The sequence below is a fragment of the Micromonospora sp. NPDC048999 genome, from assembly GCF_040649295.1.
GTDB lineage: Bacteria > Actinomycetota > Actinomycetes > Mycobacteriales > Micromonosporaceae > Micromonospora.
The window spans coordinates 1-115,343 of the sequence record NZ_JBEZFI010000012.1; the positions used below are offsets into that span (position 1 = coordinate 1).

Below are 115,343 nucleotides of genomic sequence, written 5' to 3' on the forward strand. Positions count from 1 at the left end.
GCGCCGGGGTTGGTGCCGCCGGGGTAGTAGACGAGGACGTCTTGTAGGCCGGTGCCGGTGAAGTGGCCGGTGATGGCTTGGGCGCCGTCGAAGTCGCTGGGGGAGTTCTGGCCGGTGACCCCGTTGCCGCGGGCCCCGACGTTCGAGCCAACCCGGTCGATTCCAACGCTGCCCTTGCCTGCAGCCAGCCACAACCCCGACGGGATTCCGTTGGTTTTGCCGACGGTGAGCAAATCGGGGACGCCGTCGCCGGTGAGATCCCCGTCGGCGGCGAGGGCGGCGGGGTCGGCGTTGAAGGTGATGCTGGCGCTGTCGCCGAAGTTGCCGCCGGCGGAGAGGCTGGTGACAGTGAGGGTGTTCGTGACGCGGGTCGGGGACACGGCGATCGTCGCGGACCCGGCGGAGTCGGCGGTGACCTCGACGGGCGGGCCGGCGTTCAGCTGGTAGACGTAGCCGCTGGGGATGGTGCTGCTGGTTCCCTTGGTGATGGTGAAGCTCGCCGGTCGACCGATCGTGGTGGTGCCGTCGGCGGGGGTGCGGACTGATGGTGCGCCGGGTCGGGTGGGGTCGAAGTCGAATTTGCAGGTGTCGGACCAGTCGCTGGGGGTGCGGAAGTCGGTGGCTTGGGCTTTCCAGGAGAAGTTGGTGCGTGCTCCATTGGCGGCAGCACGGAGTTTGTCGACGCCGACGACGAGGACCGCGGTGCTGCCGGAGGTGTAGGTGAGCAGGTTCGGGTCGGATGAGGCGATGGCGGTCTGGGTGTTGTCGCTGGTTTTCCAGAGTTTGAAGGTGACGCCGAGGGTGCCGCCGTTGGGGTCGGAGACGGGGGCGTAGAGGGAGACGGTGCCGTCACCGACGGTGCTGCCACCGGCGCAGGCCGTCTTGGGGGAGGTGGTCAGGCCGGTGGGTTTGTTGGGTTTGTGGTTGTAGCGGATGGTGAGGGTGGGGCTGGTTTCGAGGAATTTCTTCCAGTTCTGGGTGTCGGTGGCTTCGTTGGCGGCGACCATCCACAGGGTGCGGGTGGGGCGGCTGTTGTTTACGTCGGCGATGATCTGGTCGCGGATGTCGAAGGATTCGGCGGCGGCGTCGCAGCTGCTGTTGTAGCCGTGGGCGAAGCTCTTCGAGGCGATCACGGGTCCCGTGTTGACGCCTACCCAGTAGTTCCAGGTGGCGTTGGACGAGGACAGGGTCGTGTTGGGGCCGTAGATGTTGAGGGTTTTTGCGGTGCAGGACCAGGAGTAGGTGTTGGTGATTTTGAAGATGGCGTCGTAGATTTCGGCGTCGGCGAGGGTGCTGTAGGGGATGGGGAAGTTGATGAGGGTGTTGGAGCGTTGGCTGCCGGAGTTGCCGACCTGCATCCGCCCGGCCGGGTCCGGGGTGTTCTTCCAGTAGTTCGTTGACGGGTGCTGGTAGGAGATGCTGGCCCAGCCGGACATCTTCGGGCCGACCGGTGTCCAGTTGAACGTGGGGTCGATGTAGACCGGGAACGTGGTCGCGGTGTCGGTGAGCAGTTTCCGGTCGGGGGTGAGGCGCAGCTTCCCGCCGTCGATCTGTACCCCGATGCGGGCGGTCCGCGCCGCTCGATCCGGTTCCACCGTGTTCGACAGTGTCCCCCGGCCGGCTGGCGTAGAGGCGTCCTCCATTGCCGCGCCGGAGTCCCACATGGTGGGGGCTGGGGCGTTGATCACCGTCTGGCCGGTGCGGTCAACGCCGGTGATGTTCCCGGCCGAGTCGCTCCTGAGCGTGACGTCCTTACCGGTGGTGGCCAGGTCCAGTTCCGCCAGCTTCGGGTTGGCTGCGGCGGCGCGATTCTTGACCACGAAGACGTGGGAGAAGCCGCCTTCGCTGGTGATCCGGACGGTGAGGTCGACGCCGGGTAGGACGTCGGGGTAGGTGGCGGTCGACCCGGACAGGGTCGGTGCCGGAAGGGCCATGGGAGCGGTCACGGACAACGCACGGTCGCCGCTGGTCAGCTCGGCGAGGGGGCCGGTGCCGCCGGGGGAGAGTCGGACCTGATTCGTGGTCACCGTGCCCGTGATGCCGCCGTCGGCCTGACGTATCAGGGTGGGGTCGAGGTTCTTCCACTCGCCGTTGACGCGGGTGCGTGTCGGCACGGCGGACTGGGTCAACTCGACGGTGCCGTCTGGGCGGGCCGTGACGGTCGACGTGGACGTGCCCGCCGCGGTGGCCTCGACCGGTTTGCGGGTTCGTCGGGCCTGGTCGAGGGCCTGGTCGACGGTGAGCGGGCCGCTGGCCGCCTTCGGGGCCGTGGGTGTGGTGGGTCCGGCGGCGGCCGGTGCGGTGGGCAGGGTGCTGGCCGTGGTGGCCAGGAGGACACTGGCCGCGATGCTGGCGGCGGTTGTTCTCCTCCGAGTGGTCTGCTGCGGAGGGCTGTTTTTGGACATGGTGAGGTACCTCCCCCGTGTGTGTCCGCCGGACGCCGGGTCGGCGTCCGCTGAGCGGCCACAGTGAAGCAGCCAAACCGTCCACACGGAACGCCGGACGTCACGCCTGGTTGTCCTTTCCGCACTATCTGCCACCCATATGATCCGCCGCGGCTCCACCGATCGTTATCTCTCCGTGACCTTCGATGGCGATCAACGTGAAAGATTGTTCGCGCCACGGGGGTGCGCAACCAATCACTCTGCGTGGTTTTCCTTGAATCTCGCAGAGGTGAGGTCGGATGGTCGAGCACGGGGGCATACGCCTGTGGACCCGTCCCAAGCGGATCGTCGCAGTGGCCGCGGCGACGTCGTTGGTGGCGGGCTTGTTGTCGGGTACGCCGGCGTCGGCGAAACCAGCGGGTGACGAGGCGGCGAAGGCGCCTCCGGTGTCGCCGGGACGATCGGTCAAGGGCGTCAAGCCGTTGCCGACGAGGTTCGTCACCCCGCAGAGTGACGCGAAGACGTCGTACAAGCCGACACGGACGGCATGGCCGAAGGCGACGAAGTCGACTGTGGAATTGGCCGCAGCGGCGGAGGGTGCGCGGTCGGTGGGGGAGACGGGCAGGGCTCGGGCGGCAGGTACGCCGGTCTGGGCGCAGCCGGTCGCGGGCAAGGACGGCCGGTCCGCGGGCCCGGGCCGGCTGACGGTCACTGTCGCCGATCGGCAGGCGGCGCAGGCGGCCGGGGTGGACGGTGTGTTGCTGTCGGTGATCCCGGATGCGGCGTCGGGCGCGGTGCGCGTCGGGGTCGACTACGACGCGTTCGCGGAGGCGTACGGCGGTAACTACGGCTCCCGGCTGCGGCTCGTGGAGTTGCCGGCGTGTGCGTTGACCACGCCCGGGCTGGCGAGTTGTCGGACCGTGACGCCGTTGGCGTCGACGAACGACCCGGCCGCGCGGACCGTGTCCGCCGAGGTGCCGATGTCGACCTCGCAGGCCGCCAACGAGCTCACCTCCAGCAGCCTGACCGTGCTGGCGGTCACCGCCACGGCGGGGGATGAAGGCGGTGAGGGTGGCACCTACGCCGCGACGGATCTGAAGCCGTCGGGTTCCTGGAGCGGGGGCGGCAGCACCGGATCGTTCACCTACTCGTACCCGATCACCGTGCCGCCGGCGGCGTCGGACCTGGTGCCGACGGTCGCGTTGTCGTATGACTCGGGCAGTGTGGACGGGCAGACGGCCTCGACGAACGCGCAGTCGTCGTGGGTGGGTGACGGCTGGTCGACCGCCCGTTCCTACGTCGAGCAGACGTTCGTGTCGTGCCAGGATGACCCGGGTGGCAGCCCGTCGCCGGTGAAGACGTCCGACCACTGTTACGACGGGCCGATTCTGACGTTGTCGTTGAATGGTTCGTCGACGTCGCTGGTGTGGGATGCGACGAAGGAGGTGTGGAAGCCGGAGTCGGACAACGGCGAGGTGATCACTCACGTCGAGAACGCGAACAACGGGTCGGACGCCTACAACACCGACTACTGGCGGGTCACGCTGCGCGACGGCACCAGGTACGAGTTCGGTCGTAACCGGCTGCCGGGATGGACGTCGGGCAAGACCGAGACGAACTCGGTGGACACGGTGCCGGTGTATTCACCGCATGCGACGGACCCGTGTTACAAGTCGGCGGGGTTCTCCTCGTCGGTGTGCACGATGGCGTACCGGTGGAACCTGGATTACGTGTACGACACGCACGGTAACGCGATGGCGTACTACTACAAGCAGGACACCAACTACTACGGCCGGAACAAGGGCGCCTCGAACGTTTCCTACGTGCGGGACAGCTACCTGTCCCGGATCGATTACGGCTTCACTGACGGTAACGCCTACGGGACGGTGCCGAACCGGGTGGTGTTCAACACCGGTGACCGGTGTGTGTCGGGGACGTGTCAGCCGTTGAACTCGGCGAACAAGGCCAACTGGCCGGATGTGCCGTTCGACCTGATCTGCAACTCCGGCGCCACCTGCACCTCGTGGAGCCCGTCGTTCTTCTCCACGGTCCGGCTCACCGGCATCGAGGCGCAGCAGTACAACACGGCCGCCTCCCAGTACGAGAAGGTCGACTCGTACGCCCTTGCGCATACGATGCCCGCCACCGGGGACGGCACGTCACCGACGTTGTGGCTGAACTCGATCACCCGTACCGGGCATGACACGAGCGCGGGTGGGTCCAGCTCGGCGATCTCCCTGCCGTCCGTCTCCTTCTCCGGGATCAAGCTGGCCAACCGGGTGGACACCGCCGGCGGTCTGCCGAACTTCTACCGGCAGCGGATCTCGGCGATCACCACCGAGACCGGCTCGGTCATCTCCCCCAGCTACGAGCTGCCCAACCCGTGCACCGCACCGGTCACGACGGACCCGGCGACGAACACCAAGTCGTGCTACCCGGTGTTCTGGACCCCGGACGGCTACACCAACCAGCACAAGGACTGGTTCAACAAGTGGGCGGTCACCCGGGTCACCTCGACCGACCCGACCGGCGGAGCGCCGGCGTTGTCGACCAGCTACAAGTACCTCAACGGAGCGGCCTGGCACTACGACGTCAACGAGGTCGTAAAGGCCAAGTACCGCACCTACGGCCAGTTCCGTGGCTACGCCAAGACCCAGACCCTCAACGGTGACGGGGTCAACGATCGGCGGACCCTGTCCGAGACCGTCTACTACCGCGGCATGAGCAAGAACAACAACAGCACCGTGGTGAACCTGACCGACTCGGCCGGCGGCAACCACGAGGACGTCAACGAACTAGCCGGCAAGCCATTGGAAACCACCGGATATCTCGGTGAGGGAGGCCGGATCGACTCCTCCACGATCACCTCGTACTGGGTCTCCGCCGCGACCGCCACGCGTAGCCGTAGTGGGTTGCCGGCGTTGACCGGCCGGTGGGTCGCGCCGATCAAGACCCACGCCCGGCAGGCCGTCACCAGCGGCAGCGGCACCACCTGGCGATACACGGCGAGTGAGAACAGCTACGACGCGAGCACCGCCAGCGCCACGTTCGGGGTGCTGAAGAACACCTATACCTACACCTACACGGACACCGAGCCGACCAAGACCGCGTTCGATCAGTGCACCACCTATACCTTCGCCCCGGTCAACACGGGCAGGAACCTGGTGGGTCTGGTCAGCCAGACCGAGACCGTGTCGGTGGCCTGCGGTGGGTTCACCCAGGGTAACCCGGCGTCCGTGCCGGGCAGCGTGAACACGTTGACCGCACCGGCCACGGTCAACCGGCCGGCGCAGGTGGTCAAGGTCGAGCGAAACTTCTACGACGACACCACCTTCTCCACCACGTTCCCGCAGACCACCGCCCCCTCCAAGGGCGACGTCACCATGACCCAGGTCGCCAAGGATCACACCTCCGGCGCCTACACCTGGCAGACCGACGGGAAGTCGAGCTACGACTCGTTCGGGCGGGAGACCAACTCGTACGACGCCAAGGGCGGTCTGACGAAGACCACGTACACGATGAACAGCGCCAACCTGGTCACCGGAACGTCGACGACCAACGCTTTGAACCAGACCGTGGCCTTCACGATCAACCCGAGGCGCGGCAGCACGTTGACCGCCACGGACGCGAACCTGATCGTCACCCGTCAGCAGTACGACGCGCTGGGCCGCAGCACCGCGGTGTGGTTCGACAACCGTGCCACCAGCAGCCCCGCCAACCAGAAGTACAGCTACACCGTGTCGAAGACCGGGGTCAGCGCGGTCACCACCCAGAAGATGAACGACTCCACCGGCTACCAGACGTCGGTGGCGATCCTCGACGCGCTGCTACGCACCCGGCAGACGCAGACGGTCACCCCGCAGGGCGGGCGGATGATCACCGACACGTTTTACGACACCCGGGGTTGGGTGCGGGCGTCGTACAACGGCTGGTGGGACGCCGCCACCACCCCGGTGGTCAGCGCACCGGTGTCGGCGGCGGACCTGAGGAAGCAGGTACCGAACCAGACCTTCACCACCTACGACGGCCTCGGCCGCGCCGTGATCGTTGAGGCGGCCAAGGACGGCCTGACCGTGTCGAAGACAACCACCGTCTACGGCGGCGACCGGCTGACGACGGTTCCGCCGACCGGCGGCGTCGTCAGCACCGTTTTGACCGACCCGCTCGGCAGGAGCGTCGAGGTGTGGGAGTACTCGGCCCGCCCGACGGTGACCACGCCGGCGGACACGTTCACCGGCACCTTCACCGTCACCGGCGGCACGACCACCGTGAGCAAGTATGGCTACGACGGGCACGGCAACCAGTCCACGCTCACCGACGCCAAGAACAACGTGTGGACCTCGACCTACAACCTGCTCGGCCAGGGGGTGGCTAAGTCCGACCCGGATGCCGGTAACAGCACGATGGCCTACGACGCCAACGGCAACCTCGTCGAGACCACCGACGGGCAGGGCAAGACCTTGTCCTACACCTACGACGCACTCGACCGGAAAACCGGCGAGTACGCCTCGACGGTGGCCAACCAGTCGACGGCGAACAAACGGGCCGCCTGGATCTACGACAACAGCAACGCCGTCGGCGGGGTCACCAACGCCATCGGCGAGTTGACGACCACGATCGCCTACCGGGGTGGCCAGGCCTACACCAGCCAGCAGAAGGCGTTCGACGTCTTCGGCAACAGCCTCGGCGTCACCATCACCATCCCCAGCACCGAAGGCGCCCTGGCCGACTCGTACGTCTTCGGCCACACCTACACGACGGTGCTGGGCCTGCCGCTGACCGACAAGTACCCGGCCAAGGGCAGCCTCCCGGCCGAGACGGTACTGCACACCTACTCCGGCCTGCTCGACCTGCCCACCGGCCTCGGCGGCCTGGCCAGCTACACCGACGATGTCACCTACGACGCGTGGGGGCGGGTCAACCAGCAGACCCTGGGCACCGCCACCAGCGCCGCCTACGTCACCAACACCTACGACCCGCACACCAGCCGGCTGACCAACCAACTCATCACCCGATCCAAGACCACCCCGAAAACGGTCGACGAGCAGGAATACCAGTACGACCTGGCCGGCAACATCACCCGCAAGATCAGCAAACGGAACGGGACCACCACCCCCGCCGAAACCCAGTGCTACGGCTACGACGGCCTCGCCCGACTCACCAACGCCTGGACCGCCACCGACAACTGCACCACCACCCCAACCGACACCAACAAGACCATGGTCAGCAACACCATCGGCGGCGGCAGCGCCTACTGGACCAGCTGGACCATCGACACCATCGGCAACCGCACCCAACAGGTCGAACACGGCCTCGGCGCCGCCACCAACATCACCACCGACTACACCTACAACGGCAACGGCCAGAACAAACCCCACACCCTTACCTCGACCACCAAGACCGGAGGCGCCACCGGCACCACCAGCTACACCTACGACAACGCCGGCAACACCATCGGCCGTAATGCCGCCCAAGGCAACCAGACGCTGACCTGGGACGACGCCGGCAATCTCGCCACCGTCACCGGCGGCACCAGCGGCAACAACACCTTCACCTACGACGCCGACGGCAACCTCCTGCTCCAGAAGGAGCCAGGGAAGGCGACTCTGTACCTACCTGGGCAGCAGCTCGTACTCGACACGGCTACGAACGCGGTCGGCGGGAGCCGCTACTACGCGCTCCCGGGTGGGAACACCTGTATCCGCACAGGTAGCGGGACCAACTACACGTTCGCCATCGGTGACCACCAGGGCACCCCAGCCCTGTACCTAGACAACACCGCGCAGAATCCGAGCTGGCGGCAGTACACGCCGTACGGCGCTCCGCGGGGTGCCAGTGTCACGGCACCCGACAACCACGGCTTCCTCAACAAGCCGATGAGCCCGACCGGGCTCACCATCGTCGGCGCCCGCGCCTACGACCCGACTGTCGGGCGCTTCCTCTCGGTCGACCCGCTGCAGGACGCCAGCGATCCCCAGCAGTGGAACGGCTTCTCGTACGCCAACAACACCCCGGTGAGCACCAGCGATCCCACCGGGTTGATCCCGGAAGACTGCCGGCACTTCGACTGCTACGGCTACAGCCCCACCAAGGGATGCTCGGGCGGCTGCGGGAGCACGAAAAACGTGGCTTGGGGCAAGAAGAACCACAAGGTGAGCACGAAGCCCAAGCCAGGCAAGTACGTTCCGCCGCCTCGCCCCAAGCCGAAGCCGAAGCCGCAGCCGAAGCGGTGCGGGGGTGGATTTTTTTCGAAGATCTGCGACTGGGCTGTCGACCATGCCGATGTCACCGGAGCGATCGTCGGCGTGGCGGTGGGCGCCACCTGCACCGTCATCACCGGCGGCAGCGGTGCAATATTGTGTGGCGCGCTCGGCGGAATGGTGACGAATCTGACCGCCGGAGCCCTCAAGTGTGAAGGTGGAGACGAATCGGAGTGTGGCGGGAACTTGGTCCGGTCCGCGGCTGAGGGGGCCCTCCTCGGTGCCGCAGGCGGTGTGCTCGGCGCAGGCGCCGGAGGCGCCCTCAAGGCCGGTGGCGCTGGCGTTAGGACGGCCTGGGGAGAGATCAACACTCTGGGGGCGTTGCGCCAAGGAACGCCCCGGATGATCAGCAAGGTCCTCGGCGGTACGCCGAACAATAATCTCGGCACCTTCGCCAAGAGCTCGTACCAGGCGATTAGGCAGGAGATCAAAAGTGATGGTGTGAGGACGTTCACGCGCAACGTCGGGCGGGACCTGCTGCTAGCCAGCGATTCGCCTGGAGCTGTCGGCGCGGGAGCGGCGGGGGCGCTCACGCCGACTACCTTCAATGACGTCGTCCACTACAATCCGTTCCAGCCCTCGTATGGTGTGACCGGGTTCGGTGGTCATTTCGGAGGTATGTTCTAGTGATCCGGGCGATACTCGGCTCCGGCCTCATGGACCCTGACATCCGGGGCCGCGAGATGCGGCTCTGGCAGGCCCTGGGGCCGGCCGGGTATCGCCTGCGATCCGTCGGGCTCGCCGCTCTTCTGGCCGTGATCGGAGTAGTTGTCTTCCTGGGATCCATGACCGTGGCCAGCCTCCTCCCGGGTAGCAGGGCTGGTGCCCTGGGTCCGGGAGAGCAGCAGGTGCGGGCGGTCGTCGGCGACTGTCAGCGGGTTGGCCCGATTAGCCGGCGGGGCTTCGGTTACTGGTGGGAATGTGAGGCGTCGGTGATCACAGCCGATGGCGATGTCCGAAACGCCTGGATCGGTCCATCGGTCGTGACACACGAGGACCGGGGCCGGGCGGTGGAACTGCGAGAGAGTTGCCGTGACAAGATTCACTTCACCGACTGCACTTACGGAAGGCCGACCAGCCGCTGGCTCGGGCTCGGCATGCTGCTGATCGTCAGGCTCGGCTGGTTGGTGTCGCTTTTCAGCGGATTCGGGGTCGCGATGTTCCTGACCCGGGCGCTCCTCGGCGCGCCCCGGTATTTCCGTTTTCGCGGCAACCCGCCGTCAAACAAGTGGACCTGAGCAGGCTGCCCGACCTTTCCATAGGATCGGGCAGGCCAGCTTATTCATCAGGAGGAAATCATGGGGCAGGCGTCCCGCCAGAGCACGCTGAAGGTGACGTTGCGCCACCCGGCCGCCGCCTTCCTCTATCAGGCCACGAAGCCTCGCCTCCGGCTCGACGGTGTGGACGTACCGTCGACCGGTTGGGGCGTGCACCGGCTTCCGGTCACACCGGGTAGCCACCGGGTCGAGGTCTGGGTGCCCTACGTCCTGCCGAGGCGGGCGGGCCGGGCGCGGCGTGACATCACCGTCGTGGGTGAGCAGGAACTGGCGCTGGAGTACATGGCCCCCTCGGTGACCTTCGCCCGTGGCTCCCTCGGCGCGCCGGGGGAACAGACCTCGACCGGCTACTCGACGGTGATGATTCTCAACCTGATCGCGGTGATCGCGGTGGTGGCGGGCCTCGTTGCGTTCGCGGTCAACTGACCGCCCGGCTCAGCCAGAGGACGCCGAGCGGCGGCACGCGCAGCGCCGCTGAGGCCGGCATGCCGTGCCACGGCACGCTCTCGGCGTGCACCTCGCCCAGGTTCCCCACCCCCGATCCGCCGTAATGATGGGCGTCGGTGTTGAGCACCTCGGTCCAGGTGCCGCCGGCCGGTAGGCCGATCCGGTAGCCCTCCAACGGCAGGGCGGAGAAGTTGGCCACGCAGACCAGGGTCTGGCCGTCGGGGGCGATGCGGACGAACGCGACGGTGTTGTGGGCGACGTCGTCGCCGACGATCCAGCGGAAGCCGGCCGGTTCGGTGTCCTGCGCCCAGAGCGCCGGGGTGGCCCGGTAGATCCGGTTCAGGTCGCCGACCAGTCGTTGCACGCCGGCCCGCGCCGGGTCGTGCAGGAGATACCAGTCGAGGCCGCGTTCCTCGCTCCACTCCCGGTCGTCGGCCAGCTCGCAGCCCATGAAGAGCAGTTGCTTGCCGGGGTGCGCCCACATGTACGCCAGCAGCGACCGTACGTTGGCCAGCCGCTGCCAGGTGTCGCCCGGCATCTTGGCCGCTAGGGAGCCCTTGCCGTGCACCACCTCGTCGTGGCTGATCGGCAGCACGTAGTTCTCACTCCAGGCGTACGCCAGGGAGAAGGTGAGCTGATGGTGGTGGTACTGCCGGTAGATCGGGTCCTTCGAGGTGTAGAGCAGGGTGTCGTGCATCCAGCCCATGTTCCACTTGAAGCCGAAGCCCAGCCCGCCCTCGCCGGTGGGGCGGGTGACGCCGGGCCAGGCGGTGGACTCCTCGGCGACCATCACCACCCCCGGGTGGTGCTTGTAGACGGTGGCGTTGACCTCCTGGAGGAACGCGATGGCCTCCAGGTTCTCCCGGCCGCCGTGCACGTTGGGCACCCACTGCCCCTCCTGGCGGGAATAGTCCAGGTAGAGCATCGAGGCGACCGCGTCCACCCGCAGCCCGTCGATGTGGAACTCGGCCAGCCAGTAGAGCGCGTTGGCGACCAGGAAGTTGCGCACCTCGCGGCGGCCGAAGTCGAAGACGTACGTGCCCCAGTCGGGGTGCTCGCCGCGGCGCGGGTCGGGGTGCTCGTACAGCGGGGTGCCGTCGAAGCGGCCGAGCGCCCAGTCGTCCTTGGGGAAGTGCGCGGGCACCCAGTCGAGGATCACCCCGATGCCGGCGGCGTGCAGCCGGTCCACCAGGTGCCGGAACTCGTCCGGGTCCCCGAACCGGGCGGTGGGGGCGTAGTAGCCGGTGACCTGGTAGCCCCAGGAGCCGCCGAACGGGTGCTCCATCACCGGCAGGAACTCGACGTGGGTGAAGCCCAGCTCGGTCACGTACGCGGTGAGCTGTTCGGCCAGTTCCCGGTAGCCGAGGCCGGGCCGCCACGAGCCGAGGTGTACCTCGTACACGCTCATCGGGTCCTGGTGGGGCCGGCTCCGCGCCCGTCGCGCCAACCAGGCCGCGTCGGCCCACTCGTACGTCGAGTGGTGCACCACCGAGGCGGTGGCCGGCGGCGCCTCGGTGCGCGCAGCCAGGGGGTCGGCCTTGTCCCGCCAGTGCCCGTCGGCGCCGAGGATCCGGTACTTGTAGTGGGCGCCGACCGGCACACCCGGCACGAAGATCTCCCACACCCCGCTGGCGCCGAGCGAGCGCATCGGCCAGCCGTCGTCCGGCGCCCAGCCTGTGAAGTCGCCGACCACCCGCACGCCGCGGGCGTTGGGCGCCCAGACGGCGAACGCTACCCCCTCGTCGAGCACCCGGGCGCCGAGCGCCTCCCAGAGCCGCTCGTGCCGCCCCTCGCCGATGAGGTGCAGGTCCAGCTCGCCGAGGGTGGGCGGGTGGCGGTACGGGTCGTCGTGCACCGTGCCGTCGACCTCGACCCGGTAGTCGAGCACCTCGCCGGGCAGCACGGCCTCGAAGACGCCGACCTCGTTCACCCGCTGCGTCGGGTGCCGTTCGTCGCCGACGAGCACGGCCACCTCGGCCGCGCCCCGGCGCAGGGCCCGGATGGTGGTGCGCCCGTCGGCGGGGTGCGCGCCGAGCACGGCGTGCGGGTCGTACGCCTCGCCGGTGATCAGCTGCTCCATGGTGCCTCGTCCTCCACGGTCGCTGGCTCGGGTACGGCCGGCGGGGCGGGCCGCCGCACGTTGAACACATGCGCGGGTTGCAGGTACGGGTCGAGCCGGACCGCGTTGCGCTGCCCCCAGTCGTAGCTGACCCCGGTCAGCTCGTCGTACACGTTGAACCGGTCGTGCCAGTCGAAGCCGAGCGCCGGCATGTCGAGGGTGGTGTTGCCCCACTGCACCGTCCGAGAGTCGAACGAGCAGATCACGATCACCGTGTTGCCGGTGTCCGGGTCGTGCTTGGACCAGCAGAGCAGCGCCGGGTTGTCGATGTCGTGGAAACGCAGGTTGCGCAGCCGGTGCAGGGCCGGGTTGCCGCGGCGTACCCGGTTGAGGGTGGCGATGAACGGGGCGAGCGAGCGGCCCTGCGCCTGGGCCTCGGCCCAGTCCCGGGGGCGCAGCTCGTACTTCTCGCTGTCCAGGTGTTCGTCGACGCCGGGGCGGGCGACGTGCTCGAACAGCTCGTAGCCGGCGTACATGCCCCACGAGGGGGAGAGCAGCGCGGCCAGCACCGCCCGGATCTTGAACATCGCCGGGCCGCCGTGCTGCAGCGACTCGGGCAGGATGTCCGGGGTGGTGGGCCAGAAGTTGGGCCGCATGTAGTCGGCCGCCGCGAGAAGCTCCTCGCAGTACGCCCGCATCTCGGCCGCCGTCATGCGCCAGGTGAAATAGGTGTACGACTGGGTAAAGCCGATCTTGCCGAGGCCGTGCATCATCGCGGGGCGGCTGAACGCCTCGGCGAGGAAAAGCACGTCCGGCTCGACCTTCTTGACCTCCCAGATCAGCCAGTGCCAGAAATCGACCGGCTTGGTGTGCGGGTTGTCCACCCGGAAGATCCGGATGCCCTCGCCGACCCAGTGCAGCACCACCCGCAGAATCTCCGCCCGGATGCCGTCGGGGTCGTTGTCGAAGTTGAGCGGGTAGATGTCCTGGTACTTTTTCGGCGGGTTCTCCGCGTACGCGATGCTGCCGTCGGCCCGGGTGGTGAACCACTCCGGGTGCTCGGTCACCCACGGGTGGTCCGGCGCGCACTGCAACGCCAGGTCCATCGCCACCTCGATCCCGACGTCGGCGGCGGCGGCGATGAACGCGCGGAAGTCCTCCGGCGTACCCAGGTCGGGGTGGATGGCGTCGTGGCCGCCCTCGGCGGCGCCGATCGCCCACGGCGAGCCGACGTCATCCGGCCCGGCGGTGAGCGAGTTGTTGCGGCCCTTGCGGTTGAGCCGACCGATCGGGTGGATCGGCGGCAGGTAGAGCACGTCGAAGCCCATCGCCGCGACGCCGGGCAGGCGTTCCATCGCGGTGGCGAAGGTGCCGGAGCGGGCCGGCGCGTCAACGGTGGCCGGGATCGCGCCCTCGGAGCGGGGGAAGAACTCGTACCAGGCGGAGAAGAGCGCCCGTGGGCGGTCCACCCAGAGCCGGTGCTCGTCGCCGGTGGTGACCAGCTCCCGGACCGGATGCTTCCAGAGCAGGCCGGCCAGGTCGAGCGCCGGAGCGACCCGCCGGGGCAGCTCCCGCTCACTGTCGCGCAGCGCGACCACCGCCTCCCGGACCCGCGCCCGGGCGGTCGTCGGGACCAGCTCCAGGGCGGCCTCCAGCACCCGGGCCCCCTCGGCCAGGTCGTTTGCCAGCTCGGCCGGGCCCTGACCGGCGGCGAGCTTCTTGGTGACCGCGTTCTGCCAGGTCAGGTACGGGTCCTGGAACGCCTCGACGGCGAATCGCCACTCGCCGACCGCGTCCGGCCGGATGGTGGCGTGCCAGCGGTCCTGGCCGGGCTCGCCGGGGCGCATCCGGGTGAACGGGCGGGCCACGCCGTCCGGGCCCAGCCTGACCACGTTGCAGCCGAGCGCGTCGTGGCCCTCCCGGTACGCGCGGGCCGACACCGGCACCAGTTCGCCCACCACCGCCTTGGCCGGATAGCGACCGCAGGCGACGACGGGGGAGACGTCTTCGATCGGGAACCGTCCGGTCACCGCTTCAACCTACTGTGCGAGATCGCTTCGCGCTCGGGTCAACTGGTGGTCGGCATGCCTTGGGGCCAGCAGACCGCCCCGAAAACAGCCGCCGACCCGTGTTGTCCACTGCCGCCCGACGGCATGATCGCGCTCGATCCCGGATGTAGTGGTCTCCGAGTGGCGCCGAGGCCACTACATCCGGGATCGAGCGTGACCTTGGGGTAATGGGCCCGGGAGAGAGCGCGGTTGGTCCTGCTGGGCCTACCGCGGTTCCCGACGCCGGCGTTGATCGTGCCGAGGCGTGGGGTGCCACGAATGAGTCCTTGAGAGCGATATGCCTCAGAGTCATGAATATGCCTCAGAGGCATATCGCTCACCAGTCTTGTGTCCGCCCGTTGGCCGAACCGGCGTACGCGCTAGGCGGGCGGCTCCGGCGCCACGAACGAGCCCTTGCCCTGCCGAGTGACGATCCAGCCCCGTTCCTCCAGGATTCGGAGGGCGTAGCGAAATGGCCACGCGCTCGACCGCTGCTGGTTCAGGCCGCTCTCGCCGCCGCCAGCCGGGGCGACGACGGCGGCATCCAGGAGCTACTGGCTCGGGCCACCGCGACCGTCGGGGCCGGTGGCGGCTCCTTACCGCAGGGAGCGGTAGAGGTCGAGGGTGCGCGCGGCGATGGCGTCCCAGGAGAAGTGCTCGACAGCCCGCCGCCGCCCGGCGCGGCCGAATTCGGCCACCCGCGCCGGGTCGGCCAGCAGCTCGTTGATCCGCCCCGCCAGGTCGGCCACGAAGCGCTCCGGGTGCAGCGGTCGGCCGCTGCCGTCGCCGGCCTGCTCGATCGGCACCAGCAGCCCGCTCTCGCCGTCGGCGACCACCTCGGGGATGCCGCCGGTGGCGGTCGCCACCACGGCCGTCTCGCAGGCCATCGCCTCCAGGTTCACGATGCCCATCGGCTCGTACACGGACGGGCAGACGAAGATCGTGGCGTGGGTGAGCACCTGGATCACCTCGTGCTTGGGCAGCATCTCGGCCACCCAGACCACGCCCGAGCGGTTGGCCCGCAGCTCGACCACCAGCCGCTCCACCTCGGTGGCGATCTCCAGCGTGTCCGGCGCGCCGGCGAGCAGCACCAGTTGGGTGTCGGCGGGCAGCTCCCGGGCCGCCCGCAGCAGGTAGGGCAGCCCCTTCTGCCGGGTGATCCGCCCGACGTACACCACGCTGGGGCGGGACGGGTCGATGCCGAGCCGGTCCAGCACGTCGGTGCCGTGGTCCGGGGCGTACTGGGCGGTGTCGATGCCGTTGTGGACCACGTGCACCCGGTCCGGGTTCACCGCCGGGTACGCCATCAGCACGTCCCGCCGCATCCCCGCGCTGACCGCGATCACCGCGTCGGCGGCCTCCATGGCGGTGCGCTCGCACCAGGAGGAGAGCGCGTAGCCGCCGCCGAGCTGCTCGGCCTTCCACGGCCGCAGCGGCTCCAGGCTGTGTGCGGTGATCACGTGCGGCACCCCGTGCAGCAGCTTCGCGGTGTGCCCGGCAAGGTTGGCGTACCAGGTGTGGCTGTGCACCACGTCGGCGCCGGCGCTGCCGGCGGCCATCGCCAGGTCGACGCCCATGGTCCGCAGCGCCGGGTTCGCGCCGGCCAGCTCGGCCGGCTCGGCGTACGCGGTGACCCCGGGCTCGTCGCGCGGCGCGCCGAAGCAGTGCACCCGTACGTCGGCGAGGCGGCGCAGCTCGCGGGCCAGGTACTCGACGTGTACCCCGGCCCCGCCGTACACCTCCGGCGGGTACTCCCTGGTGAGCAGGTCGACGCGCAGGCGTGCGGTATCGGTCATAAGCCGCACCCTAGCGCGTGGTTCGGAAGTGTCGTAGGTGGCGGGCATGCTGTGGGGCTGTGGGGAGGTTTACCGCGTTCCGGTTCACGGTCGATGCGTCGCCGTCGCAGGTGGTGGTGTTGGCTCGTCATGCGGGGGCGGCTCGGTTCGCGTTCAACCAGTGCCTGGCTCTGGTGAAGGAAGCTCTGGACGCGAAGCATCGGGGCGGGTCGGTGGTGGTGCCGTGGTCGGGTTTCGACCTGATCAACGCGTTCAACTCGTGGAAATACTCGGCCCGGGCGGGTCGCCGTTTCGTGGTCGACTCGGCTGGTTCGGTCGAGGTCGTGGCGACGGGGTTGTCGTGGCGGGCGCAGGTGTGTCAGCAGGTGTGTGAGGAAGCGGCTGTCGACCTGGGCCGGGCCCTGTCCGCGTGGGCCGACTCCCGACGGGGGAACCGGTCGGGTCGTCGGGTGGGGTTCCCGGCATTCAAACGCAAGGGCCGGACCCGGCCGTCGTTCCGGATCCGCTGCAGGACCAGGGCGGGTCGGGCGAGTATCCGGGTGGGGGATGCGACGGCGGGGCCTCGGAGTGTCTGTCTGCCGAGGATCGGAACCCTGAGGGTGCGGGAGGACACTCGCCGGCTCCGGCGGATGATCCGCGCCGGCCGAGCCCACATCCGGTATGCCACCGTCTCCTGCCGGGCCGGCCGATGGACCGTCACCGTGACGGTGGAGGCGGCGGACCTGCATCCCGCCCGCCGGCACCCGGCCCGCCCCGACGCCGACGGCGGTGGTTGGGTGGGCGTCGACCGCGGCCTTGCCGCTCTCGTCGTGGCCGCCGACACCACCGGCCGACAGGTACTGCGCGTCGATGATGCACCGCGTCCGCTGCGGGCTGCCCTGCCGAGGCTTCGGCGTCTGTCCCGCCAGGTCAGCCGTAAACAGCGAGGCTCGCGTAACCGGGCTGAGGCGGTCGCCCGGCTGGCTCGTGCCCACCTGCGTGTTGCGAATGTGCGTCGCCATTTTTTGCACAAGGTCGCCAACCGGCTGGTCAAGACTCACGACCGGCTGGCTCTGGAAGGCCTGCACACCGCCGGTCTGCTGCGCAACCGGCGTCTGGCCGCCGCGATCTCGGACGCGGGTTGGGCTGACCTGGCCCGCATCATCGGCTACAAACAACGCTGGCGGGGCGGGCAGGCCACCCAGGCGCCCCGCTGGTACCCGTCCACCAGAATGTGCAGTGCCTGCCGCACCGTCGGCCCGGCACTACCGTTGTCCGTGCGCATCTTCTGCTGCGACGAGTGCGGGCATACGGCGGACCGGGACGTCAACGCGGCGGTCAACCTCGCCGTCTGGGCCGAGCAACACCATGCCCAGACCCGGGACCCCGAAGTACGAGGCCCGGTCACCAACGCCTCCCGAGGGGACGGCTCTGGCCGACGCCCACGCGCCGGTGAAACCAGCCCCGATGACGGAGGAACCCCACCCCCACGAACACCCGTGACGGCAGGGACGCCCGAGAAGGGCGGTGTCTCATGACCCAACGGACTATCGAGACACGCTGTAGTGCAGGAGTCCATCCGTACGAGTGGTGAAGTCGGGGCGGGATGGATAGCGTCTGAGCATGGCTGCCAAGGTGCTCGCGATCGTCCTGGCCGGTGGAGAGGGCAAGCGCCTGATGCCCCTGACCGCCGACCGGGCGAAGCCGGCCGTCCCCTTCGGGGGGATGTACCGCATGGTCGACTTCGTCCTCTCCAACCTGGCGAACGCCGGCTATCTCAAGATGGTCGTGCTGACCCAGTACAAGTCCCACTCACTGGACCGCCACATCACCACGACCTGGCGGATGTCGACCATGCTCGGCAACTATGTCACCCCGGTGCCGGCGCAGCAGCGCCGTGGCCCGTGGTGGTTCGCCGGCTCGGCCGACGCGATCTACCAGAGCTTCAACCTGATCAACGACGAGCAACCCGACCACGTGATCGTCTTCGGCGCCGACCACATCTACCGGATGGACCCGCGGCAGATGGTGGAGGAACACATCGCCTCCGGCGCCGCGGTCACCGTGGCGGGCATCCGCCAGCCGTTGTCGACGGCCGACCAGTTCGGCGTGATCGAGGTCGGCCCGGACGGCCGGCGGATCCGCGCGTTCCGCGAGAAGCCCACCGACGCGGTGGGGCTGCCCGACGCGCCCGATCAGATCTACGCCTCGATGGGCAACTACGTCTTCACCACGAAGGCGCTCTGCGAGGTCGTGGAGCGCGACGCCGAGGACAAGACCAGCAAGCACGACATGGGCGGCAGCATCATCCCGATGCTGGTCGAGCGGGGCGAGGCCAACGTCTACGACTTCAAGGACAACGCGGTCCCGGGCAGCACCGACCGGGACCGCGGCTACTGGCGGGACGTGGGGACGCTCGACTCGTTCTACGACGCGCACATGGATCTGATCAACGTCGACCCGGTGTTCAACCTCTACAACTTCGACTGGCCGATCTACAGCAACCAGCCGTCGTACCCGCCGGCCAAGTTCGTGCACGACTGGGGTGAGCGGGTCGGCCGCGCGGTCGGTTCCATGGTCTCGCCCGGGTCGGTGATCTCCGGCTCGCTGGTGGAGAACTCGATCGTCTCGCCGAAGGTGAAGGTCCACTCCTGGGCACACGTGGACGGCGCGGTGCTCATGGAAGGTGTCCAGATCGGCCGGCACGCGGTGGTCCGCCGGGCCATCCTGGACAAGAACGTCTACGTTCCGGAAGGCGCTGAGATCGGCGTCGATCTGGAGAAGGACCGCCAGCGCTACACCGTCTCCGACAACGGCGTCGTTGTCATCGGCAAGGGTCAGCGCGTCGAGCCCTGACCCGCCAGCACTTCGAGGAGGATCCGTGGCCCACCCCCGTGCCGGCCAGCCCGCCGAGCCCGCCGACCTGGTCGACGTGCCCCGGCTGGTCACCGCCTACTACGCCGAGCACCCGGATCCGAGCGACCCGGCGCAGCAGGTCTCCTTCGGCACCTCCGGGCATCGCGGGTCCAGCCTGCGCAACGCCTTCAACTCCGACCACATCCTCGCCGTCACCCAGGCGCTCTGCGACTACCGCCGGGAGCAGGGCCTGGACGGGCCGCTCTTCGTCGCCCGGGACACCCACGCGCTCTCCGCCCCGGCGGCGGTCGACGCGCTGGAGGTGCTTGCTGCCAACGACGTGACCGTGCTGCTGGACAGCCGCGACGGCTACACCCCCACCCCGGCGCTGTCGCACGCGATCCTCACCCACAACCGTGGCCGGGCCACCGGGCTAGCCGACGGCATCGTGATCACGCCGTCGCACAACCCGCCCGAGGACGGCGGTTTCAAGTACAACCCCACCCACGGCGGCCCGGCCGACACCGACGTCACGAAGTGGATCCAGGACCGCGCGAACGCCATCCTCGCCGCCGGGCTCAAGGAGGTGAAGCGCATCCCGTACGCGCGGGCCCGCGCCGTCGACACCACCGGGGAGTACGACTTCCTCGCCCGGTACGTCGACGACCTGCCGGCCGTGCTGGACATCGCCGCGATCCGGGACGCCGGCGTACGCGTGGGCGCCGACCCGATGGGCGGGGCGAGCGTGGCCTACTGGGGCGAGATCGCCGAGCGGCAGCGGCTCGACCTCACGGTGATCAACCCGACCGTCGACCCGACCTGGCGGTTCATGACGCTGGACTCCGACGGCAAGATCCGGATGGACTGCTCCTCGCCGAACGCGATGGCCTCGCTGATCGCCGCCCGCGACAAGTACCAGGTCTCCACCGGCAACGACGCCGACGCCGACCGGCACGGCATCGTCACCCCCGACGGCGGCCTGATGAACCCCAACCACTACCTCGCCGTGGCGATCGGCCATCTGTTCCGTACCCGGGAGCAGTGGGGCCCGTTGGCAGCGGTCGGCAAGACCCTGGTCTCCTCGTCCATGATCGACCGGGTCGCCGCCGACCTGGGCCAGCCGCTGCTGGAGGTGCCGGTCGGCTTCAAGTGGTTCGTGCCCGGGCTGCTCGACGGCGTGGTCGGCTTCGGCGGCGAGGAGAGCGCCGGCGCCTCCTTCCTGCGCCGGGACGGGAGCACCTGGACCACCGACAAGGACGGCATCCTGCTCTGCCTGCTCGCCGCCGAGATCATCGCTGTGACGGGGCGGACCCCGAGCCAGCACTGGGCCGAGCTGGCCGAACGCTTCGGCGCGCCCGCGTACGCCCGGCTCGACGCTCCCGCGACCCGAGAGGAGAAGGCGGTCCTGGCGAAGCTGTCGCCCGAACAGGTGACGGCGACCGAGTTGGCCGGCGAGCCGATCACCGCCACGCTCACCACCGCCCCCGGCAACGGCGCGCCGATCGGCGGCCTGAAGGTGACCACCGAGTCCGGCTGGTTCGCCGCCCGGCCCTCCGGCACGGAGGACGTCTACAAGATCTACGCCGAGTCGTTCCAGGGCCCGGAGCATCTCGCCCGGATCCAGGAGGAGGCGAAGGCCCTGGTGAGCGAGGTGCTCAAGCAGGTGTGAGGCGGTCACCACGGCCTGAGCACGCCCGCCCAGCGGTGCCGGTGCTCAGCGCGGCGGGGACAGCTCGCGGCGGCTGAGCTGTTCGCGCAGCTCATCGGGGAGCAGCTCGCGCAGCTGCTCGGGCAACAGCGGGAGGTCGAGCAGGCTGAGCTTGATCTGGTTGCGCTCCTGGTGGCGCCGTGGATCGAGCCGGACCACCTGCCCGGCGTTCGGGACGTATCGGATGAGCACCTCGCCCTCAACCGCCGCGTCCCGGATCACCAGCCCGTCCATCTCCACCGCCACCGGCGCGGTGCCGGGGCGCAGCTCCAGGTGCAAGGTCTCCTCCGGCGCGAGCACCACCGAGCGGGAGATCCCGGCCATCGGAGCCGACGGAGTCACCACCACGGCCTGCGCGGCCGGCGAGATCAAGGGCCCGCCGGCCGCGTAGCTGTACGCCGTCGAGCCGGTGGGCGTGCTCACCACCAGCGCGTCGCAGCGGTAGTAGCCGTACCGCTGCCCGTCCACGGCGAGCGTCACCGTGACGAAACCAGACCCGGGATGGCGCACCAGCGCCACGTCGTTGAACGCCACCACGTCGTCCCCGCAGACGTCGCAGGCGAGGCAGGCGTGCGACTCGACGGTGTAGTCGTGCGCGGCCAGCCGATCCAGCGCCGGAGGCAGGTCCGGCGGCTCCACCTCGACCAGGAAGCCGAGCCGGCCCAGGTGCACCCCGAGCACCGGCTTCGGGGCTCGCACTGCGCAGCGCAACGCTCCCAGCATGGTGCCGTCCCCGCCGATGCTGATCAGGGCGTCCGACCGCGTGGCCAGCTCCGCCGCGGGGACCGGCTCGACCGACGCGGGTACGCGGTGCCGGTCCTCGGCTCGGACGATGAGTGCCTTGCCGTGCCGGGCCGCCCAGCGGTCGATGATCTCGACCACCGCGGAGACATCCCGGCTGGGATGCAGCACCAGACCCATCACGTACCCCGCCACCGGTACAGCTCACCACACGAGCGGCCGACCCGCCGGGCGTACGGAAAGGGCCCGGCGACCGGCCGCGGGCAAGGACGACTGTCAGGTTTGCCTGGTCAGGGCCTTCTCGCGACCAAAGTCGGGCTACGTCGTTGGCCCGTTGGATGAGGCAGATGAGGAAACAGACAAGGAAACCGGCGGGCCCACCCGCGGCCGTCCCCTACTCGAGGTCCCGTTCGCGTCCTCGGGTCGCGCTGGTTACCCACAATCTCGACGGCTGCGGGGGGGTTGTGACGGCGGCCCGTTGGTTCCACGACACATTGACCCGGGCCGGCTACGAGGTGGACCTGCACGACCTCGCCACGGCCAGCATCGACCCGGCCAGTCGGCGACTGGCCGTGCCCTGGACGTGGTTGCGCAGGAGCATCCGGATGTCCCTGGGCACCGCGGTCGGCTGGCACTGGGGAGCGAACGCGGTCGAGGTCGAATGGATGCGGTACCGGCCGCGTCGGGAACTCTCCCGGGCGTTGCGCGGTTACGACTGCATCCAGGTCGTCTGCGGGACACCGGCCTGGGCCGGGGTCGTCACCGGGCTCCGGGTGCCGGTGGTGCTCCAGGCGGCGACGGTGGTGGCCTGGGAACGAGCCGCCTTCTTCGCCCAGCACCTGACCCTCGCCGACCGATGGCGACAGTTGATGGCCGCCGGCGTCTCCCGGCTGGAACGCACGGCGCTCCGCGACGTCGACGCCGTGCTGGTGGAGAACCCCGTCATGGCCGACTTCGTCCGCTCGGTAGGACAGGAACAGGTGGTGCTTGCCCCGCCCGGTGTGGACACCTCGTTCTTCACCCCACCGATCGGCGGTTGGCGTCGGGACGGCTACCTGCTGTCGCTGTGCCGGCTGGCTGATCCGCGCAAGGGGTTGGACCGCCTGGTCGACGCGTACGCCCTGCTCGTCAAGGCGGATCTCGGCGTACCCGATCTGGTGTTGGCCGGCAGCGGGACGTTGCCGGAAGAACTCGCCTCGCGGATCACGGCGCTCGGTTTGGGGGACCGGATCGAGGTCCGGCCCGACGTATCCCCTGCCGACCTCGTCGGGCTGTACCAGGGCGCGTCGGTTTTCCTGCAGACCTCATACGAGGAGGGGCTTGGCCTCTCGACGATCGAGGCGATGGCCTGTGGGCTCCCGGTCGTCTCTACCGCCAGCGCCGGCGCGCTTGAGGTTGTGGTCGACGGGGTGACCGGCTGCCTGGTGCCGCTGGAACCGGCTGACGCGGTGCCCGCCGCAGTGGCGACGCGGACCAGGGAACTGCTGCGCGGAGCGGGTGGCCGAGCCGGCCGACGTGGTCGGGAACGGGCCGTCGAAGAGTTCTCCACCGAGGTCGCCGCCCGTGCCATCCTCGAAACGTACGACGAACTCCTCGCCACGCGGCCGCCACGTGTCCCGGCCGCAGCGCAGGCCCCCGCGGGTGCCGAGCTGAGGGGTTGACGTGAGCCGACGGCGGATGAGCGGTGTCGCCACGTCGGGATCGGGAAGTTTGCCGGGCGGCCTGCGGTGACGGTAACGGCGGTGGACCCCGCCGGCAGGCGGACCGGCGCGCGGGAGGGGCGCCCGCGCGCCTCCCGGCTGATTTGGCTGCTCGAGTTCTATCCGGTCAGCGCCGTCGTCCTGGCACCCTACGCCATCCTGGTCGTCCCGATGGCGGTGCTGTACCACAACCCCCGCATCGGCTTCATCTTCATGCTGCTAGGGCTGGCTTTGAGCGGCACAGTCGTCGTGGAGACGGTGTTCCGGGGCAGGATGAACCGGCGTGGCCAGTGGCAGCGCGGCCTGGCGGAGGCCAATGCCAGGCATCCCCGGCTCTTTCTGATCGCCCGGCTGGTCACGGTCGGCAGCATCGTGGCTGATCTTGTCGGCGCGTCCGAGGGCCGGGGCACCATCTTCACCCAGATCACGGGAGAGGTGGCGCAATCCCGTCTGGCCCTGGCCACGTCCCTGTTCACGGGCTGGCGGTATCTCGCGCTCGCCCTGCTGGTGGCGAGTTTCGTCGGAGGCTTCGTCGGCCGCTACGCCTTCCTGCTCTGGGCAGCCGCCCTCGTCGCCGCCCAGGTGATCCTCGTCCTGCTGACCGCGAAATCCGAGCCGCTGATCTCGTACCTGTCGTTCATCGTCGCCGTCACAGCCATCTGCGGCGTGATCCGACCCCGCTTCGCCGTCATCATGATGGCGGCCCTCTTCCTCGCCTGGCCGACCCTCTACACCGTACGGAACGAGGTCCGGGTCGACGGCGGCGTACAGGTCGCGCAGGACGTGACGGCCGGCGATCGGCTTCGCTTCGACCGGCAGGTGACCCTGGCCGACGAGTTCGACGTCCCGGTCGACCTGGACCAGCCGGGTCTCGCCGACGTGGTTCGCTACGGGCTGGTGCCCCGCCTGTTCGACGCCGATCGCGCCCCGATATCGATCGGCAACACCATCAACATGTACCTCGGCGGTTCGTCGACGTCCGCATACAGCTTCCTCACGCTGGGCACGGTCTACTTCCTTGAGGGTTGGTGGGGGGTGATGCTCTTCTACACCAGCTGGGCGATCCTGGCCAGCGTCCTGCTGCGTGTCGGGCGCGCACCCGGCCCGGTCCGACTGAGCCTATTCGCGCTCGTGATCGGCGGACCGCTCCTCTGGACCAGCGCCTATCCGGACGCCATGATCGGGTTCCTCCAGTACTCGGTCGCCGCGTCGCCGGTCCTGCTGCTGATCTACCTGATCAGGCGCCGGGTCAAGGCCGCGGTGCCGGACAAGGTGCCGGTCCACCGGTCCTGGACATGACGGCGCAGACATCGGCGAGGCCCCGTGCTCGCTTCCCACGCGGCCCGGCCGGCCGGCACCGCACCGGTCGGCAGTCACGGAGCTACCGTCGGCGTACCGTCGCGGCCCTGGCCGCGAACGGCCTGTCCAGCCTGGGTAACGTCCTCATGTCGGTGGTCGTTGCGCGTGGCGAGTCGCTCACCGGGCTGGGCCAGTTTGCCCTCGCCTTCTCGGTCTACGTCTTCGCCATCGGGCTGGTCCGGGCGGCGGTCACGGAGGGTGTGCTCGCTGCGGGACCGGAGCGGGCGACTGCGGCGATCGGCGGCGGGGTCCGCAGGGCGTGCGCGGTGGGCGCCGGTGCCGGGGCCGCGGTGGCCGGTGCCGGCCTGGTGGTCGGGTCCCGCTATCTCGTGATCGTCGGGGTCGCGTTGTGCGGTCTCGTGGTTTACGACTACACCCGGGGGGTCAGCCTGGGCGTGGGCTCCGCGCGGGCCGCCTGTGCCCAGGACGTCGCGTGGACGGGTGTGACTGCGATGGCTGTTCTGGCAGCCCTGTTCGAATCCGTCGCGCCAGTCCTGCTCTTCGCGGTGTGGGCTACCTCGGGAGCGGTCCTCGGGTTCCTCGTCGCTGTCTGGCGCGGGTACCGGCCGCTGCCCGGATGGGGGCTGGACCGCGAAGGCACCCGCAACGCGCTCAGCTTCGGCCTCCAGTTCCTGATCACGTCCGGGTCCGCCCAGTTGGCCCTCACCGGCCTGGCAGTGACGGCAGGCGTCGGCGTCGTCGGCGCGCTGGGCGCCGCCCAGACCGTGTTCGGCCCGGTAGCACTCCTCACCGCCACCCTCTCGGCCATCATCATCCCGTACCTCAGCCGGGCCCGACCGGTCACCGCCCGCGCGCGGGCGCGTACCGCCGGACCGGTCGTCCTGGTGGCGGTCGGTTTCATCGTGCCGGTGGTGCTCGCGATCAGTCTCCTGCCCGGCGAGGTCGGTCGAGCCGTCTTCGGGGCAAACTGGACCGCCGCCCGACCGCTGCTGCCGTTGCTCGGGGTGGAGGCGGTCCTGGTGCCGGCGGCGCTCGTCGCGTTCGCCGGCCATCGTGTTGAGCGCGCCGGAGCGAGGGCACTGCTGCTGGGTGCCGGGCTGGGACCCGTCCGGGTGGTGGTGGTGGTCTCCGGCGGTCTGCTCTTCGGAGCCAACGGTGCCGCCGGCGCACTGGCCGTCATGGCGGTGGCCAGCGCGAGCTGCTGGTGGATCAGCTACCTGTCATTGAGGGAGAAGGAGACACCGTGGCCCAGTCCAGCACCGGCCTGATCTGTCTCGGCGAGGCGGCCAACTTCGGGGACGACCTGATCATGATTGCCGGGGTGGCCGCGATCGCCGCCGGGCACGACGACGTCGAGGTGCGGTACCTGAGTTTCGGCCATCCCGTGAACTGGGGCGAGATCTCCACCCGGCTCGGCCTGCGCCTGGATCCGCGTCCGGTGCGCTACCAGCGGGAGCTGCCTGGTTCCCGACGGAGCGAGCTGGCCTTCGGCGATTGCGACGCGCTGCTGGTCGGTGGTGGGGGCCTGTTCCAGACCAGCCACCATCCGCACACGCCCTACCTGTGGTTGAGTTACCTGCCGCGCCACCTGCCGGCGGTGCCTGTGCTCGGCGTCGGGCTGGGCCTGGGGCCGCTCAGCGACGACTGGAGCCGCCGGTTGCGTCGGCTCGGCTCCCCTTTCGACGAGTGTTACCTGCGGGACGGGGACTCGGTCGCCCTGGCCGAGGAACGGTTGGGGTGGCGGGTGCGACGGTGCCGGGACTTCGTGGACCACACCTTCCTCCGGCAACTCGGGATCGAAGCGCCCCGAGGGACGGGCGGGTCGGGCCAGCTCGGGGTGGCGCTCCGCCGCTGGCCGGGGCTGGAGGTCGGTCCCACCGTCCGGCACATCGCCCGGATCGCCGAGTCTTCGGGAACCGACACGATCCGGGTCTTCGTGTTGGAGGCCGGCGCCCACGGCCCCGACGTCAGCTTCAGTGAGCAGGTAGGTCGGGGACTCGGGCGCGACGCCGAGGTTGTCCCCTATCGGGGGAGCGACCTGGTGGCTTTCGCCGATGCGATGGCCCGGTGCACGGTGGCGGTGTCGATGAAGCTGCACTCCAGTGCCCTCTGGGGGGCGCTGGGTGTGCCGATCTTCCCCATCTCGTACGCACCGAAGACGGCGGCGTTCTTCGGGCAGCCATTCCGCGGGTTGACGGTCTACGACCGGATCCTCCCTCCCGCCGTCGAACCGGAGGCGGTTCCCCGGGCGGCCGACGTGGTGGGCCCGTGGATCGGGCGGGCGTTGGCCGGAGCGGTCCGCCCCGCCCGGGCCGTACTGCCACGGGCGGAGAGGTTGCGGCTGCAGACGTCGAGCACCGCCATCAACGTCTATCGCCAGCTGGGACGCGGGCTGAAAGAGCGTGGTCACGCCCGGGGCGCGGTGAGTGCGATGCTTCCACCCCACTAAGCCCGAAATTGTGTGATTAAACCGTTACGGTGCGCGTCTTCGCTCGATGTACAGGTGATCGGTCCGTACGCCGAAGGGTTGTCGATGCGCATTTTGATCACCGGCGGGGCCGGCTTCATCGGCTCCAACCTGGCCCGCGCCGCAATGGTCGAGCCTGCGGTGAAGGAGGTGAGCGTCCTCGACGACCTGTCGGTCGGGCTGCGCGGCAACCTCGACGGGCTGGACGTCAACGTCGTCGAGGGCTCGATCCTGGACCCCGCCGCCCTGGACGCGGCGATGGCCGGCCGGGAAGCGGTCGTCCACCTGGCCGCGCTGGCCAGCGTGCCCAGCTCGCTGCTCGACCCGGTGGCCACCCACCACGCGAACGCCACGGGCACGCTCATGGTCCTCGAGGCGGCACGACGGCACGACGTGCGCCACATCGTGGTCGCCTCATCCTCGGCGGTGTACGGCATGAACCCCGTGCTGCCGGAGGCGGAGCTCACCTGGACCCAGCCGATGAGTCCGTACGCCGCCAGCAAGCTCGCCACGGAGGCGTACGCTCTCGCCCACCAGGCATCGTTCGGGCTGCCGACGCTGGCCTTCCGGTTCTTCAACGTGTTCGGTCCGGGGCAGCGGCACGACCACGCCTACGCCGCCGTGATCCCCCGGTTCGTCCACGCGGCCCTGCGTGGGGAGCCCGTCGTGCTGCACGGCGACGGCACCCAGTCCCGCGACTTCACTTTCGTCGGCTCGGTGTGTCAGGTGATCCTCGACGCGCTCCGTCGTCGGGTGCACCACCCACACCCGGTTAACCTCGCGTTCGGGACGCGGGCGAGCCTGCTGCAGGTCCTCGACGAGCTCACGGAGCTGCTGGACCGGCCGATCGCCCGCGAATACGCGCCGCCCCGCACCGGCGACATCCCGCACTCATCGGCCGACACCAGCACCCTGCGTGAGCTGTTTCCGGACATCGAGCCGGTTGCCCGCCCGGACGGCCTTCGGGTGACCGTGGAGTGGATGGCCGGGCGGCTGGGCCTCGAACACGCCGCGACGCGGTGACCGAGTCCCTCGATGAACCAGACACAGATCGTGATCGACGCCGCCGGCGGGTCGGGCGGCGGAGCGGGACGCCTCAAGGCCGAACTCGACGCCTTCCTCGCCGACGGCGCACCTCCGCTTCGGGTGATCGGGTGGGACCGCCAGCTCACGCCCTCGTGGCTGGTGCTGCGGGAGGCCGCCGCCGGCCGCGCGCCCGTCGTGGCCGCGCTGAACAACGTCTCGTTCACCTGGCGCGGCACCGAGCGACGGGTGCTGGTGCACAATGCCCTGCACTTTTTGGCGCCCGACGAGGTGCGGCTACTGGGCCTGCTGCCCCGGTCGTTCCGGGCACAGATCCCCGTCGTCCGGCGGACGCTGCGCCGGGCCGACGTGATCGTCGTGCCGTGCTCGGCGATGGCGGAACGAGTCGCCGACCGGGTGCCCGCGGTCCGCGACCGGCTGCTGGTGCTCGCGAATCCCGTCAGCCCGGTCGGCCCCCGCATCCCCGCCGACGAGGTGTCGATCCTCGTTCCGGTGGTGCCGTCGCCGTTCAAGAACGTGGTGCGCGAGCTACGGGTGCTGCTCGCCGCGCTCGACCGGCGCCGGCACCGGGCGCGGGTCCGGATGACCGCGCATCCGCACGAACTCCCCGCCGACCTGGCCCGGCACCCCCGGCTCGACCTGCTCGGCCGGCTGCCGCACCACGAACTTGCCGAGCACTGGCGGCGGACGACCGCCGTCTTCTTCCCGTGTGCGCTGGAGTCCTTTGGCTACCCGCTCGCCGAGGCCCGCGTCTACGGGCTGCCGGTGCTGGCACCCGATACCCAGCAGTCGCGGGAGATCGCGGGCGCCGCTGTGGTGCCGTACCGGTTGTCTGACACGAACAGTCTCGCGGAGGCCGTTGACGGCATCGACCGGCCGGTGCTCCCGGAACCGTACGCGTTCGAGCGGGTCGCGTACTTCACCCGGTTGCTGGGGCTCGACCGGAACTTCGCGACCTGGAGCGCGTCGGCCCCGCCGCCCCGCGATCGGGACCCCATGAGGCGCACCGTTGTCTGATCATCACGAGCGCCGTGACGCCCCGAAAAGGGCGGGCCGGCTCACCAGGGCCTCGGGCCCGGTCCACCGGGCGCGCGCCTCGTGCATCCGTCGGATCATGTCGGGCCAGGCCGGTGGGCGATAGCCGGTGGCCTCCGCCAGCGTGTCCGCGCGCATCGACCGGTCGCACACGAAGTCGTCGTCCGGCACGATCTCACCCCGCCAGCCGTACACGTCGGCGACCAGCCGGAGCAGGTCGTGCTTCGGGATGGGTTCGGCGGCGACGTGGTAGAGGCCGGCCAGGTCTTCGCGGGGCAGGATCACCTCGCGCAGCAGCCGGGCGAATTCGACGGTCGTCACACCGCTGTAGACGGCCCTGGTAAATCCCCGCACCCGCCCCTCCTGCGAGAGGAACCAGTCCAGCAGCGACCGCTTCGTGGTCAACTCGTGCCCGATGATCGACGTCCGCAGGGTGAGCGCGGGGGCGGTCGTGGTCTCGCCCAGCAGCTTGGACCGGCCGTAGAGGTCGGCCGGGTCCGGCAGGTCGTCCTCGACGTAACCGCCGTGGCGGCCGGAGAAGACGCAGTCGGTGCTGACGTGGACCAGCCGGCTGCCGAGCCGGGCGCACGCGTCGGCGAGCAGGTGGGGGAAGAGGGCGTTGAGCGTCACGGTGTGGACAGCGTCCTGCACGTCCGGGCGCTGCTTGATCACCCCGACGCCGTTGACGACGACGTCCGGTCGGACGTCGTCGAGTATCTGGCGCACCTGCTCGAACCGGGTGGCGTCGACGGCCGGGGTGATCCGGGCGAGCAGGCCGGCCGGGTAGAGCGGCCCCCGGTCCTCGATGCTGCGCGCGGCGCCGTAGACGTCGAGGGCCGGATCCTCGCTCAGCTCCCGCAGGAGTGCGTGGCCCAGCATTCCGGTGGCTCCGAGGACGAGGACGCGTGTCATCGTGATTCCCTGTCCCGGCGGGCGCTCCTGGCCCGCCGTGCCGCATCGGTGAGCAGGTCGGCGAGGACCTGCACGTTGGTCGCTTGACTCATGTGGGCCAGGTAGTGGTGGCGTCCCGCCCGTCCCATCGCCCGCAGCCGGGAGCGGGGCGTTGCCCGGGCGAGGCGGATGACCTCGGCCAGGCTCGCCGCGTTCTCGGGCGGGGCGGCGAAGCCGGCGCCAGCGTCCCGGACGATCCGGGCCACGTCGCCGGGCGCGCAGGCGAGCACGGGTTGGCCGCAGGCGAGGATCGACTGGACCTTGCTGGGCAGGGTGATCCGGAACAGCGGCTCGTCCGCCAGGGACACCAGATGCAGGTCGGCGGCGGCCATCCGGGCCGGCAGCCGGTCCGGCGGGACCGGGTCGAGGAAGTGGATCTGACCGGGCCGGCACCCCGCCGCCCGGGCCGTCAGCGCGTCCTTCTCCACCCCGTCGCCGACCAGGACCAGGTGGACGTCCGGCAGGTCGGCCAGCCGGGCCACGGCGTCGATCGCGACGTCGATCCGCTGTGCCGGGCCGTGGTTGCCGGCGTACATGAGCACGAAGTCGTCGTCGCCCAGGCCGAGCCGGGCCCGCAGGCCCGGCTCGGGCTCGGTCGGCTGCATGACCTTCTCGTCGGCCCAGTTGTAGACCACCGAGACCTTGTCGACGGGTACGCCGCGAGCGAGAATCGTGTCCCGCAGCCCGGGCGTGGGCACCGTGACGTGGTCGGCCCGGCGGTATGTCCGGTCCGTGAACCGGCCCAGGCTCGCCTCGGCGAGGCGACGGGCCGGACCCTCGGTGAGGAAGCCGGTGGCGAACACGGAGTCCGGCCAGAGGTCCAGCACCATCGTCACGTACGGGGTCCCCCAGCGCCGCCGCGCGGCCATGGCCGCGGCGGTGGCGGTCACCGGGGAGGAATACACCAGGGCGACGTCGGCGTCGCGCAGGACCGAACCGCCGAGCAGCGACGAGGACGCCGCCCAGCTCAGGTAGTTGACGGCTCGGCCGAGCGCGGACCGGTCGTGGCTGGGGTAGAGCGGCGTGCGGATGATCCGCTTCCCGTCGCGGTCCTCGACGGTCCGGCGCCGGGCCGAGTACCCGTCGTAGACGACGCCCTTCGGGTAGTTCGGCACCCCGGTGAGGACGTCGACGTCGAAGCCCTGGCGGCGCAGTGCGTCGGTGATGCCCTGGGCGAACGGCGCCGGCTCCGGGGGGAACCACTGGCTGACCAGCGCCACCCGGTCAGGTCGTCCGCCGCGCCCGGTCGGCGGCGTCACGCCGCGGTGACGGCCGCGTCGAGCTGCGCCCGGACCTCGGGCAGGGCCAGCAGTAGCGACTCGATCTCCGCCACCACGAGGCGCCGGGCGTTGTGCGAGTTGAAGTCGACCCGGTCGCCACGGTTGACGTTGCCTTCCTCGAAGTAGAGGGCGTAGTTCAGGTCCCGGCTGTCCACCGGCACCCGGAGGAACTCGCCGAAGTCCTCGGCGCGGGACAGGTCCTCGCGGCTGGCGAGGGTCTCGTACAGCTTCTCCCCGTGCCGGATGCCGAGGACGTTGAACTTGGCGGGCACTTTGAACAGGTTGCACAACGCCGTGGCCAGGTCGCCGATGGTGCAGGCGTCGGCCTTGCGGATGAAGACGTCCCCCGGCTGGCCGTGGTGGAACGCGTGCTCGACCAGCTCGACCGACTGCTCCAGCGACATCAGGAAGCGGGTCATTTTCGGCTCGGTCACCGTCAGCGGGACGCCCCTGCGGATCTGGTCGATGAACAGCGGGATCACCGAGCCGCGCGAGTACATGACATTGCCGTAGCGGACGCAGCAGACCCGGGTCCGGGCCGCGGAGTTGTTGCGCGAGTGGGCCTGGGCCACCTTTTCCATCAGCGCTTTGGTCATACCCATGGCGTTGACCGGATAGACCGCCTTGTCGGTGCTCAGCAGCACCAGCGCCTCGACGCCGTTGCGCTCGCAGGCGTCGACCACGTTGGCGCTGCCCAGCACATTGGTCCGTACCGCTTCGAGCGGGAAGAACTCACAGGAGGGCACCTGCTTCAGGGCCGCGGCGTGGAAGACGAACTCGATGTCCCGGCTGGCCCTGGCCACCGAGTCGTAGTCGCGGACGTCACCGACGTAGTACCGGACGCGGTCGTCCCCGAGCCGGTGCCGCATCGCGTCCTGCTTGGACTCGTCCCGGCTCAGGACGCGCACCTCGGCCGCTCCCGCTCGCAACAGCCGGGACACCATCGTCAGGCCGAATGAGCCGGTGCCGCCGGTGATCAGAAACCGTCGGCCCGAGAGCAAGGGTGTCACGTTCTCCTCCTGTCTTCCCGGCCGGGCGCACGTTACCGGGTCGGGGCATCGAACCGGACGATACCGTCGAACACGGGTTTTACCTTGCGGAAAACCCAAATCCCATAGACCTAATAAAATGACCGAAATTCGTCACCGATTTTCCGTGACCGCCCAGCGATTCCGTTCGTTGAGTGACGGATAGGAGCCGGCCCGTCGGCGGAGCCGGCCGATACGGGAAGGTGCGGCGATGACGCGGGTAATGACCGTGGTGGGTACCCGTCCGGAGATCATCCGGCTCTCGCGGACCATGGATCGGCTGGACCGGACCGTGGAGCACGTGCTCGTCCACACCGGGCAGAACTGGGATCGCGCCCTCTCCGACGTCTTCTTCTCCGAGCTGCGGCTTCGTGAACCGGACCGCTTCCTGAAGGTCGACACGTCCTCGCTCGGTCGGGTCCTCGGCGGTGTGCTGGTCGGGATGGAGGAGGCGATCCGGGACATGCGGCCGGACGCGCTCCTCGTGCTGGGCGACACCAACAGCAGCATCGCGGCCGTCATGGCCCGGCGGATGCGCGTCCCCGTCTACCACATGGAGGCGGGGAACCGGTGCTTCGACCTCAACGTGCCCGAGGAGACCAACCGGCGTCTGGTGGACCACGTCTCGGACTTCAACCTGGTCTACTCCGAGCACGCGCGGCGCAACCTTCTCGCCGAGGGGCTGCACCCGCGTCGGATCCTGCACACCGGCTCACCGATGCGCGAGGTCCTCGATCACTACCGTGCCGACATCGAGTCGTCGACAGTTCTCCGGCGGCTGGACTTCGAACGCGCGGGCTATTTCGTGGTCAGCGCCCATCGGGAGGAGAACGTCGACAGCCCCGACCGCCTGCGTCAGTTGCTCGACTGCCTGCAGGCGGTTCGGCGGACGTGGGAGTTGCCGGTCCTGGTCTCCACGCATCCGCGTACCCGCAAGCGCCTGGAGGCGCTGACCGCCGAGGCGCTCGACCTCGACGGAATCGCCTTCCACGAGCCGTTCGGTCTCTTCGACTACGTGCATCTGCAGACTCGGGCGCGGTGCGTGCTCTCCGACAGCGGGACCATCAGCGAGGAGGCGGCCATCCTCGGTTTCGCGGCCGTCACGCTGCGGGACTCGATGGAACGGCCGGAGGCGCTCGACGCGGGCGGGATCATCATGACCGGCCTCGAGCCCGCCGGGGTGGTCGAAGCGGTGCGGGTGGCGATCGACCAGGTCGAGACCGCCGGCGTGCCGTGCCCGGTCGACTACCAGGTCCCGGACACGTCGCGGCGGGTGGTGGACTTCATCCTCTCCACCGCCCGGCGGCATCACGACTGGGCCGGTATTCGACGGTAGCGGGCCCGGTGGGCAGCGCGCGGTGGATCACCCCCGCGCGGCCCCGCCGGCCCGAGCGGTCAGGAAGTCGTCGATGGCGCCGAGGACGCGGGTGATCTGCGGCTCGGTCAGCCCGCTACCGCTGGGCAGGGCGAGGCCGTCGGCGAAGAGCCGGTCGGCCGCTCCGGTCAGCAGGCTCTCCGCTCCGGCGTACGCCGGTTGCCGGTGCATCGGCTTCCAGACCGGGCGGGTCTCGATGTCCCGCGCGGTGAGGTGTTCGGCCAGCTCCTCCGCCCGCCAGCCGGCCCGCTCGGGGTCCACGGCCAGCGCGGTGAGCCAGCAGTTGGCGTCGCCGTCCTCGACGCCGAGCAGCGTGACCCCCGGTACGGACGCGAAGAGCTTCGCGTACCGGTCGCGCAGCTGCCGCCGGCGGGCGATCATCCCGTCGAGGCGGACCAGCTGGGCGCGGCCCAGCGCGGCGAGCAGGTTGCTCAGCCGGTAGTTGTAGCCGGTCTCCCGGTGCTCGTAGTGCCGGACCGGCTCGCGGGCCTGGGTGGACAGATGCCGCGCCCGGGCGAGCAGCGTCAGGTCGTCGGAGACCAGCATGCCCCCGCCCGACGTGGTCATGATCTTGTTGCCATTGAAGGAGAGCACGCCGGCTCGGCCGAAGGAGCCGGCCGCCCGGCCGCTGTGGGTGGCACCGAGCGCCTCCGCGGCGTCCTCGACGATCGGAACCTCCGCGGCGGCGCAGACCGGCAGCAGCGCGGTGTAGTCGGCGCAACTGCCGAACAGGTCGACCGGGACCACCGCCCCGACCCGCTGCCCCCGGGCGGCGAGCCGCTTCAGCACCTCGGCGACGAGGGCGACGTCGACGTTGCCGGTCTGCGGGTCACAGTCGACGAAGACCGGTGTGGCTCCGGTGTACCGGACCGCGTTGGCCGTCGCGACGAACGTCAGCGTCGGTACGACGACCGCGTCGCCCGGTCCGACGCCGACACCCAGCAGCGCCAGGTGCAGCGCGGCCGTGCCGGAGCTGACGGCGACCGCGCCCCGGGTACCGGCCCGCAGCGCCACCTCTCGCTCGAAGGCGTCGAGATCCGGACCGACCGGCGCGACCCAACCGGAGCGCAGCGCCGCGATCAGATAGGACTCCTCGAGCGGCCCGACGTCGGGCGCGGACAGAAGGATGGTCTGATTCATCGGTCGCCTCCGCGGAAGGTCGTCATACCGGTGCCCGGTCGCGACCACCGGGTTCGACCCGGATCTGGCTACCGAGGAACTCGGGCGCCGTCGCGCTGCCCGCCGCCGAGATCCCGTCGCGCCACAGCACCGTCCGGACCGTGGCGAGGAGGATGGTGAGGTCGACCCGCAGGCCCCTGCTGTCCACATACTGCACGTCGAGGTCCAGCTTCGCTTCCCAGCTCAGGCTGTTGCGGCCGTTCACCTGGGCCAGTCCCGTCACGCCGGGCCGTACCTCGTGTCGGCGGGCCTGCCAGGGGGAGTAGCGGGGAAGATATTCGGGCAGCAGGGGACGCGGGCCCACCAGGCTCATGTCACCGCGCAGCACGTTCCACAGGGTCGGGAGTTCGTCCAGGCTGGTCGCCCGCAGCAGACGGCCCAACGGGGTGAGCCGGTCGACGTCCGCGACCACGCCGCGTCGTGGGTCGATCGGGAGCATCGACCGGAACTTGACCAGCTCGAAGATGGTGCCGTCCCGGCCGACGCGGGCCTGACGGAACAGGACTGGCCGGCCGAGGCCGACGGCCACCACGAGCGCCACCAGCGCCATCAGCGGCGCGGTGAGCACGAGCAGGACCAGCGTCGCCACCACGTCGATCGTGCGCTTCAGACGATCCGGTCGGGCCCGGACCGCTGCCTGGGCCGGTGCGTCCATCAGAGCGGACGTCGGCATCGCCGCCACCTCCACGTGTTCCACCGTCCTGTGTTCCCCGAAAGGTTCCATCAGGCATAAATGCCTCAAATCAGGAGGAAAGAAATCCCACTGCCCGACTCGGACGGTTCAACCGATGTTGGTGTGCAGAGGACGCGGTCTCGGGCATAGTCGATTCCGCCCACCTGCGACAGGAAGGCGTGCCGGCGGAGCCGGGGTCGGTCAGCACCAGTCGTTGCCCGCCGCGAGACGCCGACTGAGCAACGCCGCCAGCGGCATCGACTCGCCGTCCCGGCCGCCCCGTCCGACGACCAGCGGCGGCGGGGACGGCTCAGGGGCGGCCCCGAACAGCCGCGACCGCAGGCTGGCCGGCACGGTCAGCAGATAGAACCGCCCCCCGGCGTCGACCGCCCGGCTCCGCGCCCGGTCCACATACCAGCCGGTCAGCCTGGTGCGATACCGGGCGCGGCCGTCGTAGGACGTCGCGGTCAGCCGATCCGGCCGCAACCCGCGCCGGGCCGCCTCAGCCGCGAACCGGGCCACCAGATCCGCCGCCTCGGCCTGCTCGGCGGCGCGCTGCCGGGCGTCGGCCGCCGCGTGCGCCCGCACCGCGCGGCGCTGCCGCTCCCGCCACTCCAGGCCGTCGTCCGCACCCACGGCGGCGAGAGTACGCGCCGCGACAGCGGATCAGGCCAGGGGCGGCGAGAGTACGCGCCGCGACAGAGGATCAGGCCAGGCCGGCGCGGCGCAGCGCGTCCAGCATGGCGCTGTTGGCCGGGGGCGGCGTCCCCCCGCCGCGCCCCTGCCGCTGCTGCGGCCCACCCCGGGAGCCGCCCCGGTCGCCCCGCTGCGCGCCGCCCTGGCCGCCGCGCTGCGCGTCGCCCCGGTCGCCGCGTGGGCCGCCGCCCTGGCCGCCGCGCTCCCGGCGCCCGTCGCCGCCCGACGGCCGGGCACCGCCGGTCGTCGTCTCGTCGTCCAGCCGCAGGGTCAGCGAGATGCGCTTGCGGGGTACGTCGACGTCGAGCACCTTGACCCGGACCACGTCGCCGGACTTCACCACGTCCCGCGGGTCCTTCACGAAGGTGTGCGACATGGCCGATACGTGCACGAGGCCGTCCTGGTGCACGCCGACGTCGACGAACGCGCCGAACGCGGCCACGTTGGTCACCACGCCCTCCAGCACCATCCCGGGCTGCAGGTCACCGATCTTCTCGACACCCTCGACGAACGTCGCCGTCCTGAACTCCGGGCGCGGGTCGCGGCCGGGCTTTTCCAACTCGCCCAGGATGTCGGTGACGGTGGGCAGGCCGAAGGTGTCGTCGACGAAGTCGGTGGCCCGGAGCCCGCGCAGGATCGCGTTCTGCCCGATCAGCGCGCGCAGGTCCTGCCCGGTGTGGGCGAGGATCCGCCGCACCACCGGGTACGCCTCGGGGTGCACGCTGGAGGAGTCCAGCGGGTCGTCGCCGCCGGGGATACGCAGGAAGCCGGCGCACTGCTCGAACGCCTTCGGGCCCAGCCGGGGCACCTTGCGCAGGTCGGCCCGGGTGCGGAACGGCCCGTTGGCGTCCCGGTGCAGCACGATGTTCTCCGCCAGCCCGGCGCCGATGCCGGAGACCCGGGTCAGCAGGGGAGCGGAGGCGGTGTTGACGTCGACGCCGACCCCGTTGACGCAGTCCTCGACCACCGCGTCCAGCGAGCGGGACAGCTTCACCTCGGACAGGTCGTGCTGGTACTGCCCGACGCCGATCGAGCGCGGGTCGATCTTCACCAGCTCGGCGAGCGGGTCCTGGAGGCGACGGGCGATGGAGACCGCGCCGCGCAGCGACACGTCCAGCCCGGGCAGCTCCTGCGAGGCGTACGCGGAGGCGGAGTAGACCGACGCGCCGGCCTCGGAGACCACCACCTTGGTCAGCGCCAGCTCCGGGTGCCGCTTGATCAGGTCGCCGGCCAGCTTGTCCGTCTCCCGGCTGGCGGTGCCGTTGCCGATGGCGATCAGCTCGACCCGGTGCGCCGCGGCCAGCTTGGCCAGGGTGTCGATCGAGGCGTCCCACTGCCGGCGCGGCTCGTGCGGGTAGATCGTGTCGGTGGCGACCACCTTGCCGGTGGCGTCCACCACGGCCACCTTCACGCCGGTGCGCAGCCCCGGGTCCAGGCCCATGGTCGCCCGGGTGCCGGCAGGTGCGGCGAGTAGCAGGTCGCGCAGGTTGGTGGCGAAGACCCGGACAGCCTCCTCCTCGGCTGCCTGCCAGAGCCGCATCCGCAGGTCGGCGCCGAGGTGGATGAGGATCCGGGTACGCCAGGCCCAGCGCACCGTGTCGGCCAGCCACCGGTCGGCCGGGCGCCCCTGGTCGCTGACGCCGAACCGGCCGGCGACGGCCGCCTCGTACCGGGTCGGGCCGGTGGCCACGGCGTCGGAGTCGCCGTCGGCCTCCGGGTCCATGGTCAGGTCGAGCACGCCCTCCTTCTCGCCCCGGAACATGGCGAGGATCCGGTGCGAGGGGAGCTTCGGGTACGGCTCGGCGAAGTCGAAGTAGTCGGCGAACTTGGCGCCGGCGGCCTCCTGGCCGTCGCGTACCCGGGCGACCAGCCGGCCCCGCGACCACATCTGCTCGCGGAGCGTGCCGATCAGGTCGGCATCCTCGGCGAAGCGCTCGATGAGGATGGCCCGGGCGCCGTCGAGGGCCGCGGCCGCGTCCGCCACGCCCTTGTCCGCGTCCACGAAGCCGGCGGCCGTCTCGCGCGGGTCCCGCGTCGGGTCGCCGAGCAGCGTGTCGGCCAGGGGCTCCAGCCCGGCCTCCCGGGCGATCTGCGCCCGGGTCCGCCGCTTCGGCTTGTACGGCAGGTAGATGTCCTCCAGCCGGGACTTCGAGTCGGCGGCCATGATCTGCGCCTCGAGGGCCTCGTCGAGCTTGCCCTGGGACCGGATCGACTCCAGGATCGCGGCGCGGCGCTCGTCCAGCTCGCGCAGGTAGCGCAGCCGCTCCTCCAGGGTGCGCAGCTGCGCGTCGTCGAGGGAGCCGGTGGCCTCCTTGCGGTAGCGGGCGATGAACGGCACGGTGGCGCCGCCGTCGAGCAGCTCCACGGCCGCCCGCACCTGACGGTCGGCGACGCCGAGCTCCTCGGCGATCCGCTGATGAACAGACTGGGTCACGATCTTGATCCGCCTTCTCGGGTGGGTTCCGATATGCATTCTGCCGTTCGCCCCCGACGCCCCGCGCCCCGGCGCGCCCCACCGGCGGCCGGCCGCCGGTATCACGAAAACGGACTTACGGCGTCAGAAGTCCCTCTAACCTCCTCATCAGGTGATTCCTTCGTGCAACGGGAGCCCGGGTGAGTGTGGAGAAGCTGGTCGTGATCGGCCAGGGTTACGTCGGTCTGCCGCTGGCCATGAGGGCCGTCGAGGCCGGCATGGACGTTGTCGGTCTGGACGTCGACACCGACCGCGTCAAGCGGCTCGCCTCGGGCGAGTCCTTCGTGGAGGACATCCCGGCCGACCGGCTGGGCCGGGCGCTCGGCAGCGGCCGCTACCGGCCGAGCGCGGAGTACCGCGACGCCGAGGGCTTCGACGTCTGCGTGATCACGGTGCCGACCCCGCTGCGGGACGGCACCCCCGACCTGAGCTACGTGGAGCAGGCCGGCCTCGCCATCGGCCCGTACGTGCGGCCGGGCAGCGCGGTGGTGCTGGAGTCGACCACGTACCCGGGCACCACCGAGGAACTGCTGCGTCCGCTCCTGGAGTCGGCCTCCGGGTTGCGCAGCCCGGGCGACTTCCACCTCGGCTACAGCCCGGAGCGCATCGATCCGGGTAACCCGACCTGGCGGCTGGAGAACACGCCGAAGGTGGTTTCCGGGGTGGACGCGGCGTCGCTGGCCCGGGTGGACGAGTTCTACCGCCGGATCGTGGCGCGCACCGTGCCCGTGGCCTCGACCCGGGTGGCCGAGCTGACCAAGCTGATCGAGAACACCTTCCGGCAGGTCAACATCGCGTTGATCAACGAGCTCACGATGCTCTCCCACCACCTGGACATCGATGTCTGGCAGGCGATCGAAGCCGCCGAGACGAAGCCCTTCGGCTTCATGCCGTTCCGCCCCGGGCCCGGCGTCGGGGGGCACTGCCTGCCGATCGACCCCTGCTACCTCTCCTGGCAGGTCAAGCGGCGGCTGAGCCGCCAGTTCCGCTTCATCGAGCTGGCGAACGACGTCAACCACGAGATGCCCGAGCACGTGACGCAACGGATCATGGCCGGGCTCAACCGGACCGGCCGCCCGGTCAGCGGTGCCCGGCTGTTGTTGCTCGGCCTGGCGTACAAGAGGAACACCGGCGACATGCGCGACTCGCCCGCCGTGGACGTGGCCCGGCGGCTGCGCGACCTGGGCGCGGAGGTCCGCGCCGTCGAGCCGTACGCCGAACCGCACCACATCCCCGACGGCGTGCTGGTGGTGCAGTTGACCGAGCAGGAGGTCGTCGCGGCCGACGCGGTGGTGGTGGTCACCGACCACGACGCCTTCGACTACGACCTGGTGGCCAGGCGGGCACGCTACGTCTTCGACACCCGGAACCGCTGCTCGGGGCCGGTGGTGGAGCGCCTGTAGGGCAGCTACGGTGGGCGATCGTGGAACAACCTGCGGATTCGCGGGCCCGGCGACTCTTCGGGGGCAGTGCCCGGTCGCTCGGCGACCTGGCTGCCAGCCCGTTCCGGGCCGACCGGGACCGGATCGTCGCGTCGCCGTTCTTCGCCCGGCTGGTCGGGGTGACCCAGGTGATCAGCCCGGGCGGGTCGGGCCTGCTGGTGCACAACCGGCTCACCCACAGCCTCAAGGTCGCCCAGGTGGCGCGGGCGATCGCCGAGCGGCTCACCGCCGACGAGGCGCCCCGCGAGCTTTTGGAGAAGCTGGGCGGCTGCGACCCGGACGTGGTGGAGGCGGCGGCGCTGGCCCATGACCTCGGCCACCCGCCCTTCGGGCATCTGGGGGAGCGGGTGCTGGACCGGCTGGCCCGCCAGCGGCTCGGGCTGCCCGACGGCTTCGAGGGCAACGCCCAGTCGTACCGGATCGTCACCAGCACCGAGATCCGCGGCGCGGCGACCACCGGGTTGGACCTGACCGCGGCGGTCCGGGCGGCGATGCTGAAATATCCCTGGACCCGCCTGGATCACCCGGACCCGCATCCGCGGCACCTCGACCCGGCGCCGCGCGGCGCGGCCGTCCCGCCCGACGACCCGGAGAGCGGGTCGGCGAAGTTCGGCGCGTACCGGACCGAGGTGGACGACCTGCGGCAGGCCCGGGAGCCGTTCGCCGACCGGATCCCGGACTGGCAGCAGACCCCGGAGGCGTCCATCATGGACACCGCCGACGACATCGCGTACGCCATCCACGACGTCGAGGACTTCTATCGGGTCGGGGTGCTCCAGCAGGGCGCGGTGGCCGCCGAGCTGATGGCCTGGCAGCGGGAGAGCGGGCACCTCCGCTCGATCACCGACGCGGCGCTGGCCGCCGCCGGCCGGCGTCCCGGCGCCGCCATCGAACGGCTGCGCCGCCAGCTGCACCGCAAGGATGCCTGGATCGCCGACGACGAGGCGTTCGCCGCCGCCGTCGAGCACGTCCGTGAGGAACTGGTGGAGGGGCTGCTGGCGCTGCCGTTCGACGGTTCGATCGAGGCGGAGCAGTACGTGGCCCGCTTCTCCGCCCGCTGGTCCACCCGGTTCGTCGAGGCGATCACGGTCACCCCGGAGCCGGACGTCCGCTCCGGCCACGTGCTGCTGGCCGAGGCGCAGTGGCACGAGGTGCAGGTGCTCAAGTTCGTCCACCACCGGTTCGTGCTGGCCCGCCCCGATCTGGCGCTGCACCAGCGGGGCCAGGCGCGACTGCTCGGCACCCTCGTGGAGGCGCTCTGGGAGTGGCTGCTCGACCCGGAGGAGGAATCCCGTCTGCCCCGCCGCCTGCACGATCTGGTCGAGCTGGCCGAGGCGGAACTGCATCCGCGTACACCGGACCGGATCGGCCGGGCCCGGGGCCGGGCGATCGTGGACTTCGTCGCCCAGCTCACCGACGGGCAGGCGGTGGCGATGCTGGACTCGCTCTCCGGCCGCTCGGGCGCCCTCTGGACGGACGCGTTCGTGCTCTAAAGGGCCGGCACGCCCTTCACCACCGTGTCCGGTGGCACGTCCCGAACCACGCAGGCGCCCGCGCCCACGGTGGCCCCGGCTCCGACCCGTAGGCCGGGCAGCACTACCGCGCCCGCCCCAACCAGCGCGCCCGGGCCCAGCTCCACGTCGCCGGAGACGGCGGCGAGCGGGTGCAGCGACACGAAGTCACCGACGACGCAGTCGTGCGCGAGGGTGGCGTTCTGGTTCACGTGCAGGTGTCGGCCGGCGGTCACGTTCGTGGTGATCCGCGCCCCAGCGAAGACAATCAGGCCTTCGCCGGCGACCAGGTCGGCGCCGACGGTGGCGTCCGGGTGCACCAGGCTGGCCGCGGGCAACCCGAGCGGGTCGAGCCGCTGCCCGACAGTCCGCCGGACCCGAGGGTCGCCCAGGCCGAGGACCAGGTGGGTCTGCGTCGGCAGGTCGGCCAGGGCGGACACCGGCCCGAGGTACGCCAGGCCGGCCGCCTCCACCCGCTTGCGGTTCTGCTCCGACGGGTTGTCGTCCACGAAGCCGAGAAGCCGCCACGGTGGCCGGCCGGCGGCGGCGTTGACCGCGCTCGCCAGCTGGGCGATCTCCCGCCCGTGCCCGCCGCAACCGACGATGACGAGGCCGAGGCTCATGGGCGGATATTCTAGTCAAATCCGGGTGCAAGAGCGTCTTGTCCGGCTTTTTCCGGCAGGCGTGTCAGGCGACAGCCTGCCACCAGCCGTCCACGGGCGGCGGGTCGTCCACCACGACCCGCTCGCCGGGGCGCGGCACCGCCAGCCGGACGTCCCGGGCCTTCGCCTCGGCCCAGAGTCGGTCCACCGGCTCGGACCAGTCGTGCAGGGCCAGGTTGAAGGTGGCCCAGTGCACCGGGATGAACAGGTCGCCGCGCAGCTCGAGGTGGGCGGCGACCGCCTCCTCCGGGAACATGTGGATGCTCGGCCAGGCCTGGTCGTACGCCCCGATCTGCATGAGTGTGACGTCGAACGGGCCGTGCTCGGCGCCGATCCGTGCGTAGCCGTCGAAGTAGCCGGAGTCGCCGGTGTAGAAGACCTTCCGCTCCGCCCCGGCCACCACCCAGGAGCTCCACAGGGTGCCGTCGCGGCGCAGCCCGCGGCCGGAGAAGTGCTGGGCGGCGGTGGCGGTGAGGGTCACGCCACCCACCTGGTGGCTCTCCGACCAGTCCAGCTCGACGATCCGGTCCGCCGGCACGCCCCAGCGGTCGAGGTGGGCGCCCACCCCGAGCGGGACGACGAACGGCGCGGACTGGTGGGCGAGCAGCCCGCGTACGGTCGCCATGTCCAGGTGGTCGTAGTGGTCGTGCGAGATGACGATCGCGTCGAGGCGGGGCAGCTCGTCGAGGCGTACCGGTGGCTCGTGGATGCGGCGCGGACCGATCAGGGCCGACGGCGAGCAGCGGTCGCTCCACACCGGGTCGACCAGCACCCGGTGCCCCTCGACCTCGATCAGCAGCGAGGCGTGGCCGTACCAGACGACGCCCAGCTCGCGGGTGCGGTCCGCCGGCGCCGGATCGGCCGGCCGCAGCAGCGGGACGGCGCTGCGGGGCCGCCGCTGCTGCTTGCCGAAGAGCATCTCCTTGAACAGGTTGCGCCCGGGGTCGGCGACCATCATGCGGGTGCTCGTCGGGTTGTGGAAGGTGCCGTCCCGGAAGCGGGGGGAGCGCGCCGCGCGTTCCGCTCGGGCGCCGGCCAGCCGGCCGCCGAGTTGCAGGGGCACGTCGCGACCCACCCAGGCCAGCCCGGCCAGCGCCGCGACCCCGGCCGTCCGCCACAGCCGGCGGCTCAGTGCCCGCTCGACCGCCCGCTCCTGCCCTGCGCCCATCCCCGTCCCTCCGCCGTTTCCCACGGGCCACCATCGCGGCCGCCCGGTCGTCGCCGCGTACACGGTAGCCACCCCGACCTCGGTTCGCCTCCGGGCTCGGCGCAGCACCGCGGCAGGGTGCGCCCTCGACCGGGGGTGCTACCCGGAAAAGGACGAATTGAACCGGCTTTCCTGCGCCCGGGCATGAGGGTTCCCGGCTCCTTTGGAGCTGATGTCGCAAACGACTCAGGTTCCGCACCCCGCTATAAAAACGTGATGGGAACAACGCCGACCCTTGTCGTCGTCAGCGGACCATCGGGGGCCGGCAAGACGACACTCGCGCACCTGCTCGCCCGGCGGGTCGGTTGCCCGGCGATCTGCCGGGACGAGATCAAGGAGGGCATGGTCCACGCGGCCGGCGACTTCATCGCCGCACCGAGCGACGAGCTGACCCGGCGGACCCTGCCCACGTTCTTCAAGGTGCTGCAACTGCTCCTGACCGCCGGCGTCACCACGGTCGCCGAGGCGGCCTTCCAAGACCACGTTTGGCGCCCCGGCCTGCAGCCATTGATCGGGATCGCCGAGATTCGGGTGGTGCACTGCCAGGTCACCGCGCAGACGGCCTTCGACCGCATCCAGCGCCGGCAGGACGAGCACGCGATCCGGCGCGCCCACGCCGACGCGTACCTCGGCGATCATCAGACCCATGCCGTCGGCCACCACGGCTTCCAGCCCGTCCGGCTCGACGTGCCCGAGATCGAGGTGGCCACCGGCGATGGTTATCGTCCTGGGCTCGACGAGATCGTTGCCTTCGTGAACGCCGGACGATGAGCCACCCGTGATCACCTCCCGCCGTGCTGAAACCGGCCGTCCATCGGAAATCCGTTGGCGACGTCACAGCCGACTCAGCTCCAAAGGAGCTCGCTGACCATGTCGCCGGTCGGCCACGGCGCGACGTACCCCGGAAAGGGGTGACCGCCGCGCCCCGGGTGCGGGGGCGCGGCGGTCAGTGAGCCCTGCGGCGGTGGACCCGCCGCGGGGCTCAGGAGCCCGGGGTGCCGGCGCGCTTCGACGTCGCCGTGAGGTAGTCCCGGTTGAGCCGACCGATGGTGTTCAGCGGGATGCCCTTCGGGCAGGCCGCCGCGCACTCGCCGATGTTGGTGCAGCCGCCGAAGCCGGCCTCGTCGTGCGCGTCCACCATGCCGATCACCCGGGTGTACCGCTCCGGCTGGCCCTGAGGCAGCAGCGAGAGCTGGGTGATCTTGGCGGCGGTGAACAGCATGCCGGAGCCGTTCGGGCAGGCCGCCACGCAGGCGCCGCAGCCGATGCAGGCGGCCGACTCGAAGGCGGCGTCCGCGTCGGCCTTGGCCACCGGGGTGGAGTGCGCCTCCGGGGCGCTGCCGGTCGGCGCGGTGACGTACCCACCGGCGGCGATGATCCGGTCGAAGGCGTTCCGGTTGACCACCAGGTCCTTCACGACCGGGAAGGCGCGGGCCCGCCACGGCTCGATGTCGATCGTGTCGCCGTCGGAGAACTGCCGCATGTGCAGCTGGCACGCGGTGGTGCCGCGCTGCGGGCCGTGCGCGTCGCCGTTGATCATAAGGCTGCACATGCCGCAGATGCCCTCGCGGCAGTCGTGGTCGAACGCGATCGGCTCCTCGCCGGAGAGGATGAGCCGCTCGTTGAGCACGTCGAGCATCTCCAGGAACGACATGTCCGGGGACACGTCCTCGACCTGGTAGGTGACCATCCGACCCTTGTCCTCGGGGCCGGGCTGGCGCCAGATGCGCAGGGTCAGGTTCACTTGTAGCTCCGCTGCGTGGGGTGGACGTATTCGAACTGCAGGTCTTCCTTGTGCAGCACGGGCTGGTCGCCGGTGTACTCCCAGGCCGCCACGTAGGCGAACCGGTCGTCGTCGCGCTGCGCCTCACCGTCGGGGGTCTGGTGCTCGGCCCGGAAGTGGCCGCCGCAGGACTCCTCGCGGTGCAGGGCGTCGATGCACATGAGCTCGGCCAGCTCGAAGAAGTCGGCCACCCGGCCGGCCTTCTCCAGCGACTGGTTGAGCCCCTCGCCGTCGCCCGGGACGCGGACCCGCTGCCAGAACTGCTCGCGCAGGGCGCGGATCTCGTCGATCGCCTTGCGCAGCCCGGCCTCGGTGCGGTCCATGCCGCAGTGCTCCCACATGATCTGGCCCAGCTCCCGGTGGAACGAGTCCACCGTCCGGTCGCCGTTGATGGAGAGCAGCTTCTGGATCCGCTCCTCGACGGCCGTGCGCGTCGCCACTGCCTCGGGGTGGCTGGCGTCGACCTTCCCGTACGACCCGACGCCGGCCAGGTAGTTGGCCAGGGTGTTCGGCAGCACGAAGTAGCCGTCGGCCAGGCCCTGCATCAGCGCCGAGGCACCGAGGCGGTTCGCGCCGTGGTCGGAGAAGTTCGCCTCACCGATCACGAACAGGCCCGGGATGGTCGACTGGAGGTCGTAGTCGACCCAGAGGCCGCCCATCGTGTAGTGCACGGCGGGGTAGATCCGCATCGGGACCTCGTACGGGTCCTCGCCGGTGATCCGCTCGTACATCTCGAAGAGGTTGCCGTACTTCGCCTCGATGGCCTTGCGGCCGAGCCGGTTGATCGCGTCGGCGAAGTCCAGGTAGACGCCGAGCCCGCCCGGGCCGACGCCGCGGCCCTCGTCGCAGACGTTCTTCGCGGCGCGGGAGGCGATGTCCCGGGGCACCAGGTTGCCGAAGGAGGGGTAGATCCGCTCCAGGTAGTAGTCCCGCTCGGCCTCGGGGATGTCCTTCGGACTGCGGTCGTCGCCCTTGGCCTTCGGCACCCAGACCCGGCCGTCGTTACGCAGCGACTCGCTCATCAGGGTCAGCTTCGACTGGTGGTCGCCGGAGACCGGGATACAGGTCGGGTGGATCTGCGTGTAGCAGGGGTTGGCGAAGTACGCGCCCTTGCGGTGCGCCCGCCAGGAGGCGGTGACGTTGCAGCCCTTGGCGTTGGTGGAGAGGTAGAAGACGTTGCCGTAGCCGCCGGAGGCGAGCACGACCGCGTCGGCCATCTCGGTGGTGATCTCACCGGTGACCAGGTCCCGCACCACGATGCCGCGCGCCCGGCCCTCGACGATGACCAGTTCCAGCATCTCGTGGCGGGCGTTCATCTCCACGTTGCCCAGGCCGATCTGCCGCTCCAGGGCCTGGTACGCGCCGAGCAGCAGCTGCTGGCCCGTCTGGCCCCGAGCGTAGAAGGTGCGCTGTACCTGCGCACCGCCGAACGACCGGGTGTCGAGCAGGCCGCCGTACTCGCGGGCGAACGGGACGCCCTGGGCGACGCACTGGTCGATGATGTTGACCGAGACCTCGGCCAGCCGGTGCACGTTCGACTCACGGGAGCGGAAGTCGCCGCCCTTGACCGTGTCGTAGAAGAGCCGGTGCACCGAGTCGCCGTCGTTGCGGTAGTTCTTGGCGGCGTTGATGCCACCCTGGGCGGCGATCGAGTGGGCCCGGCGCGGGCTGTCCTGGTAGCAGTAGGACTTGACGTGGTAGCCCTGCTCGGCCAGGGTCGCCGCGGCGGAGCCGCCGGCCAGGCCGGTGCCCACCACGATCACGGTCAGCTTCCGGCGGTTGGCCGGGTTGACCAGCTTCGCCTCGAAGCGGCGGCGATCCCACCGGGTCTCGATGGGGCCGTCCGGGGCCTTGGTGTCGGCGATCGGGTCGCCTTCGGTGTAGAGATCCATGTCAGGACACCAATCCGGTGAGTACGGCGAACGGAACCACCAGGTAGCCGCCGACCAGCACGACGGCGAAGACCAGCGCGGCGGTCCGGGCCCGGCGCTCGCCCTTCGGGGTCTGCTGGCCGAGGCTGCGGAACGCGCTGAACGCGCCGTGCCGCAGGTGGAAGCCGAGCATGACGAGGGCCAGGACGTAGAAGAGGGTGACGTACCAGCGCTCCGGGGCGAAGTCGGCGACCACGTTGCCGTACGGGTTGCTCGGGTCGCCCTTCGGGTTCAGGTGACCGGTGGTCAGGTCCAGGATGTGGTAGATCACGAAGAGCAGGATGATCACCCCACCCCAGCGCATCGTGCGGGCCGCGTAGTTCACGTGGATCTTGCGGCGGTGCGCGTACGGCACCGGGCGGGCGGCGCGGGCGCGCATCGCCAGGGCGGTGGCGGCCCCGATGTGGCCGAGCACGGCCACGGTCAGCACGGTCCGCTGGATCCACAGGAACCAGGTCGAGGGCAGCAGCGGCTTGCCGAGGTCGCGCAGCCAGGCCGCGTAGTGGTCGAACGAGGTCTCCCCCGTGAACACCTTCAGGTTGCCGAGCATGTGCAGGATCAGGAACAGCACAAGGAGAATGCCCGTCACCGCCATGACGGCCTTCAGGCCGATGTTCGAGCGGATGGGCGACCGAGTTTTCGTGATTACCACGTGACCGACGCTAGGAGCAGTTCGATCAGTCGTCCAATGCATCGACCCCGCAGTCTTGATAGCCGTAAGCTATTGAGATGCAGCTCCACCAGCTCCGGTACTTCGTCGCGGTCGCAGAAGTACGACATTTCACCCAAGCCGCTGACCTGGTGGGCATCACCCAGCCCTCGTTGAGTAAGCAAATTCACGCCTTGGAGACCGACCTCGGGGCCCCGTTGTTCGAGCGGGTAAGGGGCAACATCACCCTCACCGCGGCGGGCGAGGTGCTGTTGCCCCTGGCCAAGCGGATCCTCGCCGACGTCGACACCGCCACCCGAGAGGTGCAGGAACTGGTCGGGCTGCGCCGCGGCCGGGTGCGGCTCGGCGCCACGCCCAGCCTGGCCACCTCGCTCGCGCCCCCGGTGCTACGCCGGTTCCGCGACGCGCACCCCACCGTCGACCTACGGGTGGAGGAGGGCGGCTCCCAGGACCTGGTCCGCGACCTGCTCCGCGGCGACCTCGACCTGGCCCTGATCATCATGCCGGCCGGCGGCACCGACCCGGGGCTGCGCGCCGACCCGATCCTGCGGGAGAGCCTGGTGGTCGCCTCGGTCGACCCGCTGCCCGTCGCCTCCGAGGGCGGCGAGATACGCATCACCGACCTGCGCGACCAGCCCCTCGTCATGTTCCGCGAGGGCTACGACCTGCGCGACGCCACCCTCCACGCGTGCCGGGAGGCCGGCTTCGAGCCGCGGCTGTCGGTGGACGGCGGGGAGATGGACGCCGTGCTCAGCTTCGTCGAGGCGGGGCTCGGCGTCGCGCTGGTGCCGGGCATCGCGGTGGCCCGCCGGGCCGGCATCCGGGTCACCCGGCTCGCCCGGCCCGGCGTACGGCGCACCATCGCGGTGGCCCGCCGCCGCGACGTGGTGCCCACCCACGCCGGCCGTGAGCTGCGCCGCATCCTGCTGGAGTACGTCCACGACGCCACCTTCGGCAACGAGCTCCCGCCCGGGGTGGAACCCCTGCCGTGACTAACGCCCCTCGGCCTCGTCCATCGCCCGGTAGATGCGCTGCTCGGAGACCGGATACGGGGTGCCGAGCGCCTGGGCGAAGACGTTCACCCGCAGCTCCTCGATCATCCAGCGGAGCTGCCGGACCGCCGTCGACTGCCGCTTCGCGGGCGGTAGGGCGTTCAGCAGGTCCTGGTACTCCCGCTGCACCACGGCGATCCGGTCCTGCTGCTGTTTGTCCCGCTGCGGGTTCCCGGGCAGCCGGTCCAGCCGGCGCTCGATCGCGGTGAGGTAGCGCAGCAGGTCGGGCAGCCGGGCGTACCCGGCCTCGGTGATGAAGCCCTTGTGCACCAGGCCGCCGAGCTGGTTGCGGATGTCGGCCAGGGCGGCCACCACGGCCAGGTTCTTCGTCGCGCCGAGCCGCTGCTCCACCGCGTACGCGGCGGCGAGCACCTGCCGGACCCGGCCCATCACCTCGACCGATGTGTCGACCAGGTCGGCGCGGACCTTGTCGCGCAGCGCGGCGAAACCCTCGGCGTCCCAGGCCGGGCCGCCCGCGTCGGCCATCAGCCGGTCGATCGCCGCGCCGGTCGCGTCCTCGATCAGCGCCTGCACCCCGCCGTGCGGGTTGCGCGACAGCGCCAGCTTGGCCTCGTTGGAGAGGCGCCCCTGGAGGAACTTCGCCGGGGACGGCAGGATCAGCCGGAGCAGCCGCCGGGTGCCCGCCCAGTGCGCGGCCTCCTGCTCGGCCGGGGAGTCGAACACCTTCACCCCGACCGTGGCGCCCTCGTCGACCAGCGCCGGGTACGCGGTCACCGCGTATCCGGCGCGGACCTGCTCGATGGTGCGAGGAAGATCGTCGATGCTCCACTCACGGAGGCCTGTCCGGGCGACGTCGGGCGCGGCGGCGGCGACGACCTGGCGTACCTCCTGGCGGAGTTGGCGTTGCAGGGCCGGCAGGTCCTTGCCCTCGGCGACCGGCTTGTCGTCCTCGCCCAGCACCCGGAAGGTGACCCGCAGGTGCGGCGGGAGCTTGGCCAGGTCCCAGGCGTCCGGCGGCACGGTCACCCCGGTCATCCGGCGCAGCTGCCGGGCGAGCCCGTCCAGCAGCGGCTCCTCCCCGGGGGTGATCGCGGCCAGGGCCGCCCGCGCGTAGTCGGGCACCGGGACGAAGTTGCGCCGGATCGCCTTGGGCAGCGACCGGATCAGCGCGATGACCAACTCCTCGCGTAGCCCGGGCACCTGCCAGTCGAAGCTCTCCGCCGGCACCTGGTTCAGCAGCGGCAGCGGGATGTCCACCGTGACGCCGTCGGTCGGGGTGCCCGGGTCGAAGGTGTACGTCAGCGGCAGCGTGACCGCCTCGGTGCGCCACTCGTCCGGGTAGTCGCCCTCGGCCACCCCGCCGCGACCCGAGTTGATCAGCAGGTCGCGGGTGAAGGTGAGCAGATCCGGCCGCTCCCGGCGGGTCGTCTTCCACCAGGTGTCGAAGTGCCGGCCGGAGACCACGTCGGCGGGGATCCGCTGGTCGTAGAACTCGAAGATCGTCTCGTCGTCGACCAGGATGTCCCGCCGCCGAGCCCGGTTCTCCAGCTCCTCGATCTCGGCGAGCAGCCGCTGGTTGTCTCGCCAGAACTGGTGGTGGGTCTGCCAGTCGCCCTCGACCAGGGCGTGCCGGATGAACAGCTCGCGGGAGAGCGCCGGGTCGATCCGCCCGAAGTTGACCTTGCGGGAGGTGACGATCGGGATGCCGTACAGGGTCACCTTCTCGTACGCCATCACCGCCGCCTGCTTCTTCTCCCAGTGCGGCTCGCTGTAGCTGCGCTTGACCAGGTGCTGGGCGAGCGGCTCGACCCACTCGGGCTCGACCCGGCCGGCGACCCGGCCCCAGAGCCGGGAGGTCTCCACCAGTTCGGCGGCCATCACCCAGCGCGGCGGCTTCTTGAACAGCGCCGAGCCGGGGAAGATCCCGAACTTCGCCCCCCGCGCGCCCAGGTACTCGTGCTTCTGGGCGTCCTTCAGCCCGAGGTGGGAAAGCAGGCCGGGCAGCAGCGACTGGTGCACCTTCGGGGTGTCGATCTCCTCCGGCAGGTCCGCCCCGGCGCCGCGCCGATCGTCACCCTTCTCCGTCGTACGCAGCACCTGGCGCAACTGGCTGACGATGTCCTGCCACTCGCGTACCCGCAGGTAGTTGAGGTATTCCGCCTTGCACATCCGGCGGAACGCGCTGGAGGACAGGGCGCGCTGCTGCTCGCGCAGATACCGCCACAGGTTGAGGTACGCGACGAAGTCCGACTCCTTGTCGGCGAACCGGGCGTGCGCCTGGTCGGCCTGGGCCTGCTTGTCGGCGGGTCGCTCGCGCGGGTCCTGGATGGAGAGCGCGGCAGCGATCACCACGACCTCGGTGGCGCAGCCGTTGCGCTCGCCCTCAAGGACCATCCGGGCCAGCCGGGGATCGACCGGGAGCTGGGCCAGCCGCCGGCCCAGCGGGGTGAGCCGCTTCGCCGGGTCGGTCTCGGCCGGGTCGAATGCGCCCAACTCGTGCAGCAGGTTGACCCCGTCGGTGATGTTGCGCCGGTCCGGCGGGTCGATGAACGGGAACGCGGCGATGTCACCGAGCCCGATCGAGGTCATCTGCAGGATGACCGAGGCGAGGTTGGTGCGCAGGATCTCCGGGTCGGTGAACTCGGGGCGGGAGGCGAAGTCCTCCTCGTCGTAGAGGCGGATGCAGATGCCGTCCGAGGTACGCCCACAGCGTCCCTTGCGCTGGTTGGCGCTTGCCTGGGAGACCGGCTCGATGGGAAGCCGCTGCACCTTGAGCCGGCTGGAGTAGCGGGAGATCCTGGCCGTGCCCGGGTCCACCACGTACTTGATGCCGGGGACGGTCAGCGAGGTCTCCGCGACGTTGGTGGCGAGCACCACCCGACGCCCGGCGTGCGGGGCGAACACCCGGTGCTGCTCGGCGGTGGACAGCCGGGCGTACAGCGGCAGGATCTCGGTGCCCAGCAGGGACCGCTTCTTCTGCACCAGCTTGCCGAGCGCCTCCGCGGTGTCCCGGATCTCGCGCTCGCCGCTGAGGAAGACCAGGATGTCGCCCGGTCCCTCGGCGGCCAACTCCTCGACCGCGTCGCCGATGGCCTGGATCTGGTCGCGGACGTTCTCCTCGTCGGCCTCGTCCTCCTCCTCGGCCTCGGTGACCTCGACCAGCGGCCGGTAACGCACCTCGACCGGATACGTCCGCCCGGACACCTCGACGATCGGCGCGGGGTTGCCGTCGGCGTCGGCGAAGTGCTTCGCGAACCGGTCGGTCTCGATGGTCGCCGAAGTGATGATCACCTTGAGGTCGGGTCGGCGGGGCAGGAGCTGCCTGAGGTAGCCCAGGATGAAGTCGATGTTGAGGCTGCGCTCGTGCGCCTCGTCGATGATCAACGTGTCGTACTGGCGCAGCATCCGGTCGTTCTGCAACTCGGCCAGCAGGATGCCGTCGGTCATCAGCTTGACCAGGCTCTGCTCGCCGACCTGGTCGGTGAAGCGGACCTTGTAGCCGACCACGCCGCCCAGCTCGGTGCCGAGCTCCTGCGCGATCCGGTCCGCCACCGTACGCGCGGCGAGCCGGCGGGGCTGGGTGTGGCCGATCAGCCCGTTGATCCCGCGGCCCAGCTCCAGGCAGATCTTGGGCAGCTGGGTGGTCTTGCCGGAGCCGGTCTCGCCGGCCACGATCACCACCTGGTGATCGCGGATGGCGGCGGCGATGTCGTCCTTGCGCTCGCTCACCGGCAGCTGCGCTGGGTAGGTGATCGTCGGCAGCGCGGCCCGCCGGCTCGCCAGGCGCGCCTCGGCCTGGGCCACCTCGGCCGCGATCTCGGCGAGCGCCGACTCGCGCCGCTGCGGGTCGCGCAGCTTCCGGACCCCGTCCAGGCGCCGCTGGAGGCGCCGCTGGTCGCGGAACATCAGGGGGGAGAGGCGGCGGTGCAGGTCGCGGACGGTCTCGGGCGCGGCGGGTACGGCTGGATTCTGCATGTCGTCGCCTAGGATAGGCAGCCGCGCGTCGGAGCGCGCCGGGGTTACCGCCGGTCCACGCCCGACGAGAGTGGCCGCCGAGGTCGACAACGGGACGTGATGATCATGCGGGACACCGATCGGGCACTGGTGCAGGCCGCCACGGCCGTCGCGAAGCTGCGCTGCCGCAGCGACAACCACACCGTCGCCGCCGCCGCGCGAACCACCGACGGCCGGGTGTTCACCGGCGTGAACGTCTACCACTTCACCGGCGGCCCGTGCGCCGAGGTGGTGGCGATCGGGGCCGCGGCCACCCAGGGCGCCGGCGACCTGGAGACCATCGTCGCGGTGGGGGACCGAGGCCGGGGCGTCCTCCCGCCGTGCGGTCGCTGCCGGCAGGTGCTCCTCGACTACTACCCGTCGATCAGGGTGATCGTCGGCCCGATGGACGCGCTGCGCGCGGTCCCGGTCGCCGACCTGCTGCCCGAGACGTACGTCTGGTCGGACCACCAGGTGGAGACGCCGGCCGTGCCGCGTACCGGGGTGTGGCCGATGCCGGCGGTGCCGGGCAGCCGGGAGGCCGCGGAGGAGTAGTCAGTCTCCGGCCGCCATCTCCAGCATGGACGTGGGCACCGGGACCGATTCGAACCGGAGCACGCCCTCCGGCACCTGCCAACTCATCACCCGGGCGACCAACTGTCCGGCGCTCACGGCCGGGTCGTTGGCGTAGAGCTCGCGGGCCAGCTGCGGATCCACCGACAGCACGGCGAAGCCGCGGATCCGCGCGTCGTCGCCGCCGAGGAACGGGCCGGCGGCCAGCAGCGCCCCCTGCTCCACCAGCCCGGCCTGGTGGGCCAGATGCGTGTCCCGCAGCCGGTCGGCCGCGTCCCGGGGCAACTTCGGTGGGTTGTCGGGGCGCACCAGGAGGACGACGGTGTGCTGGTCGAATCGCATGCCCTCAGCGTAGGGGGCAAACCGCTCGAAAAGGGGCTAGCCGTGCAGGGCGTGCCGGTGCCGCCGCGTACGACGTATGCGGCGCCGCCGACCCCAGGTTAGGGTCGCCTAACCTGCCTAGTTAAGGTAAGGCGAACCTAATCTGAAAGGGGCGGGAGTTTCGTGACCACCGTCGCCGTGCGGCCCGCCCAGGCCGGCACCCCCAGCCGTCGAGGCGTCCGACGCCGCCTCGCGGTCACCCTGGCGGCGGCGCTCCTGCTCACCGTCGCGCTGCTGGCCAGCCTGGCGCTCGGCAGCCGCCCGCTCCCCGTCGACGCGGTGTGGGGCGCGCTCACCGCCCCGGACGGCGGGGACGCCAGCACGATCGTCCGCGAGTTGCGGATGCCGCGTACCGCCCTGGGGCTGGTCGTCGGGCTCGCCCTGGCCGTCGCCGGGGTGCTCTTCCAGGCCGTCACCCGCAACCCCCTCGCCGAGCCGCGCATCCTCGGCGTCAGCGCCGGCGCGTCCGTCGGCGTGGTGCTGGCCATCGCCGTCTTCGGCGTCAGCACCCTCACCGGGTACGTCTGGTTCGGCGTCGCCGGCGCGCTCCTGGCCGGTCTGCTGGTCTTCACCGTCGCCAACCGCACCCGCGACGGCGCCAGCCCGGTCACCCTCGCGCTGGTCGGCGCGGCCCTCGACGCCAGTCTCGGCGCCATCGTGTACGCGCTGCTCAGCATCGACGCGCGCACCTTCGAGGAGTACCGGTTCTGGGTGGTCGGCGGCCTCACCGGCCGGGACGTCGGCGTCGCCGGGCGGGTGCTCCCGTTCGTCCTCGCCGGGGTGGCCCTGGCCGCCCTGGTCGCCCGTGGCCTCGACGCGCTCGCCCTCGGCGACGACGTCGCCCGCGGCCTGGGGCACCGGATCGCCCTGGTACGCCTCGGGGCCGGCATCGCCGGCGTGCTGCTCACCGGCGCCGCCGTCGCCGCCGCCGGACCGATCGCCTTCGTCGGCCTGGCCGTGCCGCACCTGGCCCGGTCCCTGGTCGGCGCCGACCACCGGTGGACCCTGCTGGTCGCCGGGCTGCTCGGGCCGGCCCTGCTGCTCGGCGCCGACATCGTCGGCCGGCTCGTCGCCCCGCCCGGCGAAGTCCCGGCCGGCATCGTCACCGCGCTGATCGGTGCCCCCCTGCTCGCCTTCCTGGTCCGTCGTGCCCGGGTGGTGACCGCATGACGCCCCGCCACGTCCGTGATGCCCTGAAGGCGGCCCGATGAGCGCGCCGAACCTGGCCCTGCCCGGGCGGTCGCTGCTGCGGGTCGGGCCGGTGACCCTGCAGGTCCGCCGCCGCCCGGTGCTCGTGGCCGCCACGCTGGTCCTGCTGCTCGCCGGTGCCGTCGTGCTCAGCCTCTCGCTCGGCACCCCGTACGTCGCCCCGGCCGACGTGCTGCGCGCGCTCTCCGGCGCCGGCACCCCGTACGACCTCGTGGTGCTGCACCTGCGACTGCCCCGCGTGGTGCTCGCGGCGCTGGCCGGGGCCGCTTTCGGCGTGGCCGGCACGCTGATCCAGAGCGTCGCCCGCAATCCTCTCGCGAGCCCCGACGTCATCGGCGTCACCCAGGGCGCCGGGCTGGCCGCGACGCTGGCCCTCACCGGCGGCGCCGCCGCGATCCTGGTCGCGCCCGCCGCGCTGCTCGGCGGCCTGGTCGCGGCGGCCCTGGTGTTCGCCCTGGGGGCCCGGCACGGGCTGGCGGCACAACGCTTCGTCCTCGCCGGAGTGGCGGTGGCGTTCGCGTTCCGCGCGCTCATCGAGGTGGTGATGCTCGCCGCCGACCCGATCGACGGGCTGCGCGCCCAGCTGTGGCTGATCGGCACCCTGGCCGGCAGGGGCTGGACCGAGGCCGCCTGGATCGGGGCCACCCTCGTCGTGCTGCTACCCGTGCTCGCCTGGGCGGGTTGGGCGCTGCACAACACCGCGCTGGACGACGACACCGCCCGAGGAATCGGGCTGCGGCCCGTCGCCCGGCGGATCGGGCTGGCCGCCACCGGCGTCCTGATCGCCGCCATGGTCACCGCCCAGGTCGGCGCGGTGGACTTCGTCGCCCTGGTCGCCCCGCAGGTGGCCCGCCGGCTGGTCCGGGCGGAACGGCCGCCGATGCTGTGCGCCGCGCTGCTCGGGGCGCTGCTGCTGGTGCTGGCCGACCTCGCCGGCCGTCGCCTCTTCGCCCCCGTCCAGCTTCCGGCCGGTGTGCTCACCGCGGCGATCGGCGGGCCGTACCTGATGTTCCTGCTGCTGCGCACCCGAGGGAGGCGGTCGTGACCGCGATGCTGTCCACCCGCGACCTGGTCGTCGGCTACGAAGGCCGGACGGTCCTGGACGGGCTCGACCTCGACCTGCCCGCCGACGCGTTCACCGTCATCGTCGGCCCGAACGCCTGCGGCAAGTCCACCCTGCTGCGCACCATGGCCCGGCTGCTCACCCCGCGTCGCGGCAGCGTACTGCTCGACGGCGCGGTGATCCGGGAACTGCCCACCCGCGACGTGGCCCGTCGCCTGGGCGTGCTGCCGCAGAGCCCGCTCGTGCCCGAGGGGATCACCGTCGCGGACCTGGTCGGTCGGGGCCGGCAGCCGTACCAGCGCTGGTGGCGGCAGTGGTCGACGGAGGACGGTCGGGCCGTGGAGCAGGCCATGACGCTCGCCGACGTCGCCGGGCTCGCCGACCGGCCGGTGGACACCCTCTCCGGCGGGCAGCGGCAGCGGGTCTGGATCGCGATGACCCTGGCCCAGGACACCGAGGCGCTGCTGCTGGACGAGCCGACCACCTTCCTCGACCTCGCCCACCAGGTGGAGGTGCTGGACCTGCTGCACCGGCTGCGCGCCGAGCGGGGCCGGACCGTGGTCGCCGTGCTGCACGACCTCAACCAGGCCGCCCGGTACGCCGACCACCTGGTCGCCATGCGCGCCGGCGCGGTGGTCGCGGCCGGGCCGCCGCGCGAGATCCTCACCGCCGACCTGGTCCGGGAGGTCTTCGGGCTCGACTGCCTGGTCGTGCCCTGCCCGGTCACCGGCGCCCCGCTGGTGGTGCCCGCCCTCGCCCAGCCCACGGCCGCCGTGCCGGCCGCTGTGCCGGTCGCCAGCCCGGCCGCTGTGCCGGCTCCGGCCGGCTCCTCCGTCGGCGACGCCTGAGCGCCCGTCGACCCGTACCGCATGAAAGGACCCTGATGCGTCGTCTCGCCGCCGCTCTCACCGCGGCCCTCGCCCTCGGCGTCGGCCTCACCGCCTGCGGGAAGAGCGACCCCGCCCCGGGTACGGCCACCGGCCAGACCCGGGAGATCACCCACGCGATGGGCACCACCAGGGTGCCCGTCGAGCCGAAGCGCGTGGTGGTGCTCGACACCGACAAGATCGACACGGCGCTCTCGCTCGGCGTCACGCCCGTCGGCGCGGCGACCGCCGGCGAGGCGAGGAGCTGGCCCACCTACTTCGGCGCCGAGCAGCTCGCCGGGATCAAGGAGGTCGGGGTGCTCACCGAGCCCGACCTGGAGACGATCAACGCGCTCCAGCCCGACCTGATCCTCGGCAGCAAGTTCCGCCAGGAGAAGTTCTACGACGAGTTGTCCGCCATCGCGCCGACCGTCTTCACCGAGAAGGTGGGCGTCACCTGGAAGGAGAACTTCCTCCTCGACGGCCAGGCCCTGGGCAGGGAGCAGCAGGCTCGCGACCTGCTCGCCAGCTACGAAAAGCGGGCGAAGGAGTTCGGCGCTTCGCTCGGCGACGCGGCCGCCCGCGAGATCTCCATCGTGCGCTTCATGCCCGGCAACATCCGGGTGTACGGCCCGGAGTCGTTCTCGGGCATCGTCGTCGGCGACACCGGGCTGGGTCGCCCCGTCCGGCAGCGCCTCGACGGCAAGAAGGAGCGGCGCTTCGAGCAGGTCAGCCCGGAGCGGGTCAACGAGGTGGACGGCGACGTCATCTTCGTGACCGCGTACGGCGAGACGGCCGCCGCCGAGCAGGGGAATGTCACTGCGGGCAGCCTCTGGCAGGGCCTCTCCGCGGTCAAGGCCGGCAAGGCTCACGTGGTGTCGGACGAGACGTGGATGACCGGCATCGGCGTCACCGCCGCCAACAAGATCCTCGACGACCTGGAGAAGTACCTCTCCGCCTGAGCGCCGCCCCACCCCACCTCACGCGAGATCCGCACAACTTCAGGGCAACTGCTGCCTCGATCGACGAGGAGGCAGCAGTTGCCCCGAAGTTGTGCGGATCTCGAAAACATTCGGCGGTCAGCGGGCCCGGGCGCGGATGGCTCGGCGGACCTCCGCGAGAAAGGCCGGAAAGTCTTCCTTGAAGCGTTTCGCGGTCAGGTGGAGGACGAGCCAGTCCTCGCCGATCAGCCGGTTGAGGCGCTGGCGGTCGCGGTGGAACTGGTCCGGGTCGTGATGCCACAGGCCGTCGTACTCGACGGCGATCTTCCATTCGGGCCAGGCGAGGTCGAGCCGGGCGACGAATCGGCCATCGCGTTCCACCACGTACTGGGTGACGGGTGTCGGAAGGCCGGCCAACACCAGCCGGACCCGTAGCCGGGACTCCTGCGGCGACTCTGCTCCGCCGTCGGCCAGGCCGGCGACGCGTAGCACGCGTTTCCATCCTCGGGAGCCGAGCCGCGCGTGCGCGAGGTTCCGGAGTTCGTCGGCGCTGACGAGGCGTTGTCGCAGCAGCCCGTCGACCACCGCGACTGCTTCCTCGACCGGGAGCCACTGTGCCAGGTCCCAACTCGTGCACAGCGGCGTGGTGACCCGGCAGTCCGCCCGCGTCAGCACGTCCTCCTCGGTCGTCTCCCCGGTGTGCACGGTGAGGCTGGCGACCGGCCCGAAGCGCTGTGCGGCCGGGACCAGAACGTCGATGGGTTCGCCGGCGCCAACCGTGCCGACGCCGAAGAGAGCCGCCGCGCTCCGACCAGCGATCGCCGCCTCGGGGGGAAGCAGTCACCGGGCGGCTGCGGCGCACCGGGTCCGATGCGAGATCGCCAGTCGGGCATCCGCGTAGACATCCTTGAACACGGGGCGCCACGCGCTGCTGCGCAGCTCGGTGCGGGTCAGCACGCCCCGGGCCACGACGTGTGAGCCCCGGAAGACACGCCCCCGCAACTGAGCCGGTCGTCGAGGAGGAACAGGCATTCACCCACCCTCACCGACCGCTCTACTTCTCACCACCCCCTGTGGATAACCTGCCCCGCACCCGCGACCGGACAAGATTCGCGCAACTTCAGCGCAGGTGTTGCCTCATGCCGAGTCGAGGCAGCATCTTCGCCGAAGTTGCGCGAATCTTGCATCGGGTGGGGCGTTAGGCGGCGGTGGACCAGATGGCGCGGAAGGCGGCGGCCTCGCCCGCCAGCCACTGCTCGACCTGCTCGGGTCGGGCCGTGGTGGGCATGCGGTGGGACTGGCCGCGTCGGACGTCGACCAGGACCGGCTCGGCGTGCGGCAGGACCGCGTCCATGTGCCGGGCCATCAGGTGCAGGGTGGCCAGGGTGGCCTCCTCGCTCGGCGGGGTCTCGTCGAAGTGCAGGCGGATCGCCTCGGCGCGACCGTCGGCGTACCGGATGCCGAAGTGTGGGTTGATCTTGACGGGGAGGTCGCCCAGCATGACCAGGGCGTCCCGGGTCTGCGCCAGGTCGACGCCGGCCGGCTCGCCGATGGAGTGCAGCCAGGCGGTCGCGCCGGGCACGAGCGCCTCGTAGAGCGGGCGCCAGCGGGGCTTGACCAGGTCGGCGACCTGGGCCAGGTGGGTGCCGCCGGTGTGGAAGGCGACGTCGGCCTTGAGGGCCTTGACGAACTGGCCGTGCGGGTTGAAGCCGTGCCGGCTCGCCCGCTGCTTGCGCAGGCCGCCGACGAAGGTGGCCTTGGTCGGCCCGGTGCGGTCGACGTACCGGGTGAAACCGAGCAGGGTGGCGTAGGGGGTGACAGGGGCGGTGGAGGCGGGCGCGGTCACGAGCAACCTCCCAGGTCAGCAGCTCGATTAGTACACACATTCTAATCGACAGGACTGACATCGCCCAGGATGCGAAAGGGGCCGCCCGGGCATTACGGACGGCCCCCGGAAGAAATCCTCAGGAGAGGATCACCGGGTTGGTGAGGGCCGCCATGTGCCCGCCGGGATGGCGTACCTCGACCCGGACGAACAGCGATTCCGCCGCGCTGGTCTGCCAGGTCACGGCCGCCGGACCGGTGCCGGTCGGGGACTCGCGATGCGTGGTGCCCCGGTCGGTGTGGAAGCTGACGGTGCCGCCGGGGACACCCCGTACGTCGACCCGGACCACGGCCGGCTCGTCCTCGGTCGCCAGCCGCTCACCGATCCCGGCGCTGCGGTCACCGGCGGAGACGGTCAGCGAGAGCTCGATCTCGACCGAGCCGGCGATCCAACTCCGGCCGGCGCGGATGCCGGCGAGGACCGCGTCCACGCTCAGCTCCTCGGCGCGCACGACGGTGTGCGGTACGCCGAGCTGGCCCGCGAGGTGCGTGTCGCTGTTGCCCATCGCCGGTCGCCACCGCCCTCGGTGGATGTCGAAGGCCAGGGTCCGGCCCCATTCGGCCAGCGCCGCCTCGTTGTCGGCGTTCCACGGCAGGTCCGAGCGCCACTGTCCGTTCCACACCTCCACGACGTCGAACCCCTGGTACGGGTACATGAAGACGCCGGAGGGGTAGGGCGCCTGGGGGTGGGCCGCGACACACACCCCGCCGGCGCGGTGGACCTGGTCCAGCTGCCGCTCGATCAGGTCGTCGCGGATGCCGTACCGCCACTCGACCACCTGCCCGGCGGGGATGCCGAGCGCCAGCCAGTGCCCGGTGCGGGTGACGACCTCCTGGCCGAGGACCACCAGCAGGTCGTCGCCGGCCGGCCGACCCCAGTCGGCGTGGGTGTCGCAGGTGTTGTGCTCGGTGACGGCGAGGAAGTCCAGGCCCGCCGCGCGGGCGGCCGACGTGAGCTGCCCCGGCGTCAGCTCCCCGCCGACCGAACGCAACGAGTGCACGTGGCAGTCGCCGCGGTACCAGCCGGGCCCTCGGCCGGCCACCCGCCTCGGTGGCAACTCCGGCGCGGGGACAGCGTCGTCCGTGACCATCCCGGCACGCTACCGAAACGGCCCGGAGCGGCGCTGCCCCGCGTACTACAGCTGCCCGACGTCGATGATCCGGATGACCGCCGCGCCGACCTCGTCGGAGGCCGCGAGGTCGACCTCGGCGCTGATGCCCCAGTCGTGGTCGCCCTCCGGGTCGTCGAGGATCTGGCGTACGGTCCACCGGTCCCGGCCCTGCTCGATCATGAGCAGCGCCGGCCCGCGGGCGTCCGGCCCGACCCCGATCGAGTCGTACGCCTCGAAGTACGGCTCCAGCGCGTCCGCCCACGCGTCCGCGTTCCAGCCGTGCTCCGCGTCCAACTCGCCCAGCTCGTCCCAGCGGCGCAGGGCGGCCAGCTCGACCCGGCGGAACAGCGCGTTGCGGACCAGCACCCGGAACGCCCGGGCGTTGCGGGTGACCGCGGGCGGCCGGTCGTCCAGCGACGCGGCGACCTCCTCGACGTCGGACGGGTTACGCAACCGCTCCCACTCGTCGATCAGGCTGGAGTCGACCTGGCGGACCAGCTCGCCCAGCCACTCGATCAGGTCGACCAGTTCCTCGGTCTTGGCGTCCCCGGGGACGGTCTGCCGCAGCGTCTTGTACGCGTCCGCGAGATAGCGCAGCACCAGCCCCTCCGACCGGGACAGGCCGTAGAACTGCACGTACTCGGGGAAGGTCATGGCCCGCTCGTACATGTCGCGGACCACCGACTTGGGGGAGAGCTGGTGGTCGGCGACCCACGGGTGGCCCTGCCGGTACATCTCGTACGCGCCCTCCAGCAGCTCCGCGAGGGGCTTGGGCCAGGTCACCTCGTCGAGCAGTTCGAGGCGGGCCTCGTACTCGATGCCCTCGGCCTTCATCGCGGCGACCGCCTCGCCGCGGGCCTTGAACTGCTGCGCGGAGAGCACCTGGCGCGGGTCGTCGAGGATCGACTCGATCACGCTCAGTACGTCGAGGGCGTACGCCGGGGACTCCCGGTCGAGCAGCTCGACGGTGGCCAGGGCGAGCGGCGACAGCGGTTGGTTGAGCGCGAAGTCGAGCTGGAGGTCGACGGTGAGCCGGACCCGGCGGCCCTGCTCGTCCGGCTCGGGCAGCTCCTCGACCACGCCGCCGGCCCGCAGCGCCCGGTAGATGGCGATGGCCCGGCGGATGTGCCGCCGCTGGGCGGCCCGGTCCTCGTGGTTGTCGGTGAGCAGGTGACGCATCGAGGCGAACGCGTCGCCGGGTCGGCCGATGACGTTGAGCAGCATCGAGTGGCTGACCTGGAAGCTGGAGGTCAGCGGTTCCGGTTCGGCCTCGATGAGCCGGTCGAAGGTCGGCCTGCCCCAGCCGATCGAGCCCTCCGGCGGCTTCTTCCGTACCACCTTGCGGCGCTTCTTCGGGTCGTCGCCGGCCTTGGCGAGGGCCTTCTCGTTATCGATGACGTGCTCGGGGGCCTGCACGACGACCCGGCCGAGGGTGTCGAAGCCGGCCCGCCCGGCCCGGCCGGCGATCTGGTGGAACTCGCGGGCCTTGAGCAGCCGGGTGCGGATGCCGTCGTACTTGCTGAGGCCGGTGAAGAGCACGGTGCGGATCGGCACGTTGATGCCGACGCCGAGGGTGTCGGTGCCGCAGATGACCTTGAGCAGCCCGGCCTGGGCGAGGGTCTCCACCAGGCGGCGGTACTTGGGCAGCATGCCGGCGTGGTGCACGCCGATGCCGTGCCGTACCAGCCGGGACAGGGTCTTGCCGAAGCCGGAGGTGAAGCGGAAGTTGCCGATCGCCTGCGCGATCAGGTCCTTCTCGGCCCGGGTGCAGACGTTGACGCTCATCAGCGCCTGGGCGCGTTCCAGCGCGGCGGCCTGGGTGAAGTGCACCACGTACACCGGGGCCTGCTTGGTCTCCAGCAGCTCCTCGAGGGTCTCGTGCAGCGGGGTCATCGCGTACGAGAAGAGGAGCGGGACCGGCCGCTCGGCCGAGCGGACGACGGCGGTCGGCCGACCGGTACGCCGGGTCAGGTCGTCGACGAAGCGGGTGGTGTCGCCGAGCGTGGCGGACATCAGGATGAACTGCGCCTGCGGCAGCTCGATCAGCGGCACCTGCCAGGCCCAGCCCCGGTCCGGCTCGGCGTAGAAGTGGAACTCGTCCATGATCACCTGGCCGACGTCGGCCCGGGCGCCCTCGCGCAACGCGAGGTTGGCCAGGATCTCGGCGGTGCAGCAGATGATCGGGGCGTCGGCGTTGACGCTGGCGTCGCCGGTGAGCATGCCGACGTTCTCCGCGCCGAAGACCTCGCAGAGCGCGAAGAACTTCTCCGAGACGAGGGCCTTGATCGGCGCGGTGTAGAAGGTGGTGCGGTTGTCGGCCAGGGCGGCGAAGTGTGCGGCGATGGCGACCAGGCTCTTGCCGGAGCCGGTCGGCGTGTTCATGATCACGTTCGCCCCGGAGACGATCTCGATGACCGCCTCCTCCTGATGGGGGTAGAGGTCGAGGCCGCGCTCGGACGCCCAGCCGGCGAACGTCTCGTAGAGGGTGTCGGGGTCGGCGCTCTTAGGTAGCGCGGCGGTGAGGGTCATAGCGCGTCCATGGTGCCTGGATCATGGCCCTGTGCGCCAGCCGGGTGCCCTTTCCGTTCAGCGGCGACGGTGGACGAGGTCGAAGATGTCGCGGCCGGCGATGAGGGCGCGGCGCTCGAACTTGGTCACCGGGCGGTGCGCGGGGCGGGGCGCGTACCCGCCGTGCACGTCGATCAGCTCCGGGTCGGCGGTCAGCGTCTCCCGCATCGATTCGGCGTACTCGGCCCAGTCGGTGGCGCAGTGCAGCGTCCCGCCGGGGGCCAGCCGCGAGCGCAGCAGCGCCACGTGGGTCGGCTGGATGATCCGGCGCTTGTGGTGGCGGGACTTCGGCCACGGGTCGGGGAAGAACACGTGCACCGCGTCCAGCGATCCCTCCGGCATCGTCCGCACCAGGTCCAACGCGTCGCCCTTGGCAACCCGGACGTTGGTCAGCCCGCCCCGGTCGGCTAACGCGAGCAGGTTGGCGATTCCGGGCGTATGCACCTCTACCGCCAGATAGTGTCGATCTGGGTCGGCCGCCGCCATTTCGGCGGTGGCATCGCCCATACCGGAACCGATCTCCAGCACCAGCGGGGCCCGCCGCCCGAACAGCGCCGACGGATCGCACGGCCCGTCGAGGTCGGCGATCTCCAGGCCGTACGCGGGCCAGAGCCGGGTCAGCGCCTCGCGCTGCCGGTCGGTCATCCGGCCGCGACGCGGATGGAAGGTGCGGATGCGGGCGGCATGGGCCGGCGGCGCGGCGTTCTGGTCGGTGGTGGTCACAGCGACCCGAGCGTACGCGACCGTCGCCGCGAGATGGATGTGATGTACGACCGAGGGTAGGCAGCCGTACGGCAGGACGGGTGGCATACCGCCCGACACCGCCGGGGCCCGGGAGGGGGCAGGGGTGTCAGTCACGCGTCGCGTCGCGCTGCTGATCGCAGCCGCCACATGCGCCGTCCCGCTGCTCGCGGCGGCACCGGCCCTGGCCGGCCCGACCGGCGCCCCACCGCCCGGAGCCGGCTCGGCGGACGATGGCCGGTCGGATCAGGGCCGGTCGGATCACGGCTCGACGGATCACGGGCCACCGGATGATGGCCAGCGCCCCGTCGACCTGATCTTCGTCGAGGTCACCCCGAGCACGGTGGAAGCCGGCTTCCTCGTCGGAATCCGGGCCAGTTGCCGGGACAACTCGGTGCCGGCGATCGTGATCTCCGACGCCTTCGGTCGGGTCCAGGTGCAGCCGCAGCACGGGCTGCTCACCGCCTCGCCGATGGTCAACGAGCGCGCTCGCCCCGGCAACTATCGGGTCAAGCTGGAGTGCCCGAGCGGGCAGACCGCCTCGACGATGCTCCAGGTCGTCAAAAGAGTGGAGAAGCCCAGCCGCGGGCCGGCGACCGGCTTCGGCGGGACCGCCCGGACCGGCTCCGGCAAGCTTCTGGTGCCGTTCGGGCTGGCACTGACGGTGGTAGGTGCCGTGGTCGGCGTGGCGGCGGCGCGTCGGTCCCGTACCGCCCGTGGCGTCGCCCGCCGCTGAGCCCGCCATGGCCGCCCCACCCGTCCCACGAGTGCCCGCCCGAACGACCCGTGCCCCGGGGCGTCGCCCCTGGTCGGTGCCGCTCGCCGTGGTGCTGGTGCTGGTGGGGGTCTTCGCCACCGGGGCCGGGCTGGGCCGGACCGCCGGGCCCTTCGACTGGGTGGACACGACCGGATCGACGTCCGGCACCACTGGGTTGACGTCCGGCATTGCCGGATCGACGTCCGACACGTCCGACCCGGCCCGGGTTCGGCAGCCGGCGAGCCGCCCGGTGCGCCTCTCCGTGCCGGCGATCAACGTGTCCGCGCCGATCACCCCGGTCGGCCAGGCCAAGGACGGCTCGGTGGACGTTCCGCCGCTGAGCCAGCACGACCAGACCGGCTGGTACGACCTCGGCCCGGTCCCCGGCGAACCGGGCCGGGCGATCATCGTGGGACACGTGGACACCAAGAGCGGTCCGGCGGTCTTCTACCGGCTGCGGGAACTGAAGCCGGGGGACCGGATCGAGGTGACCCGGGCGGACCAGACCGTCGTGGCCTTCACCGTCGACACCGTCGAGTACTTCGACAAGGCCAAGTTCCCGGCCGACCGGGTGTACGGCGACGACGGCCCGCCCGGGCTGCGCCTGATCACCTGCGGCGGCGAGTGGATTGGCGGCCGAACCGGCTACCAGGACAACGTCATCGCCTTCGCCTCCCTGACCACCACCCCCGCCGCCCCCTGACACGGCGGCTTCGGCGATCTTGGAAACTTGTCGTTCGCAGCGAACGACAAGTCTCCAAGATTCAGGAGCAGATCAGCCCTTGCCTGGGACCTGCTGGATCACCTCGAACTCCAGCAGCGTGGCCCCGGTGGCGACCGGCTTACGCGGCTCGCCGCCCGCGCCGCCGGCGTGCGCCGCGCGGGACGGCCCCTGCGCCCAAGCCTGGTAGGCCTCCTCAGACTCCCACTTTGTATAGACGAAGTAGCGGGTCTCGCCAGCGATCGGGCGAAGCAGCTCGAAGCCGAGGAAGCCCGGCGAGTTCTCCACCGCCCCGGCCCGGGCGGCGAACCGCTTCTCCAGCTCCTCGCCGGCACCCGGCGGGACGTCGATCGCGTTGATCTTCACGACTGCCATGACCTCACCCTAACCAGCCGTCCGGGCCGTGCATGCCCGCTCGCTGACGGCGATGACTGGATTGGCGATACCCCTTGGAAGGTACTTACTGAGAAAGTAGTTACTTGGTAAGTTGCCTGCCGTGCAGAGGAACGCGGTGCGGTGGGGGCTGTTGGCGTTGTTCGCTGACGGCCCGAAGTACGGCTATCAACTGAGGACCGAGTTCGACGTGCGGACCGGCGGGACGTGGGCCCTCAACGTGGGGCAGGTCTACACCACGTTGGACCGGCTTGCCCGGGACGGTTACGTGGCGCCGGTCGGCAGCAACGACGGCGGGCGTGAGGTCTACGCGATCACATCTCAGGGGCGGGAGGCGTTGGCCGGCTGGTTCGCCACCCCGGTCACGGACGCGGACCGGCCACGCAGCGAGCTGGCGATCAAACTCGCCATGGCGGCGGCCGATCCCGAGGTAGACGTTGCCACCGTCGTGCAGGCACAGCGGACGGAGTCGATGCGACAGCTGCGGGACTACACGCGGTTGCGGCGTCGGGCCGATCCGGACGGCGACGTCGGTTGGCTGCTTCTCCTCGACCATCTGATCTTCGGCTTGGAGGGTGAGATGCGCTGGCTGGACCACGTGGAGGCGACGGTCCTACGGCGACGCACCCGGCAAACCGGGGGATCGCGCTCGGCGTCGGCGGGTCTGGACAGTGAGCCGGCCGGGACGGTGTCCCAGTGAGCCGGGCGGTGTTGTCCTTCACCGGGGTCAGCCGGGTCTACCCCGGGGCGGAGGGCGTGGTCCGCGCCCTCCACGAGGTCAGCTTCGAGGTGAATCAGGGTGAGCTCGTCGCCGTGATGGGCCCGTCCGGTTCCGGTAAGTCGACCCTTCTGGCGCTGGCCGGCGGGCTCGACGTGCCGACCTCGGGGTCGGTGCAGGTCGAGGGGGTCGAGCTTGGCGGCCTCGACGCGACCGCGTTGGCGCGGTTGCGGCGGGACCGGATCGGCTATGTCTTTCAGGACTACAACCTGGTCACGGACCTCACCGCGGCCGAGAACGTGGCGCTGCCACGCGAGTTGGCGGGCGTCGGCGCCGGCCGGGCGCGACGGGAGGCTGTCGTGGCGCTCGCGGAGGTGGGCCTGAGCGGCGTGGCGGACCGTTTCCCTGACCAGCTGTCCGGCGGGCAGCAGCAGCGGATTGCGATTGCCCGGGCCTTGGTGGGGCAACGGGGGCTGGTGCTGGCCGATGAGCCGACCGGGGCGTTGGACTCGCGAACGAGTCTGGCGGTGCTTGAGGTGCTGCGGGCCAGGATCGACGCGGGAGCAGCCGGGGTTCTCGTCACGCACGAGCCGCGATACGCCGGCTGGGCCGACCGGACGATCTTTCTGCGGGACGGCCGGCTGGTCGACGCCACGACCCGGGAAACCCCGGAGCAGTTGCTGGGACGTTCCTCGTGAGCCCGGCAGCCCGCGAGTTCCTTGGTTCCTGGCGTACCGCGCTGCGGATCGCCCGCCGGTCGACGTGGCGTCACCGTGGGCGTAGCGGGCTGGTCCTGCTCATGCTCTTCCTGCCCGCCTTCGCCGCCACCGTGCTGGTGGTGAGCTGGGCGAATCTGAGCGGCACCTCCGCTCAGGAGATCACCTTCGGAATGGGGCGAGCCGACCTGATCGTCGAGGCCGACGACCTGGCGGCGGTGCGCGCCACGCTGCCGGCGGGCAGCCGGACCGCGCCCCTGGCCCAGGGCCGTACGGTGGTCCAAGGTCCGACCGCGTTGCGGGCGCGTGAGTACGAGGCGACCGACCTCACCGACCCGCTCAACCGGGGCCGGTACGTGGTGCGGGCCGGCCGCGCACCACACGGAACGGCGGAGGTGGCGGTGACCCGGCCACTGGCGGAAGAACTCGGCGTCGGCCTGGGGAGCCAGATCGAGGCCGGGATGCCGCAGCGCCGGCTCACCGTGGTCGCAGTGGTGGACTGGAGCCGGTCACTGCGGCAGGCTGGGCTGCTCGTGCCGACCGAGGCTCCGCTGTCGCCGGGCGCGCGGCCCAAGCTGATGGTGGAGCTTCCCCCCGGACAGGGCTGGTCACCGGACCCGGGCACGGTTACGGGCCGCCTGGGCTTTCGCGACCGTCGCGCGATGGAACCGACCGCCGCCGACCGGGCGGTCGAGGTAGCTGCGGCCCTGTTGGTGGCCAGCTTCGCCGGGACGCAGGTGGTGCTCCTGTCCGGGGCGGCGTTCATGGTGGGCGCCCGTCGGCAGCGGCGGGAACTGGCTCTGGTCGCCGCGGCGGGCGCCACCCCCCGGCAGATACGCCGGATCGTCCTCGCCGGGGGGCTGCTGCTGGGTGGCGGCGCGGCGGCTGCGGGAGCGGGCCTGGGACTGGTGACTTTCGCATCGGCCAGGCCGGCGATCGAGCTGATCGCCGACCATCCACTGATTGATGTGTCCGTACCGGTGTGGCCGGTGGTGGGAGTTGCGGCCTTGACGGTGGCGGCCGGGGCGCTGGCAGCGTGGTTGCCGGCGCGTACGACCGGACGGCGGCCCGTCCGCGTCGATCTCGGCGGCCAGCGGACCCGTTCCCGGACCGACCTGCTCAGCCTGGGCGGCGGCGGGGTTCTCCTTGCTGTCGGCACCGGGTTGCTCCTGTGGTCCGCAAACCCCGAGGGGCGACCGGATGCGCTGGCCCTCGGCGCGGTGGCCCAACTGCTCGGTGTGGTGGCCTGCACGCCAGCGCTCGTCCGGGCCGCCGGGAGGCTCGCTGCCGCGCTGCCGCTGTCCGGCCGGCTGGCGTTGCGGCACGCGGCGCGGCACCGCCTGCGCAGCTCGGCAGCGATGGCCGCCGTCACCGCGGCGATCGCCGGCAGCGCCGCCCTGGCCCTGGTCGGAGCAGCCCGCGGCGACACCACCCCGACCCGGCTCGATGCCCGTCCGGGCCAGGTTCTGCTACCCGCCGAAACCGCCGACCTGCTCGGCCAAGACGGCCTCCATCGCCTTGCCTCGGCCCTTCCGACCCGCGACGTCGTCGTGCTGACCAACGCCACCAACGTCGGAGTACCGGTCGGAAACCTGCCCGACGGACGCAGCGATCCCGCCACGCTTGCCGGCATCGAGCAGCGGGACGTCGCCGTCGGCGGGGCTGAGACGATCCGAGTGGTCACCGGCCGGGCCGCCACCACCACAGAGCTGGCCACCCTGGCCGGCGGCGGCGCGATCGTGTTCAACGACACCCTGATGGCGGGCGACCACGTCACGCTGGCGGTCAACGACCAACCGGCGGCACCGCTGCCCGCCGTGCTGGCAGCCCACGGGGAATACTTCGTCAACCTACCCGGAATGGTCGTCACGGCGGCAACGGCGCAGCGGCTCGGGCTGGCCGTCGCACCCGGGGCGGTGGTCGTCGACACCCATCGGACCCCGAGCCCGACAGAGCTCGCCGCCGCCAACGACGTGCTCCTACGCGCCCAACTGACCGCCGCTCACCCGCCGGCCGAGCCGATCACCGCCGCCGTGACGACAGCCAGGGCAGACCCCGGCAGAACCACCACCATGTTCTACCTACTTGCCGGGGTCAGCGTGCTGGTGGCCCTCGTCGCCAGCACCGTTGCCGTCGCGCTGGCCGCCACCGAACTGAGCGGCGATCTCGCCACCATGGCCGCGGTCGGTGCCACCCCCCGGATTCGCCGAAGGATCACCATGGCCCAAGCCCTGCTCATTGTCGGACCTGGCGCGCTCCTCGGCCTGCTCGCCGGCATCGGACCCGCGGCCGGCTTCATCGGCCACAGCACCGAGACCCACTGGCAAACCCCATGGCCCGCGCTACTGCTCGTCACCACCGCTCCGCCGACACTCGCCACGCTCATCGCCGGGATCATCGCCCGCAGCGGCCCTCCACTCACCCGACGCACCAGGTGAACAGCGCGATCACGAATCCGGGTCAGAACGCCTCGACGACCGGCACCAGGTCGGCGTCCACCACGACCGGGGCGTGGTCCGAGGGACCCTTGCCCTTGCGCGCCTCCCGATCGACGTACGCGGAGCGGACCGCGCGGGCGAACGGGGCGGACGCGTACACCAGGTCGATCCGCATGCCCTTGTTCTGGTGGAACATGCCGGCCCGGTAGTCCCAGTAGGTGTAGGGGTGTGGGCCCTTCATCGGGGTGGGCACGACATCGCTGAGCCCGAGGTCGCGCAGGGCGGCCAGGGCGGCCCGCTCGGCCGGGGTGACGTGGGTGGAGTTGACGAAGAGCGCCGGGTCCCAGACGTCGGCGTCGGTCGGAGCGACGTTGAAGTCCCCGCAGACCGCCAGCGGCGACCCGGTGGCCAGTTCCGGGTCCAGCGCGTCCCGCAGCGCCGCCAGCCAGGCGAGCTTGTACGTGTAGTGCGGGTCTTCGGGTGCCCGGCCGTTCGGCACGTACACCGACCAGACCCGCAGCCCGTCGCAGGTGGCGGAGATCGCCCGCGCCTCGGGCAGGGGGAAGCCCGGCTCGCCGGGGAAGCCGACTGTCACGTCGGCGAGCCCGACCCGGGACAGCACGGCCACCCCGTTCCACCGGCCGTCGCTGTGACTGGCCACCTCGTAGCCCAGCGCGCCCACCTCGGCGACCGGGAACGCCCCGTCGGGGCACTTGATCTCCTGTAGGCACACGACGTCGGGCTTCGTGGCGGCCAGCCAGTCGAGCAGCCGGGGCAGGCGGGCCTTCACCGAGTTGACGTTCCAGGTCGCCAGGCGCATGCCCCTAGCGTGCCCCATCGCCGGCCGTCCCGCCGTCCGGCGGCACGGGGTGTCGCGCGGCCGGCGGGCCGGGGCGGCGTGTCCGGTGATTCGCGCGGACGGTCAGCGTTCCGGGGTGTCGCCCGGATGGGTCTGCTCGGCGAGGAAGCGTTCCAGCTCGGCGCCCAACTCGTCGGCGGTGGGCAACGGGCCGGTCTCGGTGGCGAGCAGGTTCTTCTCGCCGCGCCCGCGGGCGAACGTGTCGTACTGCTCCTCCAGGGCCTGGACCAGCGTGACCGCCTCCTCGGTCTGGGCGACCTGACGGTCGATCTCGACCCGGACCGCCTCGGCGGCGGAACGCAGGCCGTCCCGGGGCAGCAGCAGCCCGGTGCTGCGGGACACCGCGGCGAGCAGCGCCTCGGCGGCGGCCGGGTACTCGGCCTGGGCGACGTAGTGCGGCACGTGGGCGGCGAAGCCGAGGGCGTCGCGGCCCCGCTCGCCGAGGCGGTACTCCAGCAGGTGGCCGACGCTGCCGGGCACCTGGACCCGCTGGAGCCACGGCTCGTGCCCGGAGATCAGTTCGCGCCGGGTCGCGTGCGCGGTGACGCCGCTGGGGCGCGTGTGCGGCACCGCCATCGGGATCGAGTTGAGGCCGACGGTGAGCCGTACGCCGAGCCGGGTGGCCAGGCCGGCGACCGCGGCCACGAAGCGCTCCCACTGCAGGTCCGGCTCCGGGCCGGTGAGCAGCAGGAACGGGGTCTCGTCGTCGTCGTGCAGCAGGTGCAGATCCAAGGTCGGGGCGTCGTAGTCGGCCCAGTGGTCCTCGGCGAAGGTCATCACCGGCCGCCGGGAGCGGTAGTCGAAGAGCTGGTCGACGTCGAAGCGGGCGACCAGCCGCGCCTCGATGGAGGTGAGCAGCTGCTCCCGGGCCAGCCGGGTGGCGCTGCCGGCGTCGACGAAACCGGTGAGCGCCTGAATCAGCACCGGTTGGCCGAGGTCGGGCAGATCGTCGGTGAGTTCGTAGAGCTCGTGTGGGTCGAGCACCGGTGGAGACCTCCCTGGGAGCGCGCGTACGGGAGCGGCCGTGCGATACGGCCTCCCCGTCCGGGCCAACGTACCGGCCGTCGTGGTCCATTCCGTTACGGGCCAGAGGATGATCACGATTTGGCCACGCCGGCCACGCCGGCCGATTCGATCCACCAATGGGGCGACCCCAACACTCGGCCGAAAGTATGATCTAGTTGATCATCGGCCGGGGCTCGGCGGGCTGCGAGGTTCCTACCCCGAGGGGTGCGGCTCTGTGTCGGCCGGAGGTTAGACCGCTTGGCGAGGATTCGCCGACCCCGGTCAGGGCTGCGGCGCGGTGTCGTATCTGGCGGGTGGAGACTGTGGCCAGGGCCACATGATCACCGCCGGTAACCGGCGTTTCGGCTGCCTAGCCTCGTCGAATGCGTAACGACGGCACCCTCGACGACCAAACCGGCCTCGGCGGATCGGCTGACCGTTCGGACGATGTTGGCTCCACCGTTCGGTCAACCGGTTCCCCTGAGCCGGCCACCACCCAACGCTTCAACCTCGAATCCCTCCGTACCCGCCTCGGCGGCTACGGCGAATCCCTCCGTACCCGCCTCGGCGGGCTCGGAAACTCCCTCGCTGCCCAGCCCGGTCGTACCAAGCTGGCGGTCGGCGCCACCGGCGCGCTCTGCTGCCTCGGCCTGATCGGGGTCGGCCAGGTCTCCGCCGGCGCGGCCGGCGACTCGCCGACCTCGGCGACGGCGCAGGAGGTCGCCCAGCGGGCGACCGGCGACGCCGCCACCCGCAGCCTCGACCGGCAGGCGGCCGCCCTGACCACCCCCACCGACGCCCCGACCGCCGATCCGGACGTCACCTCGTCGCCGACGGCTGAGCCCACACCGACGGCTGAGCCCACACCGACCGCAAAGCCCAAGCCCAAGCCGAATCCGAAGCCCAAACCCAAGCCGACGCCCACGCGGATCGCCCCGGTGGCCGGGCTGGACCAGGCCCAGATGGACAACGCCACGACGATCGTGCGGACCGGCCGGGACATGGGCGTGCCGCGGCGCGGCCTGATCATCGCGGTGGCCACCGCCATGCAGGAGAGCAACCTCTACAACTACGCCAGCGGCGTGCTGCCCGAGTCGCAGAACTATCCGCACCAGGCCATCGGCTGGGACCACGACTCGGTCGGGCTGTTCCAGCAGCGGCCCAGCAGCGGCTGGGGCGCGGTGCGCGACCTGATGAACCCGTCGTACGCCACCCGGCAGTTCCTCGACGTCCTGGTGGAGATCCCCGGCTGGCAGAACTTGGCGCTCACCGACGCCGCCCAGCGGGTGCAGGTATCCGCGTTCCCCTGGGCGTACGCCCAGCACGAGTCGCGGGCCACCCAGGTCGTCGACGCGATCCTCCCCTAACCACCCCCCGCCCGCCCCCCGCCCCCACCCCCGCCCACCCCCACCCCCGCCCGGTCGATCATGAGGTTGGCCCGGCGATCCGTCCCTTTCGTCCCGGCCAACCTCATGATCACCGGAACGGGGGCGGGGCGGGCCGGGTGGTGGGGGGTGGGGGTCAGGTGGTGGGCCAGTCGGCGGCGGTCCAGGTCGCTTCGGCGAGTTGGTTCTGGCCGGCGACAGCGGGGTGGAACCAGTCGAGCGAGTTCACGTCGTCCAGGGTGAACCGGGCCCGGTGCGCCGCGCCGCCGTCCCAGCGGCAGCGCGACCCGTACGCGCGGCAGGCGGCGCGGAGCTGGTCGTCGTAGGCGTCGATCCGCTCCCGGAACCGCGCCCGCCGGGCAACGGCGGCCGGCGCGGTCGAGGTCGCGTCGGCCAGCAGGGCCGGGCAGACGCCGTGCGACCAGGCGCGTACCGCCCGAGGCTCGGTGTGCCCGAGTTCCCAGAGCCGATACAGGTCGGGAATGCTCACCACCAGCACCCGGGCCTTCGGCCGGCCCTCCCGCAGCACCCGCAGGCCGGCGTCGACCTGCTCCCGGAACGTGGCCACCGGCGTCATCGCGTCGACGTCCGCGCGGCAGGCGTCGTTCGCGCCGATCAGCACCGTGACGTAGTCCGCCTTGTCGCGTACCGCCGTGCGGGCCTGTTCGGCGAGCCCGGCCGCGCGGGCCCCCGGCGTCGCCCGGTCGTACGCCCGCAGCTTCGGGGCCTGCTCGCGCAGCCGACGGTAGTGGCTGCGGACCCGGATGCTGTCCCCGGTCGACCAGGAGTTGCGCTCGCAGCTCACCAGCACCAGGCAGGAGCCGAAGCCGGTGGTGATCGAGTCGCCCAGCGCGGTCATCACCGCCGGGCCGTCGGGGCGTGCGGAGCCCGAGGGCTGGGGAGTCGCGGAGCGCGACGGTCGGGGGGTCGCGGAACCGGCGCCGTCACAGGCCAGTGCGACCAGCGCCGCCAGGCAGGCCAGCGCGGCGACTCCACGTCGAGGCATCCCGTCCCCCGTCCCGCGGCACGAAGCGGCCCGTCGACCCTACGCGGGCCGACCGCGATGACAGGAATTGTTGTCGACTATCCGGCATCGACAACGGTCCTTAACATCAGGATGTTACGCGCCGCCAGGGTGCCGGCTGGCCGTGCAGCCACCAGTGCAGTGCCCGGGTGATCCGGGGCAGCACCAGGTAGGTCATCAATGGGGTCAGGCAGAGCGTCATCAGCAGCGTCCGGACCGCCAGCGGCACGTCGGCGATGAACCTCGCGGTGAGCAGGGTCGCGGTGAGGCTCAGCGGGAAGAACGCCAGCCAGATCGTCACCGCCTGCTTCCACCGGGGCGGCGTCGCAGGCCCGGCCGGCACGGTCTCCACCACGTGGTCCACCGGCGGGTCGAACCAGCCCTCGATGCCGGTACGGCGCTCGACCCGGGTGTGCTCGACCATGCCCTGCGCCGAGGTCAGCCACCAGCGCCGCTGCGGCGACTCCTCCCAGCGGCGCAGCATCTCGTCATCAGCGAACCGGTACATCACATGCCATTCCGGCGAGCCCGCCGAGCTGCGGACGAACCCGGCACCCAGGAAGCCGGGGAAGGTCTCGGCCAGCGCCGTGCCGGCCCGCATCCACGCCACCATCTCGTCGGTGCGCGCGGGATCGGCGCGTCGGGCGACGGCGACGGTCACCGGCGCCGCGTGCGTCATGGTCATGCCTACATCCTCCCTATCGCCGGCGGTGTGGCGCACCGCCTTGTAACGCACCCCACCGGCCGTCGCATCCGCCCGAGGCCTCCCCGGTGGCCGGGATCACCGTCCACGCCCGGGCTGTCCCGCCTGGCGACCCGGCGAGAGGGCCCGCCGTCGATGGTTCGGCAACGGCCGCCGGCCGGTTAGCCTCGCCCGTGCGGGGGTAGCCCGAAGGAATGACGCGATCACAGCCCCGTCGCGCCCGTGGCACGGTCGGCCACGCGTACAGCGCGCTCAACCTGCGGCTCGCGCTCGCCCTGTTCGGGTTGGTCACCCTGACCGGCTTCGCGGTGGTCGCCTTCGCCGTGCATCTGGCGTGGCTGGGCGTGGTCTGCGCGATCCTCGCCGCGGTGGCCGTGGTCGACCTGGTCATCATCCAGCGCCGCCGCGCCGCCCGCCACCGGGAGGAGCCGGGCGTGCGGCACTCACTGTTCGAGTGACAGGAGTACGACTTTGTCCATCGCCACCACCAATCCCGCCACCGGACAGGTGCTCAAGACGTACGCCCCGATGTCGGACGAGCAGGTCGACGTCGCCATCGAAGGGGCCGACCTGGCCTTCCGGCAGTTGCACGGCACCACCGTGGCGCAGCGGGGCCGATGGCTCACCGCGGCGGCCGACCTGCTGGAGGCCGAGCGGGACGAGACCGCCCGGATGATGACCCTCGAGATGGGCAAGACGTACGCGGCGGCCAGGGCCGAGGTGACCAAGTGCGCCACGGCCTGCCGCTTCTACGCCGCCAACGCCGAACGGATGCTCGCCGACGAGCCGGCCGACGCGGGCGCGGTGAAGGCGAAGCGGGCGTTCGTCCGGCACCAGCCGATCGGGCCGGTGCTCGCGGTGATGCCGTGGAACTTCCCGCTCTGGCAGGTCATGCGGTTCGCCGCGCCGGCCCTGATGGCCGGCAATACCGGCCTGCTCAAGCACGCCTCCAACGTGCCGCAGACCGCCCTCTACCTGGAGGACCTGTTCCGTCGGGCCGGCTTCCCCGAGGGCGCGTTCACCACGCTGCTGGTCGGCTCGGAGGCCGTCGACCGGATCCTCAGCGACCCGCGGGTCCGCGCTGCCACCCTCACCGGCAGCGAGCCCGCCGGCCGCTCGATCGCCCAGATCGCCGGCCGGGAACTCAAGAAGACCGTGCTGGAACTGGGCGGCAGCGACCCCTTCGTGGTGATGCCCTCGGCCGACCTGGACAAGGCCGCCGAGGTGGCCACCACCGCCCGCTGTCAGAACAACGGCCAGTCCTGCATCGCCGCCAAGCGGTTCATCGTCCACGCCGACGTCTTCGACGCGTTCGCTGGGAAGTTCGCCGCCCGGATGTCCGCGCTCACAGTCGGCGACCCGATGGACGGCGGCACCGACGTCGGCCCGCTGGCCAGCGACCGCGGTCGGGCCGAGGTGCACGCGCAGGTCCAGGACGCCGCCGACAACGGCGCGACCATCCTCTGCGGCGGGGAACTGCCCGCCGGCGACGGGTGGTTCTACCCGCCGACCGTGGTGACCGACCTGCGGCCGGGGATGCGGATGTGGGCCGAGGAGGTCTTCGGACCGGTCGCCGGCCTCTACCGGGCGTCCTCGTACGAGGAGGCGATCGAGATCGCCAACGGCACCAGCTTCGGTCTCGGCTCGAACGCCTGGACCACCGACCCGGCCGAGCAGGAGCGCTTCGCCACCGACCTGGACGCCGGCAGCGTCTTCATCAACGGCATGACCACCTCCTTCCCGGAGCTGCCGTTCGGTGGCGTGAAGAACTCCGGCTACGGCCGCGAACTGTCCGCCGTGGGCATGCGGGAGTTCTGCAACACCAAGACCGTCTGGATCGGCGAGGGAGAGGCCGGCGTCGGCGCGGGCGCGCACGCCGAGTAGAGCTGTAAAAAGGGGGCCTCTGCTCCACCGGAGGCGTCAACAGGGGCCCCTGGTTACCGGCGTCAGCCGAGGCGGCGTTCGAGTACCTGGCCGGGCCACGGGTCGCGGCCGGGCCGCTGCACCGTGAACGGGTCGGTGGCGGTGAAGCCGCAGCCCTCGTAGAAGCGGACCAGAGCCCGGTCGTCGCCGCCGTAGCAGTCCACCCGCAGCAGACCCAGGCCCCGGTCGCGGGCCAGCTCCTCCGCGTACGCCAGCAGCCGCGCCCCGATCCGGTGGCCGGCGTACGCCCGGTCGGTGACCAGCAGGTTGACGTACAGCTCCGGCTCGGTGGCCGGGGGCACGTAGTCGGTCGCCGCCCCCACCACCAGGGCGCCCACGGCGGCGTCCCCGAGCATGGCCAGGTAGAGGCCGCCGCTGGTGGCCCACGCGTCGGCCTGGGCGATCCGCCGTGGGTCGGCCGACGCGGGCTGGGTGCCCCACTGGCCGGTCCGGCCGCGCTCGACCAGCCAGGTGGTGGCCGTATCGAGCAGCCGCAGCACGGTGGCCGCGTCGTCCGGCCCGCCCGGTCGGATGGTGACGGTTTGCTGGTCAGTCATCCCGTCATGCTGCTACACGGCGACCGGCGGCCGATCATCGGCCACCGCCGGTCGTCGGCGCCCCGGTTCGCCAGCGCCCGCTTCCATGATGCTGAGACCGACCGACCGATCGATGGATGCGGCCGCCCGGGTCTGGAACCGCTCACGCCGCTGCGACCCGCTCCCACGGCGCTGGTACGCGGACCGACGCCATGTCCGCCGCCGTCGCGGCCCGGATGCCCAGGTCGGTGTCCTCGAAGACCAGGCAGTCCGCCGGGGGCACGCCGAGCCGGCGGGCGGCGAGCAGGAACGCCTCCGGATCAGGCTTGGGCCGGGTGTAGTCCCCGGCGCAGACCAGCGTCTCGAACCGGTCGAGCAGACCCAGCGTGTCGAGCGAGACGGTGACCGACTCCCGGGTGCCGCCGGAGACCACCGCGAACGGGATGCGCCCGTGGGCGTCCTCGATGTGTGCCAACACCTCCGGCACGGCGGTCACCTCGGGCAGCGCCCGTTGGTAAAGCTCCTCCTGCCGCTGCACGACGGTGTCGACTGGCATGGCCAGCCCATGCCGCTCGTTGAGCGCGGCGACAATGTCGGCGATCGGCCGGCCGCCCCAGGCGTAGAACAGCTCTTCGGGAAACTCGCAGCCCCACTCGTCGAGGGCCGAACACCAGGCGGAGTAGTGCAGCGGCATCGAGTCGACGATGGTGCCGTCGCAGTCGAACAGGTACGCGCGGAAGTCGCCGGGAGGCAGGGGCAGGCTCACCTGGGCAGATTATGACCTCGCCGAAAAATGCGGTGGCTGGGGCTGCGCCGCTCTCCTTGGGTGGGACGCCAGGTGCCGATCGGTCGGACCCGTCACCGGTCCACCCCGTCGGTGACGAGGCGTTCGGTGGCCAGGCAGGAGACGAGGCAGCGTTCCTTCGCGTCGCCGGTCAGCCGGGCCGTCCAGTCGGTGAAACCGCCGTCGCCGACCTCCAGCGCGCCGTCGCGCAGGGTGAGGCGCATCGCGCACCCGATGTAGTAGCCGCGCCCGCGCTGCCGCTCCGGCTCGTCGAGCAGCGGAACCCCGTCGACGGTCAGGGCCGGGCGGACGGTGTCGGCCAGCCGTTCGCCGACGACCGGGTCGAGGACTGTGACGTGCAGCCGGGGCGCGGCCGCCGGGGCCAGCTCGGCGAGCACCGTACGCCACCAGGCCAGGTGTCGGGCCAGCAGCCGTGCCTCGGTACGCCCCGACCCCGCGTCCCGGGCGCTGGACACGAGGGTGAAGAGCCGGAAGTGCGCGGACGCGCCGGGGCCGAAGTCCTGCGCCCGGAGCACCCGGTGCACGGCGGCGAGGTGTACCTCGCCGTTGCGGGACTGCCGTTGCCGACGCGCCGCTGTCTCGACGGCGAGGGCGTTCGTCGGGTCGCTCACCACCTCGGTGCCGCGTACGGTGGTGACGATCCGGTTCTGGCTTACCGGCGCGACGGCGGTGCAGGTGCCGAGCGGGACGACCGGGGACAGTTCGACGCCCGCCACGTCGGCCGGCAACAGCTCCCACAGCCGCGCCTCCAGCCGGCTGAGTGCGCGCGGGTCCACCTCCGACGGCCGGACGAAGCGATCGTCCCGCCAGCGCCGCAGCACGTCCGGCGGGCGCACCACCGCCGCGCGGTCCCGAGCCACGGTCAACAGCAGCGTCCGCAGGTCGGCGGCGGGCAGGGCGGCGAGCGCGTTCCGCGTCCCCGCCGGCAGCGCCGCCCACACCCGGCGCTCCGCGCCGGACAACTCACCCGAGTCCATCCCCGCCACCCTGGGGTACGCCTCCCCACCGCGTCCACCCGATTTCGCCACCCCGCTCGACACGCCGAGCTGCGCAGATCTTGGAGGGAAAGTGCCCCTGTTGGGGTCACTTCCTGCCAAGATCGCCCGGTGTGGTCAGTGGGCGGTGTCGAGGTTGAGGACTACCACGCCGGCGATGATCAGGGCGGCGCCCATCACCTTCGCGACGCTGAGTGGTTCACCCAGGAAGGCCGCTCCGATCGCCATGATCGCGGCGGTGCCGAGCCCGGACCAGATCGCGTACGCGACGCCGACCGGGATCTCCTTGACGGCCAGGGCGAGCAGCCCGAACGACGACACGTACGCGACCGCCAGCCCGAGCGTCGGCCAGAGCCGGGTGAAGCCGTGGGTTGCCTTGAGCAGGCTGGTGCCGATCACCTCGGCGGTGATCGCGCCCAGCAGGAACAGGTACGCCATGGTGGGACCGTACCGGCCGGGTCAGCGGCGGCCGGACCCCCGGAGGTCGCCGACGAACGCCTGCCAGGCGGCCGGGGCGGAGGCGAGGGTGCCACTGAGTCGACCCTCGGGCGGAGTGGCGCGGAGTGGCGCGGAGTGGCCGGGCCAGCCCGCGCGGCTGGCCCGGAATGATCGCCCTCAAACACGGAAGTAGTGGCCTCCACGCCGACGGGAGGCCACTACTTCCTGCTTCGAGCACGATCTTGCCGGCGCGGCTACGCCGCGGGGGTCAGGAGATCGTGCAGGCCTTGTTGTTGAGGGTGATCAGGGTGGGGGTGGGGTTGGGGCCGCCGGAGGTCGAGCCGATCAGGCCGAAGGTGATCTCGGCCCCCGGGGCGATCGTGGCGTTCCAGGACTCGTTCGTCGCGGTGACCGTGGCCCCGGACTGGCTGAGCTTCGCCGACCAGTGGTCGCTCACCTTCTGGTCGCCGGCGAAGGCCCACCGCACGGTCCAGCCGTTCAACGCCGACTTGCCGGTGTTGCGCACCGTGACCTGGGTGTTGAAGCCGCCGGGCCAGCTGCCGTGGGTGGTGTACGTGACGGCGCAGGTCGGGGCCGGCACCGCCGCCGCGTCACCCTGGTCGGCGAGGAACGACGCCAGCCACGCCAGCGCCGAGTTCCAGTTGATCGCCACCTCGTTGGTGGCGTACGAGTTGATGTCGTCGACGTAGCAGAACATCGGCTGGCAGCCGGTCAGCAGGCTGGCCGCGTACGGGTCCTGGAGGCCGGAGTTCGCGCCGCCGGCCAGGGAGCCGGCCGGCGGGTGCGGCAGGTCCGGGTTGAGCTGGTGGGCGAAGATCCGGGTGTGCTGGTTCTGCGCCGCGTGCGTGCCCCAGCCGGTCACGTACGAGATGTTCAGCGCGTTGCGGCCGAGCAGGTAGTCGGCGGACTGCACCGCCCCGTCCCGGTACTTCGCGTCCCGGGTCAGGTCGAACGCGGTGGCGAGCACGACCGCGTTGTTGATGATGTTGCTGTTGCCGCCCCAGACGTAGGAGTTCGCATCGCCGGACAGCGGCAGCCCGTACGCCTGGCCGCGCAGGGTGGCCAGGTAGCGGTCGGCGGCGGCGGCCACCGAGGCGCGGATCCGGGCCCGCTCGGCGGCCGGCAGCGCGTTCGGCACGGTGGCCAGGTCGAGCCGGCCCAGCGCGGCGACGCTCTGCCAACCGAAGGCGCCCCCGGCGTCGAACACGTCCGCGGTGTGCAGCGGCGACGCGGTGAGGTCGGTCAGGTACGCCTGCTCGCCGGTGGTCAGCCACAGCTCGACGGCCGCCCAGTAGAACTCGTCGGTGACGTTGGTGTCGTCGTACGCTCCGCCGCCGTTGCCGTCGGCCGCCGACGCGTAGATCGCCGGGTGGGCCTTGGCCGCGGCGTACGCGGTCTTCGCGGCGGTGCCGCAGCGGGCCGCGAAGGCGGCGTCGTACGGGGCGAACAGTCGGGCGCACTGAGCGGCGACGGCGGCGAGGTTGAGGGTGGCGGCGGTGGACGGCGGGTGCAGCTCACGCGGCTCCGGGTCGTCCTGCGGGGCGAGCGGCAGCCCGGTCCAGTTCCGGTCGTGGATCTTGTGGTGGGCCATCCCGGCGAGGGGCTTGCCGGCCGGCACCTGCATCCGCAGCAGGAACTCCAGCTCCCAGCGGGCCTCGTCGAGGATGTCCGGGACGCGGTTGCCCCGCTCGGGCACGCGCAGCGTCGCGTCGCCCAGCGCCGCGCCGCCGGCGGCCGTCTCGGCGGTCTTGGTCCGTTCGAAGGCGCTCAGCAGCTGGTAGGTGGCGATGCCGCCGTTGACCACGTACTTGCCGTGGTCGCCGGCGTCGTACCAGCCGCCGCGCACGTCGAGGGAGTAGTCGCAGACACCGGCCTGGCAGGGCACGGTGGTGTCGCCCCGGTTGGGGGCCACGCCGAGGTGCCCGGCCGGGCGGGCGTACTGGGCGCCGATCAGGTTGCCGTCGATCGCGGTGCCGCTGCGCTGGGCGTAGAAGAACTGGAGCGAGTCGGCGCGCAGCCGGTCGTAGAGGGTGCCGGAGATGTCGAACGGGTGGCTGGTCTCCCCGTCAACCACCAGCGTGTAGCCGGTGCCCGGGGTGCGGAACGACGAGAAGTCGACGGTCTGCACGTTCTGTCCGGAGGCCGGGTCGACCCCGCGCGGGGTGCTCCGGCCGCTGGCCACCACCGTGCCGGCCGCGGACTTGAGCTGCCACGGCAGCGGGTCGGTGGCGTCGGTGACCACGGTGGCGTTCTTCGGGCCGCCGGGCAGGTAGCCGACCTGGTTGACCCGCACCCGCGGCCCGGTGTTCGGCTCGTACGGCGCGGCCGCCTCGCCGCCGCGCAGCGAGACGTTGCCCAGGCAGATGGTCTGTGCCTGCGGGCTGCCGCCGACCTGGAAGATGAGCTGGGCGGAGGGGTTGTCGGCCGGGGCGGTGAACGTGGTGTCGACGTGCCGCGCGGTGGCGGTCGCGGTGGCGTTGGCGCTGGCGTACGTGGTGTAGGGATCGTGCCCGAGCTGGAGCACCGCCGTGATGGCCGTCCCGGGGGTGGCCGAGACGTCGAACGAGAGCTCGTATTCGGCGCCGGCGATCAGCGGCACCGCGTCCTGGCCGATGCCCGCGTCCCAGAGGTTCGCCAGGCCGCCGGGAACGGTGGTGCAGAGCCGGCCGTCGACGACCCTGAGCTCGCCGGTGCCGTAGGAGAACCAGGGGCTGGTGCCGGCGCTGAAGTCGCCGTTGCGGATCTGTTCGGGGGCGTCGGGGGGAACTGCGGCGTGGGCCGGGCCGGCGGTGGCGCCGGCCATAACGAGGGTGGTGGCCGCGGCGAGCGCCGTCAGGCGACGTCGGTATGGGCTCACGGAGGGTTCCTTCCGTGCGGCAGCGGTGGTGGTGGGGGCAGGAGCTGGGAGCGCTCCCAATTGGAGAGATGTTTCCAGCGCGCGCCCTCGCTGTCAATCGATCCGGAGTAATGAGATCGCGGCACGCCCGGCAGTGAGATTCGCCGCGCCACGCGGCATGGTCCTGATCTCCTAGAGACAACTGCACCCTTCGCCTGGCAGGCTGCCACCCATGACCCTGAAGCTTCGTTCCGTGGGAGCGAGCGACCGTGGGCTGATCCGCAGTGGAAACCAGGACGCCCAGCACGCCGGCAACTCGCTGGTCGCCGTCGCCGATGGCATGGGCGGTATGGCCGCCGGCGACCTGGCCAGCCGGATCGCCATCGACGCGGTCGCACCGCTGGACGTGGAGACCCCCGAGGACGCGTTGGTCGCCGCCCTGCAGGGTGGCATCGAGTTGGCCACCGCGCGGATCCGGGAGGCCGTCGCGGAGGACCCGGAACGACAGGGCATGGGCACCACCCTGACCGCGTTGCTCTTCGCCCGCACCGGCAGTTGCCTGGCCCTGGCCCACGTCGGCGACTCCCGCGCCTATCTGTTCCGCGAGGGTGTGCTCAAGCAGGTCACCCGGGACGACACCTTCGTGCAGATGCTGGTCGACCAGGGCGTGATCAGCCCCGAGGAGGCGAGCAGCCACCCCCGGCGGGCCGTGGTGACCCAGGCGCTGCAGGGCGACGAGGTCAGCCCGGCATACGCGACGATGGTGCCCTGGGCCGGCGACCGTTGGCTGCTGTGCAGCGACGGCCTCTCCAACGTGGTCCGCGCGGAGACCCTCGCCGAGGTGCTCGCCGAGCACGCCGACCGGCAGGCGTGCGCAGCCCGGCTCATCGACCTGGCGCTGCGGGCCGGCGGCCCGGACAACGTGACCGTGGTGATCGCCGACGTGGTGGAGGAGTAGCCCGGCTCAGCGCCGGCGCGGCGCGGCGTGCCGGGTCGGCTCGGCGGTGGTCGGATCCTCCGGCCACGGGTGGCGGGGATAGCGCCCGCGCAGCTCCGCCCGCACCTGCGGGTAGCCCACCTGCCAGAACGAGGCCAGGTCGGCGGTGACCGCCACCGGCCGGCCGGCGGGGGAGAGCAGGTGCAGCAGCACCGGCACCCGGCCGGCGGCGATCCGGGGCGCGTCCTGCCAGCCGAAGGTCTCCTGCAGCTTGACCGCGAGCACCGGGGCGGCCGGGTCGGCGTAGTCCACCCGGATCCGGGAGCCGCTGGGCACGGCGAGCCGCTCCGGCGCCAGCTCGTCCAGCCGGGCCGCCTGCCGCCAGTCCAGCAGCCGGCGCAGCGCCGCCGCGACATCGATCCGGCCCAGGTCGGTTCGGCGGCGCGCCCCGGCCAGCTCTGGGCCGAGCCAGCCGGGCGCGGCGGCGAGCAGCGCCGCGTCGGACACGTCGGGCCACTCGTCGCCGAGCGCGGTGCGGCAGAAGGCCAGCCGCCGGCGCAGCGCCGTCGCCTCAGGCGTCCAGCTCAGCAGGCCCGGGCCGGCCTGGCGCAGCCCGGTCAGCACGGCCTCGGCGAGCAGCGCCGGGTCCGGCGCCGCGAGGGGCCGGTCGACCAGTTCGATCGCGCCGAGCCGGACGACCTCGCGGGCCACCACGTCCCCGCCGAGCCAGCCGACCTCGCGGTCGGTGCGTAGCAGCGGGCCGCCGGCCTCCCGCGCGGTTGCCTCGTCCACCGGTGCGGCGAGTCGGACCCGGGCGGTCGGCGCCCCGGGAGTGCGGTCGGCCACCGCGACCGCCAGCCACGTCGACCCGGCCAGCCCCGACCCGGCCGCCAGCTCCGCGGCGGTCCCGCCGGCCATCAGGTACGCCGATCCGCCGCCCCGCCGCACCCGCGCGAGCCGCTCCGGATACGCCAACCCCACCAGCAGCCCGGCGGCGAGGTCGTCGGGGAGCCGGTCGGCGTCGGCGGTTCGTCCGGTCGCGGCGGTCCCGGACGACCCGCCGCCGTCCCGGGTCGCCCGCGCCGGGGTGGTGTCGTCCCGCGCACCGGCCCGGCCGCCGGACCGCCCGGCGGGCAGGGCGGTGCGGAGGCGGCGTACCTCGGCGCGCCAGCGGGCGGTGGCGGCCGGGTCGGCGTTGCCGCGCACCCGGCGCCACAGCGCGGCGAGGTCGTCGCCGGCCCCGGTGAGGGTCTCCTCGGCGAGCAGGGCGACCACCTCGGCGGCCCGGTCGGCGCCGACCCGCTCCGCCCCGTCGATCAGCGCCCGGGCCAGCCGGGGATGCGCCCCGACGGCCGCGATGGCCCGCCCCCGGGCGGTGATCCGGCCGCCCACGTCCACCGCGTCGAGCGTGGTCAGGGTCTCCCGGGCGACGGTGAGTGCGGCCGGCGGTGGAGGATCGGGCAGCGCCAGCCCGACGCCGTCCGGGTCGCCCCAGGCGGCCAGTTCCAGCGTGAACCCGGTGAGGTCGGCGGTGGCGATCTCGGGCTCGGGCTGCGGGGCGAGGTGGCCGTGGGCCGCCTCCGACCAGCACCGGTAGACCGCGCCGGGGGCCTCCCGCCCGGCCCGGCCGGCCCGCTGGGTCGCCGCCGCCCGGGACACCGGCACGGTGACCAGCGCGCCCAGCCCACGGGCCAGGTCGGTACGGGGCACCCGGCTCAACCCGGCGTCCACCACCACGCGTACCCCCGGCACGGTCAGGCTGCTCTCCGCCACGGCGGTGGCCAGCACGACCCGCCGCCGGTCGACCGTTGCGGGGCGCACCGCGTCCGACGCGCCGAGCCGGAACGGCCGAGCCGAGCCGTCCGGCCCGCTGACGTCGTCCGCTTTCAGCCGCAGCGCGGCGTCCTGCGCCGCGGCCGGCAGTCGGCCGTGCAACGGCAGCACGGCGATGGTGTCGCGCAGGTCGGCCAGGCGGGCGGCGACCGCCGCGATCTCGCCGGCCCCGGGTAGGAAGACCAGCAGGTCCCCGTCCCGTTCGCGCAGTGCCCGCCGGACCGTGGCGGCCACATGGTCGAGCAGCGCCGGGGCGACCCGTCCCGCGCCCGGCGCGGCGATCGGTCGGGGCGGCGGCGCCCAGACCCGGGTCACCGGGTGCAGGGCCGCCTCGGCCCGGACCACCGGCGCGGGCCGGTCGGGCCCGCCCAGCAGCGCGGCGAACCGGTCGGCCGGCGGGGTGGCGGACATCGCCAGCAGCCACAGGTCCGGCCGGAGCGTGGCCCGGGCCTCCACGGTGAAGGCCAGCGCCAGGTCGGCGTCGAGCTGCCGCTCGTGGCACTCGTCGAGCAGCACCGCGCCGACCCCGGGCAGCTCGGGGTCGTGTTGCAGCCGCCGTACCAGCAGGCCGGTGGTGACCACCTCGACGCGGGTGTCCGGCCCGACCCGGCGCTCGCCGCGGACGGCGTACCCGATCCGGCCACCCACGCGTTCGCCGAGCAGGGCGGCCATCCGGTGGGCGGCGGCCCGGGCAGCCATCCGGCGGGGCTGGGCGACCACCACCCGCCCGGCGACCTCGTCGGCCACCGCCAGCGGCGCGAGGGTGGTCTTGCCGGTGCCGGGGGGCGCGACCAGGACCGCCGTGCCGGCCGCACGCAGCGCCCCGGTCAGCGTCGGCAGAATCGCCCGGACCGGCAGGTCGATGGCCACGTCGGAGAGCACGGTCCTAATCTCTCACCCGGTGCTCGGGCCGCTGATCAGGGGCGCGGATCGCAGCGGGCCACCATATACGTGTAACGCGTATATAGTGATCGAGTGACCAAACCTCCTTCGTCGAACGACCCCGCGACGGCATCCAAACACGCTGGGGCAACACCGCTACCGGCGCCGGCGGCACCGGACAGACCGCCCGCCGGCGGCGGACGGCGGCGGCGCGACCTGATCCGGATGTCGTTGGTGGCCGGGCTCGGCGCGACCGCCGGCGTTGGGGGCGTCACCGGCGTGGAGCACTTCAACGAGCGTTACCCGCTGCCCTTCTACCGTGGCTACGCGGCCACGGTCCATAGTGGCCGGAGGACCGAGCCGCGGCACCGTGAGGTGGCGGTCACCTGGGGGATCAACACCACCAAGAAGCTGGTCGCGCTGACCTTCGACGACGGACCCATGCCGAACTGGACTCCGCAGGTGCACGCCATCCTGGCCGAGCACCGGGTCCGGGCGACGTTCTTCCTCATCGGAGAGCGGGCGCTGGCGCACCGCGATCTGCTTGCGGGGCAGCTCGGCGAGCACGAGATGGGTAACCACACCTGGGCTCATCGGGATCTCGCGCGAATGGAGTACGCCGACGCGTACGAGGCCATCGAGCGGGGCGCGCGGGCGATCGCCACCGTGACCGGCACAGAACCGACCCTGCTGCGCCCGCCGTACGGCCATCTCGGCGGCAGTGCGTTGCTGGCCGCCGCCGACTTCGGCGCCTCGGTCGTGCTGTGGAACCAGCAGATGGTGGAGACCGACTACCGGAACGACCAGGCGGGACTGGTCGACTACATCGTCGGATCGTGCACCCCGGGGACGATCATGCTCGCTCACGACACGGGCGCCGACGAACGACTTGTCGCCATCAAGGGCCTGCCCGACATGATCAAAGGATTGCGCACCCGTGGCTTCGAGTTCGTCACGGTCAGCGAGCTGCTCGGGGAGCGGTGAGCATGCTCCGGGCACCGAGCTACTTCGTCCTGGCCGCGCTCCTCGACGGCCCACTGCACGGTTACGTCATCATCAAGCGGGTCAGCGCCCTGTCCGACAACTCCGTCCGGATCGCCGCCGGCACGCTCTACGCGATCCTCGACCGGCTGGCCGAGGCCGCGCTCATCGAGGTCGTGAAGGAGGAGATCGTCAACGGGCGGGCCCGGCGCTGCTATGCCCTGACTCCGCAGGGTCGGGACAGGGTGCTGGCCGAGGCACGACGCCTCGCCGCGGCCGCGACGATCGTCACCGACCCGGCGTTGCGGCAACGCACGCTCGCCCGCACGGCGCAGAGTCTCGCGTGACCGCCGGCCTCGCCCGGCACCCCGTCCGTCAGTACGTCCCGTCGAGTTCCCCGCGCAGCTTCGTCATCGCCCGGGCCAGCAGCCGGGACACGTGCATCTGCGACACGCCGATCCGTTCGGCGATCTGCGACTGGGTCAGGTTGCCGTAGAAGCGCAGCGTGAGGATCTTCTGCTCCCGCTCGTCGAGCGTGGCCAGCGCCGGACCGAGGGCCACGCGCAGCTCGGCCAGCTCGAACGCGCCGTCCTCGCCGCCGAGCAGGTCGCCCAGCTCGGTGGCCCGGTCGCCGTCGCCGGTCGGTGTGGACAGCGACACCGCGTTGTACGCGCGGGCGCCCTCCAGGCCCTCCAGGACCTCTTCCTCGGTGAGGCTGAGGTGGGCCGCGATGTCGGCGACCGTCGGCGAGCGGCCGAGGGTCTGCAGCAGCGCGCCGTTGGCGTCGGAGATGACCAGCCGTAGCTCCTGGAGACGCCGGGGCACCCGGATGTCCCAGGTGCGGTCGCGGAAGTGCCGCTTGAGCTCGCCGATGATGGTCGGGATGGCGTAGCCGGCGAAGTCGACGCCCCGGGAGGGGTCGAACTTGTCGATCGCCTTGATCAGGCCGACCGCGGCGGTCTGCACCAGGTCGTCGGTGGGCTCGCCCCGACCGCTGTAACGGTGGGCGAGGTGGTTGGCGAGCGGCAGCCAGGCCTCGATCGTCCTGTCACGCAGCGCGGGGCGTGACGGATGGTTGGCGGGCAGCGCGGCCATCGCGTTGAGCAGATCGGCGGCGCTGTCGGTGAGCGACTGCGGGTCGAGCCTCTCGGAGGTGGACGGCGGTGTGGTCCGCTGCTCGCTGATCGTGTGCGCGGTCATGGCGTGGTCCTCCCTGCACCTCGTCCGCGGAGAAAGACGTGACGCTTCGGTTTAGCCTCGCTTGGTCTGTTCGGAAGCCACCCTAACCTGATCGGCCAGCGAAAATCTAGCCGAAAGTATGATGGGTTTAAGTGGTTTAAAGCTCATGCCCGCTTAATTCGGGCATCTTCGCCGCGCCGCGCGGCCCCCATCGAGGTGTCCGGATGGTCACGCGTTGTGGACCATCCGGATCGACGGGAGAGCCGACAGCCCCCTCACATTGTCGGCGTTTCGGTCGTTGTCCCGTCGACGGGACTCCCCGTAGCGTGCGGGTGTACTCGTCTACGGAGGTGCCGTGCTCGATCCCGCTGCTCCGCAACTCGTCGTCAACGCCCGGGTGCTCCAGTTCAGCTGGCTCCCGGCGGACCCGGACGCGGCCGCAGCGCTCGTGCCCACGGGGCTGCGGCCCCGCCCCGACCGCCAGGTGTTCCTCTGCCAGTACGTGGTGGACGACGAGTCGCAGACCTCGGGCCTCGGCGCGTACTCCCTCACCTACCTCGGCGTTGCCCTCGACGACATCGACCCGCCGCCGGTGGGGGACACCCCCGGCGGCTGGTGGACCCACTACCTCGTCTCCAGCCCGCTGGTACGCGCCTACGCCCTCGCCCGAGGCGCCCCGGCGGCGTCCGGGGAGACCCGGCTCGAACTGCGGGGCGAGCAGTTGACCGCGGAGACCCGCACGGACGGGCGGGCCATCGTCCGGACCGTGTCCCGCGTCGGGCACACCGGCAGCCGGGTGTGCAGCGGGCACCACCGGTACCTGACCGTCCGGAAGGGGGAACTGCTCACCGCCGATTACCCGTACGTGGCGGAACCGGTGACCCCGTTCGAGGTCGAGTCGGTCGAGTTCCTCGCGCCGGAGCACCCGGTCTACGCGCTGCGCCCCGCCAACCCGTTCGTGATCTGCGGGGGCTTCTATTCGCCGCGGGTGTCGTTCGCGTACCCGCCGGGGCCCGGCGCCCTCGACGACCCGTCGGCCGCCGCGGACCGGCGGTCGGCGGCCCCTTCCTCGGCGGGACGACGGCCAGCCTGAGCGGCGTGGTGAATCAACGGCTCGACGAGGTTTCGCGTCGCCCGAACGGGTAATTCAGCTCGCGGTCGACGCGTTCCGCGCGGCGCGGAACCACGAGCCTTTCGCGTGGGCCTCGCCGGACCCCCAGCCGTACCAGGAGGAGGCCACCGCATGCCCGCCGAGACGACGAACACCGTGACCGAGTACCGCGACCAGGCGGTGGAGGGGGAACGGGGTGCGCTGGTGGCGGTTCTGTTGATGGTGCTCCTCGGGGTGGCCGGCATCTTCGCTGTCTCCTGACGCCGACGGGCGCCCCGGTGAACCGGGACGCCCGTCGAGCGCGGGCCGGTCAGGGCTGGGCGTCCTCGCCGCCGGTGTGCGGCAGCCGCTCGGCCGGGATCACGCCGAGCCGCCCGGCCTGGTAGTCCTCGAACGCCTGGATCAGCTCGGCCCGGGTGTTCATCACGAACGGGCCGTAGTGCGCCACCGGCTCCCGGATCGGCTGCCCGCCCATGAGGTAGAGCTCCAGCGCGGGCGCGTTGCTGTCCTGCTTCGCGTCCGCGGTGACCCGCAGCGCGTCACCCGGGCCGTGCACGGCCAACTGGCCGATGTGGATCGGACGGCGGTCGGTGCCCACCGTGCCCCGGCCCGCCATGACGTAGACCAGCGCGTTGAAGTCCGGCCGCCAGGGCAGGCTCAGCTCCGCCCCGGGCTGAAGCGTCACATGGGCGATGGTGATCGGCGTGTGGGTCGAGCCGGGCCCCTGGTGCCCGGCGATCTCCCCGGCAATCACCCGGATCAGCGCGCCGCCGTCGGGCGTGGTCAGGAGTGCCGACTCCCGGCCGCGGATGTCCTGGTAGCGCGGCGGATTCATCTTCGCCGCCCGGGGCAGGTTGACCCAGAGCTGCATGCCGTGGAAGAGGCCGCCGCTTACCACAAGGTGCTCCGGCGGCGCCTCGATGTGCAGCAGGCCGCTACCGGCCGTCATCCACTGGGTGTCGCCGTCGGTGATGGTGCCGCCGCCGCCCTGCGAGTCCTGGTGGTCGAAGATCCCGTCGAGCATGTAGGTGACCGTCTCGAAGCCGCGGTGCGGGTGCCACGGGGTGCCCTTCGCCTCGCCCGGGGCGTAGTCAACCTCGCCCATCTGGTCGAGGTGGATGAACGGGTCCAGCTCGTGGAGCGGGACGCCGGCGAAGGCCTTGCGGACCGGGAACCCCTCGCCCTCGTAGCCGCTCGGCGCGGTGGTCAGCCGGCGGACCGGGCGGAAGGCGGTGGACTCGTCCAGCTCCGGCAGGCGGGGCAGGATTAGAACGTCGTCGACGGTGATAGCGGGCATCGTGGTCTCCTTACTTGTCGGCCGGGGCGGACGACGCGTCGCGGTCGGCGCGCAGGCGCCGGCCGAGCCGCTCGAAGACCCGGGTGAGGCAGGCGACCTCGGCGTCGTCGAGGTCGTCGATCAGGTGGGCGCGCACGGAGCGCAGGTGGTGCGGCGCGGCCTCGCGCAGCGCCAGCAGGCCGGCGGCGGTGAGCACGGCCTCGCTGCCGCGCCGGTCCTGCGGGCAGGACTGCCGGGCAACCAGGCCCCGCTTCTGCATCGAGGCGATCTGGTACGTCAGTCGGCTCGGCGAGAAGACCAACCGGCCGGCCAGCTCGCCCATCCGCAGCCGCTGCCCCGGTGCTTCGGAGAGCAGCACCAGCACGTGGTAGTCGGCGAAGCTCAGCTCGCTGGCCGCCCGCAGGTCCTCCTCGAGTTGGGTGAACAGCCGCTGGCTCGACTCGATGTACGCGCGCCAGGCGGCCATCCGCTCGGGGTTCAGGCTCTCGGTCACGGCTACGACATTAGCACTACTTCAAATTTAAACAAGTACTTTCGAGTTGAGGGTGAGCGGCGTGATAGCCACACCGAGGAGCAGTCATTGGAATCTGAAGTGAATCCCCCGGCGGGGTAAGTGTTGCGGTGCCGGCCCGGGCTCGGATGGCACACTCCGGCTCGTGGAGCACGTCGAGCTGAACGCCGCTGGTCTGCTGCTGCGTCCCTGGCGGGAGGAGGACGCCCCCGCGGTGCTGGCCGCGCTGGGCGACCCCGCCATCGGGCGGTGGAATGCCCAGCACGTGACCGATCTCGACCGGGCCCTCGACTGGATCCGCTGGCGATCGGACTGGACCTCGGGGCGTCGCCTCTCGTTCGCGGTCACCGACCCGGCGCGCAGGACCCTGCTCGGCGCGGCCTCGCTCAACGAGATCCACGGGGAAGACGCCAGCATCGGCTACTGGACCGCCGTGGAAGCGCGCGGTCGTGGGGTGGCCACCCGAGCGGTCCGGGCGCTCGGCTCCTGGGCCTTCGCCGAACTCGGCCTGCATCGGATCGAGCTGTGTCACGCGGTGGGGAACCCGGCGTCCTGCCGGGTCGCCGAGCGGGCCGGCTACCCGCTCGAGGGCACCCTGCGCGAGTCGCACCGTTACGGCGACGGCCGGCGGCACGACGAGCACCTGCACGCTCGGCTGGCCACCGACGCCTGACCGTGGCCCCGGCGGCGGTCACCGGGCTGACGCGCCGCTCGGGAAGTGCATCCGGCCGAGCAGGTGCCGGGCCTGTTCGGCCAGGTCGGCCTCCACGATCACCGCGTACTGGCTGGCCCGCAGCGACGTGGACGAGGTGAAGTCCCGCTGACCCCCGGTCATCGCGTGGACCACCGCGCCGAACACGGCACCCCAGATCGCGCCGATCACCAACCCCACCACGATCACCACGAGCCAGTTGCCCGCGGTGAAGATCCCGAAGAGCAGCCCGATGAAGAGCCCGAACCAGGCGCCCGCCCCCGCGCCCACCACGGCGGCCCGGCCGGTGGTCAGTCGGCCCATGATCGTCTCGACCAGGGTGAGGTCGGTGCCGACGATCGACGTCCGCTCCACCGGAAAGCGGTTGTCGGCCAGGTAGTCCACCACCCGCTGCGCGGACGGATAGTCCGGGTACGACCCGATTGTCACGGTCGGCGGGCCGGTCTGGGGTCCGTGTCCGTCTCCGCTCGGCTTGGCCGGACGACCGCCCGGACCGGACGGGAGGTTGTCGCTGCCGGGCATCCCGGGTAGCCAGGCCGGCATCGAGGGTCTGGTCATGAGCCTCCTCCTTCGTCAACCACGGCGTTCCCCGCCGCCAGGAGTGGTAACGCCCGCGGCGGCCGGGCACCGCCTTGCATGCTCGGGGGTCGGGCGGGTAGCCACGGGCGTGGACGCCGGACGGATCAGCGAGCACGCGTTCCTCGCCGACGGGCGCACGGCGGCGCTGGTTGACCGGGCCGGCGCGGTGAACTGGTGGTGTCCGGCCCGCTTCGACGGCCCCTCGGTCTTCGGACGGTTGCTCGACGGCGCCGCCGGGCACTGGAGCATCCGGCCCGAGGGCGACTTCACCAGCGAACGGTCCTACCTGGACGACACGCTGGTGCTGCGTACCGTCTTCACCACCCGGACCGGTACGGTGGCCGTCACCGACGCCCTGGCGCTGGAGGCCGGCGCGCGCGGCCACGAGATCGGCCTGCGCTCCCCGCGCGTGCTCGCCCGGGTCGTCGAGGGGCTCACCGGCGAGGTGCCGGTGCGGGTCGACTACCGACCCCGCTTCGAGTACGGCCGGGTCCGCGCCTACCTCACCGAGACCGACGGGGTGATCGGGGCGACCGCCGGCGCCTCCCGGCTGGAGTTGCGCGCCAATGCCCCGATGACCTGCGGCGACGGCACCGCCTCCGGGCGGTTCACCGCCCGTGCCGGCACCGTCCACCACTTCACCCTCGGGTACGCCCCGACCTACGACGGCGGCGAGCCGGCGCTGCCCGACGCCGATCAGGTGGTCGCCGACACGGTTGCCGGCTGGCGGTCCTGGGCCGGGCTGCACGACTACCGCGGGCTCTACCGCGACCAGGTGCGGCGCAGCGCGCTGGTGGTGCAGGGGATGACCTACCAGCCCAGCGGCGCCGTCGTCGCGGCGGCCACCACCTCGCTCCCCGAGGAACTCGGCGGCGACCGCAACTACGACTACCGCTACGTGTGGGTACGCGACTTCAGCCTGACCCTCCAGGCGCTCTGGCTGGCGGCCTGCCCGGACGAGGCGAACCGGCAGTTCGCCTGGGTCGCCCGGGCGATGGGCCGGATCGGCGACGAGCCGGTGCCGATCATGTACGGCGTCGAGGGTGAGCGGGACCTCACCGAGCACCGCCTGGACCACCTCGCCGGGTACGCCGACAGCCGGCCGGTGCTCGTCGGCAACGACGCCTGGCGGCAGCGGCAGACCGACGTGCTCGGCGAGATTCTCGACGCCGCCTGGCTGATGCGGTACTACCTCGACCCGATGGCGCCCGAGGTCCGGCAGCTGCTGCATGCCCTCGCCGACCAGGCGGTGCTGGACTGGCGCCGGCCGGACGCCGGGATGTGGGAGGCGCGCGACGCCGAACGGCACTACGTGTCGTCCAAGGTGCAGTGCTGGACCGCCCTGGACCGGGCGATCCGGTTCGGCACGCGGATCGGCGACGCCGCCGACGTGGCGCGCTGGGCGGCGGCCCGGGACGAGGTACGCGAGGCGGTGCTGACCCGGGGCTGGAACGACCGGGTCGGCGCGTACACCGGGGCCTTCGACTCCGACGAACTGGACGCCTCGGTGCTGATCATGCCGCTGGTCGGCTTCCTGCCGGCCGACGAGCCCCGGATGCGCGCCACCATGGACATCGTGGAACGCCGGCTCTCCCGGGACGGGCTGCTGCGACGCTGGGACGGTGACCCGGCGAGCTTCGTGATCTGCTCGTTCTGGCTGGTCGGCTGCCTGGCCGACGCCGGTGAGCTGGACCGGGCGCGGCGGCTGTTCGAGCAGCTCACCACCCGGGCCAACGACCTGGGTCTCTATGCCGAACAGATCGACGAGGCCACCGGCGAGCAGTTGGGCAACTTCCCGCAGGCCTTCTCGCACATCGGCCTGATCAACGCCGCGGGCCGGATCACCGCCGCCACCGAGCGGGCCGGTGGCCGTGCAGAGCGGGAGGCCGTGCCGACCGGTACGGCCACCACGGCGGGAAAACGCGAATGACCGGACCAGGCCTTACGATCACCGGATGTCGGCGGACCGGGCGGGTGTGGTGGTGGTCGGCGCGGGCATCGCCGGGGTGGCGTGCGCCGGCGAGCTGATCCGCGCCGGCATCCCGGTCCAGCTGCGGGAACGAGCCCGGGTGACCGGCGGCCGGATGGCCAGCAAGCGGTTCGACGGCCGCCCCGCCGATCTCGGCGCGGCGTATCTCACCGTCGACGATCCCGACTTCGCCGCCGTGGTCGAGGGCTGGCGGGCCGCCGGCCTGGCTCGCGAGTGGACCGACACCTTGATCGCGTACGGGCCGGCGGGGCGCCGCGAGGTCACGGGCCCGATGCGCTGGGCCGCCCCGCGCGGGCTCCGCTCGCTCGTCGAGCACCTGGCCCGGGAGCTTCCCGTCACGCACGACCGGCTGGTGATGACGGTGGAACCGGGTCCACGGGTGGACGGCCGCGCCTGCGAGGCTGCTGTGCTGGCCATGCCCGGCCCGCAGGCGGCCCTGCTGCTCGACCCCGCGCTGACGGCGGCAACCGGCGCGGTGGAGGCGCAACGCTGGTCGTCGGCGCTGACCGGGGTGCTGCGCTTCCCGGCCCGGCGCTGGCCGGATTTCCGGGGCGCCTTCGTCAACGGGCACCCCCTGCTGAGCCTGGTCTGCGACGACGGTGACCGGCGGGGCGACGGGGCGCCGGTGCTGGTCGCCCACACCACCCCCGAGTTCGCCGCGGGACACCTGCTCCAACCCACCGCCGCCGGCCCGGCGATCGAGCAGGCGGTCCGTGACCTGCTCGGCCTGCCGGAGCCGGCCGAGCTGGTGTACGTGCACCGCTGGACGTACGCCCAGCCTGCCGACGCCGCTGCCGGCGCGACGTACCACCTGGACGACGACGGGATCGGTCTCGCCGGGGACGCGTTCGGGCGGCCCCGGGTGCAGAGCGCCTGGCGCTCCGGTCGCGATCTGGGCCGGGCCCTGGTCGCCCGGCTGCTCGCCTGAGGCCACCCGGCGCCGGCGTGTGACTCACGCCGGCGGGATGAGGATCTCGAACCAGACCGTCGAGCCGCGCACCGTGGGGTCGGTGCCCCAGGCGTCGCTCAGCTCCTCGATCAGCCCCAGGCCACGCCCGCGGCTGCTCAGGGGGTCGGTCTGTGCCCGGGTCACCTGGCCCCGGGTGCCGGAGTCGGCGACCGAGACGAGCAGCCGTTCCGCGCTCAGGTCGATCTCCACGCGGGCGGCGGTGCCGGCGTGCAGCAACGCGTTGGTGGTCAGCTCGCTGGTGCACAGCACCGCGGCGCCGATCAACCCCTCGGGCACCTGCCATTCGGTGAGTTGGGTGGTCATCCAGTGGCGTACCCGGCTCGGCGCGGTCGGCTCCGCCGGCACCTTCATGCTGGCCGAGCGGCTCGGCTTGACCGCGTGCTCCACGGCCAGCACGGCCACGTCGTCCTCCGTCGCGCCCGGCACGGCGGCGGTGGCCACCGCGCAGAGCGCCCGGGGATCGCCGCTGCTCGCGTCCGCCACCGCAGCGCCCAGCCCGGCCAGCCCGGCGGACAGGTCCTGCCAGCGTCGCTCCACCACCCCGTCGCTGTACAGCAGCAGGGTGTCGCCGGGATGGAACGGCATGGTGGTGGCGCGTGGGCGGTAGCCGAGCCCCAGCGGCGGCCCGGGGCTCAGCTCGACGTACTCGGCCGCGGGTTTCCGCTCGGCCCGGCAGTGCCGGATCAGCGGGGCGGGATGCCCGGCACTGGCCAGCGTGATCCGCTGCTGGTCGATCTCGATCACGCCGAAGACCACGGTGACGAAGAGCTCCTGCGTACCGCCCTCGATGCCGAGGCTGGCGACCAGCCGGTCCAGACCGGCGAGCACGGCGTCCGGGCGGGGATCGGTGAGCGCCAGCGCGCGCAGTGCGGCCCGGACCTGCCCCATCCGGGCGGCGGCCTGCATGTCGTGCCCGGCCACATCGCCGAGGACCACGCCGAGCGCGCCGGTGGGCAGCACGAAGGCGTCATAGAAGTCGCCGCCGGCGGCGTTGCCGTCCACGCCCGGCTCGTACCGGGCGGCGATACGCAGTCGGGGCAGGTCGGGCAGCTGCTCGGGGAGCATGCTGCGTTGCAGCAACTGGGCGGTGCCGTGCTGGGTCTCGAAGCGGCGGGCCCGCTCCGCGGCCTGGCCGACCAGCTCCGCCGAGGCGGCGAGCAGCGCGCGTTCCGCCGGTGACCAGGGATGTGGTGCCGGGTAGCCGATGGTCAGCGCGCCGCGGACCACCGTCGAGCGCAGCGGCAGGGCGGCCAGCGACCGGATCTTCTGGTCGTGCCGGTCCGCCGCGGACTCCCGCAGCGGTTGTCCGTCGGCGGTGAAGACGGGCACGCCGCTGCGGGCGGTCACCGCCATCGGGAGGGGCGACTCGGCCGGCACCCGCCGCCACAATGGCGGAAGCCGCTCGTCGGCCTCGTCCAGCAGTTCGCCGCGAATGCGGCGGACCATCCGCCAGGCCGACCCCTCGTCGACGCCGAAGGTGACCCGTTCGGCGTCGAAGGCGTCGAGGCAGTAGCGCAGGGTGACCCGGGCGACGTCGTCGAGGGTGAGCGTGCCGGCAAGCGCGGCGGCGAAGTCGCTCAGGCCCTGCAACTGCCGGGCGACCTGGTTGGTCTGCGCGGCCACGCTGAGCACGCCGATGGTCCGGCCGGCGCTGTCCCGGACGGGCGAGAAGCCGCGGGTGAACGTGGCCGGTTCGGTGGGCCCGGTGTGGTGCCGGTCGACCGGCAGCACCGCCTCCCGCTCCAGGAACGGCTCACCCCGCCGGTACGCCCGCTCGATCACCTCTCCGGCGCCCGGCTCGTCCCAGACGTCGGCGAAGACCTCCGCCGCCGGCCGACCGAGCGCCCGCGGGTGCCGCGCCCCGATCAGTGCGGCGTACCCCTCGTTGTAGACCAGGACCAGGTCGTCGCCGTAGAGCAGGGCCATCGGCACGGGCGAGGCGAGCACCAGGTCGACCACGGCGCGGACGGCCGGATCCCACATCTCGGGGGCGCCGAGCGGCGTGTCGGCCCACCGGAGGGTCGACAGGGCGGCGGCCGTGCTGGACACGGTCGCGCCCGGGCCGGTGGGCATTCCCGAGGTGGGTGCTGATGGCGTGGGGACCCGCCCGACCATGCCTGGCATGACGGCAGCCTATCCGGAGCGTGGCGAACAGGTTTCGGTCAGCCCGCGTGGGGGCGTCGAACAAGGGGCGTCGGTCAGCGCCAGTGGGGATTGATCCGCTCGTCAGGGGGCAGGCCAGGAGACGTACGCGCGCACCCGCGCGGTCGACCCGGGGGAGCAGGACACGCGATGGCCCGACAGGCGGACGGACCGGACGAGGCGCACCGCCGACCGGCGGGCGTGAGTGATGCCGCGGTCGCGGCGCTCGGCAAGCTCAGCGAGGCCCTGGAGACGGTGGAACGGGCTCGTGGCCACCTCTATTCGCTGCACCAGCTGATCGGCCACGCCGATCTGATGCTCGACGACGCGGTGGAACTGTTCCGCTCCGCCGGCCAGGACGAGATCGCCGACCGGATCGGCCGGGACCTGATCGGCCGCAACGTGATCGCCGGACGCTGGACCTTCCAGATCGTCGAGGACTTCGACGACGGGTACTACGCGCTCTTCCGGGAGTTGGACCGCCGGGCCCGCGACGAACTGGCCGGCGGCCGGCGTCACCTCTACGAGGCGGAGATGAAGGAACGCCGGCGTAGCCCGGGACGGCCGGGGCACGAGGCGCGGCCCTCGCCCCGCAGTCGTCACTGAGGGTAGCGCTTGTCCTTTGAAGAGCGGGCAAAGACCAATATGCCTCTGAGGCATAAATATGCCCCGGAGGCATATTGGTCTCTAGGGTGGTGTCTCCGCGCCCGCGACACGCCCAGACCAGTTCGGAGTCGGTCAGCAGTGGTGGCTTGCGGAGCTACTCGTCAGTCGTTCGAGGGAGCGTTCGCCGGCTGGCGGCGGCGAGCGTCGTCGGCAATGATCACGGTCGCCACCATGAGGGCCACGACGAGGCTGAACAGCCAGGATCCGTCGGAGACCAGCTTGGCGGCGACGGGCGCCTGGGCGGCGGCGAGCACGAAGCCCAGCCAAGCCAGGCGGCGCTGACGCGGGGTGAGGAAACCGGAGCCCTGTCGCATCCCGAAAGTCTTGCGCGAGGCCCGCGCATCGCCGTCCCCCGTTCGGGCGATTCTGGGTGGGCTGTCCGCTTTCTCGGCCGGACGTAACGCCCCCGATCATGAGTCCGGGCCGGTCCGGCCGGTGGTGGACGGGCGGTACGCCCGGTCCGCGTCGGTCATCTCCCGCCGCTCGGCCTCCGGGCCGGCGCCGCGGTCCACCGCCTCGGGCCCGTGGCCGAACGTTGACTCCTCACCGGCGTCGTTGCCGGTGACGTCGTCGGCCTGCCCGTCGAGGGTCGAGCGGGCGATCGCCCGGTCCAGCTCGTGCAGGGGAGTACGGGTCTCGTCGCGCCACACGTGGCTGTCGTTGTCGGTCATTCTCCAGCGGTACCCGGGCGCGGTGATCGCAAACGGCCACCGGCGGGTCGGCGACGTCAGGGGGTCGGCCGGTCGATCGTGCCCCGCCAGGCGCCGGTCTCCTGACCGCGTCGCTCGATGAACTGCTTGAACAGCTTCAGGTCGTTCTTGGCGCGGCGGTCCACCATGCCGAACTTGTCGCCGGCCTGCTCGACCACACCCTGCGGCTCGAACTCCAGTTGCAGGGTGACCCGGGTGTGCCGGTCGTCGAGACGGTGGAAGGTCACCACGCCGGCCTGCCGGCTGCCCTCCGTCGACCGCCAGGCGACCCGCTCGTCCGGCAGTTGCTCGGTGATCTCGGCGTCGAACTCACGCCGTACACCGGCGATCTCGACCGTCCAGTGCGTCATCGTGTCGGAGAGCTGCCGAACCTCCTGGACGCCCTGCATGAACTGCGGAAACTCCTCGAACTGCGTCCACTGGTCGTAGGCGGTGCGGATCGGAACGGAAATATCCACGTATTCGACAACGTCGCTCATCGCAGGATCCTCTCCGCCGTCACCAGCGGGTCGTCTCGTTCTTGTGCCCGAGCGCGGCCCACACCTCGGAAACCGTTTGGTACCGGGTGCCGTCGGGCAGGCTCTCCAGGGCATCGACGATGTCCGTCGGCGCCTGGTTCTCCCGCGCGTTGGCCACCAGCGTCTCGCGGTCCCCGGGCAGGGCCGTCATGGTGATGAACCGGCCGAGACGGCTGCGCGCCTCGACATCGTCCATGCTCATCCCCTGCGGGTTGCCGCCGCGGCTCGCGCCGGCCGTCAACGTCTTCGGCTCCGGCTGGTCCTCACCAGCCGGCTCGGGTTGGCGGGACTCCTCGACGCGTGAGCCGCCGGCGCCCGGCCCCTGCAGGAGGCCGCTGACGTCCTGGACCATGTTGTCGTCGACCCTGGGCGAGTGCTTGCTGCTGCCACGTTCCATGCCGTCAGACATGCCCGAGGGGGCCGGAGGTAAACCGGGGCCGGGCGGCCGGGCCGGTCATCCGGCCACGAACCGTCCGAAGCCGGTCACGAATCGGCCGGGACGCGGGGCGGCAGCACCGGCGCGCCCGGGTCCGCGGCGCCGGTCTGCATCACCCGCCCGCGCTGGACCTCGGCGTCGACCTGTACGCCCAGCATGAGCGCGCAGTTGGACAGGTACAGCCAGACCAGGAAGGCGATGACCGCGCCGAGGCTGCCGTACGTCACGTCGTAGGAGCCGAAGTTGGCGACGTAGAGGCCGAAAGCGGCGGAAGCGAGCACCCAGGACAGCAGGGCGAGGGCGCCGCCCGGGGTGAGCCAGCGGAACCGGGGCTGCCGGACGTTCGGTGCGATCCAGAACAGCAGGGACAGCAGCGTCATCGCCACCAATGCCAGCAGCGGCCATTTCGCCACCGTCCACACCGCGCGCGCCAGCCCGCCGGCGTGCAGCCGGTCGCCGACCGCGTCGGTGACCGGGCCGCTGACGATCAGCCCGGTGGCGACCACGGCGAGCAGCAGCAGCGACAGCGCGGCCAGGCCGATCTGCAGCGGGCGTAGCCGGTAGAACGGCCGCCCCTCCCGCACCCCGTAGATCGCGTTGGAGGCCCGGGTGAACGCGCCGATGAACCCGGACGCCGACCAGAGCGCGCCGAGCAGGCCGAAGCTGAGCAGTGCCTTGGCCGACCCCCGCTGCTCCACCACCCCGCGGACGGCGCCGACGAAGGCGTCGTTGCCGACCACCGAACCGGCGCCGATCTCCCGGGCCAGGCCGATCACCGTGTCGACGGTCCGCTCACCGTCGGACACCAGCCCGACCAACGCCACCACCACGACGACGGCGGGAAACAGCGCCAGCACCCCGTAGTAGGTCAGCGCCGCCGCCCAGTCCGCGCAGTTGTCGGTGACGAAGCTCCGTCCGCTGCGGGCCAGCACCCCGCGCCAGGTGGACCAGCTCAGCTGGCGTACCCGCCGGGGGAGCGGGGCCTGCTGCCGGCCGGTGACCGTCGGCTTTGTCGTCGTCGCCATGACCGCCTCCTCGACGCCGTGTGCACCTGTCGCGCGTGGCCCCGGCGGTACCCGACCGGAGGAATCGACAAACCAGGCGCCGGTTTGCCGCCGGGACGTGGGGGAACGGTCATAGGAAGCCATCGAGACGTCAGGAGGACGAGATGCCCGGGCGCGAGGTACTGCCCAGCACGCTGCGACGATCCCCGGACAAGGCGCAGCGGACCTGGGCGAAGACGCACGATTCGGCCGTGGAGACGTACGGCGAGGGACAGCGGGCGCACCGCACCGCGTTCGCCGCATTGAAGCACGAGTTCGAGAAGGTGGGCGACCACTGGGAGCCGAAGGGACGGAGGGGCCCGAGCGACCGACAGGCCGCCGGAGGTGGCCCGGAGCGGCGGGCACCCACTGCGGGCGGCGTGGACGCCAACGCTCCGAAGGAGCACCTGATGGAAGTCGCCAAGAAACTGGACGTACCGGGCCGGTCCCGGATGACCAAGCCGGAACTGGTGAAGGCGATCCAGAAGGCGAATCTCCGCCAGACCACCGAGACCCGCGAGAAGGCCAAGGCCCGCGGCCGCTGACCGGCGGGCGCGGAAGGAGTGGCTGCCCAGCCCGGCAGCCACTCCTTCGCGTACGGGCCGGTTCACCAGTGGCCGCCGCCCGGGGCCTCGATGTGCACGGTCTTCACCGTGCTGAACTCGTCGAGCAGTTCCGGGCCGTACCCGAAGCCCTGACCGCTGCCGCGACGTGGCTGCGCGGCACCGCCCGGCGCGCCCCCGAACACCGCGTTGACCTTGACGGTGCCCACCGGCAGCTCCCGCCAGGCCCGGTGGGCATGGCTCATCGAGCCGGTCAGCACGGTGGCGGCCAGCCCGTACGGGGAGTCGGCCGCACACCGCAGCCCCTCGGTGAACGAGTCGACCACGACCACCGGGGCGACCGGCCCGAAGGTCTCCTCCCGGACCAGGGTCATCTCGTGCCGGCAGTCGGCGACCACCGTCGCCGGGTAGAACGCGCCCGGGCCGTCCGGGATCTCCCCGCCGGTGCGGATCCGTGCCCCCTCCGCCGCCGCCGCGGTGACCTGCCCGTGCACGTGATCCCGGTGCCGCCGGTCGACCAGCGGTCCGAGCTGCGTTCCTGGCTCCCGGCCCCCGCCCAGCCGCAGCGCCTCGGCCCGTTCGACCAGCGCGTCGACGAAGTCCTCCGCCACGTCCCGGTGCACGTAGATCCGTTCCACCGCGACGCAGATCTGCCCGGCGTTGGCGAAGCAGCCCAGCGCCGCCTGCTCCGCCGCCCAGACCGGGTCGATGCCGGCATCGACCACCAGTGGGTCGCTGCCGCCGTTCTCCAGCAGCACCTTCGCGCCGGTGCGGGCGGTGGCGGCGGCGATCGCCCGGCCGGTGGCGGTGGCGCCGACGTGGGCTACCACGTCCACGTCCTGCCCGGCCAGCGCCGCGCCGACCTCGCCGCCGCCGGTGAGCAGCGACAGCACGCCGGCGGGCAGCGCGGAGTCCAGGGCCCGGGCCAGCAGCCAGCCGGTGGCGGGGGTGCGCTCGCTCGGCTTGTGGAGCACCACGTTGCCGGTGACCAGGGCCGCGCCGAGCAGCCCGCAGGAGACCGCCACCGGGTCGTTCCAGGGGGTGATCGCGGCGGCCACGCCGCGTGGTTCGGGAGTCATGAAGTCGAGGGCGGCGTGGGCGCCGTGCAGCGTCCGCCCGCCGCGCACCGGGCCCAGCTCCGCGTACTGGCGGAGGGTGCCGATGCCGGCCGCGACGCCGCCGCGCGCATCGTCCAGCGGCTTGCCCATCTCCGCCGTGGTGGCCTGGGCCAGCTCCTCGGCGACCGCCGCCACCGCGTCCGCCGCCCGGTGCAGCGCCGCCGCCCGTTCCGCCGGGGCGGTCGCCGCCCACTCCGCGGCCACGCCCCGGGCGGCCTCGACCGCCTTGGCCACCTCGTCCGCCGTCGCCACCGGCGCGGTGGTCACCGGCGAGCCGTCGGCCGGATCGCGTACGACCAGCTCACCCCCTGCGCCACCGGCGCCCCACACCCCACCTATGAGCTGTGTAACCGTGTACATGCGGCGGTGGATGCCCCGGCCCGGGCGAGGCAAACGCGTTTCGCCCGGTAACCGGCCGGGTAGGCGGATCGGATGAACCCCACCGGCACGGCGGACGCCGTCGTCGTCGGCGCCGGGCACAACGGGCTGGTGGCCGCGAACCTGTTGGCCGACGCGGGCTGGGAGGTTCTCGTGCTGGAGGCCACCCAGGTGCCCGGCGGGGCGGTCCGCTCCGCCGAGGTCACCGCCCCCGGCTACCTCAGCGATCTCTACAGCTCGTTCTTCCCCCTCGGGTACGCCTCGCCGGTGCTGCGCGGGCTCGGTCTCGACCGGTACGGGTTGGCCTGGACGCACGCCCCGCACGTGCTGGCTCATCTGTTTCCCGACGGGCGGGCGGCGGTGGTCAACCGGGACGTGGACGTCACCGCGGCCTCGCTGGCGGCGTTCGCCCCCGGCGACGGGGACCGCTGGCGGCGGGCGTACGCCGACTGGTGCCCGGTGGCCGAGCCGATGCTGGCCGCCGTCACCACCCCCTTCCCGCCGCTGCGTGGCGGGCTGAGCCTGCTGCGCCGGCTGGGCGTGTCCGGCGCGCTGCGGCTCGGCCGGCGGCTGGTGACGCCGGTGCGCCGGCTCGGCGACGAACTGTTCGACGGCGAGGGCGGTGCGGCGCTGCTCGCCGGCTGCGCGCTGCACACCGACCTGTCGCCCGAGGAGACCGGCTCCGGGGTGTACGGGTGGCTGCTCGTGATGCTCGCCCAGCAGGTGGGTTGGCCGGTGCCGGTCGGCGGCGCCCGAAGAATCACCGACGCGCTGGTGGCCCGGCTGGTCGAGCGGGGCGGCCGGATCGACTACGGCGCCCGGGTCGACCGGGTGCTCGTCGCCCGGGGCCGGGCGATGGGGGTGCGCACCGCCGACGGCGCCACCTGGCGGGCCCGCCGGGGGGTGCTGGCCGACGTGCCCGCCCCGGCGCTCTACCTCGACCTGGTCGGTGCCGAGGCGCTGCCGCCCCGGCTGGTCGAGGATCTGGCCCACTTCCGGTGGGACGGCGCCACGCTGAAGGTGGACTGGGCGCTGTCCGCGCCGATGCCGTGGCGGAACCCGGCCGTGGCCGGTGCCGGCACCGTGCACCTCGGCGCCGACCGGAACGGCCTCACCACGTACGCGGCGGCGCTGGCCCGGGGGGAGGTGCCCCGGGATCCGTTCCTGCTGGTGGGGCAGCTGTCGGTGGCCGACCCGAGCCGCTCGCCGGCGGGCACCGAGTCGCTCTGGTCCTACACCCACCTGCCGTTCCGGCGGCACTGGCGGGCCGAGGAGATCACCGCCCACCTGGCGCGCATGGAGGAGGTGCTGGAGGAGGCCGCCCCCGGCTTCCGCTCACTGATCGTCGGGCGGCACGTGGCCGGCCCGGCCGACCTGGCGGCCGGCAACCCGAGCCTGGTCGGCGGCGCGATCGGCGGCGGCACCTCGGCCGCGTACCAGCAGCTGTTCCTGCGGCCGGTGCCCGGCCTCGGACGGGCGGACACCCCGGTGGACCGGCTCTTCCTGGCCAGCTCGTCGGCACATCCGGGCGGCGGGGTGCACGGCGCGCCCGGCGCGACCGCCGCGCGGGCCGCCCTGGCGCGGGACCGCACGCTCACCGGCGGCTGGTACGGGAGCGCGATCGGCGCCGTGCACCGGGCGATCTACCGCTGACTCGGCCTCTCCAGGTTGCGGTGCCGGCTGCGCAGCTTGAACGGCATCAGCGCGCTCTCGATCTTGGTGGCGGTGGTCATCTTCGAGGCGCCCTCCCGGCGTTCCTCGAAACGGATCGGCACCTCCAGGATGGTGTGCCCCAGCTTGGTGGCGAGGTAGTGCATCTCCACCTGGAAGCTGTAGCCGTTGGACTGCACCCGGTCCAGCCCGATGTCGCGCAGCGCCTCCGCCCGCCAGATCTTGAAGCCGGCGGTCAGGTCCCGGATCCGTACCCGCAGCAGGGTGTGCACGTAGACGTTGGCCCAGCCGCTGAGCGCACGCCGGTACAGCGGCCAGTTCTCGTCGAGCTCACCGCCGGGCACATAGCGTGAGCCGATGACCACGCTGGCCTGGGTGGCGAGTAGCGCGCCGAGCATGCCGGGCAGCGCCTCCGCCGGGTGGGACAGGTCCGCGTCCATCTGAGCGACGAAATCCGCGCCGTCGTCGAGCGCCCGGCTGATCCCGTCCACATACGCCCGGCCCAGCCCCTCCTTGCCCGGGCGGTGCGCCACCAGCACCCGGCCCGGGTGCTCGATGGCCAGCTTGTCGGCCACCTCGCCGGTGCCGTCCGGGGAGTTGTCGTCCGCGACGAGCACCTTCAGCCCGGGCAGCGGCAGGGCGAGGAGTCGCTCGACCAGCACCGGAAGGTTCCCCGCCTCGTTGTAGGTCGGAACGACGACGGTCAGGCGTGCGTCGCGCCACGGAGAGGGCAACTGCACGGGTTCGATCATCACGGACATCCTCGGTCGGCCGACAGGTTCACCTGAGAGGGTAGCCACTCGCCCCCGTCAGTCCCGTACAGACATCCGCCCGGGGGATTCCGAGCCGGGCATCGCCGCGCCTTCGGCCGTCCCCGGCCGGTTAGCTTCTCGGGGGCGGCGGGTATCGCCGGACCGGGCCGGCGCAGCGGCGCCTGCGCCGAAGTTGATGTTTACTCCTCGGGGGGTCGGGAACCCGCCGCCCGTGCGACGGGACCACGAGCGGGATCAGTGCAGGTCAGCCCGGGTTGACCCGGCTGCTGACCGGTTCCCGTCCGGCCTCTACGACGCGGTGCTGCTGGACCGCGACGGCACGCTGATCGAGGACGTGCCCTACAACGGCGACCCGGAGAAGGTCCGCCCCGTGCCCGGCGCGCGGGAGGCCCTGGACCGGCTGCGCGCGGCCGGCCTGCGCCTGGCGGTGGTCAGCAACCAGTCCGGCCTCGCCCGGGGCTGTTTCACCACCGCCCAACTGCGTCGGGTGAACGCACGGGTGGAGGAACTGCTCGGGCCGTTCGACAGCTGGCAGATCTGCCCACACGGCGAGCCGGACGGATGCGCCTGCCGGAAACCGGCCCCGGGCCTCGTGCACGCCGCGGCCCGGGCGCTGGGCACCACGCCGACCCGGTGCGTGCTGGTCGGCGACATCGGCGCCGACATGATCGCCGCCGCCGCGGCCGGCGCCGTCGGCATCCTGGTGCCCACCCCGGCCACCCGGCCGGCGGAGGTGGCCGCCGCGCCCACGGTCGCCAGCGACCTGCCGGGCGCGGTCACGGAGATCCTGCGCCGGATCCGCCTGGTGGCCGCCCCGGCCGCCCCGCCCCGGCGCGGCACGGTGCTGGTGGCGCGCAGCGACGCCGCCGGGGACGTACTGGTCACCGGCCCCGCCATCCGGGCGGTCGCCGCCGGCGCCCAGCGGGTGGTGCTGCTCTGCGGGCCGCGCGGCCGGGCCGCGGCCGAACTGCTGCCCGGCGTCGACGAGATCGTCGAGTGGCCGCTGCCGTGGATCGACGCCCCGGCCGGCCCGGTCGACCCGGCGGACCTGCGCCGGCTCACCGACCGGCTCGCCGCGCTCGGCGCGCAGGAAGCGGTCGTCTTCACGTCGTTCCACCAGTCGGCGCTGCCTCTCGCCCTGCTGCTGCGGATGGCCGGGACACCCCGGATCAGCGCGATCAGCGACGACTACCCGGGCTCCCTGCTCGACGTTCGGCACCGCGTACCGGTCGGGGTGCCGGAGCCGGAGCGCGCGCTCTCCCTCGCCGCGGCGGCCGGCTACGCGCTGCCCGCCGACGACGAGCCGGGCCTGCGGCTGCGCACCGACCGATTGCCGCCCGCCCCGGCCGGGCTCGGGGAGCCCGGCTACGTCGTGCTGCACCCGGGCTCCTCGGTGGAGACCCGGGCCTGCCCACCCGAGCTGGCCACCCGGATCGTCCGGGTGCTCAGCGCCGCCGGCCATCGGGTGGTGGTGACCGGCGGCCCGGACGAACGGGGGCTGACCGCCCGGGTCGCCGCCGCCGGTGGCCTCGACCTGGGCGGGTGCACCGGGCTCGGCGAACTCGCCGCGGTGATCGCCCGGGCCGGCGCGCTGGTGGTCGGCAACACCGGACCGGCGCATCTGGCCGCCGCGCTCGGCGTGCCGGTGGTCAGCCTGTTCGCGCCCACCGTCCCGTTCGGACAGTGGGGGCCGTACCGGGTGCCGACCGTCCGGCTCGGCGACGCCGGGGCCGCCTGCCGCGACACCCGGGCCACCCGCTGCCCGGTCCCCGGCCACCCCTGCCTCTCGGCGGTCGAACCGGGGCGGGTGCTGGAGGCGCTGCGGCTGCTCGGCGTACCCGCCGACGCACCGACGCGCCTGGTCGCGGGGCCCGCCGTCCCCGCCGGCGGGGTGGTGCGATGAACGTGCTGCTCTGGCACGTGCACGGCTCCTGGACCACGTCCTTCGTGCACGGCAAGCACCGCTACCTGGTGCCGGTCACCCCGGACCGGGGCCCGTACGGCCTGGGCCGGGCGCGCACCTACCCGTGGCCGGACAACGCCGTCGAGGTCACCCCGCAGCAGTTGCGCCAGTCCGAGGTGGACGTGGTGCTGCTGCAGCGCCCCGAGGAGTTCGACCTGGCCTGTGAGTGGCTGGGCCGCCGGGTGGGCCGCGACGTGCCGGCGATCTACGTCGAGCACAACACCCCGAAGGGAGACGTGCCGAACACCCGGCACCCGATGGCCGACCGCGACGACCTGCTGCTCACCCACGTCACCGGATTCAACGAGCTGTTCTGGGACAACGGCCGGACCCGCACCGCCGTGGTCGAGCACGGGGTGGTCGCCCCGGCCGTCGAGTGGACCGGCGAGCTGGACCGGCTCGCCGTCGTCATCAACGAGCCGGTACGCCGCTGGCGGGTCACCGGCACCGATCTGCTGCCCCGCTTCGCCGAGATCGCCCCGCTGGACGTCTACGGCATGGGCGTGGCCGGGCTGGCCGACCGGCTCGGGCTGCCGCCGGAGCGGCTGACCAGCCACGACGACGTGCCGCAGCACGCCATGCACGCCGAGCTGGCCCGGCGGCGGGCGTACCTGCACCTGTGTCGGTGGACCTCGCTCGGGCTGAGCCTGATCGAGGCGATGACCATCGGCATGCCGGTGGTGGCGCTGGCCACCACCGAGGCCGTGGCGGCGGTACCGCCGTCCGCCGGCGCCCTCTCCACCCGGGTCGACGTGCTGCTGGCGGCGGCCCGTGGCCTCGTCGACGACCCGGCGGCGGCACGCCGCGCGGGCGCCGTGGCCCGGGCCGCGGCCCGGAACCGCTACGGCCTGGAGCGTTTTCTCGCCGACTGGGACCGGCTGCTGGAGGAGGAAGTATGCGCATCGCGATGATCTCGGAGCACGCCAGTCCGCTCGCCGTCCTCGGCGGGGAGGACGCCGGCGGCCAGAACACGCATGTCGCGGAGCTCTCCGCCGCGCTCGTGGCCGCCGGCCACGACGTCCGCGTCTACACCCGGCGCGACGCCGTGGACCTGCCCGTGGCGGTCCGCGCCCCGGACCGCTACGACGTGGTGCACGTGCCCGCCGGGCCGGCCGAGCCGGTCGCCAAGGACGACCTGCTGCCGTACATGCCCGCGTTCGGGGAGTGGCTCGCCGAACGGTGGCGAGTCGGCGACTGGCAGCCCGAGGTGGTGCACGCGCACTTCTGGATGAGCGGCCTGGCCGCCCTCGCCGCCGGCCGCCGGACCGGGGTGCCGGTGGTGCAGACGTACCACGCCCTCGGCACGGTCAAGCGACGCCACCAGGGCGCCCAGGACACCAGCCCGCCGGACCGGATCGGGCACGAGCGGGAGCTGGGTCGCTCGGTCGACCGGGTGGTGGCCCAGTGCCAGGACGAGGTCGCCGAGTTGGTGCGGATGGGAGTGCCGCGCTCCCGGATCACCGTCGTCCCGTCCGGGGTGAACCTGGCCACCTTCGCCCCGCTCGGCCCGGTCGCCGAGCGGGACGGGGACCGGCCGCGCATCCTCACCGTCGGACGACTGGTGGAACGCAAGGGCTTCCAGGATGTCATCCGGGCCACCGCGCTGGTCCCCGACGCCGAGTGCGTGGTGGTGGGTGGGCCGCCGGCCGGGTTGCTGGAGACCGACGCGTACGCGCTGCGGCTGCGGGCGCTCGCCGAGTCCCTCGGGGTCGCCGACCGGGTCAAGCTGATCGGCGCGGTGCCCCGCGAGGAGATGGGGCGCTGGTACCGCTCGGCGGACGTGCTGGTCGCCGCGCCCTGGTACGAGCCGTTCGGGCTCACCCCGCTCGAAGCGATGGCGTGCGGCGTACCGGTGATCGGCACCGCCGTCGGCGGCCTGATCGACACGGTGGTGCCCGGGCGGACCGGTGACCTGGTGCCGGCCCGGGACCCGGAGGCGCTCGGCGCCGCGATCCGCCGGCTGTTCGGCGACCGGATCCGCCGCTTCGCGTACGCCACGGCGGCGCTGGATCGGGCCCGTACCCGCTACTCGTGGTCGACCACGGCGGAGCGGCTCGCCGCGGTGTACGGCGAGGTGGCCGCCGTGCGTCGGCCCACCCGGGTGGTCGCCTGATGGCGGCGCTGGACGCCAGCGGCAGCCGGCCGTCGGCGGCGCCGAAGCCGGCCGTCGGCGGGACGGTGCTGGAGGACCACCTGACCCTGCTGGCCGCCGCGCTGCTGCCGTTGCGCGGGTCGGAGCAGCTGCTGGCCCGCTGGGGCGGGGAGCTGGCGCACCGGTTGGCGGCTGGTGGGCGGCTGCTGGTGGCCGGCAACGGCGGCAGCGCCGCCGAGGCCCAGCATCTCACCGCCGAACTGGTCGGAAAGCTCCGCGCCGACCGGGCGCCGCTGTCCGCGATCGCGCTGCACGCGGAGACCTCCGCGCTGACCGCCATCGGCAACGACTACGGCTTCCCGGAGGTCTTCGCCCGCCAGGTCCGCGCCCACGGCCGCCCCGACGACATCCTCCTGCTGATGTCCACCAGCGGCGCCAGCGGCAACCTGCTCGCCGCCGTCCGGGCCGGACGCGAGGCCGGACTGCGCTGCTGGGGCTTCACCGGTCCGGCGCCCAACCCGCTCGCCGACGCCTGCCACGAGAGCCTCGTCATCGACTCGCCGGAGAGTCAGGTGGTGCAGGAGTTGCACCTGGTCGCCACCCACGTGCTCTGCGAGTACGTCGACCGGGCCCTGCCGGCCGCGCTCACCACGGCCACGGTGGGGGCGGCGCCGGTCGGCCCGGTGAGTACCGGCGTCGAGGTGGTGCTCGGGGAAGGTGCCGGCCAGGTGCAGGCCCGATGAGGAGGTCGAGCGTGACGGGACCCGTGGTGGTGCTCGGCGACACCCTGCTGGACCGGGACGTCGAGGGGGTGGTGAACCGGCTCTGCCCGGACTCCCCGGTGCCGGTTCTTGACGAGACCACGTACGCCGACCGGCCTGGCGGCGCGGGCCTGGCGGCCGTCTTCGCCGCCGCCGGGGGCGCCGAGGTCGCGCTGGTCACCGCGATCGCCGACGACGCGGGCGGGGCCCGGCTCAGCACGCTGCTCGCCGCCGCCGGCGTGCAGCTGTACGCGCTGCCGCTGGCCGGTGCCACCCCGGAGAAGGTGCGGCTGCGGGCGCGGGGCCGGGTGCTGCTGCGCCACGACCGGGGTGGCCCGGCGAGCCCGCCGGGTGAACCGAGTGAGGCGGTGCTGCGCCTGCTCGCCGACGCCGCCGCGGTGCTGGTCAGCGACTACGGTCGGGGCGTGGCCGAGCAGCCGGCGCTGCGGGCCGCGCTCGCCGCCACCCGCGCGCCGGTGGTCTGGGACCCGCACCCGCGCGGCCCGGCCGCGGTGCCCGGGATACGCCTGGCCACCCCGAACGAGCCCGAGGCGCGCGAGCTGGCCAAGGCGCAGCGGGGCGAGTCCCGGCTGGTCACCGCGTCCCGCAGCGCCCAGGCGCTGCGCCGCCGCTGGCGCGCCGGCGCGGTGGCGGTAACCCTGGGCGGGGACGGCGCGCTGCTCTGCCACGCCGGTTCCGCCCCGTTGGTGGTGCCCGCCCCGGCCAGCGCCGAGGGGGACACCTGCGGGGCCGGGGACCGGTTCGCCGCGGCGGCCACCCTCGCCCTGGCCCGAGGCGCGCTGGTCTCCGAGGCGGTGCAGGAGGCGGTCGCCGAGGCGTCCGCGTACGTGGCCGGCGGGGGAGTGGCCGCCGCGCTGCCCGCCCCGATCCGGACCGCCCCGCTGCCGGTGACCAGCGGCGGCGGGGAGCGGATCGGCGCGGCCGCCGCCGGCGCGCTGGTCGCCGAGGTGCGCGCGGCCGGCGGCACGGTCGTCGCCACCGGTGGCTGCTTCGACCTGCTGCACGCCGGGCACGTGGCGACGTTGGAGGCGGCCCGGCAGCTCGGCGACTGCCTCGTCGTCTGCCTCAACTCCGACGCCAGCGTGGCCGGGCTGAAGGGATCACAGCGGCCGGTCGTGCCGCAGGGCGACCGCAGCCGGCTGCTCGCCGCGCTGAGCTGTGTGGGCGCCGTGCTGATCTTCGACGAACCCACCCCGCACGCGGCGCTGTCCTGGCTGCGTCCGGACATCTGGGTCAAGGGCGGCGACTACGCCACCGGCGGCGGCGAGCAGACCCTCCCCGAGGCGGAGATCCTGGCCCGCTGGGGCGGACACACGGTGGTCGTGCCGTACCTGGACGGCCGGTCCACCACCGACATGATCGCGGCGGCCCGGTACGGGCGGCAGACGGCGGAGGAGGCGGCATGAGCAGCAGTTCACCCGGGGCCGGCCCCACCGTCCTGGTGACCGGCGGATCGAGCGGCCTGGGGGCCGCCGTGGTCGTCGCGGTGGCCCGCGCCGGTGGGCGTCCCCTCGTGCTGGACCGGCAGCGGCCCGGTGACGGGGTGCCGTGGATCGAGTGCGACCTGGCCGACACCCGGGCTGCCGAGGCGGCCACCCGGGACCTGGCGGAACGCTCCGGCGGCCTGGACGCCGTGGTCACCGCCGCCGGCATGGACGTGCCGGGAAAACTGGCCGACGTGCCGGGCGAGACCTGGGAGCAGGTCGTCACGGTCGACCTGTTCGCCACGGCCGCGGTGATCCGGGCCGCCCTGCCCTACCTGGAGGCGTCCCGGGGGAACATCGTCACCATCGCCTCCACCCTGGGCGTCAAGGCTGTCAGCGATGCCACCGCGTACTGTGCGGCGAAGTTCGGGGTGGTCGGCTTCACCCGGGCGCTCGCCGCCGAGCTGGCCGGCGCGGTCGGCGTCACCCTGCTGATCCCGGGCGGGATGCGTACCGCCTTCTTCGACACCCGCGACGAGCGGTACCGCCCCGGCCCGGACGCCGTGCTCAACGAACCCGCCGACACCGCCGCCGCGGTCATGTTCGCCCTCTCCCAGCCGCCCGGCTGCGCGGTACGCGAGATGGTGGTCTGCGCAGAGCAGGAATCGTCGTACCCATGATCCTGGTGTTGCGGGCGCTCGGGGTCGGCGACCTGGCGACGGCCGTGCCGGCGCTGCGTGGCCTGCGGGCCGCCTTCCCCGACCGGGAGCTGGTGCTGGCCGCGCCGGCCTGGCTGACGCCGCTGGCCGACCTGGTCGGCGTGGTCGACCGGGTGCTGCCTACCGACGGGCTGGCCGATCGGCCGCCCTGGCCGCTGCCGCCGCCCGAGGTGGCGGTCAACCTGCACGGGCGGGGGCCCCGGTCGCACCGGATGCTCGCCGCCGCCCGGCCCGGCCGGCTGTTCGCCTTCGCCAACGCCGACGCCGGGCACGCCGCCGGCCCGGCGTGGGACGACGACGAGCACGAGGTCCGCCGCTGGTGCCGGCTGCTGCACTGGTACGGCCTGCCGGCCGACCCGACCGACCTGGCGCTGCACCGCCCGTCCGCGGTCGGGGCCCCGGCCGGCGCGACCGTGCTGCATCCGGGCAGCAAGATCCACGCGAAGCGCTGGCCGGCGGAGCGGTTCGCGGCGCTCGCCCGGGCGCTGGCCGGCCGGGGGCACCGGGTGGTGCTCACCGGCACCGCCGACGAACGGGACCTCGCCGGCCGGGTCGCCCGGGCGGCCGACCTGCCGCCGGACGCGGTGCTCGCCGGCCGGACCGACCTGGCCGACCTGGCCGCGCTGGTCGCCGACGCCCGGCTGGTGGTCAGCGGCGACACCGGGGTGGCCCACCTGGCCACCGGGTACGGCACCGCCTCGGTGGTGCTTTTCGGCCCGGTGCCGCCGGCCCACTGGGGGCCGCCGGCGGACCGACCCCGGCACCGCGTGCTCGGCCCGACGTTGGCAGCCGTCGGGGTCGACGAGGTGCTGGCCGCCGTGGACGAGGTGGAACGGGCGGTGCGGGTCTCCGGTGCGGTTGCGGCGTAGCGATCCGGGCCGGCCGGGGTACGGACGCCGGCGGCGCGGCAAGGGCTGGCTCTTCATCGACCCGTCGGGCGAGCCGGTCCGCGACCCCGACGCGCTGACCCGGCTGCGCGAACTCGTCATCCCGCCGGCCTGGCGGAACGTCTGGGTCTCGCCGTACCCGAACGGGCACATCCAGGCCATCGGCATCGACGCGGCCGGGCGCAAGCAGTACCTCTACCACCCCCACTGGCGACAGACACGGGACGAGGCCAAGTTCGACCACGTGCTGGAGGTGGCCCACCGGCTGCCGGTGCTGCGCGGCCGGGTCGGCCACGACCTGGCGCTTCGCGGGCTGCGGCGGGACCGGGTCCTCGCCACCGTCGCCCGGCTGCTCGACATGGGCATGTTCCGGGTCGGCAGCGACCAGTACGCCACCGGCGACGACCCGACGTTCGGCGTCTCCACCCTGCGCCCGGAGCACGCCCGCTCCCGGGGCGGCTGCGTGGTCCTCGAGTTCCCGGCGAAGGGCGGCGTCGAGCAGGTACGCCGGATCGAGGACCCCGAGCTGTGCCGGGTGCTGACCAACCTGCGCCGCCGGCGGCGGGCCGCGGAGCGCCTGTTCGGCTACTGGGACGGCCGGACCTGGCGGGACGTGCGCAGCGACGAGGTGAACGACTACCTGCGCGACGCCAGCGGCGGGGAGATGACCGCCAAGGACTTCCGCACCTGGCACGCCACCGTGCTGGCCGCCACCGAGCTGGCGACCGCCGGCGCGCAGCGGTCGGCGACCGCTCGCAAGCGGGCGGTCGCCGCAGTGATGCGTACGGTCGCCGAACTGCTCGGCAACACGCCTACCGTGGCGCGCACGTCCTATGTGGACCCGCGGGTGGTGGATCTCTACCACGATGGAGTGGTGGCCCCGGTGGAGGTCCGGATGCCGAGGGAGATGGTGGAGCGCGCCGTCCTCACGCTGCTGGAGCAGGAGGCGTGACCAAGCCGGCACCGGGCGGTCGCCCGCGACGGAGGGTCGCGGGCGCCTCGCCACGGCCCCCCGTTACCAGTGGGCCCGCGCCGGTTACCCCGGCCGCCGGCCCGTAGTCAGTATGTCGACTCCGGGTTGACTACGGACGCCGGACTGTTGACGATGCGTGCCCGTCCGAGGTGCCGCGTCCGGTACGCCTGGGGCGTATCCTCGTGCGCGGCCCGGAACGCGCGGCTGAAGTGCGCCTTGTCGCGGAAGCCCCAGCGGCCGGCGATCGTCTGGATGGGCAGGTCCCGCAGGGTCGGGTCGGCGAGGTCCCGCCGGCACCGTTCCAGTCGCTCGTCCCGGACGTACGCCGCGACGGTGGTCTCCTCGGCCTCGAAGAGCCGGTGCAGCGACCGGACCGAGATGTGGTGCGCTTCGGCGATGAGCCGAGGACTCAGCGACACGTCGCCCAGGTGTTGGTGGATGTGGGAATGGATCTGGGCCAGCAGCGCGCGCCGGCGTACCTCGGTGGGCACCGCGTCCTCCGAGACCAGGTGCCGGCCGAGCATGGTGGAGAGCAGGTCCAGCCCGACCCCGGCCAGCCGCTCGGCGTCCGCGGCGTGGTACTGCTCGGGATGGCCGGTGAGCTGAATGAGGTAGTTGGCCAGTAGCACGCCGACCCCCTCGGTGCCGGACATCTGCGCGGCGAACAGCGGGGCGAGCCTGCGGTGCGGCAGGGGCAGCGCGTCGTACGGGACTAAGGCGACGATCGAACTGACGGGCTCCCGCCCGTAGTCGTCGCCATGATGGCTGAGCTCCTGAGGGCGGGCGCAGTCGTAGAAGGTGAAGTCGCCGGGGCGGCAGACACCGCGCTGCCCGTCCTGGTCCGCGATGCCGGTGCCGGAGAGGGTAAGCGCGAGCAGGTAGTAGTCCGCGTCGGAGCGCTCGA

98 protein-coding genes (1 of these 98 running past the window's edge) are annotated in these 115,343 nt (G+C 72.2%); 49 read left to right on the plus strand and 49 right to left on the minus strand.

Annotated features, from left to right (window positions below):
• On the minus strand, positions 1–2,405 hold a 2,405-nt coding region (locus AB0C02_RS15545; protein WP_357548634.1), incomplete at its 3' end, for a hypothetical protein.
• A gap of 278 nt (positions 2,406–2,683) precedes the next feature.
• On the opposite strand from AB0C02_RS15545, the gene AB0C02_RS15550 reads away from it, so the two are divergent.
• Genes AB0C02_RS15550 through AB0C02_RS15560 form a run of 3 tightly spaced genes read left to right on the plus strand, consistent with a single transcriptional unit; the run spans position 2,684 to position 10,347 of the window.
• The gene (locus tag AB0C02_RS15550; protein ID WP_357548635.1) at positions 2,684–9,271 is read left to right on the plus strand and encodes an RHS repeat-associated core domain-containing protein; all 6,588 of its coding nucleotides are present in this window, start codon (positions 2,684–2,686) and stop codon (positions 9,269–9,271) included.
• 29 nt (positions 9,272–9,300) lie between these two features.
• Positions 9,301–9,882, plus strand: coding sequence for a DUF6346 domain-containing protein (locus AB0C02_RS15555; RefSeq protein ID WP_357548636.1), 582 nt, complete (start codon positions 9,301–9,303; stop codon positions 9,880–9,882).
• 60 nt (positions 9,883–9,942) lie between these two features.
• Positions 9,943–10,347: a hypothetical protein gene (locus tag AB0C02_RS15560; RefSeq protein WP_357548637.1), complete on the plus strand. Its 405-nt coding sequence runs from the start codon at positions 9,943–9,945 to the stop codon at positions 10,345–10,347.
• Here the strand turns inward: AB0C02_RS15560 and glgB are convergent.
• The 3 genes from glgB to glgA all read right to left on the minus strand — a co-directional run bounded on the left by glgB (position 10,340) and on the right by glgA (position 16,271).
• Positions 10,340–12,448 (minus strand): 1,4-alpha-glucan branching protein GlgB, encoded by a 2,109-nt coding sequence (gene glgB, locus AB0C02_RS15565; protein ID WP_357548638.1) that lies wholly within the window; start codon positions 12,446–12,448, stop codon positions 10,340–10,342. The two genes, AB0C02_RS15560 and glgB, sit on opposite strands and share 8 nt — an antisense overlap.
• Positions 12,436–14,457, minus strand: a complete 2,022-nt coding sequence (locus tag AB0C02_RS15570) for an alpha-1,4-glucan--maltose-1-phosphate maltosyltransferase (protein WP_357548639.1) — start codon at positions 14,455–14,457, stop codon at positions 12,436–12,438. The genes glgB and AB0C02_RS15570 overlap by 13 nt, the downstream gene beginning before the upstream one ends.
• A gap of 614 nt (positions 14,458–15,071) precedes the next feature.
• A complete protein-coding gene (gene glgA / locus AB0C02_RS15575; RefSeq protein WP_357548640.1) occupies positions 15,072–16,271 on the minus strand; it encodes a glycogen synthase in 1,200 nt (399 codons plus the stop codon).
• Between the two features lie 59 nt (positions 16,272–16,330).
• Between glgA and AB0C02_RS15580 the strand changes: the two genes are divergently transcribed.
• The 3 genes from AB0C02_RS15580 to pgm all read left to right on the plus strand — a co-directional run bounded on the left by AB0C02_RS15580 (position 16,331) and on the right by pgm (position 20,775).
• Positions 16,331–17,788, plus strand: a complete 1,458-nt coding sequence (locus AB0C02_RS15580; RefSeq protein ID WP_357548641.1) for a transposase — start codon at positions 16,331–16,333, stop codon at positions 17,786–17,788.
• A gap of 85 nt (positions 17,789–17,873) precedes the next feature.
• Positions 17,874–19,106 (plus strand): glucose-1-phosphate adenylyltransferase, encoded by a 1,233-nt coding sequence (gene glgC, locus AB0C02_RS15585; RefSeq protein WP_357548642.1) that lies wholly within the window; start codon positions 17,874–17,876, stop codon positions 19,104–19,106.
• A gap of 25 nt (positions 19,107–19,131) precedes the next feature.
• Positions 19,132–20,775, plus strand: a complete 1,644-nt coding sequence (gene pgm, locus AB0C02_RS15590) for a phosphoglucomutase (alpha-D-glucose-1,6-bisphosphate-dependent) (RefSeq protein WP_357548643.1) — start codon at positions 19,132–19,134, stop codon at positions 20,773–20,775.
• A 45-nt stretch (positions 20,776–20,820) separates the two neighbouring features.
• Here the strand turns inward: pgm and AB0C02_RS15595 are convergent, their stop codons facing one another.
• Positions 20,821–21,735, minus strand: coding sequence for an NAD(+)/NADH kinase (locus AB0C02_RS15595; protein WP_357548770.1), 915 nt, complete (start codon positions 21,733–21,735; stop codon positions 20,821–20,823).
• Positions 21,736–22,019: 284 nt separating this feature from the next.
• Here AB0C02_RS15595 and AB0C02_RS15600 point away from each other — a divergent pair, with 284 nt between their 5' ends.
• From AB0C02_RS15600 to AB0C02_RS15625, 6 genes are all read left to right on the plus strand, one after another.
• The gene (locus tag AB0C02_RS15600; protein WP_357548644.1) at positions 22,020–23,216 is read left to right on the plus strand and encodes a glycosyltransferase; all 1,197 of its coding nucleotides are present in this window, start codon (positions 22,020–22,022) and stop codon (positions 23,214–23,216) included.
• Between the two features lie 81 nt (positions 23,217–23,297).
• Positions 23,298–24,554 carry a hypothetical protein gene (locus tag AB0C02_RS15605; RefSeq protein WP_357548645.1) on the plus strand — a complete coding sequence of 419 codons (1,257 nt, stop codon included), beginning with the start codon at positions 23,298–23,300 and terminating at the stop codon, positions 24,552–24,554.
• Between the two features lie 152 nt (positions 24,555–24,706).
• Complete coding sequence (locus AB0C02_RS15610) at positions 24,707–25,843, plus strand: hypothetical protein (RefSeq protein ID WP_357548646.1); 1,137 nt, start codon at positions 24,707–24,709, stop codon at positions 25,841–25,843.
• Entirely contained in the window at positions 25,819–27,024 is a 1,206-nt protein-coding gene (locus tag AB0C02_RS15615) for a polysaccharide pyruvyl transferase family protein (protein ID WP_357548647.1), read from the plus strand. The genes AB0C02_RS15610 and AB0C02_RS15615 overlap by 25 nt, the downstream gene beginning before the upstream one ends.
• An 84-nt stretch (positions 27,025–27,108) precedes the next feature.
• Positions 27,109–28,065: an NAD-dependent epimerase/dehydratase family protein gene (locus tag AB0C02_RS15620; protein ID WP_357548648.1), complete on the plus strand. Its 957-nt coding sequence runs from the start codon at positions 27,109–27,111 to the stop codon at positions 28,063–28,065.
• Between the two features lie 12 nt (positions 28,066–28,077).
• Positions 28,078–29,103 (plus strand): glycosyltransferase, encoded by a 1,026-nt coding sequence (locus AB0C02_RS15625; protein ID WP_357548649.1) that lies wholly within the window; start codon positions 28,078–28,080, stop codon positions 29,101–29,103.
• Between the two features lie 3 nt (positions 29,104–29,106).
• On the opposite strand, the gene AB0C02_RS15630 is transcribed toward AB0C02_RS15625, so the two are convergent.
• The 3 genes from AB0C02_RS15630 to AB0C02_RS15640 are packed head-to-tail and all read right to left on the minus strand — an operon-like array spanning position 29,107 to position 32,362.
• Positions 29,107–30,033, minus strand: coding sequence for an SDR family oxidoreductase (locus AB0C02_RS15630; RefSeq protein ID WP_357548650.1), 927 nt, complete (start codon positions 30,031–30,033; stop codon positions 29,107–29,109).
• Entirely contained in the window at positions 30,030–31,331 is a 1,302-nt protein-coding gene (locus AB0C02_RS15635) for a glycosyltransferase family 4 protein (protein ID WP_357548651.1), read from the minus strand. Before AB0C02_RS15635 ends, AB0C02_RS15630 begins: the two co-directional genes overlap by 4 nt.
• Positions 31,328–32,362, minus strand: a complete 1,035-nt coding sequence (locus tag AB0C02_RS15640) for a polysaccharide biosynthesis protein (protein WP_357548652.1) — start codon at positions 32,360–32,362, stop codon at positions 31,328–31,330. The genes AB0C02_RS15635 and AB0C02_RS15640 overlap by 4 nt, the downstream gene beginning before the upstream one ends.
• A gap of 229 nt (positions 32,363–32,591) precedes the next feature.
• On the opposite strand from AB0C02_RS15640, the gene wecB reads away from it, so the two are divergent.
• Positions 32,592–33,716, plus strand: coding sequence for a UDP-N-acetylglucosamine 2-epimerase (non-hydrolyzing) (wecB, locus tag AB0C02_RS15645; RefSeq protein WP_357548653.1), 1,125 nt, complete (start codon positions 32,592–32,594; stop codon positions 33,714–33,716).
• Between the two features lie 27 nt (positions 33,717–33,743).
• Here the strand turns inward: wecB and AB0C02_RS15650 are convergent, their stop codons facing one another.
• The 4 genes from AB0C02_RS15650 to AB0C02_RS15665 all read right to left on the minus strand — a co-directional run bounded on the left by AB0C02_RS15650 (position 33,744) and on the right by AB0C02_RS15665 (position 38,776).
• Entirely contained in the window at positions 33,744–34,895 is a 1,152-nt protein-coding gene (locus AB0C02_RS15650; protein WP_357548654.1) for an aminotransferase class I/II-fold pyridoxal phosphate-dependent enzyme, read from the minus strand.
• 22 nt (positions 34,896–34,917) lie between these two features.
• Positions 34,918–35,607 (minus strand): sugar transferase, encoded by a 690-nt coding sequence (locus AB0C02_RS15655; RefSeq protein WP_357548655.1) that lies wholly within the window; start codon positions 35,605–35,607, stop codon positions 34,918–34,920.
• A gap of 201 nt (positions 35,608–35,808) precedes the next feature.
• Positions 35,809–36,243 (minus strand): hypothetical protein, encoded by a 435-nt coding sequence (locus AB0C02_RS15660; RefSeq protein WP_357548656.1) that lies wholly within the window; start codon positions 36,241–36,243, stop codon positions 35,809–35,811.
• A gap of 70 nt (positions 36,244–36,313) precedes the next feature.
• Complete coding sequence (locus AB0C02_RS15665; protein WP_357548657.1) at positions 36,314–38,776, minus strand: Tex family protein; 2,463 nt, start codon at positions 38,774–38,776, stop codon at positions 36,314–36,316.
• Between the two features lie 140 nt (positions 38,777–38,916).
• Here AB0C02_RS15665 and AB0C02_RS15670 point away from each other — a divergent pair, with 140 nt between their 5' ends.
• Both AB0C02_RS15670 and dgt read left to right on the plus strand, forming a co-directional pair.
• Entirely contained in the window at positions 38,917–40,179 is a 1,263-nt protein-coding gene (locus tag AB0C02_RS15670; RefSeq protein ID WP_357548658.1) for a nucleotide sugar dehydrogenase, read from the plus strand.
• A gap of 20 nt (positions 40,180–40,199) precedes the next feature.
• Positions 40,200–41,711 (plus strand): dGTP triphosphohydrolase, encoded by a 1,512-nt coding sequence (dgt, locus tag AB0C02_RS15675; RefSeq protein ID WP_357548659.1) that lies wholly within the window; start codon positions 40,200–40,202, stop codon positions 41,709–41,711.
• Here the strand turns inward: dgt and AB0C02_RS15680 are convergent.
• Both AB0C02_RS15680 and AB0C02_RS15685 read right to left on the minus strand, forming a co-directional pair.
• The gene (locus AB0C02_RS15680; RefSeq protein ID WP_357548660.1) at positions 41,708–42,352 is read right to left on the minus strand and encodes a NeuD/PglB/VioB family sugar acetyltransferase; all 645 of its coding nucleotides are present in this window, start codon (positions 42,350–42,352) and stop codon (positions 41,708–41,710) included. The genes dgt and AB0C02_RS15680 overlap by 4 nt on opposite strands.
• A gap of 64 nt (positions 42,353–42,416) precedes the next feature.
• Positions 42,417–43,559: an MBL fold metallo-hydrolase gene (locus tag AB0C02_RS15685; RefSeq protein ID WP_357548661.1), complete on the minus strand. Its 1,143-nt coding sequence runs from the start codon at positions 43,557–43,559 to the stop codon at positions 42,417–42,419.
• Between the two features lie 183 nt (positions 43,560–43,742).
• On the opposite strand from AB0C02_RS15685, the gene AB0C02_RS15690 reads away from it, so the two are divergent.
• The gene (locus AB0C02_RS15690; RefSeq protein WP_357548662.1) at positions 43,743–44,369 is read left to right on the plus strand and encodes an AAA family ATPase; all 627 of its coding nucleotides are present in this window, start codon (positions 43,743–43,745) and stop codon (positions 44,367–44,369) included.
• Between the two features lie 211 nt (positions 44,370–44,580).
• Here the strand turns inward: AB0C02_RS15690 and AB0C02_RS15695 are convergent, their stop codons facing one another.
• Genes AB0C02_RS15695 through AB0C02_RS15705 form a run of 3 tightly spaced genes read right to left on the minus strand, consistent with a single transcriptional unit; the run spans position 44,581 to position 47,958 of the window.
• Positions 44,581–45,342 carry a succinate dehydrogenase/fumarate reductase iron-sulfur subunit gene (locus AB0C02_RS15695; protein ID WP_357548663.1) on the minus strand — a complete coding sequence of 254 codons (762 nt, stop codon included), beginning with the start codon at positions 45,340–45,342 and terminating at the stop codon, positions 44,581–44,583.
• Positions 45,339–47,273: a fumarate reductase/succinate dehydrogenase flavoprotein subunit gene (locus AB0C02_RS15700; RefSeq protein WP_357548664.1), complete on the minus strand. Its 1,935-nt coding sequence runs from the start codon at positions 47,271–47,273 to the stop codon at positions 45,339–45,341. The genes AB0C02_RS15695 and AB0C02_RS15700 overlap by 4 nt, the downstream gene beginning before the upstream one ends.
• A 1-nt stretch (position 47,274) precedes the next feature.
• A complete protein-coding gene (locus AB0C02_RS15705; RefSeq protein WP_357548771.1) occupies positions 47,275–47,958 on the minus strand; it encodes a succinate dehydrogenase cytochrome b subunit in 684 nt (227 codons plus the stop codon).
• Positions 47,959–48,035: 77 nt separating this feature from the next.
• Between AB0C02_RS15705 and AB0C02_RS15710 the strand changes: the two genes are divergently transcribed.
• Entirely contained in the window at positions 48,036–48,974 is a 939-nt protein-coding gene (locus AB0C02_RS15710; RefSeq protein ID WP_357548772.1) for a LysR family transcriptional regulator, read from the plus strand.
• On the opposite strand, the gene hrpA is transcribed toward AB0C02_RS15710, so the two are convergent.
• Complete coding sequence (gene hrpA, locus AB0C02_RS15715; RefSeq protein ID WP_357548665.1) at positions 48,975–52,970, minus strand: ATP-dependent RNA helicase HrpA; 3,996 nt, start codon at positions 52,968–52,970, stop codon at positions 48,975–48,977.
• A 105-nt stretch (positions 52,971–53,075) separates the two neighbouring features.
• Here hrpA and AB0C02_RS15720 point away from each other — a divergent pair, with 105 nt between their 5' ends.
• The gene (locus AB0C02_RS15720; protein ID WP_357548666.1) at positions 53,076–53,543 is read left to right on the plus strand and encodes a cytidine deaminase; all 468 of its coding nucleotides are present in this window, start codon (positions 53,076–53,078) and stop codon (positions 53,541–53,543) included.
• Here the strand turns inward: AB0C02_RS15720 and AB0C02_RS15725 are convergent, their stop codons facing one another.
• A complete protein-coding gene (locus AB0C02_RS15725; RefSeq protein ID WP_357548667.1) occupies positions 53,544–53,903 on the minus strand; it encodes a YciI family protein in 360 nt (119 codons plus the stop codon).
• 162 nt (positions 53,904–54,065) lie between these two features.
• Here AB0C02_RS15725 and AB0C02_RS15730 point away from each other — a divergent pair, with 162 nt between their 5' ends.
• Genes AB0C02_RS15730 through AB0C02_RS15745 form a run of 4 tightly spaced genes read left to right on the plus strand, consistent with a single transcriptional unit; the run spans position 54,066 to position 58,042 of the window.
• Entirely contained in the window at positions 54,066–55,112 is a 1,047-nt protein-coding gene (locus AB0C02_RS15730; protein ID WP_357548668.1) for an iron ABC transporter permease, read from the plus strand.
• A 37-nt stretch (positions 55,113–55,149) separates the two neighbouring features.
• Positions 55,150–56,196 (plus strand): iron ABC transporter permease, encoded by a 1,047-nt coding sequence (locus tag AB0C02_RS15735; protein ID WP_357548669.1) that lies wholly within the window; start codon positions 55,150–55,152, stop codon positions 56,194–56,196.
• A 5-nt stretch (positions 56,197–56,201) separates the two neighbouring features.
• A complete protein-coding gene (locus tag AB0C02_RS15740; RefSeq protein ID WP_357548773.1) occupies positions 56,202–57,062 on the plus strand; it encodes an ABC transporter ATP-binding protein in 861 nt (286 codons plus the stop codon).
• Between the two features lie 35 nt (positions 57,063–57,097).
• Entirely contained in the window at positions 57,098–58,042 is a 945-nt protein-coding gene (locus tag AB0C02_RS15745) for an iron-siderophore ABC transporter substrate-binding protein (protein ID WP_357548670.1), read from the plus strand.
• Positions 58,043–58,159: 117 nt separating this feature from the next.
• On the opposite strand, the gene AB0C02_RS15750 is transcribed toward AB0C02_RS15745, so the two are convergent.
• The 6 genes from AB0C02_RS15750 to trmB form a co-directional block, all read right to left on the minus strand.
• A complete protein-coding gene (locus AB0C02_RS15750) occupies positions 58,160–58,726 on the minus strand; it encodes a hypothetical protein (protein ID WP_357548671.1) in 567 nt (188 codons plus the stop codon).
• 135 nt (positions 58,727–58,861) lie between these two features.
• Positions 58,862–59,053, minus strand: a complete 192-nt coding sequence (locus AB0C02_RS15755; protein ID WP_357548672.1) for a hypothetical protein — start codon at positions 59,051–59,053, stop codon at positions 58,862–58,864.
• A gap of 166 nt (positions 59,054–59,219) precedes the next feature.
• Positions 59,220–59,867, minus strand: coding sequence for a hypothetical protein (locus AB0C02_RS15760; protein ID WP_357548673.1), 648 nt, complete (start codon positions 59,865–59,867; stop codon positions 59,220–59,222).
• Between the two features lie 118 nt (positions 59,868–59,985).
• A complete protein-coding gene (locus AB0C02_RS15765; RefSeq protein WP_357548674.1) occupies positions 59,986–60,996 on the minus strand; it encodes a CehA/McbA family metallohydrolase in 1,011 nt (336 codons plus the stop codon).
• A 45-nt stretch (positions 60,997–61,041) separates the two neighbouring features.
• Positions 61,042–63,546, minus strand: a complete 2,505-nt coding sequence (locus AB0C02_RS15770) for a DUF3516 domain-containing protein (RefSeq protein WP_357548675.1) — start codon at positions 63,544–63,546, stop codon at positions 61,042–61,044.
• A gap of 57 nt (positions 63,547–63,603) precedes the next feature.
• Entirely contained in the window at positions 63,604–64,308 is a 705-nt protein-coding gene (gene trmB / locus AB0C02_RS15775; RefSeq protein ID WP_357548676.1) for a tRNA (guanosine(46)-N7)-methyltransferase TrmB, read from the minus strand.
• Between the two features lie 124 nt (positions 64,309–64,432).
• Between trmB and AB0C02_RS15780 the strand changes: the two genes are divergently transcribed.
• On the plus strand, positions 64,433–65,062 hold the full coding sequence (locus tag AB0C02_RS15780; RefSeq protein WP_357548677.1) for a hypothetical protein: 630 nt from the start codon (positions 64,433–64,435) through the stop codon (positions 65,060–65,062).
• Between the two features lie 31 nt (positions 65,063–65,093).
• Positions 65,094–65,786, plus strand: coding sequence for a class F sortase (locus tag AB0C02_RS15785; RefSeq protein ID WP_357548678.1), 693 nt, complete (start codon positions 65,094–65,096; stop codon positions 65,784–65,786).
• Positions 65,787–65,858: 72 nt separating this feature from the next.
• Here AB0C02_RS15785 and AB0C02_RS15790 read toward each other — a convergent pair whose 3' ends face one another.
• Complete coding sequence (locus tag AB0C02_RS15790; RefSeq protein WP_357548679.1) at positions 65,859–66,179, minus strand: antibiotic biosynthesis monooxygenase; 321 nt, start codon at positions 66,177–66,179, stop codon at positions 65,859–65,861.
• A 121-nt stretch (positions 66,180–66,300) separates the two neighbouring features.
• Between AB0C02_RS15790 and AB0C02_RS15795 the strand changes: the two genes are divergently transcribed.
• Genes AB0C02_RS15795 through AB0C02_RS15805 form a run of 3 tightly spaced genes read left to right on the plus strand, consistent with a single transcriptional unit; the run spans position 66,301 to position 70,069 of the window.
• Complete coding sequence (locus AB0C02_RS15795) at positions 66,301–66,897, plus strand: PadR family transcriptional regulator (protein ID WP_357548680.1); 597 nt, start codon at positions 66,301–66,303, stop codon at positions 66,895–66,897.
• Positions 66,894–67,613, plus strand: a complete 720-nt coding sequence (locus tag AB0C02_RS15800) for an ABC transporter ATP-binding protein (RefSeq protein ID WP_357548681.1) — start codon at positions 66,894–66,896, stop codon at positions 67,611–67,613. The genes AB0C02_RS15795 and AB0C02_RS15800 overlap by 4 nt, the downstream gene beginning before the upstream one ends.
• Entirely contained in the window at positions 67,610–70,069 is a 2,460-nt protein-coding gene (locus AB0C02_RS15805; protein ID WP_357548682.1) for an ABC transporter permease, read from the plus strand. The genes AB0C02_RS15800 and AB0C02_RS15805 overlap by 4 nt, the downstream gene beginning before the upstream one ends.
• 22 nt (positions 70,070–70,091) lie before the next feature.
• Here AB0C02_RS15805 and AB0C02_RS15810 read toward each other — a convergent pair whose 3' ends face one another.
• Together AB0C02_RS15810 and AB0C02_RS15815 are read right to left on the minus strand one after the other, a co-directional pair.
• A complete protein-coding gene (locus AB0C02_RS15810) occupies positions 70,092–70,889 on the minus strand; it encodes an exodeoxyribonuclease III (protein ID WP_357548683.1) in 798 nt (265 codons plus the stop codon).
• 102 nt (positions 70,890–70,991) lie between these two features.
• Positions 70,992–71,912 (minus strand): PAC2 family protein, encoded by a 921-nt coding sequence (locus tag AB0C02_RS15815; protein WP_357548684.1) that lies wholly within the window; start codon positions 71,910–71,912, stop codon positions 70,992–70,994.
• A gap of 404 nt (positions 71,913–72,316) precedes the next feature.
• Here AB0C02_RS15815 and AB0C02_RS15820 point away from each other — a divergent pair, with 404 nt between their 5' ends.
• Complete coding sequence (locus AB0C02_RS15820) at positions 72,317–73,300, plus strand: peptidase M23 (protein ID WP_357548685.1); 984 nt, start codon at positions 72,317–72,319, stop codon at positions 73,298–73,300.
• Between the two features lie 154 nt (positions 73,301–73,454).
• On the opposite strand, the gene AB0C02_RS15825 is transcribed toward AB0C02_RS15820, so the two are convergent.
• Together AB0C02_RS15825 and AB0C02_RS15830 are read right to left on the minus strand one after the other, a co-directional pair.
• Positions 73,455–74,324, minus strand: coding sequence for a GDSL-type esterase/lipase family protein (locus AB0C02_RS15825; protein WP_357548686.1), 870 nt, complete (start codon positions 74,322–74,324; stop codon positions 73,455–73,457).
• Between the two features lie 106 nt (positions 74,325–74,430).
• The gene (locus tag AB0C02_RS15830; protein WP_357548687.1) at positions 74,431–75,027 is read right to left on the minus strand and encodes an antibiotic biosynthesis monooxygenase; all 597 of its coding nucleotides are present in this window, start codon (positions 75,025–75,027) and stop codon (positions 74,431–74,433) included.
• A 212-nt stretch (positions 75,028–75,239) separates the two neighbouring features.
• On the opposite strand from AB0C02_RS15830, the gene AB0C02_RS15835 reads away from it, so the two are divergent.
• Entirely contained in the window at positions 75,240–75,503 is a 264-nt protein-coding gene (locus AB0C02_RS15835) for a DUF6343 family protein (protein ID WP_357548688.1), read from the plus strand.
• A gap of 13 nt (positions 75,504–75,516) precedes the next feature.
• Positions 75,517–76,929, plus strand: a complete 1,413-nt coding sequence (locus tag AB0C02_RS15840; protein WP_357548689.1) for an NADP-dependent succinic semialdehyde dehydrogenase — start codon at positions 75,517–75,519, stop codon at positions 76,927–76,929.
• 62 nt (positions 76,930–76,991) lie between these two features.
• On the opposite strand, the gene AB0C02_RS15845 is transcribed toward AB0C02_RS15840, so the two are convergent.
• The 5 genes from AB0C02_RS15845 to AB0C02_RS15865 form a co-directional block, all read right to left on the minus strand.
• Positions 76,992–77,525, minus strand: coding sequence for a GNAT family N-acetyltransferase (locus tag AB0C02_RS15845; protein ID WP_357548690.1), 534 nt, complete (start codon positions 77,523–77,525; stop codon positions 76,992–76,994).
• 142 nt (positions 77,526–77,667) lie between these two features.
• Complete coding sequence (locus tag AB0C02_RS15850; RefSeq protein WP_357548691.1) at positions 77,668–78,270, minus strand: HAD family phosphatase; 603 nt, start codon at positions 78,268–78,270, stop codon at positions 77,668–77,670.
• A 92-nt stretch (positions 78,271–78,362) separates the two neighbouring features.
• Complete coding sequence (locus AB0C02_RS15855; protein ID WP_357548692.1) at positions 78,363–79,286, minus strand: hypothetical protein; 924 nt, start codon at positions 79,284–79,286, stop codon at positions 78,363–78,365.
• A gap of 135 nt (positions 79,287–79,421) precedes the next feature.
• On the minus strand, positions 79,422–79,742 hold the full coding sequence (locus AB0C02_RS15860; RefSeq protein WP_357548693.1) for a multidrug efflux SMR transporter: 321 nt from the start codon (positions 79,740–79,742) through the stop codon (positions 79,422–79,424).
• 268 nt (positions 79,743–80,010) lie between these two features.
• Positions 80,011–82,620: a glycoside hydrolase family 9 protein gene (locus AB0C02_RS15865; RefSeq protein ID WP_357548694.1), complete on the minus strand. Its 2,610-nt coding sequence runs from the start codon at positions 82,618–82,620 to the stop codon at positions 80,011–80,013.
• 211 nt (positions 82,621–82,831) lie between these two features.
• On the opposite strand from AB0C02_RS15865, the gene AB0C02_RS15870 reads away from it, so the two are divergent.
• The gene (locus AB0C02_RS15870; RefSeq protein ID WP_357548695.1) at positions 82,832–83,557 is read left to right on the plus strand and encodes a protein phosphatase 2C domain-containing protein; all 726 of its coding nucleotides are present in this window, start codon (positions 82,832–82,834) and stop codon (positions 83,555–83,557) included.
• A 6-nt stretch (positions 83,558–83,563) separates the two neighbouring features.
• Here the strand turns inward: AB0C02_RS15870 and AB0C02_RS15875 are convergent, their stop codons facing one another.
• Complete coding sequence (locus tag AB0C02_RS15875) at positions 83,564–86,251, minus strand: ATP-dependent helicase C-terminal domain-containing protein (RefSeq protein ID WP_357548696.1); 2,688 nt, start codon at positions 86,249–86,251, stop codon at positions 83,564–83,566.
• A gap of 225 nt (positions 86,252–86,476) precedes the next feature.
• Between AB0C02_RS15875 and AB0C02_RS15880 the strand changes: the two genes are divergently transcribed.
• Together AB0C02_RS15880 and AB0C02_RS15885 are read left to right on the plus strand one after the other, a co-directional pair.
• Positions 86,477–87,235: a polysaccharide deacetylase family protein gene (locus AB0C02_RS15880; RefSeq protein WP_357548697.1), complete on the plus strand. Its 759-nt coding sequence runs from the start codon at positions 86,477–86,479 to the stop codon at positions 87,233–87,235.
• A gap of 2 nt (positions 87,236–87,237) precedes the next feature.
• The gene (locus tag AB0C02_RS15885; RefSeq protein ID WP_357548698.1) at positions 87,238–87,579 is read left to right on the plus strand and encodes a PadR family transcriptional regulator; all 342 of its coding nucleotides are present in this window, start codon (positions 87,238–87,240) and stop codon (positions 87,577–87,579) included.
• Between the two features lie 28 nt (positions 87,580–87,607).
• Here AB0C02_RS15885 and AB0C02_RS15890 read toward each other — a convergent pair whose 3' ends face one another.
• Positions 87,608–88,432, minus strand: coding sequence for a SigB/SigF/SigG family RNA polymerase sigma factor (locus tag AB0C02_RS15890; RefSeq protein ID WP_357548699.1), 825 nt, complete (start codon positions 88,430–88,432; stop codon positions 87,608–87,610).
• A 334-nt stretch (positions 88,433–88,766) separates the two neighbouring features.
• On the opposite strand from AB0C02_RS15890, the gene AB0C02_RS15895 reads away from it, so the two are divergent.
• Positions 88,767–89,504 (plus strand): hypothetical protein, encoded by a 738-nt coding sequence (locus AB0C02_RS15895; protein ID WP_357548700.1) that lies wholly within the window; start codon positions 88,767–88,769, stop codon positions 89,502–89,504.
• 150 nt (positions 89,505–89,654) lie between these two features.
• Positions 89,655–89,783 carry a hypothetical protein gene (locus AB0C02_RS15900; protein ID WP_357548701.1) on the plus strand — a complete coding sequence of 43 codons (129 nt, stop codon included), beginning with the start codon at positions 89,655–89,657 and terminating at the stop codon, positions 89,781–89,783.
• A 49-nt stretch (positions 89,784–89,832) separates the two neighbouring features.
• Here AB0C02_RS15900 and AB0C02_RS15905 read toward each other — a convergent pair whose 3' ends face one another.
• Positions 89,833–90,819 carry a pirin family protein gene (locus AB0C02_RS15905; protein WP_357548702.1) on the minus strand — a complete coding sequence of 329 codons (987 nt, stop codon included), beginning with the start codon at positions 90,817–90,819 and terminating at the stop codon, positions 89,833–89,835.
• A gap of 10 nt (positions 90,820–90,829) precedes the next feature.
• Positions 90,830–91,312, minus strand: coding sequence for a MarR family transcriptional regulator (locus AB0C02_RS15910; RefSeq protein WP_357548703.1), 483 nt, complete (start codon positions 91,310–91,312; stop codon positions 90,830–90,832).
• Positions 91,313–91,475: 163 nt separating this feature from the next.
• Between AB0C02_RS15910 and AB0C02_RS15915 the strand changes: the two genes are divergently transcribed.
• Positions 91,476–92,003, plus strand: coding sequence for a GNAT family N-acetyltransferase (locus AB0C02_RS15915; RefSeq protein WP_357548704.1), 528 nt, complete (start codon positions 91,476–91,478; stop codon positions 92,001–92,003).
• A gap of 18 nt (positions 92,004–92,021) precedes the next feature.
• On the opposite strand, the gene AB0C02_RS15920 is transcribed toward AB0C02_RS15915, so the two are convergent.
• Positions 92,022–92,600, minus strand: coding sequence for a general stress protein (locus AB0C02_RS15920; protein ID WP_357548705.1), 579 nt, complete (start codon positions 92,598–92,600; stop codon positions 92,022–92,024).
• A gap of 109 nt (positions 92,601–92,709) precedes the next feature.
• On the opposite strand from AB0C02_RS15920, the gene AB0C02_RS15925 reads away from it, so the two are divergent.
• The gene (locus AB0C02_RS15925) at positions 92,710–94,551 is read left to right on the plus strand and encodes a glycoside hydrolase family 15 protein (RefSeq protein ID WP_357548706.1); all 1,842 of its coding nucleotides are present in this window, start codon (positions 92,710–92,712) and stop codon (positions 94,549–94,551) included.
• Positions 94,552–94,576: 25 nt separating this feature from the next.
• Positions 94,577–95,539, plus strand: a complete 963-nt coding sequence (locus AB0C02_RS15930) for an FAD-dependent oxidoreductase (protein ID WP_357548707.1) — start codon at positions 94,577–94,579, stop codon at positions 95,537–95,539.
• Positions 95,540–95,563: 24 nt separating this feature from the next.
• Here the strand turns inward: AB0C02_RS15930 and AB0C02_RS15935 are convergent, their stop codons facing one another.
• Positions 95,564–97,705 carry a SpoIIE family protein phosphatase gene (locus tag AB0C02_RS15935; RefSeq protein WP_357548708.1) on the minus strand — a complete coding sequence of 714 codons (2,142 nt, stop codon included), beginning with the start codon at positions 97,703–97,705 and terminating at the stop codon, positions 95,564–95,566.
• A gap of 168 nt (positions 97,706–97,873) precedes the next feature.
• On the opposite strand from AB0C02_RS15935, the gene AB0C02_RS15940 reads away from it, so the two are divergent.
• On the plus strand, positions 97,874–98,329 hold the full coding sequence (locus AB0C02_RS15940) for a hypothetical protein (protein ID WP_357548709.1): 456 nt from the start codon (positions 97,874–97,876) through the stop codon (positions 98,327–98,329).
• A gap of 161 nt (positions 98,330–98,490) precedes the next feature.
• Here AB0C02_RS15940 and AB0C02_RS15945 read toward each other — a convergent pair whose 3' ends face one another.
• From AB0C02_RS15945 to AB0C02_RS15965, 5 genes are all read right to left on the minus strand, one after another.
• The gene (locus tag AB0C02_RS15945; protein WP_357548710.1) at positions 98,491–98,703 is read right to left on the minus strand and encodes a hypothetical protein; all 213 of its coding nucleotides are present in this window, start codon (positions 98,701–98,703) and stop codon (positions 98,491–98,493) included.
• A gap of 96 nt (positions 98,704–98,799) precedes the next feature.
• Positions 98,800–99,060, minus strand: coding sequence for a hypothetical protein (locus AB0C02_RS15950; RefSeq protein ID WP_357548711.1), 261 nt, complete (start codon positions 99,058–99,060; stop codon positions 98,800–98,802).
• Positions 99,061–99,116: 56 nt separating this feature from the next.
• The gene (locus AB0C02_RS15955; RefSeq protein ID WP_357548712.1) at positions 99,117–99,578 is read right to left on the minus strand and encodes an SRPBCC family protein; all 462 of its coding nucleotides are present in this window, start codon (positions 99,576–99,578) and stop codon (positions 99,117–99,119) included.
• A 19-nt stretch (positions 99,579–99,597) separates the two neighbouring features.
• Positions 99,598–100,014 (minus strand): DUF2795 domain-containing protein, encoded by a 417-nt coding sequence (locus AB0C02_RS15960; protein WP_357548713.1) that lies wholly within the window; start codon positions 100,012–100,014, stop codon positions 99,598–99,600.
• 86 nt (positions 100,015–100,100) lie between these two features.
• Entirely contained in the window at positions 100,101–101,078 is a 978-nt protein-coding gene (locus AB0C02_RS15965) for a YihY/virulence factor BrkB family protein (protein ID WP_357548714.1), read from the minus strand.
• A 143-nt stretch (positions 101,079–101,221) separates the two neighbouring features.
• Here AB0C02_RS15965 and AB0C02_RS15970 point away from each other — a divergent pair, with 143 nt between their 5' ends.
• Positions 101,222–101,641 (plus strand): ChaB family protein, encoded by a 420-nt coding sequence (locus AB0C02_RS15970; RefSeq protein ID WP_357548715.1) that lies wholly within the window; start codon positions 101,222–101,224, stop codon positions 101,639–101,641.
• 62 nt (positions 101,642–101,703) lie between these two features.
• Here the strand turns inward: AB0C02_RS15970 and AB0C02_RS15975 are convergent, their stop codons facing one another.
• Positions 101,704–103,137, minus strand: a complete 1,434-nt coding sequence (locus AB0C02_RS15975; protein ID WP_357548716.1) for an aldehyde dehydrogenase family protein — start codon at positions 103,135–103,137, stop codon at positions 101,704–101,706.
• Positions 103,138–103,209: 72 nt separating this feature from the next.
• Between AB0C02_RS15975 and AB0C02_RS15980 the strand changes: the two genes are divergently transcribed.
• A complete protein-coding gene (locus tag AB0C02_RS15980) occupies positions 103,210–104,808 on the plus strand; it encodes an NAD(P)/FAD-dependent oxidoreductase (RefSeq protein WP_357548717.1) in 1,599 nt (532 codons plus the stop codon).
• Here the strand turns inward: AB0C02_RS15980 and AB0C02_RS15985 are convergent.
• Positions 104,799–105,578: a polyprenol monophosphomannose synthase gene (locus tag AB0C02_RS15985; protein WP_357548718.1), complete on the minus strand. Its 780-nt coding sequence runs from the start codon at positions 105,576–105,578 to the stop codon at positions 104,799–104,801. The genes AB0C02_RS15980 and AB0C02_RS15985 overlap by 10 nt on opposite strands.
• Positions 105,579–105,897: 319 nt before the next feature.
• Between AB0C02_RS15985 and AB0C02_RS15990 the strand changes: the two genes are divergently transcribed.
• The 8 genes from AB0C02_RS15990 to AB0C02_RS16025 are packed head-to-tail and all read left to right on the plus strand — an operon-like array spanning position 105,898 to position 114,418.
• On the plus strand, positions 105,898–107,502 hold the full coding sequence (locus AB0C02_RS15990; RefSeq protein ID WP_357548774.1) for an HAD-IIIA family hydrolase: 1,605 nt from the start codon (positions 105,898–105,900) through the stop codon (positions 107,500–107,502).
• Positions 107,499–108,473 carry a glycosyltransferase family 1 protein gene (locus AB0C02_RS15995; RefSeq protein WP_357548719.1) on the plus strand — a complete coding sequence of 325 codons (975 nt, stop codon included), beginning with the start codon at positions 107,499–107,501 and terminating at the stop codon, positions 108,471–108,473. The genes AB0C02_RS15990 and AB0C02_RS15995 overlap by 4 nt, the downstream gene beginning before the upstream one ends.
• Positions 108,458–109,675 carry a glycosyltransferase gene (locus tag AB0C02_RS16000; RefSeq protein WP_357548720.1) on the plus strand — a complete coding sequence of 406 codons (1,218 nt, stop codon included), beginning with the start codon at positions 108,458–108,460 and terminating at the stop codon, positions 109,673–109,675. Before AB0C02_RS15995 ends, AB0C02_RS16000 begins: the two co-directional genes overlap by 16 nt.
• Positions 109,675–110,397 (plus strand): SIS domain-containing protein, encoded by a 723-nt coding sequence (locus AB0C02_RS16005; protein WP_357548721.1) that lies wholly within the window; start codon positions 109,675–109,677, stop codon positions 110,395–110,397. Before AB0C02_RS16000 ends, AB0C02_RS16005 begins: the two co-directional genes overlap by 1 nt.
• Positions 110,394–111,842 (plus strand): PfkB family carbohydrate kinase, encoded by a 1,449-nt coding sequence (locus AB0C02_RS16010; RefSeq protein ID WP_357548722.1) that lies wholly within the window; start codon positions 110,394–110,396, stop codon positions 111,840–111,842. The genes AB0C02_RS16005 and AB0C02_RS16010 overlap by 4 nt, the downstream gene beginning before the upstream one ends.
• The gene (locus tag AB0C02_RS16015; RefSeq protein ID WP_357548723.1) at positions 111,839–112,540 is read left to right on the plus strand and encodes an SDR family oxidoreductase; all 702 of its coding nucleotides are present in this window, start codon (positions 111,839–111,841) and stop codon (positions 112,538–112,540) included. Before AB0C02_RS16010 ends, AB0C02_RS16015 begins: the two co-directional genes overlap by 4 nt.
• Positions 112,537–113,448 (plus strand): glycosyltransferase family 9 protein, encoded by a 912-nt coding sequence (locus tag AB0C02_RS16020; protein ID WP_357548724.1) that lies wholly within the window; start codon positions 112,537–112,539, stop codon positions 113,446–113,448. Before AB0C02_RS16015 ends, AB0C02_RS16020 begins: the two co-directional genes overlap by 4 nt.
• Positions 113,432–114,418: a DNA topoisomerase IB gene (locus AB0C02_RS16025; RefSeq protein ID WP_357548725.1), complete on the plus strand. Its 987-nt coding sequence runs from the start codon at positions 113,432–113,434 to the stop codon at positions 114,416–114,418. The genes AB0C02_RS16020 and AB0C02_RS16025 overlap by 17 nt, the downstream gene beginning before the upstream one ends.
• A 107-nt stretch (positions 114,419–114,525) precedes the next feature.
• Here the strand turns inward: AB0C02_RS16025 and AB0C02_RS16030 are convergent, their stop codons facing one another.
• Positions 114,526–115,343, minus strand: the 3' portion of a protein-coding gene (locus AB0C02_RS16030; protein WP_357548726.1) for a helix-turn-helix domain-containing protein. It continues 214 nt past the right edge of the window; 818 of the gene's 1,032 nt are visible here — the last part of the coding sequence; its start codon lies off the right edge, out of view; the stop codon is at positions 114,526–114,528.

Bases quoted from the DNA above. Each gene is read 5' to 3' on its own strand.
- AB0C02_RS15550 (WP_357548635.1), top strand. From the start codon at position 2,684: ATGGTCGAGCACGGGGGCATACGCCTGTGGACCCGTCCCAAGCGGATC.
- AB0C02_RS15555 (WP_357548636.1), top strand. From the start codon at position 9,301: ATGGACCCTGACATCCGGGGCCGCGAGATGCGGCTCTGGCAGGCCCTG.
- AB0C02_RS15560 (WP_357548637.1), top strand. From the start codon at position 9,943: ATGGGGCAGGCGTCCCGCCAGAGCACGCTGAAGGTGACGTTGCGCCAC.
- glgB (WP_357548638.1), bottom strand. From the start codon at position 12,448: ATGGAGCAGCTGATCACCGGCGAGGCGTACGACCCGCACGCCGTGCTC.
- glgA (WP_357548640.1), bottom strand. From the start codon at position 16,271: ATGACCGATACCGCACGCCTGCGCGTCGACCTGCTCACCAGGGAGTAC.
- glgC (WP_357548642.1), top strand. From the start codon at position 17,874: ATGGCTGCCAAGGTGCTCGCGATCGTCCTGGCCGGTGGAGAGGGCAAG.
- AB0C02_RS15595 (WP_357548770.1), bottom strand. From the start codon at position 21,735: ATGGGTCTGGTGCTGCATCCCAGCCGGGATGTCTCCGCGGTGGTCGAG.
- AB0C02_RS15620 (WP_357548648.1), top strand. From the start codon at position 27,109: ATGCGCATTTTGATCACCGGCGGGGCCGGCTTCATCGGCTCCAACCTG.
- AB0C02_RS15625 (WP_357548649.1), top strand. From the start codon at position 28,078: ATGAACCAGACACAGATCGTGATCGACGCCGCCGGCGGGTCGGGCGGC.
- AB0C02_RS15630 (WP_357548650.1), bottom strand. From the start codon at position 30,033: ATGACACGCGTCCTCGTCCTCGGAGCCACCGGAATGCTGGGCCACGCA.
- wecB (WP_357548653.1), top strand. From the start codon at position 32,592: ATGACGCGGGTAATGACCGTGGTGGGTACCCGTCCGGAGATCATCCGG.
- AB0C02_RS15650 (WP_357548654.1), bottom strand. From the start codon at position 34,895: ATGAATCAGACCATCCTTCTGTCCGCGCCCGACGTCGGGCCGCTCGAG.
- AB0C02_RS15655 (WP_357548655.1), bottom strand. From the start codon at position 35,607: ATGCCGACGTCCGCTCTGATGGACGCACCGGCCCAGGCAGCGGTCCGG.
- AB0C02_RS15665 (WP_357548657.1), bottom strand. From the start codon at position 38,776: ATGCATATCGGAACCCACCCGAGAAGGCGGATCAAGATCGTGACCCAG.
- AB0C02_RS15680 (WP_357548660.1), bottom strand. From the start codon at position 42,352: ATGAGCCTCGGCCTCGTCATCGTCGGTTGCGGCGGGCACGGGCGGGAG.
- AB0C02_RS15685 (WP_357548661.1), bottom strand. From the start codon at position 43,559: ATGGGCGCAGGGCAGGAGCGGGCGGTCGAGCGGGCACTGAGCCGCCGG.
- AB0C02_RS15690 (WP_357548662.1), top strand. From the start codon at position 43,743: ATGAGGGTTCCCGGCTCCTTTGGAGCTGATGTCGCAAACGACTCAGGT.
- AB0C02_RS15700 (WP_357548664.1), bottom strand. From the start codon at position 47,273: ATGGATCTCTACACCGAAGGCGACCCGATCGCCGACACCAAGGCCCCG.
- hrpA (WP_357548665.1), bottom strand. From the start codon at position 52,970: ATGCAGAATCCAGCCGTACCCGCCGCGCCCGAGACCGTCCGCGACCTG.
- AB0C02_RS15720 (WP_357548666.1), top strand. From the start codon at position 53,076: ATGCGGGACACCGATCGGGCACTGGTGCAGGCCGCCACGGCCGTCGCG.
- AB0C02_RS15725 (WP_357548667.1), bottom strand. From the start codon at position 53,903: ATGCGATTCGACCAGCACACCGTCGTCCTCCTGGTGCGCCCCGACAAC.
- AB0C02_RS15735 (WP_357548669.1), top strand. From the start codon at position 55,150: ATGAGCGCGCCGAACCTGGCCCTGCCCGGGCGGTCGCTGCTGCGGGTC.
- AB0C02_RS15740 (WP_357548773.1), top strand. From the start codon at position 56,202: ATGCTGTCCACCCGCGACCTGGTCGTCGGCTACGAAGGCCGGACGGTC.
- AB0C02_RS15745 (WP_357548670.1), top strand. From the start codon at position 57,098: ATGCGTCGTCTCGCCGCCGCTCTCACCGCGGCCCTCGCCCTCGGCGTC.
- AB0C02_RS15755 (WP_357548672.1), bottom strand. From the start codon at position 59,053: ATGCCTGTTCCTCCTCGACGACCGGCTCAGTTGCGGGGGCGTGTCTTC.
- AB0C02_RS15765 (WP_357548674.1), bottom strand. From the start codon at position 60,996: ATGGTCACGGACGACGCTGTCCCCGCGCCGGAGTTGCCACCGAGGCGG.
- AB0C02_RS15770 (WP_357548675.1), bottom strand. From the start codon at position 63,546: ATGACCCTCACCGCCGCGCTACCTAAGAGCGCCGACCCCGACACCCTC.
- AB0C02_RS15790 (WP_357548679.1), bottom strand. From the start codon at position 66,179: ATGGCAGTCGTGAAGATCAACGCGATCGACGTCCCGCCGGGTGCCGGC.
- AB0C02_RS15810 (WP_357548683.1), bottom strand. From the start codon at position 70,889: ATGCGCCTGGCGACCTGGAACGTCAACTCGGTGAAGGCCCGCCTGCCC.
- AB0C02_RS15820 (WP_357548685.1), top strand. From the start codon at position 72,317: ATGCGTAACGACGGCACCCTCGACGACCAAACCGGCCTCGGCGGATCG.
- AB0C02_RS15825 (WP_357548686.1), bottom strand. From the start codon at position 74,324: ATGCCTCGACGTGGAGTCGCCGCGCTGGCCTGCCTGGCGGCGCTGGTC.
- AB0C02_RS15830 (WP_357548687.1), bottom strand. From the start codon at position 75,027: ATGACCATGACGCACGCGGCGCCGGTGACCGTCGCCGTCGCCCGACGC.
- AB0C02_RS15835 (WP_357548688.1), top strand. From the start codon at position 75,240: ATGACGCGATCACAGCCCCGTCGCGCCCGTGGCACGGTCGGCCACGCG.
- AB0C02_RS15845 (WP_357548690.1), bottom strand. From the start codon at position 77,525: ATGACTGACCAGCAAACCGTCACCATCCGACCGGGCGGGCCGGACGAC.
- AB0C02_RS15855 (WP_357548692.1), bottom strand. From the start codon at position 79,286: ATGGACTCGGGTGAGTTGTCCGGCGCGGAGCGCCGGGTGTGGGCGGCG.
- AB0C02_RS15860 (WP_357548693.1), bottom strand. From the start codon at position 79,742: ATGGCGTACCTGTTCCTGCTGGGCGCGATCACCGCCGAGGTGATCGGC.
- AB0C02_RS15870 (WP_357548695.1), top strand. From the start codon at position 82,832: ATGACCCTGAAGCTTCGTTCCGTGGGAGCGAGCGACCGTGGGCTGATC.
- AB0C02_RS15880 (WP_357548697.1), top strand. From the start codon at position 86,477: ATGTCGTTGGTGGCCGGGCTCGGCGCGACCGCCGGCGTTGGGGGCGTC.
- AB0C02_RS15885 (WP_357548698.1), top strand. From the start codon at position 87,238: ATGCTCCGGGCACCGAGCTACTTCGTCCTGGCCGCGCTCCTCGACGGC.
- AB0C02_RS15890 (WP_357548699.1), bottom strand. From the start codon at position 88,432: ATGACCGCGCACACGATCAGCGAGCAGCGGACCACACCGCCGTCCACC.
- AB0C02_RS15900 (WP_357548701.1), top strand. From the start codon at position 89,655: ATGCCCGCCGAGACGACGAACACCGTGACCGAGTACCGCGACCAGGCG.
- AB0C02_RS15905 (WP_357548702.1), bottom strand. From the start codon at position 90,819: ATGCCCGCTATCACCGTCGACGACGTTCTAATCCTGCCCCGCCTGCCG.
- AB0C02_RS15920 (WP_357548705.1), bottom strand. From the start codon at position 92,600: ATGACCAGACCCTCGATGCCGGCCTGGCTACCCGGGATGCCCGGCAGC.
- AB0C02_RS15930 (WP_357548707.1), top strand. From the start codon at position 94,577: ATGTCGGCGGACCGGGCGGGTGTGGTGGTGGTCGGCGCGGGCATCGCC.
- AB0C02_RS15935 (WP_357548708.1), bottom strand. From the start codon at position 97,705: ATGCCAGGCATGGTCGGGCGGGTCCCCACGCCATCAGCACCCACCTCG.
- AB0C02_RS15940 (WP_357548709.1), top strand. From the start codon at position 97,874: ATGGCCCGACAGGCGGACGGACCGGACGAGGCGCACCGCCGACCGGCG.
- AB0C02_RS15945 (WP_357548710.1), bottom strand. From the start codon at position 98,703: ATGCGACAGGGCTCCGGTTTCCTCACCCCGCGTCAGCGCCGCCTGGCT.
- AB0C02_RS15950 (WP_357548711.1), bottom strand. From the start codon at position 99,060: ATGACCGACAACGACAGCCACGTGTGGCGCGACGAGACCCGTACTCCC.
- AB0C02_RS15955 (WP_357548712.1), bottom strand. From the start codon at position 99,578: ATGAGCGACGTTGTCGAATACGTGGATATTTCCGTTCCGATCCGCACC.
- AB0C02_RS15960 (WP_357548713.1), bottom strand. From the start codon at position 100,014: ATGGAACGTGGCAGCAGCAAGCACTCGCCCAGGGTCGACGACAACATG.
- AB0C02_RS15965 (WP_357548714.1), bottom strand. From the start codon at position 101,078: ATGGCGACGACGACAAAGCCGACGGTCACCGGCCGGCAGCAGGCCCCG.
- AB0C02_RS15970 (WP_357548715.1), top strand. From the start codon at position 101,222: ATGCCCGGGCGCGAGGTACTGCCCAGCACGCTGCGACGATCCCCGGAC.
- AB0C02_RS15975 (WP_357548716.1), bottom strand. From the start codon at position 103,137: ATGTACACGGTTACACAGCTCATAGGTGGGGTGTGGGGCGCCGGTGGC.
- AB0C02_RS15980 (WP_357548717.1), top strand. From the start codon at position 103,210: ATGAACCCCACCGGCACGGCGGACGCCGTCGTCGTCGGCGCCGGGCAC.
- AB0C02_RS15985 (WP_357548718.1), bottom strand. From the start codon at position 105,578: ATGATCGAACCCGTGCAGTTGCCCTCTCCGTGGCGCGACGCACGCCTG.
- AB0C02_RS15995 (WP_357548719.1), top strand. From the start codon at position 107,499: ATGAACGTGCTGCTCTGGCACGTGCACGGCTCCTGGACCACGTCCTTC.
- AB0C02_RS16000 (WP_357548720.1), top strand. From the start codon at position 108,458: ATGCGCATCGCGATGATCTCGGAGCACGCCAGTCCGCTCGCCGTCCTC.
- AB0C02_RS16005 (WP_357548721.1), top strand. From the start codon at position 109,675: ATGGCGGCGCTGGACGCCAGCGGCAGCCGGCCGTCGGCGGCGCCGAAG.
- AB0C02_RS16010 (WP_357548722.1), top strand. From the start codon at position 110,394: ATGAGGAGGTCGAGCGTGACGGGACCCGTGGTGGTGCTCGGCGACACC.
- AB0C02_RS16015 (WP_357548723.1), top strand. From the start codon at position 111,839: ATGAGCAGCAGTTCACCCGGGGCCGGCCCCACCGTCCTGGTGACCGGC.
- AB0C02_RS16020 (WP_357548724.1), top strand. From the start codon at position 112,537: ATGATCCTGGTGTTGCGGGCGCTCGGGGTCGGCGACCTGGCGACGGCC.